Below are 115,343 nucleotides of genomic sequence, written 5' to 3'. Positions count from 1 at the left end.
CTATTTCAATGTTGAGAAGTATAACAAATCACACCATTACGGAAAATTATCCGGGCGTAATATTGATGAGTTGTTGGAAACAACGCGCGATTTGGATGGTCAGAACGAAAAGCGTAAAAGTGTTGACTTTGCCCTTTGGAAGAAAGCAATGCCGGAACATATAATGCGCTGGCCTTCACCCTGGAGTGACGGTTTCCCGGGATGGCATCTTGAATGTTCGGTAATGGGAACAAAATATTTAGGCGAAAAATTTGATATTCATGGAGGCGGAATGGATTTGGTATTTCCGCATCACGAGTGCGAAATAGCTCAGTCAACGGCGGCTCTCGGCCACGAATCGGTGCGTTACTGGATGCATAACAATATGATTACCATCAATGGACAGAAGATGGGAAAATCGCTTGGTAATTTTATTACACTTGAAGAGTTCTTTACAGGAAACCATAAATTGCTTACCCAGCCGTTCAGTCCAATGACTATTCGTTTCTTTATTCTTCAGGCACATTATCGTGGTACGGTCGATTTTAGCAGCGAAGCGTTGGTGGCATCAGAAAAAGGATTGTCCAGGTTAGTGGAAGGGTATGAGCGTTTGCAGAAATTGCAGGCTGGTGCTGAAACCACAGTGGATGTGGCAGGTTTGCGTGATAAATGCGAAGCTGCCATGTGTGATGACCTGAATACACCGATTGTAATTGCACAGTTGTTTGAAGCTATCAAAGCGATTAATACCGTTCATGACGGCAAGGGAACTATTTCGCAGGTAGATCTGGATGAGTTAAAGTCTGTTATGAAACTCTTTATTGAAGATATTCTTGGCTTGAAAACTCAACTCTCAGATGTGGATTCTTCTACCGAGGCGTACAAAAAAGCGATAGATTTGTTGCTTAGCATTCGTCTGGAAGCGAAAGCAAATAAGGATTGGGCGACAGCTGACAAAATCCGTAACCAGTTAGCTGCCTTTGGGTTCGACGTTAAAGATACGAAAGACGGTTTTGAGTGGAAGCTTTGAAAAGCTGAAAGCTGCTGAATGATGGCATTCGAAAAAAAGCAGTGAGGCCATAAAGCTGCGCAAACAGGATATTTTTTTCTTTGTGATTTTATGTTAAATATCAGGGCAAAAGAAAAGAGCACCTGTTTTGATAGAAAGATATTTGCTACTTTTGTGGGCAATTTTTATTGAAATAATACTTGGACGGGCATTTTTACGTTATTGAAGTGAAATACTAAAAGCAAGTCACATGATTCGAAAATTGATTTTTTGGATGGGACTGTTAGGTGTCACTCAATTGGCGTATTGTCAGGATTTTGAACATACTATAGAGGTAGGTCCTCTTGCAGGTACATCATTTTACCTTGGCGATGCCAATCAGAAATTGTTTGCTTATAACAGAAGCGTTATTGGCGGGTTAGTCCGTTATCCATTAAATAACAGATTAGCGCTAAAGAGCGCATTGTCTTTCAGTGGAATAAAAGGTTATTCGGATACGTATCAGGTTGCATTTAATCACAATTATTTATTTGCAACCATACAGGGTGAGTTTAACTTTTTTCCGTATGAGCGATCTGATTACAACATTGAAAGTTCGATAGTAACTCCTTACATATTAGGAGGTGTTGGATTCATTGCCTGCAGTAAACAAAAGAAGAATGCAACCTTGCTCACCGAACCAATTTTTCCTGCACGGGCAGTGGTATTAAGTTGTGGAGTAGGAGGGAAGTTGAAGTTGAGCAGTAGAGTGGATTTGAATGTAGAGTGGACAATTAATAAAGCTTTGTCCGATAGGCTGGAAGGAGTTGCGGAACTCAATAATCCGTATTTGTTGAATCAAAATATGTCATTTAATAACGATTTTTATTCGACACTGACAATTGCAGTCACCTTTGCAATTTATACACAGAAATGTGAATGTAGATCAGGTTTCTTAAAAGGATACTGATTATTAATTAGATAACACAAACATGAGTTCATTTTTAGATACAATAGACAGAGCCCGTGTACCGAGACATGTAGCCATTATAATGGACGGAAACGGACGATGGGCAATGCAACAGGGTATGGCTCGTGCTTTTGGACACCAAAGTGCAATTGGTGCTGTGCGCGATGTGACCGCAGCAGCCTCTGAACTCGGTGTTGAGTATTTGACATTATATACATTTTCGACTGAAAACTGGAACAGGCCGGAGGATGAAATAAAAGCTCTAATGGAATTGTTCGCAGTAACTATTGAAAAAGAGACACCCGATCTACATAAAAACAATGTGCGTTTAGTGTCAATCGGGGATCATAACCGTTTGCCTGAAGATGCACAACGAAGATTGAAAAATAGTATTGAGATTACTGCACAAAATACAGGTTTAACCTTGGTATTAGCCCTGAGTTATTCTGCAAGATGGGAGATAATTAATGCGGTAAAATTATTTTGTCAGGATGTGCAGTCCGGCAAGGCAAAGCCTGAAGACCTTGATGATAAGATGTTTGACAGTTATCTTACAACCAAAGGCATACCGGACCCTGATTTGTTGATTCGTACCAGTGGCGAAATGCGCATTAGTAATTTTTTACTGTGGCAATTAGCCTATTCCGAACTTTACTTCACGAATACGCTTTGGCCTGATTTTGACAAAGAACAATTTTATGAAGCAATCTGTGATTATCAAAGCCGTGAACGTCGTTTCGGAAAGACTGGACTTCAACTGAAAACAGATTGATAGATTATTTTACTTACGCATACTTCATCTAAAAAGCATATGTTAAAACGAACATTATTCGCGTTCACTTCCCTGATTTTATCCGTAACAGCTTTTGCTCAACAACCTGCAACAAGTCAGCAAACCGCAAAAGATACAGTTAAAGCATTTATCCCGAATATTTATTATTCACAGAATCCCAGAGAATACGAAATTGCCGGAATTAAAATTTCGGGTTCTTCGATGTATGAAGATTATGTATTGGTAGGATTCTCAGGTCTTACTGTAGGCCAAAAAGTGAAAGTGCCCGGGGACGAACTGACCGGTGCCTTAAAACGTTTTTGGAAACAGGGTTTCTTTTCAGATGTAAAGGTTTTAGCATCTAAGATTGAAGGTAATAAAGTCTGGATAGAAATTGTTGTTCAGCAACGTCCACGCATTTCCAAAATTAATTATACAGGACTCAAGAAATCGTATATCGAAGATGTTGATCCTAAAATCGGAATGGTTAAAGGTAGTCAGTTGACTCCTGACTTGAAAGACAAAGCGGTGACCGTAATAAAGAAATATTTGAATGATAAGGGTTTTCGTTATGCAACGGTTTCTGTCGTTCAAAAAAATGATACGCTTCAAAAAGGAATGGTGACGGTTGACATTGATGTCGATCCGGGCCGGAAGGTGAAAGTTCATGAAATTTTTCTTGAAGGAAATCAGGCTTTATCGTTCAATCAGGTGGTAGGCGCAATGAAAAAAACCAACGAGCCAAAATTGGTTAACCTGTTCAAAACTAAAAGATTTGTGGATGAAAACTTCACCGCAGATAAGAATCTTATCGTTGAACGGTACAATGAAAAAGGTTTTCGTGATGCAGCCGTAGTCTGGGATAGCGTAGCCCGTTATGACGATCAGAGTGTCAATGTTTACCTTAAAGTGGACGAAGGTAAAAAATATTATATACGTAATATTTCTTGGGTAGGAAATACGATTTACCCGAGTGAATATTTGAGTATGGTGTTGGGTATCAAAAAGGGCGATACATACAATGCCAAATTATTGAACAAACGTTTGTCCAGCGATGAAGATGCCGTTGGAAAATTCTACAAGAATAAAGGATATCTCTTTATGAATGTAGACCCGGTTGAAGTTAATACAGCGAATGACTCTATTGACTTTGAAATGCGTCTTTATGAAGGAAAACCGGCTACAATCAATGAAGTTAAGATAAGCGGAAATACCCACGTATACGAGCATGTGATTCGCCGTGAAATGTATGTTGTCCCCGGACAATACTACAGTGAATCGGATTTGATGCGTACCATGCGCGAGTTGGCTCAATTGGGTAACTTCGAGCAGGAAAAACTGATGCCGGATGTACAACCTAATCCTGAAGAAGGCAATGTTGATATCAGTTGGCCTTTGGTTTCAAAATCGAATGACCAGATTGAATTCTCTGCAGGATGGGGACAAACCGGGGTGGTTGGTAGTCTGGGTCTGAAGTTCAGTAATTTCGCTATTCAAAATTTATTCAAACCGTCAACTTATCGTTTCGTGCCAGAGGGTGAAGGTCAGACTTTTTCTATATCAGGCCAGACTAACGGTAGCTACTATCAATCGTATAGCGTTTCTTTTGTTGAACCATGGTTAGGCGGTAAACGTCCTAATTCGCTGTCCCTATCAGCATATTATTCTATCCAGACTGGTGTTAGCAACCGTTATTCAAGCTATCTGGGTAATTATTATAATTCATATTCCAGTGGTTATGGCGGGTACGGTGGCTACGGCGGCTATGGAAGTAATTATGGCAACAGCTATGCCTATGAAGCAGACCCGGATAAATATATTCATACCTTTGGTATTTCTGCAAGCTGGGGTAAGCGTTTACAATGGCCCGATGATTATTTTCAGTTAAATCTTGGACTTGAATATCAGCGCTATTCATTGAAGAACTGGAGCTACTTCCTGATGTCTGATGGTATAGCTAACCTTGCCAGTCTGAACGTAATTTTAAGCCGTAACTCAACAGACAATCCGATCTATACACGTCAAGGCTCAACGTTTACTTTATCAGGCCAGTTTACTCCGCCGTATTCTTCTTTTGATCATAAAGACTACTCAGCAACGATGAGTGATCAGGATCGATACAATATGGTTGAATTCTATAAACTGAAATTCAAAGGTAAATTCTTCATTCCTCTTTCCAATGCCAATCGTACATTTGTGTTGATGGGGAGAACTGAATATGGATACCTTGGTTATTATAACAAGTACAAACGTTCTCCATTTGAAACATTCTACATGGGTGGTGACGGTATGACTGGTTATACCACTTACGGAACAGAGACTATTGGTTTGCGTGGTTATGAAAACGGTTCATTGACACCAACTGCATCTTATTATAGAAATGGAGCTTTACAAAGTGCTCAGATAGGTTATGTATATACAAGGGTTGGGGCTGAATTACGATATCCGTTGGTATTGGAACAAACGACCAATATCTATGCTCTTGCATTTGTTGATGCAGGAAACTGCTGGAGCACCGGCAAAGAATTCAATCCTTTCGATTTGAAGAGATCGGCTGGTGTCGGTGTTCGTATCTTCCTTCCAATGTTCGGATTGCTGGGTATTGACTGGGCATATGGTTTTGACAAGATTAACGGCAGTACTTCATATGGTGGAAGCCACTTCCACTTTATTATCGGACAAGAGTTCTAAAATATAGATTTTTGAATGTGCAACTAAAATCAGAAGACTATGAAAAAGCTTATTATTTTGTTCGTGTTTTTGATGGGAGCCTTCAGCTTTTCTCACGCTCAGAAATTTGCTATAGTAGACATGGAATATATCATGAAGCATGTGCCAGCCTATGAATCGGCAAATGAGCAGCTAAACCAGGTGTCAAAAAAATGGCAGGCGGAAGTGGAGGCAAAGATGCAGGTGGTACAAAATCTCTACAAGACATATCAGACAGAAGTTGTGTTTATGTCGCCTGAGATGAAGACTAAAAGAGAAAACGAAATTGTAGAAAAAGAAAAGGCTGCTCAGGATTTGAAACGCCAGTATTTTGGTCCGGAAGGAGAACTCTACAAGAAAAGACAAAGTCTTATGAAACCTATTCAGGACGAAGTCTATAATGCGATTCAAACCATTTCAAATGATAAAGGCTACCAACTGATTCTGGATAAGTCTTCATCTATGAATATTATCTTCTCATCGCCTAAAATAGACATAAGCGATGAAGTGCTAGTTAAACTTGGATATTCAAAATAAATCCCTATTTTTGCGAAAATTTTATCATTAAAACATCAACTTATGCTTAAGAAAATTATTGTGCTGGTTTTGTGCGTTGCACCTATTATGGCTTTTGCTCAAAATAAATTTGGCCATGTCAATTCTCAGGATGTGTATAATGCAATGCCAGAAAAAGCAACTGTAGAAAAAACTCTTCAGGATCTCGCTACAAATTATGAAAATGAGATTAACAAAATGCGTGACGAGTATAACAAAAGAGTAAAAGAATTTGTGGACAAAAAAGATAGCATGCCTCAATCTATCTTGCAAGCTCGTCAGAGTGAGATTGTGGAAATGGAACAACGTATCAGTACTTTGAACCAGACAGCTCAAACCGACCTGCAAAAAAAACAACAAGAATTAGTTCAGCCTATTGTTGATAAAATTAAGAAAGCTATCAACGACGTTGGTCTTGAAAACGGCTTTATTTACATATTCGACTTGCAGGTTCCTGCAATTCTTTATCATTCAGATCAGAGTGTAGATGTTCTGCCTTTGGTTAAAAAGAAATTGAATATCAAATAATAGATTTCTTCTAAAATATAAATGCCTGCACTCGGTCGAGTTGCAGGCTTTTTTTGTTACTGGCCGGGACAGGATGCTTTTTTGTTGTTTTTTTGAGAAGGGGAATACAAATTGCTAAAAACTAACGGATATTTGCAATGACTTAACTGATAATGTATATGATTCGTTATTTTTTTGCTCTATGCTTAAATTCTTGATTCTTTTTGCTTTGTTATTGCTCTCTTTCTGTGTTTCCAATTCTCAGCCAAATACCTTGAAAGAGCTTAAACTGCCCGATATTGGTAAGTGGATGGAAAGAAGCAATGGCAAACCGGCAGACTGGTTAGGTACCAGATTCCAAAATAAGGAACTTATCGAACCTATTAATGTCGTAATCATTGATGCATTCGCTAAAACCAGGGCGGAAGCAATCCGCAAGCTGATGATAGCATGTCAGAAAGAAGGCTACACAGATCGTGAAGGGCATTCTTCCGGATATTACGCAAGGATAGACACTTGTCGGTTAAGCCAGCTGCCGGACGAACACAGAAGGGCGCTTTCCGATCGTAATTTTTTGTTTCCCAACAATCATGGACGAATAATGGGACCGGAATATTTCGACGGCAAATATATCTTTGTTGGGGCTTTCAGCCGTGAAGCATTCCGGTTTTTTAGCAGAGCTCACCATGTTTACCAATCGTTTACCATTGCCAGAAACGATTTCTGCGAAAAACTCGGGCGCGGTCATATCTATCGGATTATAGGAGAATGTAATCTCGAAAACCGGATAAATACACGATGGATAACGACGGGAGATCACGATGGAGAAGCTATATTGCTTTATGCTGCCAGATAAAGCATAAAAGATAAAATGATGCATAATAGAAACGGGATAAACAAAAATACCAATGTATAATTGTTTATCCCGTTTTCCGCGTTACGGTATATGCGTTTATTTCCGTTTATTTCCGTTTGTTGAGAATAATCAATGCTCCGATTACTCCCGGAACCCACCCGCAAAGAGTGAGAAGCAGGATAATAAGAAAGCTGCCGCAGCCTTTATCAAGTACCGAAAGCGGAGGGAAAATAATTGCAAGAATAACTCTGAATAAACTCATATTTTCCCCTGTTTACGATAGTTCAAATTCCTCTCCCGGAGCCGGAATTTCGATGTTAGAAAAACCATCTTTGTTGAGAATATCACGGTAGGTCTGTTGTGTTTTGTACTCGCCGTGAACCAGGAAGGTTTTCTTTAATTGGGCCGTATCCTGACAATGAAGAAACTCTTTCATTTCATTGTAATCGCCGTGGCCGGAGAAGGCTTCTATCTTTTCAATTTTAGCGTTAAGGGGATGCATTTCTCCGAAAATGGAGATCTCTTTCAACCCCGGTTGCTGGATGCGCGCACCCAAAGAGGTAGGCGAACAGTAACCCACAATAAGCAAAGTGTTCTTTGGGTCGGAGATGTTATTGGCCACGTGATGCTTGATGCGCCCGGCTTCCATCATGCCCGACGAAGAGATAATAACGCAGGGTTTCTTGTAATCGTTGAGCTTTTTGGAGTCGTCCACATTTTTGATGTAATGCAGGGTATTGAATCCGAACGGATCGGGATCGTATTTCAGCACCTCTTTTACATGTTCGTTCATGCATTCGGTATGCATGCGGAACACGTCGGTGGCGTTGACCGACAGTGGACTGTCAACGAAGATGTCTATTTTGGGCAATCGGCCATCGTTGTAAAGGTTGTTGAGCACAAAGACAATCTCCTGAGTACGCCCGATGGAGAACGAAGGAATAATAAGCTTGCCTCCTTTGTCGACGCAGGTCTCGGTAATGATGCGCAGCAAATCTTCTTCCGATTCTTTATCAGCCTGGTGTAGACGGTCGCCGTAGGTCGATTCGGTAATCAGGTAATCGCATTGTGGAAAGGGTGCAGGCGGTTGGATGATACGGTTGCGCGGACGTCCGATATCTCCGGTATAAGCTAACCGGATGGTTTTATCGCCCTCTTTGATTTCGAGGTTCACTACCGAACTGCCCAGCATGTGACCGGTATTGGTGAACTTCACGTTGATGCCGTTGTGGCTCTTTTTGTCGTTGAAATAGAAGCGTCGATTGTAGGCCACTCCGATAAAGAGTTTCATACACTCTTCGGCATCTTTGTCGTTATAGATGGGATGCACGGGTGGCAAACCCTTTTTTGCCAGCTTTTTGTTGTACCATTTCACATCGAGCTCCTGAATGTGGCCGCTGTCGGAGAGCATAATGGCACAGAGGTCGCGGGTGGCATTGGTGCAGATCACCGAACCTTCGAAGCCGTTGTTGTACATGTAGGGAATCAGTCCCGAGTGGTCGATATGGGCGTGAGTCAGGATGATGTGGTCGATCTCTGCCGGGTCGAATCCGAGGTTACGGTTCATGGCATCGGTTTCCATTCCCTTGCCCTGAAACATTCCGCAGTCGAGCAGGATTTTCTTGCCCTCTTTTGTTGTTATCAAATGCTTGCTGCCGGTTACTTCGCGTGCAGCGCCGATAAATTTTATTTTCATAGGATGAGTGTTTATGCGCGTTAAGGGTTGATGTATTATATTTTACCTCAATTCAAATTTAACTTCTTCAATCTTGCTTTGTGCCACCGCAGGTTTATGCTTTTTCCAAAGATCACCAGCCACACTTTTTGTGATAGTATGAAATTGGAATTGATCGTTACGCGGTGTTCTATAATATGAGATTACGTTAATGATATAATTGTGCAATGCTTTGAGACTGTCCGGTAAATAATCCGGGTAATAACTTATTGTAAATTCATTATTTGAAGACGTCCGATAATATATAGTATATGTAAAACCTTCGTACCAACTATCCGATTTCGGGTAGTATTCGTGGCGATAGTGTTTTGAAAGAAGAACTCGATTTAGTAATCTATCCAGCCCCAAAGTATCTGCTTTATTACTTTCAACATACTTTTGGGGCTTACTTTTATAATCCTTCGCATTAGCAATACAGATAAAATTATTTCTGCTTAACTCAAAGTATTTTCTGATATTAAGGGATGTAGAATCCAGTACTATACGATCGCTATCTTGATAGTTGAAGCCCGGATATGCAAACAAAACAAATTCATTTATTTGCTCTATTGGTTTGGTTTTCCCACAGGAAATGAGCATTACCAAACTTAAAAAAATGAAGAGAAATTTCCGCATTTGTATACCGTTTCGTCCCTACGGGACTTGGAATTAGTTCTGTGTATTACAGCTATAAACATGCCATCCCTATCGGGATTAATCTGTAAATACAAACAGAATAATGTTTGTAATCATAGTGCCATAGGCACGGCAGGTTTATAGAATGCTATACAGGCAAAGCTACGAAAAGATAGATGAAAATATTGCCCCGGGACTATTGTTATACAACATGGAGGCCGTTTTCAAAAGAAATTGAACAGTCGGATCAATTCGTCTTTTTTGCTTCCATCATCACTTTACCGTCTTTGGCTACGTTTATTTTGGTTGTGTTGGTCGATGCGTCTTTCAAAAATTCCAGATCCAATCCCGTTCCCTTGACAAAAACAAAGAGTTTATTGGCGCTCATTGGGTATAAAGTGAACGGTGTGGTATCAACAAACAGCAGCAACGAATGTTCTTTCTTCTCGATCCGAAAGTTATTGTTGGGCACCGAAGAGGTGTATGCTCCCACAAACTCTTGCAAGACCTTGTCGGATAATGCTACAAGCGGAAGATGCGTCAATTTTTTGGCCGTGAACTCAATTTTGCCGTTTGTCGTCACAATCAGCGAGTCGTTTTTCGTGAAATCAAAACGTATCAGTGCATTTTTCAAATGAAGCTCTTCAAGCGCAGTATTGATAGGGAGAAAGAACTTGCCCGAAGCTTCGGGGTAGAGAGAAAGCGGTGGTAGCTGTTCGTTCGACAGTTGCAACGTGTTGTCGGCCTTTGTCAGCGACAACAGTCTGCCGAACGAATCAAGATAGACACCAGTGCAACCGGCAATAACCGTAGCCGGTAGCTTTACAGCTTTAGGAGTACCCGAGGCAGATCCCGTTGTATTGGGAACCGAAAACGGCTTCTCCTTTGTTCCGAAATCGATAAAGGGGTAATGCCAGTCGGCCAGCAGAAATTTCATGCCGTCCCAGATGCCTTTGAAGTGGATGGTATTGTGTACCTCGTCGGGGTGTTTGTCGAATTTCCAGGCAAAGTTTTTTGGAGCATACTTCTTTAGTAGTGCGTCCAGCGAATCGACACCCATCGACAATCCTTCGTTAGCCATGGTCAGGTAGAGGCGCGTGGGGAACTCGGGTGATTTGGTAAGCAGCTCCTTCGTTTTGTCCAGCATGATATTGTTTTCCCACCACATACTCGGACTGAGAGATAAATAAGCATTGAAATATAGCGGATCTTTGACAAAGGCGTTCATCACAAACAGGCCTCCGTACGACACACCACCCAGAATCCGGTAGTTGTAGGTACGGTAGTTTTTCTCTACAAACGGCATCAGCTCCTCTTTGATAAAGCGGTAGAGGCTGTCGGCACCGCCACCCTTGTGGCCGTTGCCCGGCGTGGGGGTGAGGTCGTGTTCGCGCCTGTCGCCACCGGTTGCAAGGCCCACCACGATGGTTTGCGGAATGCTCTTGATGTCGGAATTGGAGAGCCAGCCGAGGTTTTGAGCCGTATGGTTGAAGTTCCACTGTGCATCGAGCATATAGAGCACCGGGTATTTCTTCGTACTCTTCTCGTAGCCCTCCGGCAGGGCGATCATAACGGTGCGATCTTCGTTGAGAATGTTCGAGTGAAATTTCAGCGAGTAGCCGGTGGTTACCGTTACCGGTTCCGTTTTCAGGTCACTGAGTGCAGGCACCTGAGCCGATGCCACTGCCGAAAAGAGCATTCCGGCCAGACAAAGTAGAGTGAGTTTTTTCATGGAAGTATTTTTAGAATCAAGATAAGAGACCTGAAATAAAAGATAACAGTAATCTTTATAACAGATTCGATTGTTCTTTCTCTGCAAATATATATTTTCCTTTCAGTAACACCTTGAAAATATGAGAATAATTTACATTTTGCGCAATGTAACGCTTCGAGCCGACAAACAGAAAGAGAGTGTTGTGTTCGAAAAAATGAAGGTTGTTCAATTTTTTTCTTCGAATAGATATTAATTGTTATTTTTGCCCTATATTTGTAGAAAAATTACCAATTTAATCTTTCAAATCATGATTCAGGAGTTTAGAGTCAAAAATTTCATGTCCATTAGAGATGAACAGACACTCTCTTTTGAGGCAACCAAAGATACTACTTCCCTGGAATATTTGACATATGAGGTAAAACCGAATTTGCGATTATTGAAGATGGCTGTTCTTTATGGAGCTAATGCTTCTGGGAAGACAAATATTTTGATTGCATTAGAGAGCCTTTGGAGAATGCTGTTTGCTCCAATGCTAGATAAGAATAGGCAAATTTTGTATGAACCTTTTGCCTTGGATAAAGACAAACCAACAATCTTTGCTATTCAATTTTATATTGATTCTGTAAAATATGAATATAAAGTAGCGTTTAATGACTCATATGTTTTAAATGAGATATTCAGCTTTGCTCCTAATGGAATCATGTCAACATTCTATGTTCGTGAGTTTGTAAATGAAAGTGTAGCGCCTAAGATTAAATTTGGCGATCTATTACAATTGTCTGCAAAAGCAAAAAGAGCATTTATTGATAACACATTAAATAATCATACAGTGTTGTCTACTTATGCTAAAATTTCTGTTGATGCAAAGCCATTCAATGTTGTGCACACGTGGATAAAAAAATATGTTCATGAAGAAGACGAGGATTTAAGCATATTGGATATAGCAGAAAATATTCTTAGTAATGATATTAAGAAAAAATTTGTCCTTACAGCATTATGTAAAGCTGATTTTAATATTTCTAATTTAGAAATAAAGGAAATTCCGAATGAAATTCCAACTGAGATTAAAGAACGTATTAAAAATGATGATAGTATTCCAGATTCTATTAAAACAGATTTGCTGAAAGAAAAAAAAATGGATTTAGAGTTTACACATCATACAAACGATGGGGATTTTGCTCTAAGTGTAAGATTGGAATCAAACGGAACTCGAAAGTATATACCTCTTTTAGAGCGATTGTATAATATGACAATTGAAAATCATATTTATATCTTCGATGAGATAGAAAGAGGCATTCATTACGATCTTTTGCTTCACTACTTGAGTCTGTTTATGATGAATACCAATGCATCTCAAATTATTTTTACTACCCATGATCAGATGCTGCTTGATGAGGAGTTTGTTCGCCGTGATATGGTTTGGTTTACCGAAAAATCAAATGATACGGGAGCTACGGAGCTCTATTCTGCCGCTGAATTTGGATTACACAAAAACCTGTCACTCTATAAGGCATACAAGTCGGGACGGTTAGGGGCAAAACCCAGTTTAGGTTCTATCTTTATAGAGCAATGATATGACACGAAAGATTGCAACCCGAGGACAAAAACATTCCAAATCGATTGCTGTAATTGGAGAAGGAATAACAGAACAATATTATTTACTGTCGCTTAAAGGGGTTATAGGAGCACAAATCGAACCTAAATTGCCGAAGCATTCGACCGGTATGCAATATCTCAAAGAAGAAATTGAGAAATGTATTGCCGCTGGTTATTCTCATGTGTATTGTCTGATTGATATGGATAACAAGGGGGAAGGAAAAAATAAAACACACTATATCCGACTGAAAGAGAAGTACCACAATCAAACAGTATCCAAACCCAAAGAAGGTATCAAATGCAAAATTATCTTCTTTGAAAATGAACGTTGTCTCGAATTATGGTTTTTATACCATTTCAAATATACTACGGCGCTATATCCTACATCTGATGTTCTCACAAAAGAGTTGAATACCCTTTGCGGGTATCAGAAAACAGAGAAATTCTTTCTGTCAACCAAAGGAGGGCTTCATCGGCTTCTACTCAAACATGGAGGAGACTTCGATAAGGCAAAGATCAATGCTGCTAAATCATTACAAACTAAAGAAGAAGATAACCGGGAGTACACCTATAGCGAAATGAGTAATTTCTTCAAGATGCTTGCAGATTAACTGTTGCCTTCCCATTGCTCCAACGCCTGAATAATGAGGTCTGCGCAGGCTTCGGTGCCGAAGAGTGAACTGTCGACGGTGAGGTGGTAATTCGCCGCGTCGCCCCAGGTTTTGTGGGTGTAGTGACGGCAATAGTTGATGCGTTCACGGTCTTTGCGTTCCAGCTCTTTTTCGGCCAGTTCGGGTGCAATGTGGTAGTTGTGGATAATGCGGTCGATACGGAACTCTTTGCCGGCGTGGACAAAGATATTGAAAGTGGACTGACTCTTGAGAATAAAGTCGGCGCAACGACCTACAATTACGCAGGCTTCGTGTTCGGCAATGTCACGAATCACCTTGCTTTGTACCATAAACAGGCTGTCAAGCGGCGGCATCTCTTCGTTGACGTAAGCGTAGTTCTGTTCGTACAGGTCGTAGAGCAGCGTATTGGCCAGCTTTTGTTCGTGCTCCTTTACGTATTCCGGCGTGAATCCGCCTTCGAGTGCAGTAAGGTCAATCAGTTTGCTGTCGTAAAATGCAATACCCAATCGCTTGGCCAGAATTTCGCCAATCTCGTGTCCGCCGCTGCCGTATTCGCGGGCAATGGTGATGACGAGCTGCTGTTTTTGTTCGGGAACTGTTACGACAGGAGCTATTGCTTTCACAGCCGGTTTATTGCCCAACCATTTGTCAACAAACGAGAGGTTTTTGGCATAAAAACGGACGATGGTACCCACCAGGAGCGCTGCCGCCACCGTGCCTTCGCGTACTCCATCCAGTCGATGCAGCAGCAAAAGCGAGCTGCCAACGCCCAGGATGACCAGCGAGCAATCGACACTTACTTTCGCTTTGCCAAATTCTAACCGAGACACTTTGGTGATCGCAAGAGCCAGACCTTCGCCGGCAAGGTAAGTCACTTTGGCTTTGACTTCCAGAAAGACTCCGAATGCCAGTACAATGCAACTTAAAAGACAAAGGAGCCATTGTATAACATAGTTGGAGGAGTGTATCCATGCCACCAGAGGCATGGTAAGATCAATGAACAGACCAAAAACAGAGACAGCAATGATCTGGGTAAGCTGAATCCATTCGTATCGTTTGCGCAGTAGAATGATTTGAAGCAAGATGATGCCCAGATTCATAATGATGGTAGTAGTTCCCATGGTGAGCGGGAAGGCCTGACTGTAGACGTAGGGTGGGGCGGAGATGGGCGACGTACCTAAGTTTGCCTTTACGGACAACACTACCCCGAGAGCCATAATAAATAGCCCGGCCACTAACAACACACATCTTTTTACCAATCCTTTTTGCTTCATCTTCAACCAATTCATATTTGAAACCATTAAGAAATTAAGAAACATGAAGTCGTGTTCTCAATTATCTAAATACCTTAATGGTAAAATCATCTTGTGATATAAAAAAAGGATAACCTTCGTTATCCTTTCTCTGTATTTTACTGAGCGTTGATCTTGTCGGTCAGCTCGTCGACCGGAACCAATTGCTGTTCGCCGCTCGTCATGTTTTTGAGCATAACGGCATTGGCGTTCATTTCATTTTCGCCGACAATGGCCACGAACGGGATCTTTTTGCCGTCGGCATAGCTCATCTGTTTTTTGATTTTTGCCGCTTCGGGGAAAATTTCGGCATTGATACCGGCTGAACGTACAGCTTTGAGCAACGGCAGACAGAAGCGTTGCTCTTTGTCTCCAAAGTTGATAAACAACAGGCGGGTATTCTCTTCCGACATAGCCGGGAAGCCGTTCAGCTGGTTGAGTACGTCGTAGATACGATCGGCACCGAAGGAGATGCCCACGCCCGAAACGCCGTCCATACCGAATACGCCGGTCAGGTTGTCGTAACGACCGCCACCGCTGATGCTTCCGATCTGTACGTCATTTGCCTTCACTTCGATGATGGCACCGGTATAGTAGTTGAGACCGCGAGCCAGCGTCAGGTCGAGTTCGATGGTAGTGGCAATTTGGGTCAGCGATACCAGATCGAAGATGGTTTCCAGTTCTTCGACACCTTTCAGACCTGTTTCCGAAGCTGCCAACACGGTTTTCAGCGTGTTCAGCTTTTCGGCGTTGCTACCCTGAAGCAGCAGTACCGGTTGCAGGCGGTCGATTGCATCCTGCGGAATGCCTTTCTCGATCAGTTCGGCATTGACGTTGTTGAGTCCGATCTTATCCAGTTTGTCGATGGCCACGGTGATGTCGACAATCTTGTCGGACTGTCCAATGATTTCGGCAATACCAGCCAATATTTTGCGGTTGTTGAGTTTAATGGTAACGTTAATGTTCAGACGATGAAAAACCTCGTCGATCATTTGCAGCAGTTCGGCTTCGTTCACCAGCGAATTGCTGCCCACCACGTCGGCATCGCACTGATAGAACTCACGATAACGCCCTTTTTGCGGACGATCGGCACGCCATACCGGCTGAATCTGATAACGTTTGAAAGGAAAGGTGATCTGGTCGCGGTGTTGCACCACGTAACGGGCAAAAGGAACGGTGAGGTCGTAACGAAGTCCCTTTTCGGAAATCTTTGATGTGAGCTTCACGCTGTTCTTAGCCGCCCATTCTTCATCGGCAACGCCACCGGCAAAATCGCCCGAATTCAATATTTTGAACAAAAGCTTGTCGCCCTCTTCGCCGTATTTTCCCATCAGGGTCGAAAGATTTTCCTGTGCAGGAGTCTCGATCTGGCGAAAGCCATAGAGTTGAAAAACAGACTTAATGGTATTGAAAATATAGTTGCGGTTCGCCATCTCTTCGGGCGAAAAGTCGCGCGTTCCTTTGGGTATGGAGGGTTTTTGCATCGCTGTAAAATTTTCCGCAAAGGTAGGTAAAAAGGCGAAGCGAAGCAAGCGTAAAGTAAGCAGTACACAGTCTTCAGTACTCAGTAAAAAACTGTTGAGTCAGATTTACTGAGTACTGCGTACTGTCTACTGAAGACTTATAAAATCATTTCAGCAATTCCAGAATTTTTACGCGGAAGGCATATTCGTATTTGGCCTGTGTTTTCTCTGAAAGTACCTGTGTAAGGTTGCTTTTGGCCTGATAGAGTTCGTAGACCGATGCCCGTCCGGCTTCGTATTTCTGGTTGGCAAAACGGTATGCTTCCTGACTGGCTATTTCCGATTTCTGAGCAGCTTCCCAGCGGCTTTGTGCTGCCAGGGCATTGTAGTAGGCCTGTTGAATCGATTTCTTCATATCCAGTTTGGTATTCTGGATGTCGAGTTTGCTGTTCTCCACACTGTTTTGCGCAATCTTCACCCGGTTTTGTACGTCGAATTTATTGAAGATGGGAATGGAGAGAGTTAGTCCGACGGATGTCGTGAGGTTATTTTTCAATTGTTTCCCGAACGCATCGTTGCTGGCACGACTCATGTTGTAATATCCGGTGCCCGAATTGGCTCCCAAACTCAGGGAAGGGTAGAGTTCTGCTTTGGTGGCCAGCACATCTTTCGATCCACTCAATAGACGATATTCGGCACTTTTAATTTCGGGGCGATGGGTGATAGCACTCTCGTAGATCGATTGTGCCGAGAGAATCATGGCGTTTTTGTCTATAAGATTTTCCGGTATCACCACATCCAGCTGTTCGAAGTTGTCGATCTCCATGATTTGAGCCAAATCGAGTAATGACAGTTTCAGCGCGTTTTCGTTCTGCGTGCGGCTCAACTCCTCTTTGGCTGCCTGCGCCTGCAATTCGTACATTTCGCCTTCGGCCATTTTACCGTTGGAGACCAGAGCTTGGCGTTGTTCTATCTTTGTTTTGGTCAGCGCCAGTTGATCGTTGGCAATTTGCAGCAGCTCTTTGTTGAGCAGTACCTGCATGTATGCCGTTGCCACACTCAGGGCGATGTCTGTGCGAATCTTTTCCAGATCAGCTTTGGATGCCATCCAGTCGGCCTTGCGTGCATCGATGTTGTACTTCATTCGCAGTCCGTCGAAAAGTGTTACGTTGCTCGATAGGTTAAACGAAGTTTGTTTCGAGTTGGAACTTGCATAGGTGTTGGCCGCCGTTAACGAACGTCCAAACATAAAACTTTGACCGATCGATCCGTTGAGGTTGGGCAGAAGGTTGAGTCGTGCCTGCCGGTAATTGATTTCGCGGTTTTGTGACGTGTTTTGCTGCTGCCGTATTTTCAGGTTGTTGTTCCAGGCAGTATCGACACACTGTTCCAACGTCCACGCCTTTTGAGCAAACGAGGTCAATGGAAGGAAGATCAGACCGATCAGAATAATTTTCTTTATCATGAGATGCGTGTGTTAATGAAGTGATGTAACTTCGGAGCAGGACTGCCTTGTTTTTGCTGCAAGGGACAGTATGCTCCGGTTGTCAGGTTATCGATCGTCCGACTTTTCATCCGATTTTTGCTCTTTCTTCTTTGCTAAAATTTCGGCTCCGCGTACTTTATCCTTTGCTTTCAACCCCGATTTTACTTCGATTTTGATGCCATCGGACAGGCCAACTTTGACTACTTTTTTGTCAAATGCCTGTGGCTCTTTGGTCTTCAATACATAGACATAAGAGGTGTCGCCGCTGAATTCGATGCAGTTTTCGGGGAGAGTCAGCACGTTGCTCAGTTTGTTGAGCAATATCTCTGCGTTGGCACTGTAACCGGCACGTACGAATACCGAAGAAGGTATTTTGAGGGCTGCTTTCATCTCGAACATAATAGCACCGTTCTCTTCAGTTCCTTTCGGAGAGATATATTCCAAAGTTGCGGTCAGCTTCTGATCCTGCATGGCACCGATGGTAATGTCCATTGTCATGCCGGTTTGCAATTTACCCACTTCCGTTTCATCCAATTTTCCCACAAAAAGCATGTCGCTCATATTGGCTACGGTGGCAATTGTCGTTCCGTCGTTGAAACTGTTGGATTGAATCACTGAATTTCCTACTTTTACCGGAATGTCGAGAATCGTACCGTTGATAGTGGAGCGAACCAGCGTATTGCTCACCTGCGATTTGCTGCTGGTGATCCCGTCGCGAACCAGACTAAGGTTGTCTTTGGCGGCACCCAACTCTTCTTTGTCGTTTTCGTATTGCAAGCGGGTTTTGTCGAACTCCTCTTTCGATATCACCTTTTCTTTCATTAATTTGGAGTCGCGGTCGTAATTTTTCTTCGACTGGTCGTAGGCCAATTGTGCCCGTGTTACCCTCGATTCAGCGCTGTTGAGGCTTACCATGTCGGGGATAACTTTGATTTTGGCAATTAAATCGCCGACCTTCACTTTGTCGCCCGCTTTCTTATAGATTTCGGCAATGATACCCGACATTTGCGGCTTGATCAACACTTCGTTGCGCGGAGATATTTTACCGGTAGCCACGATGCGTTTTTCAATATTGCCTATCGTTACTTCGGCAATTTCATATTTCTTTACTACCGGTTGCGATTTTTTCCAGAGAAAGAAAAAAGTACCGAGTACTATAACGCCCAATAGTACTAAAAAAAAGATTTTGAAGAATTTTTTCATGGGAAAACTATTATTTGGAACAATTTTACAATTAAGCGATTAAACAATTACACGATTACACAATTCAACAATGTTTTTACTCCTCCCGGATTGCCTCTATCGGTTTGATAGTCATGGCCCGGTTGGCAGGAACGAGTCCGGCCAATATGCCGATAACGAGCAGTATCACTAACGATACAATGGCCACGGCAAAACTGATTTGGGGTTCCTGGAAGAAACTGTCAGACTGACTTAGTACCATACCCACCAAAGACAGTAGTCCCACGCCGAGCATTAGTCCTGCAATACCGGCTATCAGTGTGAGCACGATGCTTTCGCTGATTATCTGGCGGATGATGGTGCGGGGCGTTGCTCCAAGTGCGCGGCGTATCCCGATCTCTTTGGTTCGTTCGCGAACCGTTACCAGCATGATGTTACTTACACCGATACCTCCGGCAAACAGCGTTCCTGCTCCCACAATCCAGATGAGTACTGCGATGCCGATTCCAAGGTAGAGGAACATAGTGAACTGCTCTTCGATGTTGAATCCGCCTATCGCAGCTTTATCCGTGGGGGCGATATTGTGCTGCTTTTTCAGAATCTGATTGATTTTCTCTTCAATCACTTTTACGCGAACGCCGGGTATGGCCGTAGCGGCAATGAAGTGCACCTTGTTGCCCATATTGAAGGCTTGTTGCATGGTGGTAAACGGCAATACAACCGATTCTTCGCCGCGTCCACCAAGGTTTACCTGCGAAATGCTGCGCGCTACTCCGATCACCTGAAAATAGATACCCATCACTTTCACGTTCTGTCCTACCGGGTTGACATTTTTGCCAAACAACACCTCGCTTACCCGTTCGCCGATTACACAGGTTTTCCGCTTTTCGGCAATGTCGATATCGTTGATGTAACGTCCGTAAATCAGTTTGTTCTCTTCTATTTTGTTGTAGCTCGGGTAGTTACCTTTTATATTGAACGTTCCTGATTTATCCTTGCGTACTACATTATTGGCACCCTGTCCGCCAAAAAGCACGGGAGCCAGATACTGTATTTCGGGGACTCCTTGCTGTAACAACGGAATGTCTTCGTTTTGAATTGACCAATTTCTCCCTTTTTTGAAGCCTTTGTAGGGTTCTGTTGTCTGTTGATCGTAGACAAAACAGGAGTTTGTGGCAAATCCGTCGATGGTCGATTCCATTCCGTTTTTGAGCGCAGAACCGGCACCCACCATACAGACGAGCATAAACATGCCCCAGAATACACCGAACGCCGTCATCACACTTCGCGATTTGTTGTGCTTGATGGTGTACCATATTTCTTGCCAGCGATCTAAATCAAACATAAATTTTTATTTACAATTTAATCATTTACAATTTACGATTGAAATCTGAAACCACCGAAGCATCAGAGAAGCGAAGGAGGTTACAATTAACTTATCCTCAAATCTCCAAATTTTCACATTCTCAAATCTCCACATCTTCAAATTTTTATTCGCATATTGAAGTTTATTCTTCACGCATTGCCTCGATAGGCTTGATGCGTACGGCTCTGCGAGCCGGCATATATCCGGCAATGATACCGGAAATAATCAGAATAAAGGTCGAGATGAATACGTAGGTCAGCGACACGGTCGGATTCATAAATATAGTCATGTCGTTTTCCGAGGTGCTGTGAGCTGCCGTCTGCACCATAATATAGTTGACCAATTCCGTCAGTCCGATGCCTAAAACCATGCCGAGGTATCCGAATATGCCGGTAATCAGAATCGATTCGATGATGATGGAGCGCAGGATCGATCCCGGCGGAGCGCCTATTGCTTTGCGGATGCCGATTTCGCGGGTACGCTCTTTAACCGATACCAGCATAATATTGCTTACGCCGACAATACCCGCAATGAGGGTGAATATTCCGATAATAAAGACAAACAGCGTGATGCCTCTGAAAATTTTCATCGTTTGAAGATAATCGCGTTGCGCGTTGCGGATATAGATGGCCTGTTCATCTTTTGGGTCGAAATAGAGGCTGCGCGACATTACTCCAATCAGTTTTTTGTTGAACGAGTCGTTTTCTGCTTTCGAATCCAGCCCGTTTACCGTCATGGCGATGCTGCCGAACTTTTGGTTGGGGTTGTAAATCAGTTGTGCCGTAGTAAAAGGAATGTAGCAGGTAGGATTTCCATATTGCTCTTTCTTTGAATTGATACCGATAATGCGAAACATGACCGACCCGATTTTGACGTATTTACCCAATGCCGGTTCCTTCTTGAAAAGCACCTCTTTTATTTTCTTGTCGATAACCACCACTTTGCTATGATCCTTCAAATCGTTTTTATTGATAAAACGTCCACCATCCGGGTCGAATTTCAAATTGAAAATATCTTTATAGGTGGGATCGACGCCACGCAGTGAATAGTTGCCATATTCTGTTCCGTAGGTCACTGTCGATTGTTTGTCGATAATGCCGCTCTTTTTCTCCGGTTCGCGCAACTGTTCGTCAATGTCTTTCACCTGTCTGTCCGAAAAATCCAGCGTGCGGTTGGCCATTAAGCCGTGATAAGGCATCGAAGATCTGCCCGACCATAATTGTACGGAATTAGTAGCTCTTGAATTGAAGTTGCTGCGAACTCCATTGCTTAAGCCGTTACCGGCACCGAGCAGCACAATCAGGATAAAGATGCCCCATGAAACGGATAAGCCCGTAAGCATGGTGCGTAGTTTATTGTGTCGGAGACTCGACCATATTTCCTGAAGTATATTCATCGAATGAAGATTGTGGATGTGTCCGGTTGAAAGGTTAGTTGTGTTGGATATTCTGTATCAGCCCGTCTTTGATGTGGATTACTTTACGGGTTTCGTCGGCTACAGCCTTTTCGTGCGTAACGATGATGGTCGTAATGCCGGTCTGGTTGAGTTCTCCGAGCAACTGCATTACCTCTTCAGTGGTTTGACTGTCAAGCGCTCCGGTTGGTTCGTCGGCAAGCAAAATTTTGGGTTGTGATATGATGGCACGTGCAATAGCTACCCGTTGTTTTTGTCCTCCCGACATCTCGTTAGGAAGGTGGTATGCCCAATCTTTCAGACCCATGCGGTCGAGGTATTCCAGAGCGATGGCATTGCGCTTTTTGCGGCTGATGTTTTTGTAGTAAAGTGGCAGCGCAACATTCTCCATCGCATTTTTAAAGTTGATCAGATTGAACGATTGAAACACAAAACCGATCATTTCGTTGCGGTAAGCGGCAGCCTGCGTCTCCGACAGGTCTTTGATGAGTTTGTTGTTGAGGTAGTAATCGCCGGTGTCGTAATTGTCCAGAATACCCAAAATGTTCAGCAAAGTGGATTTGCCGGAACCCGAAGCACCCATTATCGACACATAGTCACCCTGTTCGATGTGAAGGTCGATGCCTTTCAATACATGCAGCGATGTTGCTTCAGTGTAGTAGGTTTTGTTTACGTCGCGTAGTGTTATCATTGAGTGTAAATATTTGCTTTCGATTGAAATAGCACTTTTCGCCTGAATAATTAGAGCCTTTAATGCAGGTTACGAATAAAACCGTACATTTGTAGTTCTGGCCGGTAATTCAACAACGAATTAAGGTTAATGTGTTTTATCGTACCATTGTATTACTACAATAATACACTGCAAAGATAAAGGAAGTTTTATAGCTTCAAACTCTGTGGTTTATCTTTTAATTTACTTTAACCAAACAAATCTTGGGGTTGTTGGCGCTTGACTCGCTTAATCGGCTTTCTTATTGTTTTTTATGTCGTCATATTTAGTCGGATTTTCTTTTAGAGATGCTGGCTATATTGCACGCAGAAAGAGTTCAGGTTTATGCTTAATCGTTTCCTTATAGATAAAATCCGCTCCCATCTTCCTTTCGAGCCTACTGCACAACAAGCTGCTCTTATCGAATCACTGTCGGTTTTTCTTACTTCGCAAGAACGGGAAAAAGCTTTTCTGCTGAAAGGATATGCAGGTACGGGAAAAACGTCGGTGGTGAGCGCTCTTGTCAAGACTTTCGATGAACTTCAGCAGAAGGTGATGCTGCTGGCTCCCACGGGGCGTGCAGCTAAGGTTTTGTCTCACTATTCAGGTCATCCGGCATTTACCATCCACAAAAAAATATACCGCCAGAAATCGGCAGCCGATTTCATTTTCACACTTGATAATAACCTGCACAAGCATACGCTATTCATTGTCGATGAGGCTTCGATGATTGCCAACTTGTCCGGCGAGGGAAGTATGTTCGGTTCGGGACAGCTGCTCGATGATTTAGTGCAATATGTCTACGGCAGTGATGGTTGCAGCATGATTTTGCTGGGTGATACGGCACAGTTGCCTCCGGTGATGCAACCCGTGAGTCCGGCACTGGAACTCTCAAAGTTGCAAAGTTTCGGGTTGAATGTAACGGATTTTACACTTACGCAGGTAGTGCGTCAGGCAGAAGAGAGCGGAATACTTTTTAATGCCACTGCTTTACGGAATAACCTGTTGGAAGAGCGCACTCACCTCCATCCTCAATTCGATGTTGCATCGTTCTCCGATATCCGGAATCTTCCGGGAGACGAATTAATCGATACATTACAGGCGGAATATAACAAAACCGGAGTGGAGGAGACCATTGTCATTACCCGTTCTAATAAGCGGGCCAATCTCTACAACAACGGCATTCGTGCCCGCGTGTTTCAAAAAGAGGAGGAACTCAGCGGGGGCGATCTGGTGATGGTGGTGAAGAATAACTATTTCTGGAGCAAGGATTACCCCGAAATGGAATTTATTGCCAACGGCGATGTGGCCGAAGTGCAGCGCATTCTTCGTTACAAAGAATTGTACGGCTTCCGTTTTGCCGATGTGTTACTGCGGTTTATTGATTATGATTGCGAGATAGAGGCGCGTATACTGGTGGAAGCCCTTCAAGCCGAAACGCCTGCCAGTCTGAACGAGATGAATAAAAAACTCTACGAAGCTGTGAGCGAAGATTATGCTCATATTGGCAACCGACGCGAACGAGCCAAAGAGATGCAAAAAGACGAATTTTATAATGCTTTGCAAGTGAAGTTCGCGTATGCGGTTACCTGTCACAAAGCGCAGGGCGGACAGTGGCAAACGGTCTTTATCGATCAGGGAAACATTCCCGAAGAGCAACTCAACACCGATTATTACCGCTGGCTCTACACAGCATTGACCCGTGCCACCGAAAAAGTCTATTTGGTGAGCTTTGCCAAAGAGTTTTTCAAACAATAGAAGCAGTACTCAGTATGCCGTAAACAGTACTCAGTGATGAAAGCGAAGAGTTTTGAAACTTTGAAACCAGAAACGATGATAACCATTTGGAATTTATTTCCTGCCGAAGCCTTGACGGAACAAAGCGATCGCTTGATTTCCGTCGGTTTGCATCCGTGGTATGTGGCTGCTGATTGGGAAGAACAGTTGCGGATGCAGAGTGAAGTAGCGGGCAAAAAACGGGTGGTGCTGATTGGTGAAGCAGGGTTGGATAAAGTTTGCAAAACCGATTTTGCTTTGCAGCAGACGGTCTTTTTGAGGCAAATAGAACTAGCCGAAGAGATTCAAAAGCCTCTGATTATCCATTGCGTGAAGGCATGGCAGGAGTTGATTACCATCCGCAAAAAAGTGCTGCCATCAGTACCCTGGATTATTCACGGCTTTCGGGGTAAACCGGAACTGGCTCGTCAGTTGCTGGAGTTGGGTTTCTATCTCTCGTATGGTGAAAAATTCAATGCAGAAAGCGTTAGAATTACACCTTTGGAACGGCTCTGCACTGAGACGGATGAAAGCAAGTTGCCGATTGAAGAAATTTGCTTTCAAATTGCCGAAGTGAAAGGAATTTCGGTTGAATTATTGCTCAGCCAAACCAATCGGTTAATCGCAAATATGGACAGTCAATTCATCGATATTCATACGCACGATAAAACTATTGCAATCTGAAATTTATAGGTAAGGTATATTTTACGTTTACTGGCTCTCCTTCTCTTTTTCCGGGAACCCAGTTGGGCATTCTGCTCACAACCCTGACAGCCTCTCTATCCAATGATGAGTCGACAGATTTTACCACTTTTATCTCCGAAATAGTGCCATTTTTATCAACAACGAATTGTACAATTACCCGTCCCTGAATGCGGTTTTTCTGAGCCATAATAGGATATTGAACTGTGCGAGCTAAAAATGCAGAGACATCTCCGTTCGGAAATTGAGGCATTTCCAGGTATTTTATGTAAGGAATCTTATTGTCCAACGAATCAAAACATTGTCCTTCCTTTAATTCCCCCATGTCATAAATATCAACTCTTCTTAAATGTCCGTTTTGCCAATATGTCAATAATTTGCCGTGAATTTTATTGTTGGTATATTCAGTATATCTCAACAGTTGTCCGTTTTGATACCACTCTTTATCAGACCCGTACTGCAAATTGTCTTTGAAATAGGAATCGCTTTTGATCTGTCCATTTTCAAACCAGGTTCTGTTATAACCATTTAACTTGCCGTCCTGCATAATCCACTCACTTTTTAATTGGCCGTTCAGATACCATTCCCGTTGGATGCCATCTTGTTTTGAAAGGATCAAAGAGGCAAAATGATTAAGTTTCAGCAGGTGGTTGCCCATGTCATAAAGTCGGGTTTCAGCTTTGTCGGGATTTACGGAATCCCGGGTCATGGTCATGTATTTAGAGGCTTTGGACGGTTTTTTAACCGGCTTGTCATTCGCATCCAGATATACTATCGTTTGCGAGTGTATAGCGAGAACAATGGTCAGAAGGCAGACAGAGAGGAAAATGCGTTTTGTGGTCGACATATTGTTTAATTTTATGTCCGACAAATATATAAAAATTTATATTAACAAAATGCTGTTTCGGTGAAAAATTTAATCTGTAGATTAAAACATAATCCCGAATGCTTTCTTCATACAGATGCTATTATCATTGCCAACATACTGTCCGAAGTTGGGGATGGCAGCATAACCTTGTTTTGTATAGAATCGAATGGCTTCCGGCTGACTTTTGCCCGTTTCGAGGATAGCTGAGGTAAATCCAAGTTCGGCAGCCCATGTTTCTAATTCTTTCAGAATGGCATCGGCAATACCCTTGCCTCTGAAGCTTTTCTGAACGAACACCCGCTTTATTTCTACCGTTTCGTTATCAAACGGTTTGAAACAACCACAGCCTACGGCTTCATTCTCTATCCGGGCAATTACCACGGTGTCGATTTTATCAACCCGGTTAAACCCATTGTATTGTTTCTGCAACTCTCCGTAGCGACTGTTCAGGTCCTCGTCCAGTTCGGCAATCAGACGACGAAACGCTGCGTTTTCATTGGTAGTTCGTTCCTGTTTCAACATATCCGGGCTGTTTATTCGATGATAATTCCGTATTTCGCCAATAAACCGGGAACACCCTGCAACGAAAATTTTGCTTTACGAAGTATATTGGCGTCAGGGTCAATGGTGTAATTAAATGCGGTCTGAAAATCGGCCTCTTTCAGGTTCGTGTGCAGAAATACCGTATTTTCAAGGTTACATTCCGTGAAGCGGGCTTTGCTCAGGTCGCATTCGGTAAAGTCGGCGTTGCGGAGCGAACATTTGACGAATGGAGTTTTGGCTAACTTCTTTCCGGATAACAGGCTATAGTCCATCATGCAATCGTCGAAGCGGACATTAAAAAGCGTATCGTTGCAGTCGATAAACGACGTTCCCATCAGCTTGCAACCCTTAAAATCAACACTGTTTAGCTGACAGTTGTTCATTTTAACCATGCTCAGATTGCAACCGACAAACCGGCAATCGATATATGTGCCGGCCATGTATTCAGCTTCTGAAAAATCACAGTTTGTAAATGTACAATTATCGAACTCGCAATTGCGGAGTTCATCCTGCGTAAATGCTTTATTTGTAAATTCTTTATCGTCGTGAATTGTTGTGTGCATTGGTTTATAAATGAAATATGTTCGTTGTTTGACCAGTCCTTCGTAATGAAAATTTTAGCGGACATTGACTGCCTGAATAACAAAATTGTCGTAAACCATTTTAATATCCTTTTTCAGAAATGCAGCATTGAGATGCAATAGCGCATCGCTTTTTACCTGATCAGTATTGGCTACATTGCTCCAGAATCGAACTGTCAGGCGGCAGGAGTGTTCCTGAACCTGTGTAAATAGAATGACTGGTTGCTTTTGGACAATTACATTCTTTATTTCGCTGATTGTGGTATTGATGGTTGCACTAATTACATTTGCATCAAGTTCGTTTCCCGCGAGAGAAAATTCTATCATTACTCTGCGTTGTTCGTTGCTAAATGTCCAGTTTACAATGTTTTGTGATAGAATAGTGCCGTTTGGGATAATTACTTCGGCACCGTCGGCGGTATTAAGTGTGCTGGCTCTCAGGCCAATTTCTTTTACCTTCCCTGATTGTCCGCTCACTTCGATCACATCCCCAATTTGCAGTGAACCATCAAAAATCAGAATGATACCAGAAACGAAATTGTTGACGATGTTCTGTAAGCCCATACCGATACCAACGCCCAGAGCGCCGAGCACGATAGTTATTTTGTCGATAGGCAATCCCGAAGCCGCCACGGCCAGGAGATAACCACCACAAAGTACCAACAGACGAAGCATCAGCAAACGGGAGTGCTGTCCTTTAGAAATGGATCCATCTTCGGCTTCATTGCCCGTTTCACCAAACAGGAAGCTGATAAGTCGCTGCAAAATATGTGCAAACCAGATAATAATAAAGAATAACAATACGCTCGACAGTTTGAACGAAATGCTTCCTACCGTACGTGGAGACGTCAACAGGTTGTTTATCCATTCGCTAATGCCGTGGTAAACATTTAGATTGGAAGCCAACATCATTACCCATAGTAAAATAGCAAAAGCAATTAATGGCAATTTTAGCTTTTTAATAACCTCCGTAGGATCGAAAGGCGTTTTTATACCTTTGCGTAAACGACCTGATTGAATCTGCAATACGATTATCTCCAGAACAGTGTCGATGAAAAGCGGGAGTATGATTGCTTGCATCAGCGTAAAAATCGAAGCCACACCAATGATTCCGGCAAGTGAGAAACGTCCGAAAATATTCGTCAAAATGGATAATCCGGCCAATAGAAGCGTTACATACATCGACACGCGAATCCATTGGCGGTACGATACTTTATCATTGCTACGGTTATAAAATCGTTGTGCAAACACAATGACACCGATTTGCAACAAGGCCAGCCAGTAGCGTGGCAACAATTTAGGTTCTACCCATACGTAAGATACGGAAACTACTACAAACATAACAACCAGTACAATCCATGCGTACCATGTTTTGCGATCCCATTGCGAATAGAAAATCATCGATGCGATTATGAACGAAATAAGGTATTCGCCTGTCAGATAGAGGGTAGGGGCGTAAGCATCAAAGAAAGGTATCAATGCAAAAAGAACCATCAACAGCGATAAAACAGGATGGGTATTGATATATTTCAGGTGAAGGAATGCAAATTCAGCTTTCTGATTGCGGAAATTTTTAAACTGGCGTCGTTTGAACCACCACCAACCCAAAAGTAATAGTGCCACCACCAACATCACAATCCGTCTTAGCGATGTTTTGTCGAAATAATAGGCAAGAGCTTTTTGCTCAAGGAGCGAGATGGAGGCGGCCGATTTATACAGTTTTGAATTAACCGTGTCGGGAACATTGAATTGCCATAAACAGGGAGCTTCTTTGCCGAACAGTTGCATGTCGGCTTTATCAAGCCGGTTGTCAATCATATTAAGCATGTTGCCAATATTCATCGAATTGTCAGACACTTTCATCTTCAATTCGTTCAGCAGATTTAGGCCGACACGTGTCATGCTGTCGGTACGCACCCATTTGCGTTGCATACGATCGAGGCGTTGGTCAAACTGTTTTGCCATGATCGTATCCTTGTCCAGGCGTTTGAAAATAGAGTCTTTCATCACCGTCTTTAGCCCCAGTTTGGAACGATAAAAGCGGTTGTAGGTAGATGTAAGATACTTTCTTATCAGTAGGTTGTCTTCATCGAGGTTGTCGAGAAAGCTCTGATAAAGGTACAGGTTGCGCAAATTGACTCGTGCTCGCCGTCCACCGAGACGTTCCTTTATTTCTGCAATATCTTTGGCAATTTTGTCCAACTGACGACCGGCTCCCATCACTTCCAGACTCAATTTTACACTGTCGCGAATGGCGTTGAGCTTATCGTTTACCCGTTCGATACTCATCATGTAGTCGCCTGAGGTAATCGTGTCAGCGGAGGCCCACATCATTTTGCGACGATGGCGCGGTGTTTCCTGTTTAGGACCTTTGCTAATGTTACTCGTGTCTGTTGTAGCGGTTGCTGGTGTCGCCTGAGGTGTCTGTGCAAAGACAGTCATACTTGCCAATAAACCAACTAACAAAACCAATTTCTTCATGCTTAATGTCTAATTTTTTTACGTATATCGTTCGTCCTTATTCGCCAACCAGTTCAATTCGATTTCCTTCCGGATCGAGAATTACACTCTCGTAATACCCATCGCCGGTAACACGAGGACGACTCTCAATTGTCAGTCCATCTTCTTCGAACCTGCGTGTCATGCGGTCAACTTCAGTCTTGCTGCCAATCTGAATCGCCAGATGAGTCCATCCGAAAGCATCCCTGCTGGTATTCTCCGAAATATCATTGCGGGCATCAGCTCAAGGCATGCTCTGCCATCAAACCGGATAAAAAAAGAAGAGAAACCCTTAGTTGGGTTCTCGTAACGTTCTCCCGATTGACAGTCAAAGTATTTCAGGTAGAAATTCCTCATGTTTTCCAGGTCTTTCACCCAGATGGCTATATGGTGGATCTTCATATTGCTTTTATCGTCAAATCTACAATTTTTCCAAGAAAGACGCCGTACGGTTTAACACTCTTTTTAATCAAACTCCTGACATCGTCTGAAAAATCATCAAACATAGCAATGCTTACCGTGACAACTTCTTTTTTAATTGTTCGAGACCACAGTCCCGCAACTTTTCCGTTGACTACCACCACAGGCCGAAAAACGCCGTTGGTGTAGATCGTTTTGGGATTATGATGGGAAGCAATCATTGCCGAACGGTCGCGGTAACTGATCAGATATTCATCGAAGGCGGGTAGTAAGTGAACAAGGGAATTTGCAGTTGTATCTGCTTGACTATCCCGATTCATCCAATAGATTTGCCCGTTGATTGTTAGTGATTCAAATGCGTGTTTGTTTGCTTCTATTCCTTGTTTGGCTTCACTTTGCGAGAGCCCCGACCACCATACGAAGTCGGCAATTGTTGCCGGCCCGTGAGCCGAAAAATAACGCTTTGCCAGAGTGGACAGAGATTCTTCTCTGGATAGTTCTATGGGGTTGGAAATGCATTTTTCCAATAATCTGAATGACGGTTTTCCTCGCCGGTAAGCTCCGCTACAGATAATCAGTTCCAGTTCGGCACGCATCAACAGGTGCGACAAACGGTTTTCATTTGTCCGGATTCCTTTTTGTTGCAGAAGCAGGGCAATCTCTTCCCGGGTCATAGATTTTCCATCAGCCAGAGCAGTAGCTAAGATGTTGTTGGATGAGGTGAAAACATCTTCCGTTAATTCCAGTTGACGGTCGCGGGTTCGCATGGAGGTTTTAATCCGGTCAGCCGAGAGTCGTGTCATCCAAACAACATCACGTGCCGGAACGAAGTGCCAGGTAGGGCGCAGTACATGAGTGCGAATTATTGATGCAGATGCAATCGCTTCATTGACGCTCTCGTCCGAAACAGATGACATGCGTACACCTAAAGCCCATTTTGCCATGGCATAATCCTGAGCCTGTAAAGCGCCCATCTTTTCTACCAGAGAAACAATGTTTCCCGAATGGTTGGTGATAATCTGTTGATTTTGTAAACGCAGGGTAGTTATCTCCTGAAGAGTCATTGTAGTAAGGGTGATTGTTAGGCTTCGAAACTGGAAATGTGAGAATTACGAATCAGAAACGATTCAAATTGATCGCGCTTGCCCGGATGAATCTCAATGTTGTATTCCACGCTCACAATGCCCATTTGTTTACTGGTTTTGGTACGAAGAAACTTAATGTGCATGCCGGTAAATTCTCTTTCCAACTCGTCGATGGAGTATTCTTCGGCGACAAATCGGATTTCATAGCTTTTCATTTGATGAAGGTTGTCGAATGCCGTTTCGAACTTGAACAGAGCCAACAATACCAACATTACCAATACTACCACCATAGCCGCCAGTACATAATGCTGCAACCCGATACACATTCCGATAGCTGCCGCCATCCAGATAATGGCTGCAGAAGTAATTCCCTTCACGTTAGCCCCTTCTTTGAACACCACACCGGCGCCGATAAAACCAATGCCGGTCACTATGTTGGAGGCAATCCGGTCGTCGCCGGTCCAGGATACCGACAGGATGGTAAACAGGCAGGAACTCACGGTGATCAAAATCATGGTACGGAACCCGGCCGGTTTGTTGTGGTACTCCCGTTCCAGTCCGAGTGTGGCGCCTGCTGCAAAGGCTGCCAGTATCTGCACATAAGGTACGTAGTCTAATTGCATATTTTACGGGAATTAGATGTGATGTACAAAAATACGAATAGTTGTGACTTTTTCATTAAACAGACTCAAAATAGCAGCGGTTTAGTAATGAGATTTTTCAGTGCAGAGATAATTCGACTGCGGTTTTTTGGGTGGAATTCATAATGATAACATTGTTTAACTTTGTAGATTGAATATTGTTCGTAATTTTGCGAACAACGAACAATGAAAATAATTTACACTATGAATTGCTGCGAAAAACAAGAGTATGCGATAGATAATGAGCAACTTGCCCGCTTTGCCAAAGCGATGGGGCACCCGGCACGTATTGCCATTCTTAGCTTTTTAGCCAACCTCGACAGTTGCTATTTTGGCGATATCAACAATGAACTGCCGATTGCCAAGGCTACCGTTTCTCAACATCTGAAAGAGTTGAAAGAGTCCGGACTTATTACCGGAACCATCGAAGTCCCCAAGGTGAAATACTGCATTCATCGGGAGAACTGGGCAAAAGCGCAGGTGTATTTCAACACATTCTTTGCTTCATTAAAAGAAAAAGATCTTTGTTGCGACTAACATTTTAATTACATACAAATGAAAATTCAAGTATTAGGAACCGGATGCGCCAAATGTAAATCGCTTGAAAAAGCAGTGCGCGAAGTAGTGGCTCAAAACGGCATCGATGCCGAGGTCACCAAAGTGGAAGATATCATGGAAATCATGAAATTCAATGTAATGTCTACTCCGGCATTGGTTGTCGATGGGAAAGTGGTGGTAAAGGGACGTGTGCCGTCCAACGATGAGCTGAAGCAGATATTAACCAATAAAATTTTTCTGATATGAAACGAACACTCCTATTCTCATTGATTATGCTTTTGACAGCCTCTTTTGTCGGGAGTCAACCTGCAAAAAAAGGCGTTTCAGCTCCGGTTTCGTCTGTAAAACAGACTAAAGTTGAGGTTTATTACTTCCATTTTACCCGTCGCTGTGTTACTTGCCAGGCGGTTGAAACCGAATCGCAGAAGGCCGTTGTGGCGCTTTATCCTGCACAATCGAAGCAGGGAGTCATTGTTTTCAAATCGTTCAATTTGGATGATAAAGCAAGTAAGGCTATGGCTGCGCGCTGTAAAGCCGAAGGTCAGGCGTTGTTGGTGATTAGTGGCAACAAGCGCTTCGATCTGACCGATCAGGGTTTTATGTATGCCCGAAACAATCCGGACAAACTGAAGGCCGAGCTCAAAAAAATCATTGATCCGCTTATTCGTTAATGCATTATGGATTTTTTCCAAGGTATACTGGATAACTCTCAATACGGCTTTCTGACGGCGTTTGTGTTGGGGCTGATGACCGCCATCAGTCCTTGCCCGCTGGCAACCAACATCACGGCCATCGGATTTATCAGTCGCGATCTGACCGATCGCCGAAGGGTATTTTACAATGGTCTGATTTACACTCTTGGACGGGCAGTCAGTTATGTCGGTCTGGCGCTAATCATCTACTTCGGAGCCAGCAAAATGAACGTGTCGCTCTTTTTTCAGGGGTGGGGCGAGAAAGTGCTCGGTCCTCTGTTGATCGTGATCGGACTGGTGATGCTTGGGGTGATTTCGGTTAAGTTTCCCGGCTTACATAAACTGACCGACAAAATAGGAGAACGCAAAAACGGAAGTCTCTGGAGCTCGCTTCTTTTGGGGATTGTATTTGCTTTGGCGTTTTGCCCTTATAGCGGAGTTCTCTACTTTGCCATGCTGATTCCCATGACGATTTCACGCGCTTCCGGGTTATACTTACCGTTGGTTTTTGCCGTTGCTAAAGGTTTGCCTGTTATTTTGTTTGCCTGGTTGCTTGCTTTTGCTGTGGGCAATGTGGGTTCTGTTTATAACAAGATAAAAATCTTTGAATTATGGTTCCGAAGAGTTGTCTCGGTTGTGTTTATTGTGGTAGGGATTTATTATATGCTTATTTTGTTTGTCTTTAAATAAACAGATAGAAATTGTATGAAGTGGAACAGAAAAATTGGCTGGACATTATTGGCGTTGCCGGTTTGGTATCTCCTCTATAGTAATCTTCAACGTTTTGCCGACGGGTTGGTTGGATTATTTCCGGGCTTATCGGCCGGAGCTCCGTTGACCGAAGCGCTCCGCTTTTTTGTATTCGAATTTCCCAAAGTGTTGCTATTGCTGGTGCTCATCATTTTCTTTGTGGGGATTGTGCGTAGCTTCTTTACACCCGAGCGAACACGCAAAGCACTTGAAGGCAAAAATACCTTTGTCGGTAACGTGATGGCAGCCATGCTGGGCATCGTTACGCCTTTTTGTTCCTGTTCGGCTATCCCTTTGTTCCTGGGCTTTGTGGAATCGGGAGTGCCTTTGGGTATCACCTTCTCATTTCTGATTGCCGCGCCGATGATTAACGAAGTGGCTGTTGTGCTGCTTTATGGTATGTTCGGATGGAACACGGTATTGATCTACATCTCTACAGGTCTGGTTATTGCGATTGTGGCCGGATGGATTATTGGCCGACTGCGACTTGAAAAGTGGGTGGAAGAGTGGGTTTATGCCACTCATTTTGAAAAAGGGGAGACTGAAGACGAGAAAATATCTTTTTCGCAGCGAATTGAAATGGGACTGACAGCAGTAAGAGAGATTGTGAGTAAGGTGTGGCTTTATGTGGCGTTGGGTATCGCGGTCGGTGCCGGAGTGCACGGGTATGTTCCCGCCGAGTTTATGGCCTCGCTGATGGGAAAAGATGTGTGGTATGCTGTACCATTGTCGGTATTGATCGGTGTGCCGCTCTATTCGAATGCCGCAGGTATCGTGCCTATTGTTTCCGTTCTCATCGAAAAAGGAGCCGCCTTAGGCACGGCACTGGCCTTTATGATGTCTGTCATTGCCCTCTCGTTGCCCGAAATGATTATCCTTAAAAAGGTTTTGAAATTGCCTCTTATTTTGACGTTCGCTGCTATTGTGGCAACGGGAATTATGCTGGTGGGATTTCTGTTCAATTTTATTATGTAACACATTTGCAAACCAATATAACGATTTATAAAAATGAAAGTTCTTATTTTATGCACCGGAAACAGTTGCCGTAGTCAGATGGCTCACGGTTGGTTACAATCTTTTGATCCGAACATCACAGTTTGCTCGGCAGGAACGCAGGCAAGCGGCAAACTCAACGAAAAAGCGGTTGCCGTGATGCGCGAAGCCGGTATCGATATCAGTCATCACACCTCCGATTCGGTGGAGAAGTATCTCAACGAAGAGTGGGATTACGTGATAACCGTTTGCGGTGGAGCCAACGAGAGTTGTCCGGCTTTTTTCGGCAAGGTAAAGCATCGTTTGCATATCGGGTTCGACGATCCGAGTCACGCCGTCGGTAGCGACGATTTTATTTGGAGCGAATTTCTTCGGGTGCGCGACGAAATCAAAGAGGGTTTTTATAAATTTTACGTAGAGAATATCAAAGGAAAATGAGTATCGCAGCTTCTGTAAATCTGAAAGACCTCGGACTGTTGACAGCCCGTATTCCCAGCGTATCCGAACAGTTGACACTTGTTGACAAGCTGGGAGCATTAAAGGTCCGCTTTGGCATTGGGCGCAATGAGTACAAGGTCACCCCTGGACTTTACAAGGTCGGCAATCCCGACAGCCAGTCGGATGTGCTGCTCTCTGCCAATTACAAACTGAGTTTCGACATGCTACGCAAAGAACTTGGTGGTAGGAATCTCTGGATTTTGGTGGTCGATACGAAGGGCGTTAATGTGTGGTGCGCCGCCGGAAAAGGAAATTTTGGCACAGATGTAGTGGTACGCGGTATTAAAGCGGCATCATTGGAGAGTGTGGTGCAGCATCGTCGCATCATTGCACCGCAACTGTCGGCAAGCGGGGTGGCGGCTCATAAAGTCAAGGAGCTGTCCGGTTTCAAGGTTACCTTTGGACCGGTATTGGCCAAAGATATCAAACCGTTTATTGATGCCGGATACAAGGCGACTCCCGAAATGCGGCGTGTTAGGTTTCCCATGAAAGAGCGGGCTAAACTGATTCCGGTCGATTTTATGTACGAAAAGTATAAACTGCTGGCCATTTTGGCGTCTGTTTTTGTGATTGCAGGACTCGATCGTACCGGCTTGTTGTTCGGTAAAATGGTAAGTGAATCGGCCTTTCCGCTGATCACAATCTTCAGTGCATATGTTGCAGGCATCGTGCTTACGCCGCTCTTTTTGCCGTGGGTGCCTTTTCGTCCGTTTGCCCTGAAAGGTACTTTTGGGGGGGTACTTACCTCCTTGTTGTGGATAGTGTTGCTGCATCCCGCATTGCCTGAAGCTATTGCCATCGGACTGATTAGCCTGAGCGTCTCTTCGTTTATGGCGATGAATTTCACCGGTTCATCCACTTTTACCTCGCTATCGGGAGTACAAAAAGAGATGAAATGGGCCATTCCCATTCAGATTGGAACTATCGCGTCAGGATTTTTGCTTTTCATTCTTTCAAAACTGCTATGATATGAAGACGTTACAATATTTGAAGAACGTGGTTACGCTGAAACTCAACCCGGATTTATGTACCGGATGTGGTATGTGTACCATCGTATGTCCTCACGCGGTTTTTGAGATGGTGAATGGCAAAGCGTGCATTGTGGATATCAATGATTGCATGGAGTGCGGAGCCTGTTCCAACAACTGTCGTTTCGGTGCTATCACAGTCAAGGCCGGGGTAGGGTGCGCCGCTGGCATTCTGAACGGAATATTGAGAGGGACCGAACCTTCGTGTGATTGTTCTGCCGGAACCAAAGTTTGTTGTTGATTAAATAAAACGAGAATGGAAAATATATAAGTTGAATGATTGTAAAATTATAAACATCAGACCTCTCCCCAACCCCTCTCTCAGAGAGAGAGGCTTTGCCTTAGCGAAATGAGATCTTCTTGATATTGTTACTGTCGTGTTCCTCCTCTCCTTGGGAGAGGAGGCTAGGAGGAGAGGTCTTTGCAAATAGTATAACTCAATATAAAACGATTATGAATACATTGAAAATCAAAGAGGCAGCGTTAGATGATCTGCCACAGATTAACGCTTTGCTCGAAGTGAGTCAATTGCCAGCCAGCGATATCGATCTGAACAAACAACTCTTTCTAGTTGCACTGCACGATCGGACAGTGATCGGGACGATTGCACTTGAAGTGTTCGGCAATAGCGCTTTGCTGCGTTCGTTTGCGGTTGATGCAAATTTCCGTAGTCAGCAAATAGGCGAGCGTTTATATCGCGAAGCTGTTACCCAATCGAAACAAAAGGGAATCACTCATCTTTTCCTGCTAACGACTACCGCCGATAAATATTTTGACAGAATGAACTGGCAACGTATCGGACGCGATGAGGTGCCCGAAGCAATTGGAGCTACCACCGAGTTTGCATCGCTCTGCCCTGTATCTGCAATTGTAATGAAACTTGATATTTGATAATAATATGAATACAAAACTAAAATTTTTCGACCGCTACCTTACATTATGGATATTCCTGGTCATGTTTGCCGGGATTGTCACAGGCTTTGGGTTCCCTAAAATTTCAGGTTTCTGGAACTCTTTGAGTTCAGGTACTACCAATATTCCTATTGCCATCGGGCTGATTCTTATGATGTACCCCCCACTGGCCAAAGTAAAATACGAGAAATTACCTTTGGTTTTTAAGAATCTGAAACTTCTAAGCTTGTCGCTAACACAAAACTGGATTGTTGGTCCGTTGGTCATGTTCTTTTTGGCTATTCTTTTCCTGCATAATCAGCCGGGATTAATGGTCGGCGTTATTTTGGTGGGATTAGCCCGATGTATTGCAATGGTGTTAGTTTGGAACGACCTTGCCAAAGGCGATACCGAACTGGCTGCTGGACTGGTTGCTTTCAATGCCATTTTTCAAGTGTTTATGTATTCGGTATATGCCTATGTGTTTATTACCCTTTTGCCCCCACTGTTTGGTTTAAATGGAGTAGTTGTTGAAGTTTCGATTTCAGAAATAGCAATTACTGTGTTAATTTATCTCGGAATACCTTTTGTAGCAGGGTTAATATCGAATATACTATTGCGTAAATGGAAAGGAAGCGAATGGTATTTCTCTAAGTTTGTCCCCAAAGTATCGTGGTTGACCCCAATAGCCTTATTATTTACCATATTTGTAATGTTCTCGTTAAAAGGTGAAAAAATCATTGAATTACCTATGGATGTAATAAAGGTGGCAATACCTTATACTATCTATTTTGCGTTCATGTTTTTTGTTACCTTTTTTGTTGCCAAATGGATGGGCGAAGGATACGAAAAATCGACAACAATGGCTTTTACGGCAGGAAGTAACGATTTTGAATTGGCTATTGCCGTTGCCGTTACCATCTTTGGCATTAACTCCGGAGTAGCTTTTGCCGCTGTTATTGGCCCACTCATCGAAGTGCCGGTAATGATTGCGCTGGTGAATGTTGCCTTTTGGTTCCGGAAAAGATTTTAATTCCCATATCATAATGAAGCAGATTACAATTCAAACTCTTACAGCTGTACACTGGCCCGATGCGGCGCGCATCTACGAAGCCGGTATTGCCACGGGCAATGCAACCTTTCAAACCGAAGCTCCGTCGTGGGAAGCCTGGGATAACGCTCACCGTAAAGATTGCAGATTAGTTGCTTTGAGCGAAGGTAAAGTGACCGGATGGGCAGCTCTGTCTGCCGTTTCCTCAAGACCTGTTTATGCAGGAGTTGCCGAGGTAAGCATCTATGTCGATTCGGCATTTCGCGGACAGGGCGTTGGCGATGTTTTAATGAAAGCCCTTATCGAAGAGTCGGAAGCGCAGGGCGTCTGGACACTGCAAGCGGGAGTGTTTCCCGAAAATGCAGCCAGTATGCGGTTGCACCAAAAGCATGGGTTCCGGACCATCGGTATCAAAGAGCGTATCGGCAAAATGCACTCCGTATGGCGCGATGTGGCGATGCTGGAAAGGCGCAGTCTGGTGGCTGGTGTCGATTAAAGATAGAAAAGGCGATTTCCTCTTGGTTATCGCCTTTGTAATTTATTGTCCCATCGGGAAAAATGTAGTTCAATCTTAGATAAGTTTTTAAAAATGATATAATTGTTAATATCTAAAAATATTATTTTTACCTTTGGCGTAGAAAATAAAACATCAATTCAGAGAACTCTGAATAATGAAGAAGAGAGGAAAGTCGTACTCTTCCGTCGATCTAATTAAAACAAAAACATGCCATGAAAACAAACAAAATTCTTTTGCTGATTTTTATTTTGTCATTACCCTTCGGTTCGTTTGCTCAGAACTCTGGAAAAAAATATTTTATAACAGGACAAGTTCTTGATGCTAATAGTAAACCTGTATCGGGAGCCACTGTGTTAGTCGATAGCAAAAGCACTAATGTTGTTACAGATGAAAAAGGAAACTATAAGGTGAAGGTAAAACCCGAAGCAACAGTACTTTCTGTCTTTTCTATATTTAACGGTTTACTTATCAACGAAGAGATTAAGGGGCGGGTGGTAATTAATTTTAAATTTGAAGATGCAGTATCTCAAAAGAATGTGGTTCAAAAAACAAATACGGAAAACGAAGAAGTAAATGTTGGTTACGGAACGGTTCAAAAAAAAGATTTGCCCTCTAATATTGCTAATGTTGACAGAAAAAAGAATAAATACGAAGCTTATCAGAATATATATGATTTGATACGGGCTGAACTTTCGAACGTGCAGGTAGTAGGCGACAAAATAATATTAAAAGGTGCTTATGACTCTAATACAGGTCCGTACGATGCGTTGGTATTGGTCGATGGTGTAGAATCCTCGCTATCCAGTGTCCTTCCACGTATGGTGAAATCTATCAGTGTTCTTACCGGAGCTGACGCGTCTATCTACGGGTCAAGATCGGCTCATGGTGTTATACTGATAACATTGACTAAAGAGTAATCATTTTCCGACTCTCAGGGAGCTTTGTATGCCATTCAATTTTTGATTTCTTATTTTCGAAGCTGGACGTAATCAACAAGATGGTCGGCGCTTTTATGCAGGATCAGGTTGGCGCGGTTGCGCGTAGGGAGAATATGTTTCCGTAGATTTACCAGATTGATTTCCGTCCATGCCGTGCGGGCAACTTTTATGGCGTCATCTACCGATAACTTTGAATAGTTGACAAAGAAAGAATCGGGGTCAGTAAATGCCGTTTCGCGCAGCTTCAGAAAGCGGGATATAAACCATTCTTCCAGCAACGTTTCATCTGCATCCACATAGATAGAAAAATCCGCAAAGTCTGATACAAACGCATGCGATTGATCCGGGTGCGGAGCATCGAGATTGCTTTGCAGTACATTCAGACCTTCGAGAATTAAAATGTCGGGTCGGTCAACTTCCTGAAATTCATGGGGCACCACGTCATATATCTTATGTGAGTACTTGGGTGCTTGTAAATGTGATTTGCCCGACTTGACATCCATAACAAACTGTAGCAGCCGGTGCGTGTCATACGATTGCGGAAAGCCTTTCTTCATCATCAAACCCTTTTCTTCCAATACGGCATTGGGATACAAAAAGCCGTCGGTCGTTACCAACACTACTTTCAGATTTTCTTTCCAATGGCTCAATAAAGCCTGCAATACGCGCGAACTCGTCGTTTTTCCTACCGATACACTGCCGCTGATGCTGATAATAAAAGGGATATGTTGTTCTTGCTGATTCAAAAACTGCATCAATGCCGATTGCCTGTTGAGGCGTGCATTGAGATAATAATTGAGAAGACGTGCAAGCGGCATATAGATATCCCTCACCTCATCAATAGACAATTCATCGTTAATGCCTCGCAGTTTTTGTACCTCTTCTGCCGTGAGAGACATTGGCTGCATATTGCGAAGCGAAGCCCATCGCTCCCTGTCGAAGTGCATATAGAGATTTTCGGAAGATCTGGTCATGTGCTAGTTGTTGAATTTTAAATATGAATTATGCAGACAATTTTTTCTTCTATACCTCCATATATGAGATATTTATATGCTCTTCGTGTAACAATGCCAACGATTTAGAGCAGATGTTGCGGGTGCAAATAAACGTAATTTCCAGTTCAGGATTTACGCTTTTCAGTTGTCGGGCCATTTCTACTATCTTCTCTGCGTCTTTGCGGATAATCCGGCTTTTAATCACTTTCCGAATGCCCAGACGATTGTCTCCAAGCGCTTCCAGCTGAACGCGGGGCGGTAAGCCGTAATATGTTGGGTTGGTTTCCATCGGTGAATTGATTTAGGGGCAAAGATACGATTTTGCAATTGAATTGGAGATGCTGCGTGATGAGTTAGGCATACCACGTTTGTGGTATATAAATACTCAATGTGTGGGATTGATACCGGATGTGCAGGGTCGTATTTTTGTGTCAGTAATAACTCAACAAAATAACTGATATGCAAACCAAAGCAATATGCCCCATCAATAATAAAAAAGTGGATGAAAACGTAGCTCGCAGTAATGCCGCTCTTACCGTACTACTCTTAGTCGTGTTTCAACTGAGCATTAATCCTCTGATAGCACTTTTTCTGCTGGCTGACTTTTTGTTGCGTGGGTTTGACCTTGCGGCTTATAGTCCTTTGGCTTTCGTGTCGAAAAAGGTAGTGTCAGTTTTGTCGCTCAAACCAAAAGTAATCAATGCAGGCCCTAAATTTTTTGCGGCTAAGATAGGAGCCGCCTTCAGCTTGTCGATCCTTGTGTCTGCGCTTCTGGGATTTAATCAACTGGCATTCGTGTTTAGTGCTGTGTTCGGAGTTTGTGCCTTTTTAGAGGCGGCAATCGGTTTTTGTCTGGCTTGCAAAATATATCCCTACACTTATAAACTGACTCATTTCAATATATCTAAAGCAATTCAATAAAGAGGTTACTGTTTTGTTAATGAAGATTAGGAGCTTTTGTTATTCATCCTGTTTTTGACGCTAATTTGGCACACAAAAACAGGATGAATCATATCTGCTCGAATTTGTCAGGAGTTTGTTCCAAATAACGGTTTCTTATTTTCTCCGACTTACTTCAACTGCAAAAAATCACCATCGATGATCATTAGTTTCACGCCCTGCTCTGTGCTTGACCGGTGCGAACTCAATTCGTCGGAAACCACATAAGTCATGCCCTGCGTCAGGGTGAAGCGTTCGCCATTTTCCAACTCGCTTACAAATTCACCTTCCAGACAATGAACAATGTGCCCCTTCCGGCACCAATGATCAGCTAAATATCCTTTCGAATATTCCACAATTCGAATTCTTAATCCCGGAAACTGCAAGGTTTGCCAGAATGCAGTTCCATGCTCTCCTTTATGCTCGGTTTTTGGAACTTCGTCCCAACCGATTACCTGAAACGGGATATTACAATCCTTAGTCATGATACTTTTTATTGGTGTTAATTTTGTTGCTTAGTTTGTCACGACTTTCATGCCAAAATAGGCAGTTTTGTTCGGGCATAAATCAGGAAGCTTACTTTCCTTTGCCTCAAGGGGCTTTAATCTGAGTGCTGTCAATTGTTCTGGTTTATTTCGTTTTGAAAAATGGTCGCAAATCTTGTCGTTTGCACCGGCCCAAAGTCCCCTTTAGGGGATATAGGGGTAAAAATGGGAGGTCACTATGCTTACTACATCATGGGTTATACTTATTTATTTGATATTTAGGTTGTTCAATCTCTCTTTAATTTGTTGTATTACTCTGCCTACGTCCGTAAGCACTTCTTTATTGGTAAATCGAATCACGATCAGACCTAAGCGTTCGAGCTCGGCTGTACGTCCGTCATCATAATCCAATTGTGCTGCATGAATCTTCCCATCCACTTCCACAATGAGCTTTGCTCGATGACAATAAAAATCAGCGATAAAAATATCGATTGGATGCTGAGCTTTGAACCGAACTCCAAGTTGATTGCATTTTAGCCTTTCCCAGAGCACTGCTTCTGCTGGCGTCATGTTCTCACGCAACTCTTTTGCCCGTGCAAAAATAGTTGGCTGAGCATTATAATACATGGTATGTTCAACAGTGTCCTTTTTAAGCATAGATGATCTATTTTATTTACCCCAAACCCCTTAAGGGGCTTTAATCTGCTATTGTCAATTATTCTGGTTTTATCAATTTGACACATTTTGATCGTTTTGAAAAATGGTCGCAAATTTTTTTTGTTTGCACTACCTCAAAGTCCCTTTAAGGGGAATCGAAGATCAGCGGAGCTAATTAGGGGTAGAATCTTACTTCACTTCGTTGAGCTTGAACCGATATCCGCAATTTCTGCATTCTTATGTCATCAAAGAGTATCATGTTTCTAAGAGTTAAACCTCTATTCTGGTTGTCTTTGGGGCTGATAACCAGTATTCAACTATCACGCGCCAAATTTAGAAAAATATATTTGCACAAAATGTTTATTTGGTTAAAAACGGCAAGAAGTTATAAAAAACGCCGACTCCTCACGGAACCGGCGCTCAAAATAAAAGAACAAAGTGAATTATTGCATCGGGTTCTGCCCGGCACTGCTATTCTCTTTTGCTTTCTGATCATCATTAGAGATCGTAGACTTCGCTTTCTTTACCTGCGCATTCATGCTACCGATGCGGTATGATACGTTAAAGCGGAATTCAAGCGGTTGTCCGATATGGATATCGGTGTGCTGATCGAATGTCGGTGTACCTGTCTGACTGTTGGTGCCGTGAGTATCCATTGTGATATGTGTTTTAGGCAACCACACAGTGCTCATCGAAACATTCAGACGTTTCTGCATCAGGTCTTTCGAAAGAGAGAAGAAGCTATAGTAGAATGCCGACTGACTTCCCTGCAGGTTGATTTGTGGAAGCATTCCGCCGCCGCCCACGCTCATACGTAGATCTTTGGGCAGGATAACTGTTCCGCCTGCGTACAAACGGCCGGTAAAGCCATCGTTTGCCATGTTAAAGGCTCCACTCTTCATGTTAATGTAGCTGACATTTCCGTTCATAAACAAGGTGAGCCATTTGATGCCGCGATAGTTGCCGAACAGGTTCATGTTCACTTGTTTGTTGTGCCCGATGTTGGCATAGGTCATTTCTTGTACAGAACTTCCCTGCGGGATGAATGAATATTGCTCGATGGCATTGTTCACAAAAGTATAAGTCAGCTCGGCGCTAAGGTTGTATTTGGGAGCAAAATTGCTATAACCCAAAGTGATATTGTGACTTTTTTCCGGATCGAGGTTCGGGTTACCATAGCTGATGTAGTTCGGGTCTTTACGGTCTACATAAGGATTCAGGTAGCCGATGCTCGGGCGTTGAATACGCATATTATATCCGAATTTAAGGCTTTGCATATCCGATAATTTGTAGGTCACAATAGCTGAAGGAACTACCACTCCGTAATCGGTTGTGAAATTTCTGTCAGCTTTATCGAATTCAGCCTTCAGCCAGGTGTATTCATAGCGCACACCGCTCTTGAATCCCCATTTACCTACGTTGCCGGCATAGCTTGCATATACCCCCAGAATGTCCTGATTGTTTGTGAAATTAGTGATACTGTCGGCCGAAATATATGGTGTGTAAGGATACGGCTGTAAAACATTGAAATAATTATATGTCTCATCACTTTTACTGTCGTTCAAACGAATAATATATTTAGTTCCCAATTCCAGTGTGTGTCCTTTTGCCAGAGGTGTGGTGTAATCGGCCTGAAATGTGTGTTCGTTCGATTTTGCATCATTTTTGCTGGTGCTTGACTGGAACAAACCAGGTTGAGGCAAACTATGATATGAGGAGTTGATAACATTTGTTGCGTCATAATTACTATTATTCGGAGTGTTACTCAACTTGTATGACAAGGTAAACAATTCACCCTTTCTCTTGAACGAATGTTGGTAGTCAAGGCCAATGTCGGTAGAACCCCAGGTCTGTTTCTGAGTGCTTTCCTGTTGGTAGGAAAACAACGGATTCATATTTTTGTCATAATTATCGGTAAACGCAGTTGTTTCGCTCTTTGGTAGACCATAACGACGGTTGTACGATAATGTAAACAGGTTGAGAGTATCCATCTCGAAGCTCAACTGGCCGCTACCGAACTGCATTGGAGCTGTCGTTTTAACTGTTGCTACCTGCGCCGCATTAGGGTAGGGGGCATTGGCAAAATAAGTCTGTCTGTCGGAAGTGGTGGTCAGCGGGAACTGTTTGCTATAGTTGTAGTTATAGTTTCCAGAGAAACTGAATTTGCCGCTTTGTACCATCAGGTTCAGTCCTCCTCCATACGAACCGCGGGATGAAACCTGCGTGTTGATGGTGGCCGAATATCCTTTGGCGGCGGTTTTCTGAACAGTTACAATATTGATAATACCACCTACACCTTCAGCATCGTATTTTGCGCCCGGTTGTGTAATTACCTCAATGTTTTTTACCATATTGGCCGGCATGCTCTTCAATATCATGCTCGGATTGTTATTGAACATGTTGGTAGGTTTTCCGTTGAGGAAGAACTTGAAGTTGGAAGCTCCTTTCAACTGAATGTTGTCCTGTCCGTCAACTGTTACCATAGGCACTTTGCGCAGTACGTCGAGCACTGTTGATGTCTTGGTTTCGGGATCTTGTTCTGTGTCGTAAGTAATCTTATCGGCTTCGGCCTTAATCAACGGACGTGTAGCCACAATGCTTACTTCTTTGAGTGATTGTTGGTTATCTGCGAGACCTATTTTGCCTAGTTGGATCATACGGTTATTGGGGCCAACGCTAAAGGTGCGCTTTGCAGGTTGTTTTCCTACAAAAGATACTATGACAATATACTTGCCCGGATTTTTCAATTCTCCGGTAAATTTTCCGTCAATATCGCTGGCAAAACGGGCAACGACCTGTTGCGGCTTGTTTGCCAAAACGACGGAGCATGTCACGTACGGCATTGTTTCTGAAGTTACCGAGTCAATTGCCTGTCCTTTTACCTGATACCTAGTAGCTGCAGTTTGAGCGCTCATCAAGAGCGGAATAAAAAATAAAACTGCAAAGAGGAATTTTTTCATTGTTTTGTGTTCCTGAATTAGTTTGTAAATAAATTTATCGCGTTTATTTCGAGTGTTTTACAACTTTTGTCTTGACAGATACTCCTTTTACATCGTTGCCTTCCAGACTGATGCTGATGCTGTCTTTGTCATTGGTTTGTAAACGAATCTCCCGTAAGCCTTTGTTCAAAGGATTCTTTTCAGCTTCGTTTACCAGATGACGAAAATAAGCGTATGCGGCAAACGGAATGCTGATTAAAAGCAGGAGGATGATCATCAATGTGATATTGCTGCGTTTGTTTATGATTTTCGTAAGTTTCATAAGTTTCATAAATTTATTCGGGGAGTACGATACGCCTCCGATGATTATTTTTGTAAAAACGCTTCATATTGAGATTTGATCTCTTCAAAAGTAATTCCCAATGCTTTCATTGTGCTGAAAATCATTGGCAACTGATGGCTGAAGAATTCTGTGCGGTTAAGCTTTATAATATTTTGCATAGCTTCTTCTGCTACAAAATATCCGATACCCCGTTTGTTGAAGATAATGTCTTCTCCCTGCAAATAATCGTAAGTTCGCATGACGGTATTCGGATTGACCTGCAAGTCGGCTCCTAGTTCCCTTACCGAAGGGATGCGGCCACCTGCGCTCCATTCGTTGCGAAGAATTTTTTCGCATACAAAATCAGCAATCTGCAGGTATATTGGTTTATTGTTATCGAATTCCATTTTTATTTTGGTTAGTTAATGATATGGAACGGATTTATAACTCCTGTTCCTGTAATTTGAAGAACGATACCAGCCATAATCCAAATGGGAAGATGATATGTGCAACAATTTTGATATAGTCAATAAGCCATGAAGTGGTTGAGGGCTCTATATTTGCCATTTGTACTTCCATGATAAAGCTTTTGAGGTCGAATTGATAAACAAGCAAATTGGTAAGCAACCCGAATGTAACTTGCAAAATAAAAATCGCCCCCAGCGTTTTGAGCCATTTCAGCCTGCGAAACGACATTGTGCCGATCATAGCAATGGCCTGTCCGCCCAAGACTCCGATAAAATAAGCATGCCATTCGTTTGTCCCGATGTGTAAGTCAATCGATCTGCCAAACAGGGCAAATTCAAGACCCGACAAGATGAGCCAGAGAGTCCCGATTATGAGAGGAACTACAATTACATTCTGAAACCAGAAGGCAAGCCATTTTTCAAAATTTGAAGCTGGTAGCATGGAGTAATTCACTCCTTTGATTTTATGGAATACATCGTTGTAAAGCATAAAAGGAGAAATGATCATCAGAAACAGTCCTAACCCGGCAAAAACGTTGGGATGAAAGCTGTTACGGTTAATCAAAATGTCCGAAGCAGCATAGGCTGCCGCAAAAATCAAATAAAACAGATAGTGACGGCGAAATGCCACCGTCTCGGCTTTTACAATACGGAAAAACCTCTGGATATTAAATGTTTCGTTCATATTCGTAATGTGTTGAAAATTAATTGAACCATTCGGCAAAGCGTGCACGATTGGCAATCGCCGCGTTAAACAACAATTCTATGTTTACTTTACTCTCTTCTCCATCCGTATTTGGTACTACAACTCCGTAGCCACCCATCATCGGTTCCGAATAGAGTGCATCTTCAGGAACGTACGATAATACTGCAAATTTCAGTTTGCGGGTAATCGATTCTACCGATTCATTCAGTAACACGTTGTTGCGTTCGAGAATTACAATCGGATCAATCAGAAATTCGAGGTCACGCACCTGGTGAGTAGAAATGATGATACACTTGTTGTCATCAGCGGCACGCGCCACTACCCGACGGAAAATTGATTTTGATGGGATGTCGAGGCCATTGGTGGGCTCGTCTAGCAGCAACAGCTCCGTGTTACAAGCCAGAGCCAGCGAAATCATCGCTTTCTTTTTTTGTCCGAATGACATCTCGTGCAGTTTCTTTTCGCCATCTACCCCAAACTCCTGCATCAGAGTCGCATAATGGTTGTATTCGAAGTTGGGATAAAACGGGCCGACATTGCGGGCATATTCATCTGCTTTCTGGTGTGTCACCATAAATTCTTCCGGCAGGTAAAATATCTTAGATAAAAAGCCCGGCTGTCTTTTGCCCGGAGTGTAGTCCATCACTTTGCAATTGCCGTCTGCGGGAAAAAGCAAGCCGGCAATGAGACGCAGAAAAGTGGTTTTACCAACGCCATTTTCTCCCAGAAGTCCATAAATTTTTCCGGGTTCCAATTGCATGGTCAAAGAATCGAATACTTTCGATTTTTCTTTGTACCAAAATGACATGTTTTCTATTTCAATCATAATGTTATCGTATTAGTGTATTACTATATTAATACACTGCAAATATACGGCAAGTTTTTATATCTATGTTTGAGTTTGGGTGTATTTATGGTAATTTAACAGTTTTAATAGTTGGGGTTGTCTGTTTTGCATTGATATTCAATTGTGTATGTTTTTTCAGCGAGCAGAAATACTTACAGGGAAGTCTTTTTTAAGTATATTTTGCCCACTTATATTCCATCCGAATGGAATAGTTTTAGTAATTTTGAACTCGTTTTTGATGCAATGGTTCGCTATAAAATGTGTTTCTCACGCAAAGCCGCAAAGTCACAAAGAAAAACTTTCGGTTTTTCTTTATAGCGGCTTAAATCATAATATGTGTAGTTCAATCATTTATGAGTGCTTTGCGTCTCTGCGTCTTTGCGAGAGAAAATAAGCCGCAGGAAAAAATGACTTGTCATTTTTTGGTCTATCAACTTGATTTACTACTACATAAACACTTTTATAATAAAGTGTTGTGATGGAAATCTATCATTTATCTTCAAAATATAATCAAAACTAAATCAATAATTTATGGCAACTCCCGAATTTAAGTACCAGGAGCCGTTTCCTCTTGGGAAAGACAAAACAGAGTACTATCTGCTCACTAAAGAACACGTGTCGGTAAGCAATTTCGAAGGAAATGAAATTTTGAAAGTTGAACCGGAAGGTTTGACCAAGCTGGCTCGTGCCGCCATGCACGATCTTTCCTTTATGTTGCGCCCTGCTCACAACGAACAGGTGGCATCTATCCTGAGCGATCCCGAAGCAAGTCAGAACGATAAAGCTGTTGCGCTAACAATGTTGCTTAACGCTGAAATTGCAGCAGAAGGTCAGTTGCCTTTCTGTCAGGATACAGGTACCGCTACTATTGTTGCTAAAAAAGGCCAAAACGTATGGACCGGTGGTGGCGACGAAGAAGCTCTTTCGCACGGAGTGTACAACACTTACACACAAGATAACCTTCGCTACTCTCAAACCGTAGCGCTGGATATGTACACCGAAAAGAACACTGGTTGTAATCTTCCGGCGCAAATCGATGTTTACTCTATTAACGGTAACGAATACAAATTCCTTTTCATCGCAAAGGGTGGGGGATCTGCTAATAAAACATATCTTTTCCAGGAAACAAAGGCGTTGTTGAATCCTGATACGTTGGAAAAATTCCTGATTGAAAAGATGAAAACGTTGGGTACAGCTGCTTGTCCTCCTTATCACATTGCATTTGTGATTGGTGGTACATCGGCCGAAGCTAACCTCAAGACCGTGAAACTTGCTTCAGTGAAATATCTCGACGAATTGCCTACTGAAGGTAACGACGGTGGTCAAGCTTTCCGCGACCTTGAAATGGAGGCTAAATTGTTGAAAGCTGCACAAAATATTGGTCTTGGCGCTCAGTTCGGCGGTAAATATTATGCTCATGACATTCGCGTGGTACGTTTGCCTCGTCACGGTGCTTCCTGCCCGGTGGGTATGGGTGTTTCGTGTAGTGCCGACCGTAACGTGAAAGCTAAAATCAACAAAGACGGTATCTGGATCGAAAAACTGGATAGCAACCCCGGCCGTTTGATTCCTGCTCAATACAAACAAGCCGGAGGCCACAGCCACGGTGTGAAAATCAACCTGAACCGTCCGATGAACGAAGTTTTGGCCGATCTTTCACAATATCCGGTTTCTACCTTCTTGCTGCTTAGCGGTACCATTATCGTAGGTCGCGACATTGCTCATGCAAAACTAAAAGAACGTCTCGACAGAGGTGAAGATCTTCCTCAATATTTGAAAGAACACCCGATTTATTATGCAGGTCCGGCAAAAACTCCGGAAGGAATGGCTTGTGGCTCAATGGGCCCCACTACTGCTGGTCGTATGGACTCTTACGTAGATTTGTTCCAGAGCAAAGGCGGAAGCATGATTATGATCGCTAAAGGTAACCGTAGCCAACAAGTGACAGATGCCTGCCAAAAGCATGGAGGTTTCTATCTTGGTTCGATCGGTGGGCCGGCTGCTATTCTTGCGAAGAACAATATCAAGAGCATCAAATGTGTGGAATACCCGGAATTGGGTATGGAAGCCATCTGGCAAATCGAAGTGGAAGATTTTCCAGCTTTCATTCTGGTGGATGACAAAGGCAACGACTTCTTCAAACAGATTCGTCCCAGAGTATAATCCGAACCATATGGATTCATAAAAACAAAAGAGACATACTACCGTGTGTCTCTTTTGTTTTAAATGTGAGTCTTATAAAATTAGAATAGGATCCCGATATTTTGCTTAGACGTTTGTCCTGTAGGGACTCACTATGAATAACCCCGTACGTAGTGCGGGGAAGAGAGAGCATCCGCATTTATCAACCCTTTAGGGGTTACCCATTATTATACAATCGGACAACCCACTATGGGGTTGAAAGGCTTGCTTATTGCCTACCGCGCGTTGCACGCACGGTTATTTACTGTAAACCCTTAACAGGGTTTAGGTGTCAAATCCGATATTCATATTAGACATTATACCGTTTAATTCATTTCTTAATTTTTGCATCTGACCTCTCCCCTAGCCCCTCTCCCGAAGAGAGGGGGAAAATCTGCAAAATGAACTAAATACTAAATGTTTCACTGTCTTACTCCTCCTCCCCTTGGGGGAGGAGGTTGGGTCAGACGATAAATATCTGACTCCGACACGAAGTCGTCGTGAGAGGAGAGGTCTGCAATTAAAATTTATATACGCTTAATCGATATAATGTCTATTTTATAACCTCTAGTGAAGCCAGACCTGGAGGGACAATCGAATTCTTTCCGTCTCTGTTTTTGTTTACTTTTTGTGCCAAAAAATAAGGCATGCCGCAGGCAAAAAACAAATTAATCCCAGCGCGTTGAAAAGATTTTGTTTTAGGCGTAAAATCGAAATGAACATATTGTAAAACAAAAAGAGACACACGGTCGTATGTCTCTTTCTGTTTTATATGGATATGATTCGTTATTTACCTGTTGGCAAATAGCAGAATTGCTTTGCCGTCATGATCTCCTGTAGTAACTTCATTTGTGTTAATGTTGTTCCCGAGATTGTATTGGCCAACTATTTTATAGGTTTCGCCCTTACTTAGCTTTTGACAAAAGTCGTTGCGTGCAATCAGGAATGACCGGTATGCGTGGTGGGCTTTGGTGAAAAGCTGAAAAGCCTCACGGCTGAACGCCCCTACAAAAATATATTTTCCATCGAAAAATTCCGGACCTAATATTCTGCCATGATTATTCGTTCTGATAAATCCTTTGTTAGCCAGTGCTCTTTTGTGTTCGCCGGGTAACTGGGAAAGTCGCGTGCTGTCCAATTCTGCACAATAGCCCGACGAATGTCCGATTTTATCCTTATAACCATGCCTTTTGCATTCGGCCATCAGTTTATTGATCGCTTCTTCTTTGCTTTTGGCAAAAGGATCGATAATAACCACGTTGATGGGTTCACGGAGTTCTTTGTGCTGAAATTTCCTCCCCAGCCAATTAGCCGGAGCTCCATCTTGCTTTTCGAGCCATTTCCCAATGGAAGGCAATTTAAAGTCGGGTTTAAGTTCCTGTGCAGTTGAGAAACGAAAACCTAAAATGCACAACAAGAAAATAGTTGTTAGCCGCAACATTTTGAACGTAAGATAACCAGTTGGTTGATTAATAATGATAAAGAGAAAGTCGACTTGCAAAGATAAGTCAGATTCTCTAATTCACTTTTTGTTAGTGTGTTAATCAGATTAATCAAACATTAAAAAAAACTATTGCGATTTTGATTATAAAACAATAGACTCACAAATATAATCAGGGATAATGCCGTACGAGCGAATCATCAGCTCATAACTGTCTGGCTGAACGTTACCGGTCAGAACAAGACAAGTATCGATTCCGAATTTGTTTCCCCCAATGATGTCTGTAATCAGAGAGTCACCCACCATTAGAATGTCTTTTTTGGTAACGTCGTGTTCTTTAGCGCAATAATCGAATGCAAAACTGAACATCTGAGAGTCCGGCTTACCAAAGCGGATGAATGTTTTACGAGCAAGAGCTTCGAGCATGTCTCCCACAGCGCCGACAGAAATAGCCACATCTTTTCTGGTTACAGGATAGGTACCATCGGTATTGGCCACAATCACAGGAATCGGTTTTTTGCGGATCAGGTTAAGCGCCTTGATTAAATCGACATTCCAGTCGAAGCCTTCATCGTCGAGCAGTACTAATGCGCTGATGTCTATGTAGTTTTCGAGGTCTACGTCTTTAATCGAGATGGTGTTGAGGCCTTCGTTTTCGATGTAATGGGCAGAAGCTTCGGTTCCCAGATAAGCAATACGTCCTCTTTGCACTTTGTTTTGGATATATTCGCGGGCCAACATGCCTGACGAAATAATTTTGCTTTCGTTGACTTCCACAATACCGGCATCAATATATGATTTTGCCAGTAGTTCGGGGCTACGAGAGGCATCGTTGGTCAGAATGTAGAAAGCGATGTTGTTTTCCTGCAAAAAGTGGAACATCTCCTTCACTCCAGGTAACATACCCTTGTAGTTTTTCAATACGCCGTAAGCGTCGAAAAAAATTACCTTGTACTTCAAGGCAACGTCCTTAAAATCGTCAAGTCCCATCATAGTGATTGTGAATTATGAATTATAAAATGTGAGTTGTTACAATGAATCTATAAATGATTTGAATACCAGTTTGTTGCCCGGGTGTTCCTGATACATGCGTTCGGGGTGAAATTGCAAACCCACCACAAATTTGTGTTTCGGATGATAGATTCCTTCGATCAATCCGTCGGGTGCCTGTGCCATGGCGATCAGTTCTGGTGCCAGTTTTTTAATGCCCTGGTGATGGTAAGTGTTTACCAAAAGGTCTTTTTGTTTGTACCAATTCATCAGTGGAGTGTTTTCAAAAATGGAAATCGGGTGGCGATGCGTGTCGTAATGGTCATAGTCGATATGGACAACGCTGCGTTTGTTCACTTCGTGTACATCAAGATGCAGGCTGCCACCGAAAGCCACGTTAATCATGTGCATGCCACGGCAGAAGCCAAGAATTGGTTTGTCGTGTTCCATGGCATGGCGACAACAAGCTATTTCTATTTCGTCTTTAATCGGATCGTATTCGTCCAGCTTGCTCACGCTGTACGACTCATTATAATACGCCGGACTAATATCGCCACCTTCCGACATTAATAGCCCGTCATAATCTTCGAGATAATCGGGAAGGTTGGCAATGGTGCCCTGTGAAATAGGTACAAGGATGGGCATTACACCTCCCTGTGCTAATATTTGAAGGTATATTTCAGATACCCAGTTTATTAGTTTGTTTTTTCGTAATTCACGTCGTGTGACGATCAGTACTTTCTTCTTTTTCGACATACTTTTATGTGATTCAGTATTTCAAATTTCAAGATTTCAATTTAGCTTTTTTCTGTGGTTCAGGCATCATTTAGACTGATGAAGTTCCTGCTGTTTACTGCTTGCTGTGTACTGCGCACTTATTCCTTTCAGTGCTGCAATCAGCAATTTGTCTTTTGCCATTCCCTGCGAAGCCACCCGGATATGCAGCTTGTCCATGCCTGTTTTGTTACTGCAATCTCGCACATAAAGATGGTATTCTTCCAGTAGCTTGTGTTGCAGTTCGGTCGCATTTAGCCCGCAAAGAATCTTTATCAGTACAAAATTGCTGGCGGTAGGATAGGCCAGAAAGCCGTCCAGATTCTTTAATTCGTTGTAAAGATAGCGAACATCTTTTATTACACGTAGCCGTGCTTTTTGATACTGCGCGTCGGTGGCCGGTAATTGCGATACAAAATATTCTGCAATGGTGTTGATATTCCAAACCGGAGTAAGTCCGCGCAACCGTTTCAATAATTCCATGTTGGCCGTGCAGCAATAGCCCAGACGTAAGCCCGGAACTCCGCAATGTTTACTCATGGAACGCACTATAATTACGTTAGGATGATGTTTTACATGAGGCAACAGCGAAGGAATATCCTCGGCTGCAAAATCCATAAATGATTCATCAACAATGATTAACCGTAGGTGTTGCATTCGGTTGAGGAACACAATCATATCGTTGAGAGACAGTAACTGTCCTGTAGGATTTCCGGGGTTGATAATCAGTGCCGATGTGATTCCGTGTTCGTCAATCCACCGGGCATATTCATCCAGATCGAGCTGATAGTTCTTTTCCGGCGGAAGCTGAAAAAGATGCGCGCATTCCTGCTTTTTCAGTTTATCGGTATATTCGCTGAACGTTGGTACCGGGATGGCAAAGTCGTCGATGAACTCTTTTTGGATAATGGTAATCAGTTCTGAAGCTCCATTGCCGATAAGCAGCTGTTCCGGTTTGACGTGAAGTACTTTCGCCAGAAGTTCCTGCGACAGGCGCGGATTGCTCGATGGGTACGACTTCATCAGCATGGGCAAACGATCCTGTAATTTTTTTGTGAGACGTTTGTCCGGGAAATAGGGGTTGGCAATAAAACAAAAATCGGTTACTTTCGACAGCATCTTTTCTCCCACAATATCAACAAGAGAGGGGGAATGAGATGTCTCATAAAAAAGGTGACGGTTTATCTTGAGTTTTTTCTTTGTGAACATGATAAAGGCAATTGCTGTGTCAAAAGTACAAAAAATATTTGCTGGCTCTAAAAGGTCACGACGATATTTTCCGGACAAACGTAAAAAAGGTGCCTCTCGCTATTCGACTGCGGAGACACCTTGCTATAAGGGAAACAGCTGATGATTATTTGCTTCTTTGCTTACTGCTTATCATCCAGTTTATATCGTATTTATCGGTACACATTCCAAAATATTCGCCCCAAAATGTAATACCCATGGGCATGGCAATTTTGCCATCTTCTGCCAATGCCTCAAATATGCGGTCGGCTTCTTCATTCGTATCCACAGCAACCGAAAGAGTGACGTTGTTTCCGGTTGTCATTTTCGGCGACCATTCGTCTCCGCCATCGCTTCCCATCAGTATTGCTTCGTTGCTTATCGGCAGGGCAACATGCATTACTTTGTTCATAAATGGTTCGGGTACCACCAGATCATCTTGTTGTGGCATATCGCTAAATCGTTCCAGTCTGGAAATTTTGGCGTTAAAAACTTGTTCGTAGAATTTGAATGCGTCTTCGCATGTACCCGGAAATGCCAGGTATGGATTGATATTGATCATGATTTTAATGTTTAATGAATTGTATGTTGATGATATTTATTGCTTTGTGTTTAGTAGAAGTGCTTTGTTTATGTCTGTTACTATCTCTTCGATACATTGTTTGGTGCTCAGAGACAATGAGCCGGTCATGCTGCGTATCAGGATGCCTCTTGGATCGTTCTTTCCCTGTCCGCCTTCTATTCCCCGCGATATGCTGTTTTCGCTGACATACTGTTTCCGAAAAATAACATTTCCGGCTTGTCGTAAAACGGCGGAAACTTTTAGTGTCGTTTTCGGTGTTTTGCCGTATTCGTCATTAAAAGACGAGTATCCGTATCCGAAATAAACAAAGGAAGAGAATCTCTTGTATTTTGCTCTTGTGTAACAGGTGTCCACTCCGATTTCGAGAGTGTAAGTCGAATCGTTCGAGATTACGGAGGCCAGATTAAAACATCCGTTTCGATGGCACTCTTCTGTCAGGTTGGCGTTAAAAAAGTCGTCATAACGGTTGTTCAATGCCTCCTGTCCTAATGTGATCCAATAGTTTTGTTCGAAATAATTGAAAAACAGAAAAGGGAGAATAAGCATGCTTCCTTTTCGTACAGTTGTTTTTCCGTCAATCAGATAGTCGTGCATCATAATTACAACCGAATCTTTTTTTAGGCAGCCACTGATTGGCCTGTCGTGAACATACTCAAGGTTAGCTCCGAATTGCCTGAAGCTGGTTTGCAATTCTTTAAGTCCTGAACAGGAACTGCAAAGCAGTACGGCAAATAACAGATAAACGATTTTTCTCATTGCATCCTTGTGTGTTGCGGAATATGCACTTTTGTGTTTTCTCTTTGGTCAATCATTCGACTTTCAAATATAGCTCCGGCAATGCACATTTGAAATATGTGAGACAAAAAAGTCGAAATATTTTTGTTTAGGGGAGGATTGTATTGCTAAGCAGTTAATTTTGATGCTGCAAGGCCGGAGCCATACGCCGAACACCAATCTGCTTTACACGCTACGATGAACGGGGTCGGTGTTTGATTCGTAAATTTTGTGTATCAGTTTTCAGTCGTTTTGTTTTCCTTTACCGTTTTAGTTGTCGAACTCACGACTTTTGTTTCTGTTGAGTTTCCGTTTACGCGTGTAGTTGTGGTTTTCTTTGTTATTATCGTATGAAGGCTATCACCAACAATTGAATCTATTTGAAGTGTTGAGATATAATGAGTTCCATCTGAGTCTTTCTTTGTTTCTGTTCGTTCAGTTTTTTTGACGGAATATTTTAATTGTTTTGGATTTTGTGCGTAAATTGATACTAAAGATAAAGTCAAAAGAAAAATGATTGTTTTTTGGATTCGTTTCATAATGTTTTTTTTAAGATTAGTATTATTTCAAATTATTGTTGTATAAAATATTGATTTACTTACCCCTGCTGACACACGAGACACTTCGCTAATCGTGCGGCATATGCAATACTTGCGCCACATGGAGCAAGAAAACCTCTGATCATGTATTGATCAGAGGTTTTCTTGGGTTTTGATGTATCTATTTTATTTTTTGCGGAAGAATTTTTGATACACAAAAACTATTATTCCACCAATTATGATAAACGACCAGAGCTTAATAATAAGCGTGATGAGATAAGACAGAATGTCCCAGCCGAAGAGGACGGAATCCCAGATTTTGCTACAAAATCCAGGTGCATTGTTGTCAATTGTATTGGCGATAATTTCCTTTCTCACCGATTCATCTTGATAGATGCATAGAGTTATTGTGCTGAATTTTATCTGGTCTGTTAGATCGAGGTTAGCTATTTTTGCATTGTCGGCGTCTTCTTGTTGCTTAAGTATTAATTCTTCGGCATCTGTTGATTCAGCAAGTTTTTTACCTTTTTCATCCACTGCCTTTGTGAGGCGGTCTGCGTGTCTGGCTGTTCGTTTCTGGGTCAGATTATTTGATAACAACTGCAACGACACATCATTAGCTTTGATGTTGCGGTAATCAAGAAAGATGATGTTTCGGGCAATTAGTTTTAAGGTGGTGTCGAGCTTAGTGTTGGGTACACGAATTGTAATATTATTGATAACCGAAAAACGAGTCATCTCCAGAATAGAATCACGACTAATTCGCTCTTTTTGAGTGTCATTGATTTCACTGTGTAATTCAGTCGAAGTAATGAATCCTCCTTGTTGACCAACAATTGCTTCTATGTCGTATGATGATTTAATTACATTCTTAACCTTGAAGCGAAGATCAGCCGTACGCACAAATTTTCGATTGCTGTCATTTTTATTTTCAACGGCAGCTGAAGATGAAACCGGAGGAGGTGGAGCCGAAGAAGTATAAGCTGCAACAGAATCAGCTTTTGGCGCTTCTTCACTTTTTTTTGAAGAACAACTAAAAAGTATAGTTGTGATACAAATCGTCAGAATTAAATGGGGCGTTTTCATGGGTCATTGATTGTTAAGTAGAGAATATTAGAAGTTTTAAAGTCTTTCGGTTATATAGCGATTTTAGGGTTTTACTTTCATTTCAGCCCGTCCCGTCGGACTTAGCTATCGCTGATTGTTAATTGCTCCTCTTGTTCCAAGGTTGCCTGTTGTTTAGCGCAAGTTTAGCGATAGCGTAACTTGTGCTGGTAACCAAAGTGGTTTGCAACCACAACCAAGTACAACTTGGTAATCTTTCCAGTCCAAGTTACCGCTGCGCTCAAACTTGAACTATTCAATCTGCCATACTTGCACCATCAGGGACCCTTGTTATGTCCAATTATTTCTTTTTTTATTTACGATCTCTATCCTTATATATCAAGTTGTCTCTCATTAGAATACCCAATATGCTATAAGTTAAGTAATCTTTTTGTTTCCCATTATTATCAGAATGCAAATCAAGGTATCTTGCTAAATCTGAATTTGTAATTCCATTTGGATTTGCTTCAATAAATTCTGTCGTAGCTTCTCTAAGAAAACGAAGTCCTAATTGAGCTTTTTCATAAATACCTTGTGGTACATTTAGTTTTTTATCTGTTCGTTTTTGTCCGCTAGGCGTCACAGAATTTTTTAGAATTCCACCATACTTTTCAATGCCAAATGAAGAAATCATTTCGGCTTCTATTTTTAAAGCTTGATATTCTGTCAATTCATCACAAAGCACAGAAACAACAACCTGTCCTCCACTATTAATTATTTCCTCAATAAATTTTCCTTTTGAGGTATTATCAATATTCAATAAATGGTCTTCCTTACGTATTCCACAGCCTTTACCAATATAAAATATCTTGGCTGGATTTTTACGACCATCTTTCAACGCATAAACATAATTTGATTTATCTGTATTCATGTCAATTAGTTTAATTCCCTGCTGCCGCACGATTAGCGTAGCGTATCGTGTGGCCATGCCATACATTTCTGACTATGGAAGCCAGAAAACCAATTCATTTATAACTATTATCCCTTGGTTACTATTACATCATCCAGAATACCTTTGCCTCCTGCATAATCGACAGCACTACTGTATAAATAATCTTCGGGTCTGAAAACATAGCCTTCTTCCACCGGATTATTGTGGATGTAGTTAATTTTTTCATCAATAACCTTACTGCTCCATAATTCTATCGGTTTATTGTCATGCCTCCAAAATTGATGCTTTATAACATTGGAAGATGCTTGTGCGGCCTTTTTAAATGCCTCCAATAAAAACGCTTTTCTACTCTCTTGTGGATTATCTATGATGGCTTTGACAATAGCTTTGCTTGTAAATCGTTTGAAATCGCCGACAATGAGTTCCGGAGCCCGCTCTTCGACGCTTCTAAAAATAAGATGTACATGATTGGTCATAATGCACCAAGCAAATATTTCCAATCCTTTGTTCTTTTGACAATAGGCAAGACTGTCAATAACAATGTTCTTATATTCGTTGCGCGTAAAAACATCCAACCATTCCACCACGGCAAAGCTGATAAAATAGACACCTTTGGGATTGTGAAATTTGTAATTACGACTCATTGTCATTGTTTTTATGGAGTTTTACGTTTGCTCCACCGTATGGTTTGGCCACACGATACGCTGCGCTAATCGTGCGGCAGCGGGGGTGTGTTAGCGGTTCGGTGTTTTATCTATTCAAAACATACCATTTGAAAAATTCTTTTCCTTTTTCAGATATACTAAAATATCCTGTATATATTTTGCTTTCTCCCATGAGTCCAAATGCTACCGCATTCGAAAAATCTGGTATAGAAGTAGATTGTAAATCAAGGCCTATAAATAAGTCTTTATTTTTTATGAAATTATCTATTGCTCCAGAATTAACGAACATCTCAAATTCATCATACAAAGTAGATTTTGAGTTTTTAGAGCTGATTTCTTCTATTTTCAATTTATATTCTTGTATTTCTTTGTCTTTCTGAAATAATTCTTTGTCCTTACTTAATAATTGCTTTTCTGTTTCTATACTACCACCTTGAATTGAGAAGTATTTACCCCAAATTGCAGAAACAAGTTGTCCTAAATGTAATTTTGAATAATCTTTAGGCATTAAATGCAATAAATCATCGGTTAATTCTGGATACCTGTTAACTATTTCATCGTAAGTGTTTTTTGAGTCAAATACTGATATAATTTTGTTCAAATCGAAGTTGCTACTTTTTTTTGTTTCTCCTCTTAAAACATGTTTAATTTCTCGGTCAACCCAGGGGGATTTTAGAGACTTTTCTGTAAAGAAAATCAAAACAATATCTGCTTTATCTAATCCGTCTTTTAAAATTGAGTTTCTTAGATTTTCACCAGGCATTATCTTCTTTTTGTCTAACCAAACGTTTATATAGCATTTTTCTAAATCGTCTACTATTGGTTCAATAAAATCTTCTTTGTCTTCTGAAGAATGACTTACAAATACTAAAATAGATTGTCCCATGGTGAAATTTTTAAATGTTGTTTTATTTTTTTACACTGACCGCTAACGACCGAGGCTATGGGCATTGGCGGTTTGCGGGAGCGTTCACTGTCGCACAACAATAGGTGAATGCGGGCGCAAAACCTGCGGAATACACGTCAGCCAGCCAATGAACATAGGCGTGTGTTAGCGGTTCGGTGTTTGATTTTCATAAAGTCGCATGTTCAATTATTCGAGCGACAAATTGGTGAACTGCGCCACCTGCTTTATAACTGTCTATAATAGTTGTCAAACTGCTTGCAACGCTAGTCCCGCTTAGTATTAAGGAGCCAGCTTTGTTTAATAGTGTATTCGATTTTTCTTTCTGTCCCGACTTTAAAGCACTTAGAAGTTCATTCAGAGTTTCTTGAATCTCGGTTATGTCTGTTATGTTTAATGTCTCATTTATGAGCTTTAAATCATTATTTGATATAGCTTCCACGTTAAGGAATTCTCTGCTCAAAGTAATGTCGAATAAGTCGCTCGCAAAAATGCTTTCATTTTTCGGAAATTTATCATCACTAACTTTTACAGCAATACATTTAAAGCCAAATACAATATTCTCGTGAATATTGAATATAATAGCGCATTTTTTCTCAAAGTGATTATATAGTACTTGAATTTGTCCTGGAGGTCTTGATGTCACTTGACCAATAAGTCCTACCGGCATATATGGTTTATCTTTGAATTTGATTATGTCTGGAATATAATTTTCAGGAAATAAGATTGCAATTACTGTTCCTCCGGGAACACCGTAGTCATCACAAAATGTAATCTCATTTTCTTTAATATAAGTCTTTGTTTCAGCTCCTGCAGGTCGTTTCAGAATATTCAGGTTACCATTTAAAGAGAATGGGAAATATTCTTTGTCAGACTCTATCTTTTTTCTTCTGTTCTCAAATGTCCACTGAAAATTGTCAGATGAAATCTGGTGAACATCAACATGTCCGTTTTTATTAATCTTCTGTATAACCATTAATCTCGTAAGCATATATTTCCCTTTTATAGAAGTTGATTTTCTTTTTTTTACACTGACGCCTAACATCTGTGTATGTGCGACAGCGTCGCACATATTTCGCAATTATGCTGTTTATTCTATTTTGTAATATACTTTTGTTTAGATAGGTATGTTTTTTAAATTTGCATTGTCGCACATATCCAATTTGTTAAATGCTTTTATACAATGTGGTGGTAATACACCTCTTTTCAGCTAATCGGAAACGTTAATACAAACGTACTACAAATAATTAACATACTAAAAGAATATATTCTTTAAATTGTTGCGTTGTTTGATCGTCACAGTGCGATGACACACCGGATTGCTGCGATGGTTCTTTTCGACGATGCGATGCTGCACTAAAAAGGTGAAATGACACTGTCGTGCGAAGGCTTCATGCAATAAAAAAAGCCTTCCGGTTTTCGGCCCGGAAGGCGATGCAACTTTTTCCCTTCGTCGACAAACTGGCTTGTGAGTTGGACTCGAAGGAAGTGGTTTGAACTGTTTATCGCTGTTAAGGAGTCACTTTTATTTCGGTAAGAAGTGCTCCTTTACGATCCCGATAACGGCACAAAACACTAATGTGGTTTTGTTTCAGCATGCCGACCTGAGGATTGTTTCGGACAATCGGTTCCAGATGACTGTGCAACTCTGTGGAATCGACCGAGTCTTTCACTGCGGTTAAAATGGTGTAGTTGAACCGTAATTCATTGTTTCCCACAGAGGTGTTGTCAAAACGGGTAATTTTGTCGACCATTACCGGACATTTTCCATTGAAATTGTTTGAAAGCTGTAGTAAAATAGTCTCAGTTTTGGGCGGCAATACATATTGCTGGATAAGCAGCGTTGAAATGACACCGACGGCTAAAGCGATAACGGCAGTAAGTATTATGCGTTTATTTAAATTCATCATGCATTCAGGTAATCACAAAATTTATCAAAGGTTGTTTGGAACGCAGTATCTACCTTATCCCGTATGCTTTCTTTGTTGACGAATGGATTTTCGTGTGTGTAAGGGTAATCAAAATCGGTGACGATGACTTCGGTCGGGATGTCGTGTGCGGCACCTTTGAGGGTGCTTACCACATCGTATGCCGGAATTACTTTGTCCTGTTCCAGCGCGATGGCAAACACCTGCGAGCTGATTTCACGGAAGCGTTTCTCGCGTTCCTGACGCATTACTTTAAAGTCGAGCATCATACGGAACGAATGGCCTTCCGGGTGTTCTTCCAGATAGTGATGGAGTCGTTTTTCCCGTTTCAGGTGGCTTTCGAGATGTTCCACCAGATACGAATAGAGTGCAACATTGGCCTCGCTGTCGAGAATGGCTTTCGAAACCGGAGTGAGCCGGTTGAATGTTGGTCCTCCGCAGAAAGCAAGCAGCTTGGAGTCTGTAAAATAACCCTTTGGGTCTGTCAGTTTCAAAATTTCCGAAAGGAAAGTTCCGATAGAATAAGAGAAAAAGTGAAATTGCATACCGGCTGTGAGAGGAGGATATTTGCCGGCTTTCACTTCGTCAATAAATTGCACTATGTCGTAATAAGTTTGCAGCCCCGACCAGATAAAACGTTGTGGTTTGGATTGTACCCGGGTGCTGATGGCAACGTTGGAGAAGGATGATTGCAGCAAATCGGGGAAATGTTCTTTGCGGCATAAACTCACGCTATGCATCAGTCGGCGGTCACTCCATGTGGACAGGGCGCGGTTCATGTGAAAAGCCATCGGGCAGAGTACCACGCAGCGGTGAGTGTCTTTTGCCAGTCGATATGCCCAGGGCAAATATTTCGGCCATGATTTCTCATTGAAACCGTGCATCAATAAGATGGCTTCTTTTTCGTTTCTCTGCTGTCTGGGAACGAAAATGTGAAAGTTAAACTCTTTGTTGTCATTTACTTCCGAATCAATCAGATCCAAACCTTCTTCCGTATAACCGAGCTCGGTTTTGAATATTTCGTCAGAAAAGTCCATGTTGTGTTCTTCGCAACGTAAATGCGAATGTCCCTGTAAAATAGTCCAGTTGGCAGATTTGAACGTTTGGTTTTGTACAGTTACAAATTCATCTATTACAATTTCTGTTTCATTCGGATTGACCTTAGCCTCCAGTAAATTATACAAATCTAAATAATCCATGAGTTTTCGGTTATGTTATTTTGAATTAAACAACGGATGTAAAAGCAGAACACTTTTTGTATCTCCATTGCAAAGTTACCCAATAATAACGGGAATCCCCAGAATTTATTCTTTAGAATTGCGGTGAAATCCTGCTAAAATAAGGTAAAATGACAGGTAGCTTCTTTTATGGAACAAAAATTTTTTTAACTTTGCATCATGGTCTTTTATGCAGAGAAGTAAAATGTTCTTTGCGGGAATTCCTGTCTTTTAATTCGTTATGAAATCGTCATTAGTTACCGGACAAAAACAACAAATAGCCATTCTTGGTTCTACTGGCTCAATTGGTACTCAAGCCCTTGAAGTCATATCCGCTCATCCCGACCGTTTTGAAGTATATGCGCTGACGGCGAATCAAAGTATCGATTTGCTTATCAAACAGGCTCGTCAATTTCAGCCCGAAGTGGTTGCAATAGCCAATGATGCCCATTATTTTACCTTGAAAGAAGCATTGGCAGATCTGCCTATCAAGGTTTTTTCGGGAAGTGAGTCAATTGCTCAGATTGCAGAAATGGAGACTGTTGATGTGGTATTGACGGCCATGGTGGGTTATTCCGGTTTGTTGCCGACGCTAAAAGCGCTTAAAGCAGGGAAAAAAATTGCCCTGGCCAATAAAGAAACAATGGTGGTGGCCGGTGAATTGGTTTGCGAGTTGGCGCAACGCTATCACAGTCCTATCATTCCGGTTGACTCTGAACATTCCGCTATTTTTCAGTGTCTCACCGGCGAGGTCGGGAACGACATCGAAAAGATTATTCTTACGGCTTCCGGAGGACCATTCCGCGATAAGGAACTCAGCTATTTGCAAAGTGTTACCAAGCGTGAGGCTCTAAAGCATCCCAACTGGGATATGGGCGCAAAAATCACGATTGACTCTGCCAGCATGATGAACAAGGGTTTTGAAGTGATTGAGGCGAAATGGTTGTTTGGGCTCACTCCGGAACAGATTGATGTCGTGGTGCATCCGCAGTCCATCATACATTCGATGGTTCAGTTTGCCGATGGAGCAATCAAAGCTCAAATGGGTTTGCCGGACATGAAATTGCCGATATTGTATGCCTTTTCTTATCCGGACAGACTGAAAACGGATTATCCGCGCTTGAATTTTGCCGATTACCCTCAGTTGACTTTCGAAAAGCCGGACATGACGAAATTCAGGAATCTTTCTTTTGCGTATGATGCAATGCAACGCAAAGGTAATGCAGCTTGTATATTGAATGCTGCTAATGAGGTTGTTGTGGCAGCTTTCCTGAAGGACGCTATCGGCTTTCTGCAAATGTCGGACGTCATTGAGACGACAATGGCCAAAGTGTCGTTTATGCTTCAACCGACTTATGAAGATTATGTGGCAACCGATATGGAAGCCCGCGCTATAGCTTCCGAATTGGTGGGTAAATGTTGCTAAGAGGTTGATAATCATTTTTATTGGTTATCGTTTTTTTGATTTGTAATTCTATACATAACTATATTGAATGGAGACTTTTTTAATTAAAGCCGCACAACTGATACTGAGTTTGTCGATATTGGTGTTTTTGCATGAGTTGGGTCACTTTGCTTTTGCTCGCATCTTCAAGACGAGGGTAGATAAATTCTACCTCTTTTTCAATCCCTATATTTCTCTGTTGCGTTGTAAGAAAATCAATGGTAAGTGGCAATTTAAGTTTTTTGCCCGTAACGTACCCGATATGTACCGCAAAAAGTTGGATGCTTTTGGCAATGTGGTGAAAGATGAAAAAGGCAAGGATGTGATGGAAGAAATCTCTATGGCCGATTTGTCACAAGACGACTGGAGAAAACACACGGACGATACAGAGTGGGGGATTGGATGGTTGCCGCTGGGTGGCTATTGCAAAATTGCAGGGATGATCGACGAGTCGATGGATACCGAGGCAATGAAGAAACCTGCACAGCCGTGGGAGTTCCGTAGCAAGCCGGCATGGCAACGCCTTTTTATAATGGTGGGAGGTGTTTTGGTGAACTTTATCACCGCCCTTGCTATCTATTCCATGATTCTTCTGGTTTGGGGAGAAGAATACCTTCCTTTGCAGAATGCCAAGTTCGGAATGCAATTTAGCGAAGTGGCAGTTAAGAATGGATTCCGAAATGGCGATATATTGCTGGCGATTAATAATAAACCGGTAGAAGAATCGTCAGAAGCAATAAAAAAGATCTTGGTGGATGGTTCGCAGTCTGTAACCGTTTTGCGTGATGGGAAAAAGACTACGTTTATTCTTCCTTCTAATTTTACCCGTCAGATTATTGCCTCCAATTCGAAACAGTTTATGACACCGCGCGTGCCATTCGTGGTTGAAAAAACGGTGAATGGTTCGGCTGCTGCCAAAGCAGGTATGCAAAAGGGAGACAGCGTGGTGTCTGTTAACGGTAAGGCGATGTTTGCCATTCAGGATATTTCGGTGCAATTGGATTCCTGCAAAGGGAAAACCGTTCCAATTGAGTTTGTCCGTTCCGGGAAGCATCTTTCGACTTCGCTGGTTGTCAGCGAGAGCGGAAAAATCGGCGTCGCCCTTAAAACATTTGCAGGAAACTTTGTTACCAAACGCATCTCATATGGCTTCTTTGAGTCTATTCCGGCAGGGATAAACAAGGGTGTTGAAACACTGACTTCGTATGTGAAGCAGCTTAAATTTATCTTTACCAAAGAAGGGGCAAAACAAATCGGTGGGTTCGGTACTATCGGTAGTCTCTTCCCTGATGTTTGGGATTGGCAAAACTTTTGGGCATTGACCGCATTCCTTTCTATTATTCTGGCGTTTATGAATATCCTTCCGATTCCTGCTCTTGATGGCGGACACACCTTGTTCCTCCTTTATGAAATGGTAACGGGACGTAAACCGAGTGATAAGTTTCTGGAGTATGCACAAATGGTGGGTATATTTCTTCTGTTTGCTTTGCTTATTTATGCTAACGGAAATGATATTTTCAGGTTGTTCAAATAAGTGTGATATAAAACTATAGGGTTATGCAGAAACAAATATGGTTGAAATTGCGCAAACGGGTAGGGCAAACCAAGCATATTAAATACTGGGTAGTTGCCGTAACGTTTTTGGTAATCATGTGTTTTGTGGATGAAAATAATTTTTTCAAGCGCATTGCTAATCAACGGGAAATCCAAAATCTGGAAGATCAGATCGAGCAGTATGATCAGAGTATTAAAGACAACCGTGAAAAGATTAATGAGCTACAAACCAGTAATGCAAATCTGGAAAAATTTGCCAGGGAAGAACACCTGATGAAGCGGCCTAACGAAGACATATTTATTATTAAAGAAAAGGATTGATGCAAATTACAGAAAAACAAAGAAGCAGAATTCTTCAACTACTATACGGAGCCGGTTATGTTTTGTTGATGGTCGCGACAGTACTTTATTTTTCACAGGTGAAGGTAGCTCCCTATGTATTTTCTCTGGGAGTTCTCTTTCTTGTAGTGGTGAGAGTGGTGTTGCCAATTGATCAAACAGATTTCAGTACAAAGCGATTGAATAAGATACATGCTTTTGCAACACTGGTTTTAGTGGCGAGCGCTTATGGAATGTTTATTCATTATTACCTTTGGATTGCAGGCCTGCTTATTGCAACCATACTCGATCTATATATTAGTTTCAGATTGCCCAAACAGAAGCAGTCAAATTAAGGGGTGAGATTTTCGTCTCCTCACTTGTTTTTTAGCTTACGCTGACCGTTGGTTGTCTCACCGGACAAGGCCGCTCCAATCTGCATGAGCAAGATTTATAAAAATATAACCGGATTGTTTTTATAATCTATAGACAACCAGACCCGAAGGGACAAACAAAGAATACCAAACTGACGGAAAGCTGTTTGAGTGAGTAGGCCAGCTGCAGAAGTTTGTGAATGAGTAAATATTTTATGGCCGAGCGAACGAGTTCTTTCCGTCAATGTTTTTGCTTACTTTTTGCGCCAAAAAGTAAGGCCTGCCGCAGGCAAAGAACAAATTAAAATGATCAAAGAGATAAAAAACGCAGCTGATTTCGACAATCAGCTGCGTTTTTTTATGCTTTTTGTGGGTTTTAGGTTAGTGGACTTCTTCAAGTAGGTGAAGAGCATGATCTAAAATTGTTGTATCGTCTAGCATTACCAAACCGCCGTCCGGACCGGGTTCAATATGAACACCACAACTCTTTCCATCTTTAAAATTATGACCGCCGAAATAATTACGTACTGTTTCGTCGGTCAGACCTAAATCTGCGGCAATTTTCCCCATACTGCCAGACGGAAGGCTGTCTTTGATTTTTCTCAGCTCGTTAAATGTGATAGTTCTAGTCATAATCATGCGATATTATAAGGTTAAAACATGAGTTAAATTCACGCAATAAATATAGCGTATAAAAAAGGAAATTGCAAATAGCATTATGTTTTTTTTGCAGTGCAATTCTATGTTTGAAAGGAGTTTCTTTGTCTTATGTTAAGAACAATCCTTTGTGTGATAATGAGGTGAGAGAAGTCGGAAGGAAAGAAGGAATAAAAAAAATCCTCTCGAATGAGAGGATTTAACTTTTTTGCAGTTATGCTTTGATCTTATTTTGGATTTCCTGAATGCAGGCTCTGTATTGTTTGTCGATCTCCATCAAATCGTTGACCACTTTGCAAGCATGAAGCACGGTCGCATGGTCTCGCTTGCCAATCATTTCTCCGATAGAAGAAAGTGAATGTTTTGTATGGCATTTGGCAAGATACATTGCAATCTGACGAGCCTGAGCCAGTTCTCTGTTACGGCGTTTTGATAACATTTCTTCGATTTTGAGGCCGAAGTGTTCACAGACAACATTTCTGATTTGCTCGATTGTAACAACTTTCGGAGTCACGTTCACCACATTGCTGACTGCTTTGTGAGCAAGTTCCAAATTAATGGGTTTGTCAGTAAGGGTAGAGTAGGCCAACAGCGAAATGATGACACCTTCCAAATCTCTGATGTTGTCGGTTACATTTTCAGCAATGTAGTTTACAACTTCGTCATCAATGTCAAGTCCGTCTTTGAATATTTTGTGTTTTAGGATGCCTTTGCGCAATTCAAAATCAGGTTTTGATATCTCGGCAGACAAACCCCATTTGAAGCGAGTGATGAGGCGCTGTTCAAGTCCCTGCAATACCATGGGCGAACGGTCGGATGTAAGGATTAACTGTTTGCCATTTTGGTGCAGGTGATTGAAAATATGGAAAAATGTATTCTGAGTTCCGTTTTTGCCGGCAAATTCGTGAATGTCATCCAAAATCAACACGTCAATGCTCTGATAGAAGTTCAGGAAGTCATTAACGCTATTGTTGCGTACGGCATCCGTATATTGAATCTGAAATAAATTTGCAGAAACATAAAGTACACGCTTGTCCGGGTGTGTTTGTTTTGCCTGAATACCGATGGCATGTACCAGGTGAGTTTTTCCAACTCCGGATTGTCCGTATACGAACAAAGGATTGAAAATGGTTGTTCCCGGGTTATTACCGATGCTGATCCCGGCGGTACGGGCAAGTTTATTGCTGGTACCTTCTACAAAAGTGTTAAAATTATAGATCGGATTAAGCTGTGGATCGATATTTGGGATAGCTTCTTTTCGTGCAAAAGGATTTTCCTGTTTGGGTGAGTTGTAAAGCTGATTAGGCTTTAATTTGTCATCACTGGGAATTGTGGTGCTTGTGCCCGAAGTACGGTCGACCAAAACCCGGTACATCAAACGAGTCCCTTCTCCGATTTCGCGGTGAATGGTCATTCTTAATAAATCGACAAAAGTTTCTTCAATATATTCGTAGAAGAACTGGCTTGGGACTTGAACTGTGAAAATATTGTTCTCATAGTTTAGGGGTACAATGGGCAAAAACCACGTCGAAAACGTAGTTTCAGATACATTGTCGCGTATCACACGCAGGCATCGATGCCACAAGTCGTTGGCGCTGTTCACTTTCATCTTTTAGGGTCTTAAGTCTTTTTGGACTGACAAATATCCTAAAGATTTTCCACATAAAAAATAGCTGTTTTGAGCTATTTTTCATGTTTTTTTGTACAATGTTTATTATCAGTGTGTTAATTTAACGTGCTGATAATAAACAAGATATGATACTGTTGATAAATAATTGTCTTTTTATCAACAGTCTAAGAAATAAGTTAAATAATGTTATTCATGTTTTTTGGTGTTAATAAAAACAGATAAAACAATCTTTAATTATGATATATGGACATATTTATGTTTAAAAACAGGTTTAATAACACTTTTTTGTACTTTATCTTTGCAATTACAATAAAAAACATTGATCTTTGAGACATATTAATTACCTTTAAATTGAAGAGTATGAAAATTGGAACCCCAAAAGAAATTAAGAACAACGAAAATCGCGTGGGATTAACACCCGCAGGCGTGTCTGCACTTGTTAAACAAGGCCATATTGTTTACATTCAGGAAGGTGCAGGGGTGAACAGTGGCTTTAGTGATGAATTGTATTTGAAGGTAGGTGCAACATTGTTGCCTTCAATAGAAGAGGTATATGCCGCTTCAGACATGATTGTAAAAGTAAAAGAGCCGATTGAGCCTGAATATCGGTTGATCAAGAAAGATCAGTTGCTTTTTACGTATTTTCACTTTGCCTCTAATGCCGGCCTGACAAAAGCAATGATCGACAGCGGAGCCGTTTGTCTTGCCTATGAAACAGTAGAAAAAGCAGACCGGAGCCTTCCTTTATTGATTCCAATGTCGGAAGTGGCTGGCCGAATGTCAATTCAGGAAGGAGCAAAGTATCTTGAACGCCCCAATGGAGGAAAAGGTATTCTGCTTGGTGGCGTACCGGGTGTGAAACCGGCAAAAGTGCTTGTGCTTGGTGGTGGCGTTGTTGGTACTCAGGCTGCATGGATGGCTGCCGGATTGGGTGCTGATGTTACCCTGGCTGACATTTCGCTACCTCGCTTGCGTTATTTGTCTGACGTGTTGCCCAAAAACGTAAAAACATTGGTGTCTTCCGAATATGTGATTGCGGAAGAAGTTAAATCTGCAGATTTGGTAATCGGTGCGGTGTTGGTAACCGGAGCAAAAGCCCCTCATCTTGTGACAGCAGCCATGTTGTCTACGATGCAAAAAGGAGCTGTGATGGTAGACGTTGCTATTGATCAGGGTGGTTGCTTTGAAACTTCCCGTCCTACGACACACAATGATCCTATTTATACCATTGATGGTGTGGTTCATTATTGTGTGGCTAACATTCCGGGTGCAGTGCCTTACACTTCAACCCTTGCATTGACAAATGCTACTTTGCCTTATGCGATCCAACTGGCTAATCTGGGCTGGGAAAAGGCTTGTGAAGTGAATGAAGAACTTTGCAAAGGTCTCAACATCGTGAAGGGTGAAATCGTTTATCCGGCTGTTCGAGAAGCATTCCAGGGGTAAAAGACTTACTTGATATACTATACTACAGCATGGCGCAGATATGTGTCATGCTGTTTTTTTTATGCGCTCAAAATAGCCTATCTTTGTTTAGCTAAATGTATTTTCTTCCTTTCTGATATGTTTCTCAAAACGAAAGCCATCATTCTTCACTGCCTCAAGTATTCCGATAAGGCGAATATCGTGCACCTTATTTCTGAGGAACGGGGACGTTTGGCCTGTATCGTTTATGGTGCTTCGAGAAAAAAAAGCGGATCGAAAATGGCATTCCTGCAGCCGTTGACTTTGGTTGATCTTGAAATAGAGATGCTGCCTGACCGCGAACTGCACCAAATAAAAGAAGCCCGGCCTTACAATATTATTACTTCGATACAAATGAATCCGGTGAAAAATGCGTTGGCGTTGTTTCTTGCCGAATTTTTGTATCGCACCCTGCGTGATAGCCAGACTGACAAAATGTTGTTTCGTTTCTTGCAGGAATCAGTGCAAATCCTAGAACGGTCGGAGCAGGGCGTTGCCAATTTTCATTTGGTGATGATGCTTCATTTGACCCGTTTCCTCGGTTTCTTTCCCAGTACGGAAAATCTCGGATTGCACTTCTATTTTGACATGGTCAATGGTGTATTTACTTCCACCTGTCCTTTGCACAAACATTTTCTGCGGCCTGCAGAGAGCGCCGTGTTGTACCAACTGATGCGGATCAACTATACAAATATGCACATGTTTCGTTTCTCGAGAGGTGAACGTGTCGCCATTCTTGAATATATGCTTTCGTATTATCGTATTCATTTGTCCGAAATCGGAGAAATAAAATCGTTGCCGGTGTTGATGGAATTGTTCGATTGAAACCCGGCGCAATTCGTTATCTGTTTTAGTTTTTCTAAATGTTTTGGTGACAGTTTTTTCATTCGAAATACGTACATTTGCATAAGTAACTGATTATTTATTTTATCTGTTGATGCAGCCTGATCCCGGCTCTTTCAATAGCTCAAAGCAACAAAAATGAAATTAATCCGCATCGTTATATTATCCCTTTGTGTGAGTGTTTCTTTGCAAATGTTCGCTTCTAAAAAAGCAGTGCTGAAACATTTTGAAGAGGTGACTCCTGTCGATATCCAATTCAATTACTTTTTTGACGATGCCTTGCGTGAAAGACTGGCCGGTCATTACGATGCTGCAATCGATTTGTTGAACAACTGTAACCGGATCAAACCGAACGACGGCAATGTGATGTATGAGCTGTCAAAAATTTACGTCGTTACCAAACAAACCGATAAGGCGATTGCGTGTCTGGAAAAGGCTACTGTTGCTCAGCCTGAAAACCTGTGGTTTAAAACTGCGCTGGCCGAGCAATATCTTTCTTCTCAGAAAATAGACAAAGCCGTTGAAGTGTATAACGCCATCGTGAAAATTGACCCCGAAAACGATGAAGCGTTGATGATGCTTATCAATATTTACTCGCAATCGGAAAAATACACTGAAGCGATAGGGGCTTTGAATATGTTGGAGAAGGTTCAGGGCATGAATCAGGATATTACCATGGAGAAGGCCAGACTCTATTTTATACAAAATCAAAATAAAAAGGGAATTGCCGAGATAGACAAGCTGGTGAAAACATATCCGAATGAGGCTAAATATCAGGTTTTAAGAGGAGATATTTATCTCGATCAGAAAATGCAGAAAGAAGCGTTGGCCTGTTATCAGCAAGTATTGAATAATGATCCTAATAACGGGGATGCTTTGTTTTCGTTATCCAAATACTATAAGGCAGTAGGCGATACCGTGTCGATGATGTCGGTACTCGATCAGATGATGCGCAATAAAAACGTTGATCTGGAACCCAAGCTGTCGGTTCTCAAAGACCTTGTTACCCGCCCCTCTGAAATGCAAAAGGTGGAGGGCTATCTCAGTTCCTTGCTCGAAATGTATCCGGAAGAAGAGAGCCTCCACAATTACAATTACCTTTTTCTGATGATGCGGCAAAAAAACGAAGCTGCTGAAAATGAGCTGAAAATCATGCTCGACCTCAATCCTCAAAACAAGGTGACATGGATGCGGATGATCGATATGAAACTGAAACAGGAAAACTTTCCGGCTATCGATTCTTTGTGTAGTAAAGCCCTCGGGTATTTTGCCGACGATGTTGATTTTTATTTTTATAAGGCAATCGCTCTGTATCAATCGGGAAAATACAAGGAGGCAATTTTACATTGCAATAAGGCGCTTCAGTTGGTGCCGGATGAAAATATTGTAATGCGCTCTCAGATTTATACCCAACTGGGGGACACTTATTATAAACTGGGAATGAAAGATTCGACTTTTGTAGCTTATACTCAATCGCTCAAATATCAGCCGAATAATATAGGAACATTGAATAATTATGCCTATTATTTATCACTGGAAAAACGGGAATTGCAAAAGGCCGAAAGTATGAGCGCCAAAACCGTTGCAGCCGAACCAACGAATGCCACATATCTCGATACTTACGCGTGGATTTTCTTTGTGGAAGGAAATTACTCGCTGGCCAAAATATATGAAAAACAGGCAATTGACAATGGGGGTGATAAAAGCCCAGAAGTGCTTGAACACTACGGCGATATTCTGTTTATGGCCGGCGAAAAAGAAGAGGCTCTTGTATGGTGGCAAAAAGCCGTGAATGCAGGAAATACTTCTCCTTTGTTAAAGAAGAAAATAGAAACAAAAAGCTATCTGGAAAAATAGACTTTTTCCCGGGGATAGCTTTATTGTCGTCTTTTCCAAAAAATGGTGTGATGCTTGGTGGCTTCGCACGCGAATGCAGTTGGTTCATATCCTCTTATACGTGCGTACTCCTTTGCGATGAAATCGATCAACGACTGATCCATGGTAAAGCGCCGAAAGCATCTGACAGCCATCTTTTGGGTAACGACTCTGAATTGCATTCTGTTGATGTCGAGTAGCGTGAACCTGAACTTCCCGTTTTCCTTTTCAAACATAACATTGCCGGGCGAATAATCGATAGGAAACACATCTCTTTCATGAACGTAAGCCGTATACGCAGCCAGTGCGTTGAGTAGCGCTTCATTTCCCTCTACTTTATAGTCGTGAAGTTCTCTGAGAAGATGAGATTCTGTGGCAAACAACGAGACAAAATAGGAGTTGCACAGTAAGCCACATTCGTATTGTTCTATGTAGGCTACAGGTTCCGGAGTGGAGATGTTCTTCTCCAGAAGGCGCAATGCGTAATCATAAGCCCGTTTGGCTTTGCTTTGGCGGAAGGTGCCATATGCAATACGGTTGATGATATGTGGCCGCTTATAACCTTTTACGGTTAGCGTTTTCCCATCAAGCTCAAAATTCTTAATTTCATTTCGGGCCTTATAGATAGAAGTCCCTTCCGAATTGAAAATCAGAGGCAAAGAATGGATAAAACTGGTGTATTGCTGGTATGCCGGAGCGATAATTACTACTGTCTTCATATTGTTTTCACGAAAGCAGGCAAAGTTAATTGTTTTTGTTAAATTAAAATACCGGCCTTGAATCGGATGTTCCCGGAAATTGAGTATGTTATGTTTTTTTATAAAAGCCGGCTAAAATAACCGGTGGTTTAAGCCGTTAATCTACGCTTACACTCAGCGGGATATGATGAGAAGAATTCTTCATCTCGTTTGTCGTTTATTTTGTTACCTTTGTAATTAAGTATCAGATATAAATGGAACATCATAATTTATTGATAGCTTTTGGTCTAACCCTTACTGCCGGATTGTCAACCGGTATCGGAGGTCTCTTAACATACTTTTCAAAACAAACCAACCGCTCTTTTCTCGCTTTCTCATTGGGTCTGGCAGCCGGGGTATTACTTTTCGTCTCTTTTGTCGAAATATTTCCCGAATCGATTCGCTGCTTTGAATCAACAAACAATTCCTCACACGCATTTGTTTATGCTATCTGTTCTTTTTTTCTGGGAATTGTGGTTATGGCACTGATTGATATGTTGTTTCCCCATCATGTGGAGGTTGCTGATAATACCGACTCTGAAAGCGATCAATTGAAGAGGAGGCACAAAAAAATGAGCCTTTTAATTGCTCTGGCGGTTACTTTGCACAATATTCCCGAAGGAATTGCAATGTTTACGATAGGCGTTTCGGATTATCGCCTCGCGTTCCCTATTTTGCTGGCAATTATTATCCATAACGTTCCCATTGGCCTGTCTATTTCAGCACCAATGTATCATGCTACTGGAAATCGTCGTAAGGCACTCTTGTTAACGGTGGCTGCGGGTCTTTCCACTCCGATGGGAGCATTTTTGGCCTGGCTGTTTATATTGCCTTACTGGTCGCCAATGCTGGAAGGTATTGTGCTGGGAGCTGTGTCGGCCACCATGGTGTATATCGCTATAGATGAGTTGATCCCTACAGCACACCATTATGGTAAAGGTTTGTTTTCGAAAATCGGGTTAATTAGCGGTATGGCTCTGGTTGCTATAGCTATACTGTTGATGGGGGAATAGACAATCAATTTTCTGCCGGACTTTCCATTAACTGATGGTATGCCTCACGATAATTGCTGCTTAGCGGAATAATAATATCGCCATGGAGTTGCACCTTTTTCTTCTGCAATGCAATCACCTTCCTGACATTTACTATAAAGGACTTATGAATGCGGGCAAAGCGATCGCCGGGCAGCATTTCTTCAACCATTTTAAGCGATAATTTGGTAACGATGGCTTTGGAACTGTTTTCCACAAAAATTTTCACGTAGTCCTTCATTCCTTCGATATACAAAATTGTGTCGATGTTGATTTTTACCAGACGGTAGTCGGCATTGACAAAAATATAATCATTCCGTTGCCCGTTTTTTGCATATTTCAGCTGAAAATAGTCGTTGGCTTTGTTCGCAGCCCTCTGAAATCGTTCGTACGACACCGGCTTTAGAAGATAATCCAGTACATCAAGTTCATAACTTTCAAGGGCATAACTTTTGAAGGCTGATACGATCACAATCATCGGTCTTACCTGCAATTTACGAAGTATTTGCAGTCCGTTCAGAACCGGCATCTGAATATCGAGGAATGCCAGATCGACCGGATTCTTTTCCAGATAATGCAACGCGTCTACGCCATTTCTGAACGTCTCTTTCAACTCCAGAAAAGGAACCCTGCTGATATTGTCGGTCAATAAATCGAGGGCATATTTTTCGTCGTCAACGGCAATGCAACTAATCATAAAGCAATCGTCAATTGTATTTTATACCAACCGTTTTCTGCAAAATGGTTCAGTACGTGCGAATCAGGGTAGAGCAGTTCCAACCTTCTGATGATGTTTTGTAACCCAATGCCGCTGTAGGGGCTTAAATTTTCCTGCAAGTCGTTTTTGTAACGATTGCTTACTTCTAATGAAAGGGTTTTCTCTGAGCTTGAGAGCTTGATGTGGATTTCGGGCGAATCTATCAGTGCCGTGCCATGCTTGAATGCATTTTCAACGATAGGAATTAGCAGCATAGGTTCGATTGTCTTGTCAGGAATTTCGCCTTCCGTATGGTAACTGATCTTCACAGAATCGTTGTACCGGGTTCTTTGCAGTTCGATGTAGTTGTTCATGTGCTCAACTTCATCCATTAATGAGGTTTGTTTGTCGGTATTGTACAGCATGTATCGCATCAGGTTCGACAGCTTCTCCACCGTAGGCTCAATCAGCTCAGGTCGTGTCCGTGCAAACGAGTTGACCATGTTCAATACATTAAACAAAAAATGCGGGTTGATCTGATTGCGCAAAAAGGTGACTTCGTTTTCGAGCAACTCGCTTTGAAGTCTGAATTGATCCCTGATAATTCGCAATGACGTTCCTGCCAGAAAGAAAAAAATATACGGCGATAGTTCTCTGAAGATCATCATATTCAAACCATCGAACCGGTTATAAACACACCTTATTACAAAAATAACCGATAGAATAGCAAGGTTGACAATGAAGAACAGATAGTATCGCCGTGTTTTGAATAATTTGAAGAAAACGAAATAATTCAGGTAAAAATATCCGATCTGCAACGCGATGGTTATCGCTATTATTTGCATGTCCGGATGTAATCCCGGGGGAAACGGAGGATGAAATGGTCTGTGCTGGGGCTTCGGTAAAATAGCGGGTATAGCAATAAATCCTATCCAAAAACAAATGTGGATTAACACGTTAATGGCTTTGCCGTATTTTTTATTGAAGTTCATGCCTGTTCAGTCCTGTTTTTACTGCTTAATGAGCTGCATCCAGTTTCGTTTGAATCCATCCTTTTACGGGTTTTCCCATTTCGGCAAACATAGAACGTGCATTACCGGAATTTTGTCCCATGCCGCCGGGACCACCCATGCCACCGCCGGGTCCGCCCATGCCACCACCAGGTCCTCCCATACCGCCACCAGGTCCTCCCATTCCGCCGCCGGGACCGCCCATTCCACCACCGGGTCCACCCATTCCGCCGCCGGATTGCATACCCTGAGGTAAACTAAATTCAGATAGAAGACCTATGCTCAGGAATTCAGAAGACGAATTTTTGAGGTTGAAAACAGAATAAGGAAGCTTGATGTTGTAGCAGATTTTCTGGTTTGGAGTTATTGTCAGTTTTACCCATTCGATACCTACCGCGCGGGAATCTCCGTCAATATCGAAGGTGGCGCCTTTCAGATTTATCTGTTGTGCCATTTTTGAAGGATCAGGCCGTCTTGGCCCTCTTTGCTGACTTTGGTTTCCCTGCTCCTGCCCGGCATCCTGTGGTTGCGGTCTGGTTTCTTCCTGATTCATGCCTGCTTGTCCCGTTTGTTGCCTTAGCGACATCATGGAAGGAAAAATAACAGCGTATTTGTCTTTTTCTTTCCCGGTAGGATCAACATAAACAGTCATGCCGTTAAACAATAGCTTTTGCTGGGTTTGTTCGTCCGCTGCAACCAACTGAATGAAAAAGCCGGTCGGATTATTGAATGCCCGTATGAGAACTTTTCCGTCGGCAAACGAAGCAAACATCGTTGAGCTATCGGGTGGGGTAACGGAGGCAAAATCGGCGCAATACTGACTCTGGGCAACCAGTTTGGTCTTTGCGTAAGCCGATACCGAAAGGCAACCGGCGACGATTATGCAGATCAATGTGCGAAAATAGTGTGTCTTGTTCATATGATTCTGAATTAGCTGTTTGTTTTATTGTGTTGAATTACATCGGACGTGGGGCTCCCTGATTCCCTCCATTGAAATTGCCTAATGTATACGTGAATGTCAGCATGTAATACCGCCCGACCACATTGCTTTGATGGGTCAACGTGTAGAGTGGTGTTGTACTGCGACTGAAATTTGTGTTCTGATTCAGTAAGTCGTTGCAGGAAAAGCGAAGGTCTCCGGCATTCTTCTTCAGGAATTTTACCCCAAGCGAACAATTCAGCATATTGGTGATTTCATTCTTGCTCCCTTGCTGAAAGTAGCCGGAAAAGGAATAGCCCGATTGAAAAACGATGTGGTTCAAAGCAATCCAGGTTAAATTGGCTCCCGAGCTGAGATTCCAGAAATGAGTATCGGTTTGTCCCGGAAGGGTATTGTTTACGGAGCTGAAATTAGCCCTGGAGTTAATCGTGAAATCAACGTTTTGGCTGATATTGCTGCTCATAACCAAATTACCGCCCCATGAAAACTGCTTGGAATAGTTTTTCTGATTGTTGATTATGCTGGGAGTCCGGCTGGCGTTGGCGTTTAACATCAGGTGAAGATTGGTTTTAATCGCGGTAAATGGGAATCCGTATCCTACCATTCCGTTCAGATTATAATATCCGCTGAGGTTTTGGTAAGTGGTCAACTGTCCGCCTTTGGCAAGTGTCTGGTTGTATTTCGATAAAAGTGTGTCGGAATGAGCTATTAGCGTATTGGATGCTATGAAGTTATTGGACAAACTTCCGTTGATAAAAGCCATGAATACTGAGGCCGTCGAGGTATTGGGGGCAATCAGTCGTACATTAAGACTGTGCTGGTATGTTTGAGCCAGATGTGAATTTCCTACGGTAAGCTGGGTTGGGTTTGTTTTGTCCAATACCTCCTGTAATTGTGCAATGGACGGTGCACTTGCTGATGTTCTGTAATCGACCTGCAAATTCGCCATTGACGAAAAACTGTAACGCAGCATCATCGATGGCAATAGGTTGTTGTAGGTTTTTGAAGGAATAGCAAAAGCATTGCTCAACTCGTTTTCACCCTTCAATGTTCCATGTTGGTAGTTGAGGTTTGTGTTCAGGTTCATCTTACGGGTGTGATATAAGTAAGACATGCCACCCGAGTTTGTTTGATAGTTGCTTTTGTAAATGCTGGTCAACGATAGATCTGGATCATCATACAAACCGGTCTTGCTATTGTAGTTGAACGCTTTCTGATTTGATTTGCCCGTTTGATAACCATACATGTAATTGAACATGATCATGCTCCTTCTGTTAATAGGTTCTGTATAAGAAGCGTTTGCGGAAAAAGAATACCCGGTAGAATGCAGATTGGAATATTCACGTATCGTATCGACCGTGTTGGATGTGTAATAGTCCGTTATTGAATTCAGGTAGTTATTCCCGTTTTTGGTTTGTGAGGTCGAGTTAACATCCAGAGACAAAGTTCTTCCTTTCCGGTCGAATTTATGACGAAAAAGAATCTGGCCGGAAATAGTGGCTCCTGTCAGCGACGGGGCGGTTGAGCTTGAAAAAGCGCTCAAAGGTTTCGATACGGAATCCGTGTGTGCCAGGGTTCTGCTGGTTCCATCGCTTTGTTGAAAAGATATGTTCGGCCTGATGAAGAGCGAGTTTCTGTCGTCAATGTCATAATCAAGCCTGAAATTGAACCGGTGATTGACGACATGCGCAGTTGTATTTTTGTTTTCGAGGTAACTTTGCCCTTGTCTTGCCGTGTAATCGTACAGCGAACTTTGTGCTGACGTGTTGTTCAACGAACTGAAGAAATAGTTGCCGTCAAGTTTGATTTTTTTGCTCAACTGATCGGAATAGTTGAATCCGATAGAGTTTATTTTGTTGATGCCATTTTGGGTATCGACTGAATAGTTGTTTACTCCGTCACTGCTTGAAGATCCGCCACCCATGGCTGCAATCTGAGCACCCGGAGGGCCATTGGGATTGCCTCCGCCGGCAAAGATATTTCCCATGGCGAAATTCCGTTCATTGGTGTTGTTTGTTTGTCCTATAATGGTGATGCGGCGGTCGTTTCTGAAAAGACTGAGGTTGCCACCGGCAGAATACAGCTTGTCTGATCCTGCTCCGGCATACAATCGTCCGAACTGGCTTTTGGTTACCCCGGTTTTGGTAACGATATTGATGGTTTTGAGTCTGTTGCCATCATCAAATCCTGTGAAACGGGTTTGCTCACTCTGGCTGTCATATATCTGAATTTCATTTACAATCGAAGCCGGAAGATTTTTTAATGCAGCTGTAATATCGTCTTTGAAAAATTCTTTTCCATCCACCAATACCTGTTTTACGTCTTCACCATGAGCTTGTAACGTGCCATTTTGTACAACAATTCCGGGCATTTTTTGCACCAAATCCTGTACATTGGCATCGGGGTTAGTTTTGTAGGCACTCGCATTCATCACCGTAGTGTCTCCACGTTGAGTTGCAAGTGGCACAGAGGCTTTAACAACTACTTCGCTAATGTCTTGTGTCTTCTCTTTTAACGAAAGAGTTCCCACGCTTACGCCCTGCCCGTCGAGTTTAATGTCTCTTTCATATGTTTGGTAGCCAACGAACGAAACCCTAAGCCGGTAGACTCCCGACAGCTTATAATGCAGATCGAATGTGCCGGTCGATGTGCTTATAGTGCTGGAGATGAGAGAACCAGTGCTGCCATAGAGTGCTATGCCGGCGTTGGGTATCGTTTGTTTTGAGTTGCCGTCAATTACCTTGCCCGTAATGTCCTGAGCGGAAGCGGCAATTGCGGAGAATAAGAAAATACCTATCAGCAATCTTTTGATCTTGAAATTTGAGTAGTAATTCCTCATGTGCTATTTTTATTTTTTTGTTAGCTCTGTAATACGCTCTTTCCGTTCATTATGAGTGAGTGGCTTATTTGTTATAAGAACGGTTCGGTCTTTTTCGACATAAGAAAAAAGGTTCCATTGATTTTTCCATTCATCAAACAATCTGGAAAGAGTGTTCTCCTCAAAAGCATAGTAAGTGACGTTGATATTTTGCAGTTGCAGAGAATCGTAAACGAAGTGAATATTATAGTCGTCACCAATTGCTTTCAGAACATTGTCGAGTGTGCCGTTATAATTCCATTCAAGCTTGGTCTTGCCTATATTTTGTGATTGAGCGACAGTAAATGTTGTTATAAAGAAAAAGGTCAATGTCCACTTCCGATAGTTCATTTGTTACTTTTGTTTTTTGACGCAACAAAGGTATAAGCTCTCTTTTGGAGGTGAAAAAATAATAGACGAATGCGCCAATTGAGTAGACGAAAAGGCTGTTTGATCGGAAATTTAGATCTCTTATTATTGTTGTAAAGGATGTTTAAAAGTGGTGTAATGTATTTGTATATAATGTTTGTGTTGTTTTTGTTCGTAGTCGTCAACACTTCTGTGTTTGGTGATTCAGGTAGGAACAAGTCCGTTCGTTTCCCTATTTTTTCATTACATTTGCATTATATTTCATTAGCGGGTTTGTGGCAGTATTGGAATAATAGAAAGAGTAACTGCTATTGTGACGTCAGCTTTTGATAATTGAATTTGAAGCCGGATCTATTTAAATATTGAAACAATGAAGTACTCCCGAATTTTTTGTTTTGGAATATTCATGCTTTTGCTTGCTCTTACAGCATACTGTCAGGAACTGAATTATCCTGTGGTAGAAGAACATGGACAAAAGTTCTACCTCTACACTGTGGATGCGAAAGAGGGATTATATGCTGTCAGCCATAAGTTTAACGTGACACAGGCGGATATTCTGAATTGCAATCCGTCAATAGCTGAAGGATTGAAGGCCGGCCAGGTGATCAAAATTCCGTTATCTACCCAAACCCTGCCTACGGTAACCACAACAAGGCAACATACCGTGATAAAGAAACAAACCCTGTATTCGATTGCATATCAGTATGGAGTGACAGTAGAAGCCATTGTTGCGATGAATCCGGATGCTGCGAAAGGCATAAAAGAGGGAGATGTGTTGCAAATTCCACCTCCTCAGGCGAAGAAAGCAAGCGAGGCTTATAAAGAGCCGGAAGAGCTGGTGAAAAAGAGCATAAAAGAGACTCCTGCAGTTGCGAAAGAAGAGAAGAAGCAGGTTATAGCTGCACCAAAACAGACTGTGACTAAAGACGGTGTTCATCATCAGGTAGTTGCCGGTGAGACTTTTTATAGTCTGAGCCGTATGTACAAAGTGTCGGTTGAGTCAATCAAAAATGCCAACCCTACCGTTGAGGTTTTGAAAACCGGAGAAACAGTGATCATACCTTCGGACACGGCTAAGGCTGTGGCAAAGCCGATAGTGTCAGAACGTAAACCGCTCGTAAAGCAGGAACCTATCCCAACAACATCCGTAAGCAAGAGCCTGGTGAAAGTGGCTGTACTTTTGCCCTTTTCGTTGGATGGTGCAAAAGATGATCCGACGATTGAAAAGTTTGTCGACTTTTACAGAGGAGTGTTACTTGCGCTGTCTGACCTGAAAGAAAAGGGTATCTCTGTGGATATTCATACGTACGATATAGCCAAAACTGTTGCAGGCGTTACAAAAGTACTTGAAAACGAAGAGCTTTCTCATGTGGATTTGATTATAGGACCGGCTTATGCTGCACAAACCAAGCCTGTGGCTGATTTTGCTAAACAGCATAAAATATATACTATCATTCCTTTCACACAGAAAGTGGATGGAATAGCAACTAATCCTTACCTGTTTCAGTTTAATCCATCCATTCATTCGCAGTATGTGCAAGCCGCATCGTTGTTTGTTAAGCAGTTCCGCAATTTTAATATCGTGATCGCTCAACCAGTTAACGGTAATAACAATGATGACGGAACTGTTTTTGCCGAAAGCCTGATGTCGAAACTGAAACAAAACCACATAGCCTACCATACGGCAGTGTTGCAGGGCGGAAATCTGGAGCCAATAAAACCATGGATTACAGAAGGTAAACCGGCAATTGTAGTTCTTGCAACCTCCAATGCTGAAAAAGCAGCGCCATACCTGTCAGCTTTTGCAGGCTTAAACTCCGAAAGCAAACATGTCTCTTTGTACGGTTTTTTAGACTGGGAGCCTGAAACAAACGTTTATCCCAATCTATATTATGCCTCGTTGTTTTATAGTCATGACAAAGAGAGTCTGGCAGACTATAACCGCGAATATACCAAGTGGTTTCATTTGAATCCTAATTCGGGAGAAGTAATACGGTTCGATTTGCTGGGTTACGATCTGTCGTTGTATTTCATATCAATGATGAGCAAATACGGGGTTCCGGGTTTTACTCAACATTTATCAGCTCAGTTGCCCGAAAATATTGAATCCCGGTTTGCTTTTAAAAGAGTTGCTGCCGGAGGTGGTTTTCAGAATAATGAGTTGCATTTGCTTAACTACAAAAGTGGCAAGGGAGTGACTCTTATAGGTGAATGATTTTTATAATACAACCAAATTAAGCGTGAAAATATTCAGAATTCAGATAGCCAAGACCATTCAACGGTTTGCTGTAATTGCCTGTTTTGCCGGATTGTCAATCTTTTGCAAAGCTCAATCGTCCGACTTTCATCCCTATTTTAGTTTTGGCACTTCTCATGGGGTTAGTTTTTCTAGTATCAATTTTTATCCGGCAGTTGTTCAGCAGCAACTTATGGGGTATTATGGCGGTATTGCAGCCAACTATGTTTCGGAAAAATGTTTCGGATTGCAGGTGGAGCTGAATTATTCTCAGCGCGGATGGAAAGAGCAGGCAACAGCAGGAACTTTTCAACGCAGGCTCAATTATTTTGAAATGCCGGTGCTTACCCATTTTTACCTTGGCAATAAATTCCGGTGGATGCTCAATTTTGGTCCTAAAATTGGTTATCTGCTGTCCGAAAGCTCTCAAAATGCAGTAGCTTCTTCGTCTCACGAAGAATACACAATGCCGATTGCCAATAAATTCGACTATGGATTTTGTGTCGGTACCGGCTTCGAACTTTGTGCCGGTTCTACCAGTTACACCTTAGAAGGTCGTTATTCTTTTGGTCTGAGTGATATTTTTCCCAATTCAAAAAAAGATACCTTCGGGAGTTCAGGTAATAAATTTGTGTCTATAACACTGGGGGTGTTTCTTCACTTTCCGGCTCGTCAACATTAAGAACGTAACGCTTGTAGTATGATATAATCAGCGTGGTGAGCGGAAGGGCGATAATCATACCTACAATTCCTAATAGTGCTCCCCAGATCGACAGTGAAAGTAAAATGAGAGCCGGTTTCAGGCCCGTCATTTTTCCCATTATTTTAGGAATCAGAAAAAGATCCTGTACTATTTGTACAATCGCAACCACAATTGCCAATTCCAAAAACAGCATGGGGAAACTTTGTCCGGTTTCCACAGATCGAATCCACATCAGAAAGGTAACCGGAATATAACCGAACCATTGCAGGTAAGGCACCATGTTGAGTAAGCCGATAAACAGGCCCATGACGATTGCCAGTGGTAGCCCGATAATGGAAAAACCAACTGCACACATTATTCCTACCATTCCTGCCACAAAAGCCTGTCCTCTGAAATAACGGTTCATTCCCATCATCAAATCGTCTACCAATCCTTCAAAGAAAGGGCGGTATTTGGAGGGAATTGCGCTTCTCCATCCGTTGGTTATCTTTTCGTAATCGAGCAGAATGAAAATCACATACAATAAAATCACAAAGCCGATAAATAAGCCCAGAATAAATTGAAGAGTGCTGGACAGGAAGCTCATAAAATGGGGTTGAACCTTGCTTATCACTTCCTGGAATGAAGAGCTGTTCATTAAGTTCTGCAACTCTTTGTACGAAAAATGATCAACTACGTATTGCTGCCATTCAGCCGGTAAAAACGAGAGTTGGAACTGATGAGTTTTAGGGTTTATGAGGTATTGTGATATAAGCTGACTTGCCCTTGAAACTTCAGACGAAACCGGATCGATGAGCAGTAAAACACAAACGAAAGCAATTCCGATAAGAGTCACAAAGGATACAAAAATAGCCAACGAGCGATAATGTAATTTTAGTTTGAACTGAAAAAAGTTCACCATCGGATTCATCATGTAGGCGATGAGCCAGCCCAGCAGAAAAGGGAGTAAAACACTACTGAGATAATTGACCAGAAAATAGAGCGAAACCAGAATTATGAGGCCAATTATTAATCTGACAACTCTGTCGAAGGTAAACGGACGGCTTACATGTGCGGACATATATTGCAACTTAAAAATACAAAAATCGAAATTTGTTGCAAGTTATAGCTTTTCACAAAGCTTTCAAAATATTTTGCTGAAAATAACTCGAGCACTTTGCTATTGTTGCCTAAAAGGCATTCTTCAAAATGCTTTCGCATAATTTTTGCTTAAAAATAACATTATAGGGCAATGAAAAATGCGTATATTTGCCTGATTTTTCATTGCCTGAAGGGGCAGTTTTATAAAAAGAGGCCGTCGATAATCTATGATAACGATAAAGGAAGTAGCTAATCGGAAGGAACTGAAGCAATTTATCATGTTTCCTTTCGAACTTTATAAAAACAATAAAAATTGGGTTCCACCTCTGATTATGGACGAGTGGAATACGCTGGACAGCAGGAAGAATCCGGCTTTCGATCATTGTGAAGCAGCCTATTTTTTAGCATATCAGGATAACGAAGTCGTTGGGAGAATTGCAGCGATCATTAACCACAAAGCAAATGTTCGATGGGATGAAAAGCTAACACGGTTTGGGTGGGTAGCTTTTATTGATGATCCGGAGGTGTCGAAGGCATTGTTGGATGCCGCTGAAGCCTGGGGAGCTTCAAAAGGCATGAAGGGGATTCATGGTCCTTTAGGTTTTTCCGATCTTGATCAGGAAGGAATGCAGGTGGAAGGTTTTGATAATGAACCGAGTATCACGACGGCTTGCAATTTTCCATATTTTCCTAAACATATTGAACACCTTGGTTTCAGGAAGTCGGTGGATTGGGTGCAGTATAAATTTAATGCTGCGCAGGAAATTCCTGATAAAGTGAAGCGTATCAATGAATTGATAATGCAAAAATATAAGGTGGAAGTGGTGATTCCTAAAAATAAAAAGGAAATCAAGCGCTATGCACCCCAGTTTTTTGAAACATTGAATGCTGCATTCAAAGATCTTTACGGATTTGCCGAATTGTCTGACCGTCAGATTGAGTTTTACATTAAAGCTTATCTGGGGTTTGCGCGACCGGAGCTTTTATGTTTTCTGCTGGACGAAAGCAGCAATATAGTTGGGTTTGGAATTAGCTTTCCATCTCTCTCCAAGGCATTTCAAAAAGCGAAGGGCCGAATTTTTCCTTTCGGATTCTTTCATATACTGAAAGCGCTTAGAAAATACGATACTGTGGATTTGTATTTTAATGGAGTACATCCTGACTGGCAAAAAAAAGGAATCCATTCTCTTTACTATGTGGCATTGAATGAGCAATACAGGAAACACAATGTAAAATATGCCATTTCAACCGGACAGCTCGAAACGAATATTAATGCGGTAGGAATCTGGGATAACTATGAAAAAGAACCGTATTTCAGAACTCGTTGTTTTATTAAAGACTGACCGATACAATTTGAAATAAATAACCTAAAGCCAAACTGAATTTAATTTTGTCTGACTGTCAATGAAACGCTATTTACCGATATACCCTATTGAAATAATTACATTTATCTGGATCATTACTACCGGTCTTTTCATTTTACTTTTTCCTTCATCGGTGCGAGAAACAACCTGGGTGCATTTGTTGATGATGCGAGGAACAATTATGGCAGGATGTGTGGGTGTGATGCTACTTCACCGGGTGAGCGGATGGCAGTTTCTTACCTATTTCAGGCAGTTGGCTCCTATCGTGCTTATTACTTATTGGTATCCGGAAACATATTATTATAATCAACTGTTTTTTAAAGATATAGATAAGTTTTTGATAGCCGCCGATCAATGGGTGTGCGGATGTCAGCCCAGTACACTTTTTTCTGAAGTGTGGGCTCCGGCAGCATGGTTTAATGAATTGATGAATTTTGCATACATGTCTTTTTATCTGGCACTAGCTTTTGTTCATCTCTATTTTCTCAAGGTTAAAACAGAAAAAGCGTTCTTTGCCTCCTTTGTTTTATTGAGTTCATTCCTGTTGTTTTATATGTTTTACATATTTTTCCCTGCGGAAGGGCCTCAGTTCTACATTTGCTCTCATCCATCGGCTGCCATTCCGAACTATGGACCAATGCGAGGGTTGCTGATGTGGCTGCAGTCTGAAGGAGAACGTCCTACGGGGGCAATTCCCAGTTCGCATATAGGACTGATGGTGACATATATGATTCTATTCTGGTATCATGCCCGTAAATTATTTTACTGGATATTGCCGTTTTCAATATTATTGGCTCTTTCAACTGTCTATATAAAAGCGCATTATGTTATTGATGTAATAACCGGAGCTGCACTGGCATTTCCGTTTTACTTCTATAGTGTATGGCTGTGGCACAGACTTAACCGTCGTTTACAACCCTCGACTCGAGCTTTATGAATGGATTTAACGAAGCCGAATGGTTAGCCAAACTCAATAGTCCAAAGCACCGTAGTGCTGCTTTTGGACGAATTGTTCAGGAGTATCAGCAGCCTATTTATTGGCATATCCGTAAAATGGTGTTGAACCATGACGATGCCAATGATGTTATGCAGACTACTTTTATGAAGGCATGGAGTGCTCTCGATAGCTTTAGAGGAGAGTCTAAGATTTCGACCTGGTTATTTCGTATTGCCGTAAATGAAACCATTACGTTTTTAAACAGTCAAAGAAATAAGAATAGCTACTCAACGGATGATATTGAGAGTTCAATGGCGCAAAATCTGGAAGCAGATCCATATTTTTCAGGAGATGAGGCGCAATTGAAATTTCAGAAAGCTATTATGACATTGCCCGATAAACAGCGCCTGGTATTCAATATGAAATATTTTGATGATCTCAAATACGAAGAAATGGAAGAGATCTTAGGTACATCGGTAGGAGCATTAAAAGCTTCGTACCACCATGCCGTTAAAAAAATAGAGGCATATTTATTAAGCGAAATTTAAACTATTACGAAGACGATCAGTCTAAATACAAAAAACTAAAGAAGATGAATATGAATTCCAACTTTGACAAAAGAAATCCATTCACGGTGCCAGATGGATATTTTGAGGATTTTGCTTCAAAGATGGCTTCGATGACCCAAACATCAATGCCAAGTTTGGCATGGTATAAAAAGACAAAATCCTGGATCGCTATTGCAGCGACATTGTCAGGGGTATTAATTGGCGCTAAATTACTGATGCCGGTAGAAATGGCGTCCAAAACTGTTGCTCAGCAGCATAGTGTTGAAGAATCATACATATTAAGTCAGATGGATGAATCCAGTTTGGCTAATTATTTGTGTAATGCTGATGCAGAAGGACAAACTTCTAATAAGTAAAAGCTATGAGAAGATTAATTTTATGTGCTATTGTTGTCTTTGCTTCAACTGTATTGTTTGGACAGCAACGTAATCCGCAATTAGAAGAGCTACGAGCCAAGAAAATTGCTTTTATCAAACAGCGGGTCAACATGACAGATGATGAAGAAAAAGCATTTTGGCCGCTTTATAACGAGCTGGAACAAAAAAGATGGGAAATCAGCAAACAACGAGACCAGTGGAGATTGACCAAAAAGGATGGAAATACTGATTTTGCCAAATTAAACGATTTGTATATCTACAGCGAAGTTACGCGAGCTAAACTGGCAAGAACTTATCATGAACAATTTAAGAAAATTCTTCCACCGGAAAAATTGTTCCGATATTATATTGCAGAACGTGATTTCAAAGAAAAGGTTTTGGAAGAAATAAAGCGAAAAGCCAACGAAGCCAAGCATAAGTAAAATATAGTATACTATTCAAAATATTGAAAAGACTGTCCTTGCGGATGGTCTTTTTTTTGTATGCATGTCTGTCGTTTTGTCATATCTTTTGTCAAAAAAAAGGAGGAAATTTTCTGTTTGCTGTCAAAATAACCCGCGGACCCAAAAAGGTATTGCATGGTTGTAGAAAGTGTTATGTTATGGCGTTTTGATGTAAGTGTCATGTAATCAATGTTTAATAGTTGTTTTGTGAGTCTTTTTAATGCTAAAATCGGCTTCTTGGCATAAGGTTTGCTTTTAGGAAAACGTCAATCGACACTAACAGACACGAAAAAAATTAATACAAAACATATATATTACAGACAACTATGGGAAAAATTATTGGAATTGACTTAGGTACCACAAATTCATGTGTGGCCGTTATGGAAGGTAACGAACCTGTCGTAATTGCAAACAGCGAAGGAAAACGTACAACCCCTTCTATTGTTGCATTTATTGAAGGTGGAGAACGTAAAGTAGGAGATCCTGCAAAACGTCAGGCTATCACAAATCCTAAAAAAACGATCTTCTCCATCAAACGTTTCATGGGAGAAACATACGATCAGGTTCAAAAAGAGATTGCCCGTGTGCCATATGAAGTGGCCAAAGGAGACAACAATACGCCACGTGTTGACATTGATGGTCGTCTTTATACTCCGCAGGAAATTTCAGCAATGGTTCTTCAAAAAATGAAGAAAACAGCTGAAGACTACCTCGGACAGGAAGTGACAGATGCGGTTATTACCGTTCCCGCTTACTTTAGCGAATCTCAACGTCAGGCTACCAAAGAAGCCGGCGAAATTGCAGGTTTGAATGTGCGTCGTATTGTGAATGAACCGACAGCTGCTTCCTTGGCTTACGGTTTGGACAAAACTCACAAGGACATGAAGATCGCTGTATTCGACCTTGGTGGCGGTACTTTCGATATCTCTATCCTTGAATTGGGTGACGGTGTGTTTGAAGTAAAATCAACCAACGGTGACACTCACCTGGGTGGTGACGACTTCGACCACGTGATTATTGATTGGCTGGCTCAGGAATTCATCAATGATGAAGGTATTGATCTCCGTCAGGATCCGATGGCTTTGCAACGTTTGAAAGAGGCTGCTGAAAAAGCAAAAATCGAACTGTCAAGCTCAACATCTACAGAAATCAACCTGCCGTATATCATGCCGGTTAACGGTATTCCAAAACACTTGGTAAAAACGCTGACCCGTGCTAAATTCGAACAGTTGGCCGACACCTTGATTCAGGCAACCGTTGAACCCTGCCGTAAAGCTCTTTCTGATGCTGGTTTGAGCGCTTCTGACATTGACGAAGTAATCCTTGTTGGTGGTTCTACCCGTATCCCGGCTATCCAGACAATTGTGGAAAAATTCTTCGGTAAGGCTCCTTCCAAAGGTGTAAATCCTGACGAAGTGGTAGCTGTTGGTGCTGCAATTCAGGGTGCTGTGTTGACAGGGGATGTAAAAGACGTTCTTTTGCTCGACGTAACTCCGCTTTCACTGGGTATTGAAACCTACGGAGGCGTAATGACAAAACTGATCGAAGCCAATACTACTATCCCGACCAAGAAATCGGAAGTGTTCAGTACAGCAGCTGATAATCAGCCTTCAGTGCAGATCAACGTATTACAGGGCGAACGTCCGATGGCACGCGATAACAAGCAGATCGGTGTATTCCACCTTGATGGTATTCCTTCTGCTCCTCGTGGGGTTCCTCAGATTGAAGTCTCTTTCGATATCGATGCTAACGGTATTCTGAAGGTTTCTGCCAAAGATAAAGCAACAGGCAAGGAACAGAGCATTCGTATTGAAGCATCAAGCGGATTGACCGATGCTGAAATCAAACGTATGAAAGACGAAGCTGCTGCCAACGCAGAAGCAGATGCTAAAGAAAAAGAACGCATCGAGAAAATGAACCATGCAGACTCTTTGATTTTCCAGACAGAAAAACAATTATCTGAGTTTGGCGATAAATTACCGGCAGACAAAAAAGCTCCGATCGAAGCAGCACTTGCTAAGTTGAAAGAAGCTCATAAAGCTCAGGATTTGGCAGCTATTGATACCGCAACCAAAGAACTGGAAACAGTATTCCATGCAGCAAGCCAGGAGATGTACAATGCTCAGGCCGGTGCACAAGGTGCTCAGGGAGCACAGCAACAACAATACCAACAACCGAACGAAGGCGCTTCTTCCAATGACGGAAAAGACAACGTAACGGATGTTGACTACGAAGAAGTGAAATGATCAGCTATAAATAACGATAAATATTAATAATTAAACCGCTATAAACTATTTGTTTATGGCGGTTTTTTGTTTTTAAACTTTTGATTTGTGTATTGAATTTTATGGATATTTTGCTTATATTTGCTACATATTTGTTACGCGTCTTAGTAAAAGATAATGTGCGCCTTATTTGGTCTTAAATTTTATAAATATCAGATTTTCAAATGGGATATAGTAAGATGAAAATTCCAAAAGTGTGTGAAATTTGTGGAACCCCATTTTTGGCTAAAACGATAATTACCCGATATTGTTCTCACAAATGTGGAAATGCAGCTGCACGGAAACTTGCAAAAGAGAGAGAAGCAGAAGTAATCAGACAGAAATTTATATCGTCTATACCAAGAGATAGATTGTACATTTCTGTTCGAGAGGCATGTGTCCTGTTTAACCTCTCAAAAGATACTATTCATCGGTTAATTAGGTCAGGGAGGATTTCTGCAATAAATATGGGCGTTCGTTTGACACGAATAAACAGAGATCATTTGGAGTCAATGTTTCCAAAGATGGAAACTGTAAATCTGAAACCTGTAACTACAAAGCTCAATTATGACAAGGAAGAATGTTATACAATAGGTGAAATTTCAAAGAAATTTGAAGTCTCAGATTCTACTGTAAATAAGACAATTCGTAAGTATAGTATTCCTAAGAAGCAAATAGGTAGATTTGTTTATGTGCCAAAAGTAGAAATAGACCGAATATTCTCTCGCAAATAAATTAGATTGATGAAAAAGAAGCTTGCCAAAACCAAATGTACCGTCAAATTACGTAAATCAGAATATCGTAAAGAGTGGTATTTGATTCTTGAGAGTTATCCTGTGTTTACAAATGGTAGTGATAAACCACAGCGAATCATTGAAACTCTAAACAGAATAATAACGACTCCGGTGTGGGACAAAACTCGTACGGCCAGAACGCTGTCGGATGGAACGTCGACGTTCAAACCTAAAAGAGATCTCAATGGGATTATTCAATGTAAAAGTAATTTGGATCAGGAGGCATGTATTTATGCAGATGGTGTACGTATGCTCCGGCAAAAGGAATATGACAATGCAGATTTATACACGGAAAAGGAGGCTGAGTTAGAAGAAATGCAGCAATTACAACAAACGGATTTTATAACATACTTGCAAAACGTAACAATCAGCAAACATAGGAATAGTTCCGATTCAATTCTTGTGAATTGGAATAGGGTAGTCGAACTGCTAAAAATCTTTACCGGAGGAAAACCGCTTTTGTTTTCCCAAATTAACATGGGGAAGGCTGAAGAAATTCGCTATTTTATGCTTTCAGCTCCATGTGGCGGAAACAAGGAAGGTATAGTATCTCGTAATACAGCCGCTACTTATTTTAGCATATTTAAAGCAGGATTAAAACAGGCATTTATTGATGGTTATTTTTCTGTTGACATATCAGCTAAGATAAAAGGAATTCAGGAACAGGAAAGTCGTAGGGAACATCTCACTGTAGAGGAATTAAATTTGCTGGCAGAAACGCCTTGTGATCGTCCTATACTAAAACGAGCAGCTCTCTTTTCTGCTTTAACTGGCTTGCGACATTGTGATATACAGAAATTGAAATGGGCAGAGATTCAAAAGAATGGAGATAATTATAGACTAAATTTTACCCAGCAAAAGACAAAGGGAGTCGAATACATGCCAATTTCAGAACAGGCCTATTCTTTATGTGGAGATCCTCGAAAACCAGATCAGCCTGTTTTTGAGGATTTACCAGATCCTTCATGGATTTCGGTTCCACTAAAACGTTGGATTGAATCAGCGGGGATTACACGAAAAATCACATTTCATTGCTTTCGCCATACTTATGCTACATTGCAATTAGCCGGAGGAACTGATATTTATACAGTATCCAAAATGTTAGGACATACAAATGTGAAAACCACACAGATTTATGCAAAAGTGGTCGATGAAAAGAAGCAAAAGGCAGTAAATATCATAAAATTAAAAATGAATACAGATAGGATATTATAGATAAATATGATGACGTACACAGAATTACCTTTGTTTGAATTTCTGAATGAGCTACTTGTAACAGAAATAGCTGATATTGATCAATTAAACTATATACAGTGTAAAACGGATAACTTTTCCGAGTATCCATTAAAACTGATGATTAGAGATGTTAAGAAGTTCTCCAATTATTCACTGCGTATACAGGCTTATAAAGCCATTAGAAATAGTATTACCTTGGAGGAGACGTATAATTTAGTAGACTGTACTGTCTCTAATTATTTAGAGTATTTGTATCAAGAAAGTTTTCGATGGTTGTATAGCAATAACAAGAATAATCGTATTGGCGATGAAGATCAGAAAAAACTTGATGCCTTTAGGTTGCTAATAAAAAAGATTATAGAATCGGAATCTATAACAGAAAAACTATTATCAGTCTTCAATATACATACTAAAACAGAAGATTTACTATCACCGTATGCTTTGAAGAGTGTCATTATTCTTCCGAACATATGGAGAATTAGCGACTTTTCAGATATCTTACTATCAAAGTATTCTGAACAACTATCTTTAAAGAGTGTCGGAGGTGTTCAGCTGTCTGCAAATGAAGTGAGTAATGAAAATGTCATTGCTTTGTCTGAAATATTTGCTGTTAATGATTGGGAAACGTATGTTGATGTATTGACATTATGCACACCTCCACTACTAAAAAAAGAGGGGACTCGCTATATATATATAGGGAATGAAAATACGGAAAGAGGTTGCATTGCTCAATGGTTTAGATATTTGAAGAATCGGGGGATTTTGAGGAGAGGTTTGAATCGTAAGAATCTAGCCAATATTTTGAGTGAGGTGATTGTTGATTTTTCGATAGGAGGAGCTTCTATTGATAATCAGAGTGAGACTTATACGAAGAAATATGAGAAGCAATTATTGGATTTAATAAGCATGAGTTAGCATGCTAAATAACAACTCGTATATGCATGTTTCTTTGTCATCGCAATTCACATAGTGTGTTTTGCGATTTGTTTTTTTATTGAAGAACAAATCTAATGGTCTTACAAAATAAGAATATGGAAATCACTTTCGATCAATTACCTAATGCAGTAGGTACTCTTATTGCAGAAGTGCGAGCACTTAAAAGTAAATTAGAGCAACAAGAAAAAGTCGTAAAACATGAAGATAGATGGCTTAATATTGATGAATTACAGGAATATTTGCCTGATCACCCAGCAAAAGCTACCATTTATGGTTGGGTCTGTTCCCGTCGGATTCCTTGCCACAAAAGCGGAAAGAGACTTCGGTTTTTACAGAGTGAAATTGATGAATATTTAATGTTAGGTAAGAGGAAGACTATCAGTGAATTGATGATTGAATCTACTAATGCACGAAAAAATAAATAGTCATTGATCATGAACTACTACTTTTCTCATGATTATCACGCAAGGCACGATAAAAAACTTGTTGCTGCAACAATGAAATATGGTCTGGAAATAGTTGGCGCATATTGGTGTATTATAGAGTCTCTATACGAAGAAGGAGGCTATCTGAAATTAGATGAATACGAACGTATTTCATATGAATTACGAACGTCGAACGATCTTATAAAGTATCTAATTTATGATAGTTTGTTGTTTGAAAATGACGGTGTTAAATTTTGGTCGAATACCGTATTGAAACGTATAGGAATGTGTAAGGAGAAATCAGAAAAGGCTCGTAAATCGGTCGCATTTCGTTGGAAGAACAATGGCAATACGGACGTATTTCAATCAAAGACTGACCGTAATGCTATTAAAGAAAAGGAAAATAAAGAAAATACAACTTCTTCTGTAGAAGGATGTGGAATAATTGAAATTCCTCCAGATGATAACGTTGAAAGAAATCTATCTGCACTTAATCGTCGATTATTTCAATTTAGAGCTTCACCGGCTGAAATACAGGAAGTATATAGACTTTCGAACTATGGGGAAATAGGAAATCCGATTTGGGGTCTGTTTTCTACTATAGATCAAAATAATCAACAAATCAGATTGCCGGTGAAGTTCATTCTTTCAAGATTGAAATCTTAGCCCTTTAAGCCGGGAATTATTACAATGAAAAGAAAATGTACAGAAGAACAGAAAGCCTTTATAGGTAATTGTGTTTTTCTTGCAATCGTAGATGCGAAATTAATCCATCTTCTCACAAGATAAAGGGTAAAATGCACTCTAAAACAAAAATCTCCGCCTTCGTTCCTCGGGTAGTTTTTTTTATTTCTTCGTCCTTGTCTTTTTGCTCATATTTACATTGTTATTCACCACAAAAGCAAAAATATGAATAGAGTAGAAAATGGGATCAAAATGAGTGTGAATGTATAAGCAAGAAGAGGGAGGAGAAAGTGATTCTTTTATTTTTTAAATGACAGTATATTAATAGAATCTATATTCGTAATTACGCATTAATGAGTAACGATTGCGTAATATTTAGATGTATAACATTCAGTTATAGATTATTGCGTATTACTAATATTATTACTAATAAACTATTTATTATGACACAAAGTGATGTTACTGTTAAGGTTTCTAGAGAAACAAAGGCGCTCCTTGACCTGTCTCGTAAACGTATAACAATTGATGATTACATCTCTTCAATGTTGGCTTACTTTTCAGTTACAGGGATTAATCCGCGTGATAAAATTGTAGACAGAACCGATAAGATTCTTAAGCGGTTTGAAGATGTTTTAAAGCTTATTCGGGCAATAGAGAAAGGGAGGATAATGAAAATTGAGGATAAAACTGACCGTTTATTTGAGCATATTTTTGGCACGACTGTTATCGAAAGGTTAGAAGAGGAGCCATCGGAAACAACAGATTTGATTACAGTGGAGGAGCTTCAAAAAATTATCACTATTAATGAAACCTTGCAGCAACAATTAGATCAAATGAATCATCTTTTAGAAACTGAAAGAAAAGAAAAAGAGATGTATAAGCTAAAAGCAAGTAATTCAGATTCAGCATATAGTACCTCTTTGATAAAAGAAATTAAATCAAAAATTCAGGATATTTCTAAGCCTGCCATGTTTGATAGAAGCCTGTATATGATTGAGAAAGGCGATATGATTGTTGTAACTAAAATGCTTGAAGAACTTCTTGATAAGAATAAACAACGGTAAAACATACAAGATAGAATATTGACCGGAAACGGAAGATTCTATAGATACTTATATCTGAAGAGTAAACACTTGTATCTGTTGTATTTGGAAAATAATTCTATCCGGTTTGATAAATGGTAGTCAAATTAATGATGTGTTTTGAATTGTTTGATTGTAACTAGAAGAGAGTAGTTTGTGCCCATAAAAACTCGCTCTCTTCTAGTTAAGACGCTCACAGTATTACAAGTAAAGCAAAAAACAAACTTATCTCCAATATAGAACAAGGGCACTTCTCCATAGAGAGACATTTGTATTATAAAGTCCAAAACACTATGACATAGGGAAAGACGGCTATTAATTTAGCAACCAATCCCGCTTTATAAGCAAAGGAATTGTCCATTAAAGCGATTAAAGCACTTTTGGATAATAGAGTTGGCAAGGAAATATGATTTGATTTTCATCGAAACAGTCTTCGGGCACATTCTGATTAATATGCAATAGTTGTAATTTTGAATTTTATGCAGGTTCAATCAAGCTATTTGAACCACGTTCTTCCTTTTAGCGTAATAAATAAATACCAAAAGCGGCGAAAATTGTCCATAGTGGTTTATTTTTCATGCTTGGACTTTCTCTTTCTGTCGTGGATCAGAATATAAGCTATCCCGATAAAAGACAAAACAATTAGAGTGCCATAAAAGACAATTGCTTCCATAATTATTTATTTTTTAGATTATACATCAAGAATCCAAACTTCCGAGAGTGAGCTTTCCTATATCGATTTAGAACTATCCGAGCCTTTTTACAACACAAAGATAATTCGTTTTTTGAAAATAATCGCGCTACTACACATCCGTGAATTACTGAAATATAAAACTTTAGATGTTTATGAAATAAACATCTAAAAAAATAACTAAATATTAATTATTTCAAGTCTAATTTGTAGCTTTGTAATTGTTAATACTCAATATAATAAGTCACATAATATGCCATTAGAGGTACTAAGTAAGGATAGTAAAATATTTGCTCCATTGAAAGATAAATGGTTAGTGGAGAAACCCGAAGAAAGAGTTCGCCAAACCTATATTTGTCGTTTGGTGAATTATTACGGATTTTCTCTCGATCAGATGGATCAGGAAATACAGGTCAGCAACTCCCAACGAGGACAAGGAAGTGCACGCGCCGATATTGTGGTATGGCGGAATGCAATTGAGAAAGCCGAAAGCAAAAGTCCCATTATTGTAGTAGAATGCAAGGCTGAACATATTACAATCCGAGAAGAAGATTACTTTCAGGGGTATAATTATGCATCATGGGCGGGAGCCGATTTTTTTGTTACCACTAACCTTAAAGAAACCCGTATTTTCAGGGTTATTAAAGGTGAGATTCCTAAGCGCCTGGATGAAATTATTGATATTCCGAAAGCGGATGTAGTCAATAACAGCAAAAAGGTGGATGAATTGTTGAAACAAACCAAAGCCTTTACCCGTGATGAATTCTCAAAGCTGTTGTTCAAATGTCATAATATTATCCGCAATAACGATAAACTATCACCTGAAGCTTCCTTTGATGAAATCAGCAAGATTCTCTTCATTAAGATACGCTACGAGCGCCAGAATACGGGAGCTCAAATCTTTTCAAGCGAGGAGTTTAAGAAAGCTAAGGAGAGCTATAATAAATACCGGCCAAAAGATGGGGCAGAGTTTTATCAATTCTTATTTGAACAAACCAAAGAGGATTTCAAAGATGATGATCTGTTTGAACCCAATGAAATCATACGGATTCGGGAAAACAGCTTCGAGGCTATTGTAAAAGAGTTGGAGATTTATAACCTCTCTACTACGTCGGACGATGTGAAAGGGATTGCCTTTGAACAGTTCCTTGGTAAAACATTTCGTGGTGAATTGGGTCAGTTTTTTACTCCCCGTACCATTGTGGATTTTATGGTGGATATTCTTGATCCGCAGGAGGGTGAAACTATCTGTGATCCTTGCTGTGGTAGCGGTGGATTTTTGATTAAAGCGTTCGAATATGTGCGGTCAAAAATTGAGGAAGAGATACATCGAGCAAAAGACAAAATAAAGACCGATTTTTATACGGAATCGTATGAATCAATGCCCGAGAAAAAGAGAGCGGAGATCGACGAAAAAGTAACCGACCTGTTCAATAAGTTGAACTACGAATTGGATATTAATAACAATAAAAGCCGATTACGTACTCTTTCGTATGACTGTATCTTCGGGACTGATGCTAACCCCCGGATGAGTCGCACCGCCAAAATGAATATGATTATGCACGGTGACGGGCATGGAGGAGTACACCATAATGACGGTTTACTCAATGTGAACGGAATTTTTGAAAACCGTTTTGATGTGATTCTAACTAATCCTCCTTTCGGAGCGCGGGTGGAGAAAAGCCTGAAGATTACAGAAGCTGATAAATATACCGATGCTGCGCGTATCGCGAAATATCGCGAACGCTATGGCGAAGCATACGATAAAGCCTTGAAGCAGGTAAACGACAATATAGGAAAACCGTTGATTGACCTTTTTGATGTGGGTAAGATGAGCGGATTGACAGAAGTGCTTTTTATCGAACGCTGTTTACGATTGCTAAAGCCCGGTGGACGTATGGGCATTGTATTGCCCGAAGGGGTATTGAATAACTCCAATCTGCAAAAAGTGCGCGATTATGTGGAAAGCAAGGCAAAAATATTGCTGATTACATCTATTCCTCAGGATGTATTTATTGCCAGCGGAGCGACGGTAAAACCAAGTTTGCTTTTCTTTAAGAAATTTACGGAGGAAGAAGCTACCAACTGGAAGAAAATAAGCAGAAAAGCCGATAAAGAAATTAAATCAAACTATGCAGAACAGCTTCACACTATTGAGGAAAAGCTCAAAGATAAAACGGCATCTGTAAACGATAAAAAAGCACTGAAAGCCGAATTGAAACAAATAGAAGAGAAAATCGCAGCTGAAATTAAGGCACAGATAAAGCGTGATTTCGATTACGAAATACCGATAGCTGAAGTAGAGAAAGCAGGCATCAGCAGTACCGGAGCTGAAATAGAAAATGAACTGAAACCACTTGCCGTAGAATTTCGGGGGTATGCAGAAGGGAAAAAGCTATGGCAAAATAAGTTCGAAACCGTAATCTACGACGTTACCCCCGAAAATCATATTTACCGTATCCCCGTTGTGAATGGTAATGTGGGTGAACCTCAGAAATTTTATGGGAAGTAAGATGAATGATGTAAAAACATATTTGACTCTAATTACTATTAGTCAATTGGAGACTTGGAGTGTTCAAAGCTTGCTAGACAAAAAGGTTGCATACAATAAGAAGTTCATTTTAGTACCTATTGGTGATTTTTTGAAAAAAAGCAGGAATGTTGTTGATATAGAAGATAATACAATTTATAGAAGAATCCGCATAAAGATAAGAAATGGTGGAGTTGAAGAAAGAGATACTAAAACTATAAAAGGAATTGATATTGGTACAAAAAAACAATTTATTGCTAAGGGAGGCCAATTTATACTTTCAAAAATTGATGCAAGAAACGGAGCCTTTGGGTTAATTTCTGACGGTTTAGATGGGGCTGTAGTTACTAATGATTTTCCTCTTTTTGATGTTGATAAATCAAAAATATTACCGGAGTTTTTGGTTCTGATTACAACGACAAACGCCTTTATTGACTTTGCACAGAGTTGCAGTAGTGGTACAACCAATCGGCAAAGGATGGATGTAGATCTTTTCCTAAAGCAAAAAATTCCACTTCCTTCACTTGCAGACCAAGAACGCATTGTAAATGCTTATAATGAGAAAATTGATAGAGCGAAAGAATTGGAGACAAAGGCGGAAGAATTGGAGATAGGGATAGAAGAATACTTATTTGAGAAATTAGGCATAGAAAAAAATAGGAAATCTACTAAAATCAAAGGGCTTCAATTTTATTCTTTCAACGATATAACAGAATGGGGTTTTGATAAAATCAAAAGTATTGGAAAAAGTAATAGATCGGAATTCAAAAACTTTCCTGTTGTTAAGCTTGCCATAGAAGTATTCCGAGGTAAAAGTCCTGTTTATAAGAATGAATCACCCGTCTTTATTCTAAATCAAAAATGTAATCGATGGAATTTATTAGATGTCTCTTTTGCAAAGAATGTAGATGACAAATGGTTCTCATCTATAGATGAGTCTTTTTTTACTAAGGAAGGAGATATTTTAATTAATTCTACCGGCGAAGGTACAATTGGACGAGCAACTTATATCAAAAATGAGTATCAGGGGTTATTATATGATAGTCATATGTTATTGCTACGAATAGACTCAAACATAATGAATCCTGAATTATTTGTGGAGCTTTTCAATAGTTCATTTGGGCAAAGTCAGGTAAATGATTTAAAATCTGCACAAGCAACTAAACAAACTGAATTAGGTGTAGGAAATCTAAATAGAATCATTATGCCTGTGCCAGAATCTTTGCAATTTCAAGAAGAGATTGTTGAAAAAATTAAAGGAGATAGAGGGCTAATCATAAATTTAAAATCTGAAGCGAATATTAATATTATGTTAGCTCTGGAAGAATTTGAAAAAGAAATATTTGGATACAATTAATTCGACATGAGGATACTGAAATTAAAAATCTCTGGATATAAAAATTTAGATGTAGATTTAGATTTATCAAATACTTCTAATTATGTTAGTTTTATTGGGGTAAATGGTTCTGGTAAAAGCAATATCTTAGAAGCAATAAGCTATATATTTGCAAACCTTCATAGCCCAAGAAGGTTTGCAATTAATTTCAGTTACAACATAACGTATGAGATAAGACAGTATGAAGTTAATGTAATAGATCGAGTTGTCAGATTAACAAAGGAATCAGGGGATTTACGTAATCGCATTATTGGTTCAAATATTAGTAATTATCTGCCGGATGAAATTATAGCATGTTATAGTGGAGATGAGCTAAGATTATGGACTGATGTTTATTCAACGTTTTACTTTAGCTATATAAGCAAAATAAAAAAGGGGGCTACCCAAGAGAAACACAAATTAGTGTATATAAACAAATATGTTTGGGAGATTGCATTAGTTACGCTGCTTTGCCATGATAATTCGAAAGAATATATTAAAAATCTATTGAATGTATCCAATATCTCTGATGTAGAAATAAGATTTAATTTCCCTGCTAATTATGATACCAGACGAAAGAACTATGTGAAAATAACAGAAACTGGCACCGAAGCTCAAAATGATGCACTTAATCTGATTCGCATAATAAAGGAGAGTCAGGGGAACTCATTTCTGACATTTGATAATATTCAAGATATTATTTTTATATCTAATCCTGATAACACAAAAAAAGTAAGAAAACTTTTTTTCCTATTGCATGCAGTTGGAAGTGATAAGGATAAAAAACTATTTGAAAAAATCAATGTATCTTTCAATGGAATTACATTAAGAGAGTTGAGCGAGGGAGAAAAGAAACTCATACTGATTAAATGTATAACTGATGTGATAGCAAACGAAAATAGCTTATGTCTATTTGATGAGCCGGATTCTCATATTCATATTTCTAGAAAAAATGAGCTTATAAGATTAATCGATAATCCTAATAGATGTAGCTTGGTTACTACACATTCTTCCATTCTTGCGAATAAAATGAAATTTAAAAATCTGATTTTTCTTAACAACGGCAAGTTGGAAAATGCAGACAAGATATGTCAGATTAATAAATTGACTGGAGGCGAAATCAATTATATTGAAGGTGCATTTATAGCTACATCTAAAAAAATCGTAATTGTAGAAGGTACGTACGATATTAAATATATTAGAAAGGCAATTCAAATATTTGGTATACGTGATTCTAAATATTATAAACTGGATGAATTGTCCTTCATACCTCAAGGAAGTGCCGGAAATACAAAAAGTTTTTTTGATGATGTGGTGAAAGCATTGCATTTGAATGCAAATAAAATTCTCTATATATATGATTTTGATAAACCAGGTAGAGATGGAGCAACTGCGATAATGAAATTCAAAGAGGAATATCCAAAGTTAGATTATGTTTTTTATCAGGAAGACTATACTAAGGAGTACGAGAAAGGAGTTGAAAATGATTTTTTTATAGAAGACATGTTTGCAAAAGAGAGTTATGGTAGTATAGTAGCTGATATTCATGCTAAGTGTAAATTTAGAGAGTTTAAATCTAACAATCAGGGTGCAACTCATGATCGAATCAAAAAACATATTGAGACAAACTATTTATCAAGTTTTTCTGATGACTATTTTAATGGCTTTGTCCCTTTATTGGAAGTGTTGATAAATCGATTTAATCTGTTGTAATATGGCTCTTTTTAAACAGACACAATCAATGCTTGATTTAATCAAAGAACTTCCTTTCAAGCTTGAAAAGGAGATTCAACGATTATTTGAAAACAATTTGTCGATGATTATGGGTTTGGAAATGGTAAAGTCTGAATTTTCCATTAAAAACAAACGAATCGATACTCTTGGCTTTGATCCGCAAACCAAATCATTTGTGATTATTGAATACAAGCGGGAACGTAATAATAGTGTTGTAGATCAGGGGTTTACTTATCTTAACCTGATGCTACAAAACAAAGCTGATTTTATTCTGGAATATAACGAAGGATTGAAAAAAACTTTGAAACGAGATGATGTAGACTGGTCGCAAACCCGTGTTGCCTTTGTTTCTCAGGGTTTTACCGAGAATCAGAGGGAAGCCACCAATTTCAAGGATATTGCTATTGAACTATGGGAAGTCAAACAATACGAAGGTGGCATTGTTTCTATCAATCAAATTAAAAAGAGTGGGGCGGCCGAAAGTATCAAAGCCATTACGGATCGTAATACCGAACTACAAGAGATCACCAAAGAGATAAAAGTCTATACCGAGGAAGATCATTTGAGCGGTAAACCGGATGAGACTGTAGAACTCTATGAAAAATTCAAATCGGCGATTTTGGATCTCTCTCCCGATATCGAAATAAAGCCGCAGAAATGGTATATTGCTTTTAAGAAAAACGGAACGAATGTTTCTGATATCGAAATACAAAAGAATACAATCAAAATCAGTGTCAACCTGAAAGTTGGCAAATTGGATGATCCAAAGCATTTAATGCGAGATGTGTCTATTTTGAAAGGACATTCTTTGAATGGTGATTATGAATTACGTGTAGATAGCGATAAAGACCTTCAATATATAATGAGTTTGGTAAAACAAGCTGTGATTATCTAAATAACTACGGGTAGTATAATGTTTTTCAACGTCCAAAGGTTTCATGTTTCTTGAAAAATGTTCTAACAAAACACCTCAATCTGATTATATTCAGATTGGGGTGTTTTGTTTTATACTCCATAAGGTCTAAATGCACTAAAGTGAGTTAGTAAAGCAAACTGAACTGGATGAAAAAGAAGGGGGAGACTTGTGCTTGATTTGAACAGTTAACCCCGATACATAGATGATGTATAAAGAGAACTAAGATCAGCAACTTTGGCAATGAATGACAAAAATTGAGGATTAAAAAAAATGTAACTGGTATTTAACTTACATAAGTAGATATGCCGCATCAGACAAACATCTTTTTGAAGATGAGAAAAGATAAGTAAAATAGGCTTGCATTTACTAATATACAAAAATTGAGTTTTTGTCAATTTTAATACAAGAAGATATTGTTTTGTCTCAAATAGCTTTAATATATCGGGATTTTTCTCGTACTTTGTTATAAAATGTTTGTAAATTTATTTTGTTGATAATCAGGCGTGTGTAAATTTTTAGTAAATAAAACGATTTTTTTTTCGTTTAAAATAATAAATATTCTGCAGTTTGGTATCCATATTTTGTATGTAATAAATCGGATAGTTATCAAAGCATTCTTTTTGAACCACATTAAAACATCATTCCCCAAAATATTATGAACCAAAATTTTGACATTTTCATCAGTTACCGCCGACAAGGAGGTGGATTTGAAACCGCAAACCTTATTCATGATCGTTTGACACAAGCTGGATACAAGGTTTTTATGGATATTGAAAATTTACGTTCGGGTAAATTTAATGAGCAAATATATAATCAGATTGATTATTGCAAAGATTTTATTGTAGTACTCGGTGAAAATAGTCTGGAAAGATGTATCAATGATGATGATTGGGTAAGATTAGAGGTTGCTCATGCTATTAAAACAAATAAAAATATCATTCCGATTTTTCTACGAAATTTTAACCGATCCACTATTCCTCTTCCTGCCGACATTTCTGAATTGTTAAATTATGAAGGTATTGAGGCATCACAAGAATTGTTCGGAGCATTTTTGGTCAAACTTAGGAGTATGCTTGTCAGCAAACGCCACTTCACATTGCCTCGATTTAGAAAGCAGTTGCTATTTACAACTGTCCCCATTTTATTGCTTACAGCAGCTCTATTATTCATCCATTTTTACAAAAAACACGGAGAATATATCCAATTAGAACAGGTTTGTAAAGAAGTTGTGTCGGAAATGGCTGTTGGCTTTGGAAAAGGGAATATATTGCTTTCTACTATTGATGAAGCCAATATTGAGTGGAGAAAGTTTCATGCTGAATATGTAAAATCTAATGATCGATTGTACAAGAACCGATTGAAAAGCGAACTGATAACATTTATTGATTTTAAACTCAAACAAATAAGTGACACAGCCAATAATACTCTCATAAAGCTGACCCCTGCACACGAAGAGCTATTAGCTAAATATAGTATTAGTACCGAAGATATAAAAGGTGCTAAGATGATGTTTGATACTGATTTGGAACAAACTAAAGAGTATTTGATGAAAATGAAATACTGGTTGTCAGTCCCTGATATGTCGTGGCCACTACAACTAGACGAATCAATGGATATTTTGGCTTCGATGGACAGAGAGATGATAAATTGCGGCATATTCAGTTTTAATGAACTCATTCTTGAAATGCCTGTGAACGTGAGAGATGTGTATGCTAAATTTGCGCCTAATCTCACTAAATATACCTACGAGATGGATTATTCCAAAACACGGACAGAATTGGAAGCTATGCAAGCAAAAAGCATGAAGAAATGCGAAGAACTATTGAGTAAATATTCGGTAATTATTGGAGATGAAAACAAAATTGTCTCGTGGATGAGTAATCAATTGGATTCACTGAAGCATCGAAAAAAAATTATACCGGTTACTGTTATAAAATCACCTAAGATTGATTCTTTAAAGAAGGTGGTGGAAGGTAAGAAACAAGCCTTATTCCAAAAAAAAAATGAACTTGACAACAAAAAACAAGAACTTCGGGAGTCCTATAAACGGATACTAGCAAAATGTTCGTTCGGTAAGAACGAAGAGCAGGGGATGATGTGGGGAAAGATCATCCATTTAGCTCAGTTTGGCTATTCACAGGTACTGGCAGAAAATAAATGTAAAGTTGAGACTGAACGACTCAAGAAAGAAGCCTCAAAAGCGGGTCAAGATCCCAATACTGTTGAGCCAATAACAGCCACTATATCCGCCAGAGAAGTTTTTACAGAAGTGCAAAAGCGATTGGATATATACCAGGGGTATAATAAAGAGACTGATCCCAATGTAAAGGTGTATATTCCTGCTGTAAAACGATATTATCAATTGGTTGGCGAGCATAAGCTCGAACCGACAGGGATCTTAATGATAGGAACCGATAATAATATACCACATCCCGTTCTGAAAATCGGAGATGTTATTATTGAACGCAAAGGTAGAGCTATTGATCGTATTGAGACCTATGCAAAATTGAAAGAAATGCCAAGTCCTAATGTTTTAAAAATCATTCGTATTGCAGGAGGAAAGCTCAGTGTGTTAACCAAAACTATTTCGCCGGATTGTAAGGTGTTGGTAGGTATGATGAATTTGTGGGAAGAAAATTAAAACAAAATATCATGGCAAAAAATAAACTTAATGAGAGAGGTTGGGAGAAGCTTTTATCCGAAATTGACAAGGGCAATGTTGTTCCGATTTTAGGCAATGAATTGCTTAAAATAAAAATAAATGGACAAGAACAACCATTTTACGAATATATTGTAAAATCGTTGTGTGAGATTATTGATATTGAATATGTTCCCGGGTTAGATTTTGAACAGTTGACATGTCAGTCATGTATGCTTAAATGGCGTGAAATAGATTCGGATCCCTACTATGAGACTTATAAACTAATTAAGGAAACGGATTTTGATGTTTCTCCATCTGTTTCAAAGCTGCTTGATATTGATAAGTTTAAATTAGTACTCACCACGACTTTTGACAATATCTGCACGAAGTCTTTTGAAAAAAAATGGGGTATAGGAAATTTTAAACGGTTATCATATGAGAAAAGAACTAATGGCCAAGATATTGAAACATTAAATCAGCCTATATTATATCATATGTTTGGTAAGGCTAGCAATGAGTCTCATTCTTATGTGCTAACAGAAGATGATCTCTTGGAATTTTTACACTTTTGGCTCAATGATAATTACAAACCCAAAAAAATATCGAATATCTTAAGGGAAAAATACTTACTTATTATTGGCTGTAATTACCCGAATTGGCTTTTTCGTTTCTTCTTACATTCTATGAAATTCTCGACACAATCTACACCTAAATCTAAAATTGGCATGATCGCAGAATCAAATATGGATAGTGATCTAATCGCCTACCTCTCCCGGTTAGATGCACAAATGTATATCCCTGCGGAAGAGTTTATAAATGAATTGGCTGAAAGATGGGTCCAATATAAAATTGACAATCCGGATGAACTGCTCTCAGAATATAAGGATGTGTTCATTTCTTATGCCAGTGAAGATGAACATTCAGCATCTTTGGTTGCTGAAACATTCAGAAAATTAGGGGTGACAGTGTGGTTTGACAAACGAGCATTGGAACCTGCGGATGAATATCTGAAAGTAATAAAGAAAAACATTGAGAAAAGTAAAGCGTTCGTTCCTATTCTTTCAAAACATGTGATGACCCCAGAAAGAAGATTTTTCAAAAGAGAATGGACTTGGGGTATTGAACAATCTGAATGGATCAATCCATCTCCATATATTTTTCCAATTACTATAGACGATATTAATATTCAAAACGAACTGATTCCTGTGAAATTTTCCTCGTTGCAAAAAGTTGATTTCTTTAAAAGTGATTTCGAGGATAACGTCAAAAAAATAATTCGATCTATCAGGAGATAATCCTCTTTTATAAATTATAAAATAGTTTCTATGAGCACATCTACATCACCGTGGTTAGGCCTTATGTCGTATGAGGAAAAAGATGCACATCTTTTTTATGGAAGAGAAGCCGAAATCAGAGAATTGTCTGGAGATATTTTTAATAATACTCAAACTGTTGTTTATGGACCTTCTGGAACAGGGAAGACTTCAATAATTAAAGCCGGTATCTTTACGGTTGCGAGACAAAATAATTTTCTACCAATCTATATTAGATTAAGTCATGGTGCAAATGAAAATTATACGGCACAAATTATAGAGAAAATTACCAGCTCAGTGAAAGAAATTGGTGGAGAAATCGATAATGTAGTTAAACCCATTTTTGATGATAAAATAAGTCTATGGGAATTCTTTCATGGAAATGAATTTTGGAATAAAGATAATTATCCAGTTACGCCACTGATTGTTATCGATCAATTTGAGGAAATATTCACATTAACAAAAGACAAATCAACTGTACGGGAATTCTTTGTGGAATTATCTGACTTATGTGACAATAAAATGCCTCAATACTTGAAAAATTTTCTCAATGATAATGATTTGCGAAAAGAATACTCTGATAAAGTCAATTATCGGTTGGTACTTACACTTCGAGAAGATTTTCTTGCCAGATTAGAAGAGTATGCTGTAAATATACCATCTCTACGTCGGAATCGGTTTAGTTTGCAGTCAATTAACGAAGAGCAGGCAATGGATATTATAATGAAACCATCGAAAGGCATGGTTTCCGAAAATGTCGCGATTGAAATTATCAAAAAAGTTACCAATAATTCGAATTTTAAAATTGATGGAATTCCAGAAATAACAGTAGAAACAGCTTTGCTGTCTCTTTTTTGTAACGAGTTAAACAAGAAAAGACTTGATGATGGATTGCCTGAGATAACATTGGATTTGGTTGAGAAATTTGGAGATAACATTATTTCGGAATATTATGAAAATACGATGGCATTGGTTTCTGAAAAAACAATGCTGTATTTAGAAAATTCGCTACTGACTAAAAAAGGGTATAGGGATTCAATTGCTTTGGGGGATGCTTTTGATTATGGAGTAACTCCTGACGAGATTGACACCTTGCAACAAAACAGATTAATTCATGTTGATGAATGGGATGGTACCAAACGCATTGAATTTACGCATGATGTATTGTGTAAAGTGGCTAAAGGAAAAAGAGATAAGCGATATGCCGAAATGAAGCTCCGAAGTGAACAAAAAAAAATAAGAGAGTTAGAAAAAGAAAGACGTAGTTTTTTAAAAATATTGGTCGGTGTTGATTTGGGAATAATTGGGTTATTGTCTTTTTTTTTCACAAAGACATTTTTGGATTACCCGTTTGACTCATCTGAAATTTATGCGCACATTCCTTTTATTCCATATATTCTTGTTACATTCTTTTTGCTGATTTTTCGTGTCAATATAAGTCTTCTCATCTTATCAAACGAAAAAAAAGGGTTATATGCCTCTGTTTTGTTTATTTGTTTTGTCTCTGTTATAATCTGTTTAACTGGAAAATTAGGTTTTGGATGTAGACAGTTAATGGCTTTTTTTGATAACTATATCTTATGTAGCTCGTGGGAAGGGACTAAAATATCTGATTATTTTGGCTTCTTAATCATATTAGAATTTCTTACTTTCCCAGTGCTTTATTACATGGGAAAAGTTTTTTTTAATTGGAAATCGACAAATAATAATGTTACTTGGTTGAGCCTTGTAACTTGTCCTAAAGTAATAAAGAATTATAGAAATATTTACTTAGTCCAATTTGTTTTATTATTGATATCAATGACAATAGGATTAAAATGTAAAAATGTATATTCTGCAATATATGGTTCTCCTCTCATTTTAGCTTCTTTTTGTTCAATACTAATGTATAAATCGGCAAATAAACCCAAAGTTAAAACGCTTATATTTACATCAATAGTAGTGTTGGCGTTATTTGTTATATTGGTATGTGCTCAATTTGAGACCTTTGTGTTTGATAAGATATATATATATATACTAATTTGGTTGTCTTTTATTGGAATATCTTTTATTGTGATTAAACAGATTAATAAAAAGCAGTTGTCATTAATCGTAAGCAAAATATTAGTTTTGTTTTTTATTTCATTTTTCTTAATTCCTATTTTCTTAATAGGGAATGTGTATTTTTCTGAATCAGCATATGCTTTAGTGAAAAAATTCAATACGAGCTATAACTCTCAAGGTATTTATTTAATTACAGATTCAAAAGGTAAATACGGGTTAAGAGACAGAAGAGGGCTGATAGTCCCTGTCGAATTCGATAATATAAAGGACTTTGATCTTCCTCTGTTAATGGTTAGTAAAAATAAGAAGTGGGGTATTTTTAACATTTCGACATGTCAAAGTAAATGTAAAAATACAGTTCCCATTTTAAACATCATTTCCAATTCCAAATTACATTCTGAAGAATGTAATGAGATTCCTTGCTTATACAAGAAAATAGAAAGATTATCAACTTATCAATATCCAAACATTATTGTGACTACAAATTTTGCCAATAATAAAGGCGTTTTTGATATTAATGGTAAAATTGAAATATTACCATGCTTATATAAATCTATAATACCCATTAATGATGAATTTTCGGAAGTTTTAATTAAGAATTCAACTGGAGCAACAGGGATATACAATCTGATTGATAAGGTAGAAATTATAAAATGTAAATATGATTCTATTGCTAAGCTAAATAATGAAAAAACGGGACAAGTTAATTTCTACAAGGTTAAATTAGATGGTAAATATGGGTTGATGGCAGGCATATCTTCAGCTAGTTTAATTATATCATGCTCTAAACAAGATATTTGTGTCGATAAAAATTGCATTAAAATTAGCAATTTTAATGGACGGGTTGATAGAATTGGAATAAATAAGTTTTGCAATAAAATAAATACTGAATATGATGCTATGGCTACCGTTGAATCTGTAATTCAACATTTATGGAATTGCTCAGTAGACTCAACAAGTGCAGATAAAGAAAAAATTTTATATTGTGAACAAATAATACATATTTGTACTCAAAATAATAATCTATTAAAAAATGATGAATATTTATTTTCATCGTATGTTCAAACATTGGGTAATTTGTCATGGTATCAATTATTTGAGAAATCATTTTCTAAAGTTGAGAAAAATGCGATACTTGCACTGAAACTTGATCCAACACAAACATGGATAAAGACCAACTTAGCTCATGCATTACTTTTTCAGAACAAATATAAAGATGCAAAAAAAATATATTTAGAACTTAAGAACCAACCATATCCACCAAAGCCTTCAAAAACTTTTAATTATTATATTTTGAGAGATTTTGATGAACTAGAAAAGGCTGGTATCACTCACCCGGATATCGCTAAAATACGTGAACTTTTAAAGTAAACTAACTATGCTCAACTACCAAGATTTTATCCACCCCGAAGACGAAGCAGCCCGCCGGAATATGGAAGCAGTGCCCGGGTTTTCGGCAGCTGTAAAGGCATTCCTTAAAACTGGATTAGAACAATACATGTATGGTGTGAACATGGCTTCGAAGATACGGCTGTCAGAAAAACAGCTACCGGAGTTGTATCAGAAGTTGCCACCCATTTGTCGAAAAATGGGTGTTGAAGAGCCTGAGTTTTACTTGGAAATGAATCCGGCACCAAATGCTTACACTTTTGGCGATACACGGATCTTTTTAACCATTACGTCGGGTTTGGTAGAATATCTGGATGATGATGAGTTAGAAGCCGTCATAGCTCATGAGTGTGGGCATATCGTTTGCCGACATGTATTGTATCACACCATGGCCAATATGCTGAAAGCTGGAGCTGATATGTTTGGTTTGTTAGGAATGTTCACTACTCCTGTGCAATTGGCTCTTTACTATTGGAGTCGCAAGAGTGAACTCTCGGCAGACAGAGCCGCCGCTATTGTTTCGGGTAGCCCAAAACCTGTTGTGGAAACCATGATACGATTATCCGGTGGTCCTAAAAGCATTACGGAAAAAGTAGATATTGAAGAGTATGCAGCACAAGCCGAAGCATATGATGCATTGCAGGAAAAAACATGGGATAAAGCATTGCAAACTTATGCGGTGGCCTTCCTCGATCATCCTTTTTCATCGGTGAGAACCCGAGAAATTTTGAAATGGTGTGAAACCGAACAGTTCTCAATATTGATGAATAACATCACTTTGCAGGAATCTGGTACAGTATGTTCCACTTGCTATAAACCAATTGAAAAGGACTGGAAGTTTTGCAAGTATTGTGGCATGAAATTAGAAAATATAAATTGATATGGGAGTCTTCAAAAGTGTTAAAACCTATCCGATCTCAGCAGAACTTATTCCAACAATAGTCGCAGATATCTCAGAATCGCTCAAAAATGAGCAATTCGAAGTTCAATCGACATTGCTCGCTTCGGGTGGCGCAGATATATCCATAACCAAAGGAGGCGTTTTTAAAGCTGTTGTCGGTTTGAAAACGGCATTAAAAGTGACGATTACTCCGAATGGGAATTCATCATTTACTGCTGAAGCCGGGGTGGGTATATTTGGGCAGCAGGCTATACCGACAGCAATTACAATGCTGGTGGCCTGGCCGATAATGATCCCTCAAATTTGGGGACTGATACAGCAATCGAAATTGGATGAGCACGTGCTGGAGCTTATTCAACAAAGTGTCGACCGAAATAACTTAAATCTACAGGTTGCAATGTTTTGTCCCCAATGTGGTCATAAATTATTTACAGGAGACAGGTTTTGTGGAGGATGCGGAACTAAAATGTAGAAATAATGGCACACGATGTATTTATAAGTTATTCGAGCAAAAACAAGACAACAGCAGATGCTATTTGCCATGTACTTGAAGAGCATGAAATTAGATGTTGGATTGCTCCGAGAGATATTGTTGGTGGACAGAAATACGGTGATGTAATTGAAGAAGCAATTAAGAACTGTAAAGTCTTTGTAATTATTTTCTCTGAGGAATCTCGCATTTCACCGTGGGTAGAGAGTGAATTAAATCTAGCATTTACTGATAGGCGTACTATCGTTCCCTTTAAGATAGATTCTTCTGTTCTGGAGGGTGAAATGCGGTTAATTTTGAATAATAAACACTGGATTGAAGCTTACCCAAATCCTGAACTTAAATTTAAAGATTTGGTAGAAGCTGTTTCCCGTTCGATTGGGAAGCCAACATTAAATGAGACAGAACAACACAGTCTTAAAGTACTGAAATCACTTCAGAACGACAGTGAACAGTTTGAAATTGAAAATGATAAACTACACCAAAATTTGTTTCATAATAAAGAAAAAAAGCAATTAGAGCATAATAGCATTAATTATAGTGAGGAACAAAAAAACGACATTAAAATTGAAACAAAGAAAAACAAAGATTATCAATGGGCCATTATTGCTTCAGTTGTATTTTTGGGAATAGTTTGCTTTTATAGCTTAATTAAAAATAATGACAATTCAACTAAAAATATCTCAAGTATGAAGGACTCAATGACGACTGATTCCTCCGCAGTAATTAATGTAAATAAATATGATACGGGCACTTTTACTGATTATAGAGATGGACATATTTACAAATGGGTAAGAATTGGAGAGCAAGTATGGATGGCAGAGAATCTTGCATTTAAAACACATAGTGGATGTTGGGCTTATGACAACAATGAAAATAATGCAAAACAATATGGCTATTTGTATAATTGGCAAACTGCCATGAAGGTTGTTCCTAAAGGATGGCATATACCAACGGATAAAGAATGGAAAATATTGGAAATAAATTTGAATAAGAATAATGATTTTCTAGAAAATAAAGCTGGTTTTTCTGGTTTATTAGCAGGTTGTCTAAATAATTACTCAAACATTCAATTCGAAGATTTAGAACGAGGAGGTTTGTTTTATACAGCAACAACAGATCGTGATACAAGGGGGGTATATTATGTTTCTATGATCCCTGATCGTGATTCCTTATTTCACAATACGTGCGGCAAAGAAATGGGTTTTTCAATTCGATGTGTTAAAAATAGCCAATGAGGATTGATTATTTCGCTTTTTGTTTAGTTGTGATTTTTAAGCGTGTACACCTAAATTAATGGTTGTAACGCGGAGGAGTTGTTGAATAAAATTCTTTGTTATTGTTCTATGATTCTTTTGTGAATGTTTAGTATTGATTTTATTTCTAAGGACGTTTCTATAATTCAGCTACTTGTTATTAATTTATTTTTGGGCGGCTTGTTTTTTACCCAGCTATGTATATTTTTGAGGATGCAGAGTTTTTGAAAGATATAAAAGATAAATATTATGAAGTCTATTTTGCAATTTACAAATAAACTGATTAGCAATGAGGAGTTTTTTTCATTTGTCTTAATAATCTCAATTATAGTCTTGTTGATTATTATTTACCATCGTTTTTTTAAGAGAAAACAAGATAGTTTTTTGAGGTACATACGACATTTCTTGCTACCCTTTACATGTATATCCGGTTTTGCAGTTTATTTCATCGGTTATCAGTTCGGAAGTGAAGCTGATTGCTCAGGGTGGCGGCTACTCTCCAATTTCCTTGAATCTATATTTTCTACTACTCGTTTATTTATTCTGGGTAATGATTTTGTGGAACTGGAAGCCCCGTTCAAACACGGAGCCATTTTTCATGGTATGTTTGCTCTGACCGCGGCCTTGGCAGCGTTTATTTTTATTGCTTTTGTAGTGCAGATATTCTTTAAGGATTTTCTAACACGACATAAAATACTCCGAAGACACTTTGATGAAAATCATTTGTTTTTTGGCATTAATCATGCTACGTTGTCCCTTGCCTCCGACTTGCTGAAAAGTAATGACAAGCGGTTAGTTGTATTTGTAGATGATGTGAATGAATCTGAAAATCACAAACTTTATAACGAATTGCCAAGTGGAGCCTATGTGATTAAACGCGCTTCTTTTTTTGAAAGTATAAGTCTTGAAAAAGATGAAGGAATTTTTCAATTATTTCAAAAGCAGAGAAATCATAAGCTTTCTGAAGGGGTTAAAGGTGGATTATTCTATCATTTGAATACACTCTTAAGAAAACTGGAAAATACATCCACTCACTTGTATTTTCTGACTGATGAAGAAGACTGGAATATTGAACATGCAAACTTAGCTCTGAATGAAATAAACGCATTGCTGGATAAGAAAAAAATTGTGAACGTCAAATCAATAAGGATACATACAGGAACGCATAGTGAGATTTCAGCAAAACACTTTGTCAAATACATCAAATTGAATTCAAATTTGGTTACTGTATCAATTCACAATTATGCTTCTATTGTTACCCGACAATTAATTGCCGAACATCATCCGGTCGATTCTGTTGAAATTGATAATATGCAAGCAATTTCAAAATCAGATTTTAATGTGTTAGTTATTGGCTTTGGACAGATCGGAAATCATATTTTACGTAAATTAATTGAACAGGGACAATTTGTTGGGTCTGATTTTCATGCTACAATTATTGATAAGTATATGGGTGTATTACAAGGACGATTTGAATATCTTTATCCGGGTATACCATCAAACTATAATCTCTCATTTGTTGAAGCAGAAGCAGGACACACCAAGTTTTATAAAGAAATTAAAAACATAATTTCTTATACCAATTATATCGTGATTTCTCTTGGTAATGATAATTTGAATATCCAGACTGCTTTAGAAATATTGGAAATCTGTCATATGATGAATGAAGGAAAGCAAAAAATCTTTGTCCATTTAGAAGATGAAAAGCATTGGAAGGATACATTAAAGGAGTATGAGGGTTTGATATATATATTTGGAGAAGTGCATAAGGTCTATTCTGAGAAGAACATTCTGCAACCAGATAAGGAAGCGCAAGGGGAAAGAGTACACGAAGTATATCGGAAATTATACGGAGACAACAGACTCTTTAGTGAAATTTCGAGGCATGAACAACTGTCAAATATTTCTGTTGCTGAGCATTTGTATGCAAAAGTTAAACTATTAGGCTATAAAAATGCGGATGATTTTTCCTCTCACTTTTCAAATA

Annotated in this window: 109 protein-coding genes (2 of these 109 cut by a window edge); 58 read left to right on the top strand and 51 right to left on the bottom strand. The window is 40.3% G+C overall.

Annotated elements, in window-relative coordinates; genetic code table 11:
• The 7 genes from cysS to F8N35_RS07055 all read left to right on the top strand — a co-directional run.
• A protein-coding gene (gene cysS / locus F8N35_RS07085; protein ID WP_293050718.1) for a cysteine--tRNA ligase crosses the window boundary here: on the top strand, positions 1-1,009 show its 3' portion. Its footprint begins 461 nt before the window's first position; only the last 1,009 of its 1,470 coding nucleotides appear in the window; the start codon falls outside the window, past its left edge; the stop codon is at positions 1,007-1,009.
• 229 nt (positions 1,010-1,238) lie between these two features.
• Positions 1,239-1,937 carry a DUF6089 family protein gene (locus F8N35_RS07080; protein ID WP_293050717.1) on the top strand — a complete coding sequence of 233 codons (699 nt, stop codon included), beginning with the start codon at positions 1,239-1,241 and terminating at the stop codon, positions 1,935-1,937.
• A 22-nt stretch (positions 1,938-1,959) separates the two neighbouring features.
• Complete coding sequence (locus F8N35_RS07075; protein ID WP_293050716.1) at positions 1,960-2,709, top strand: isoprenyl transferase; 750 nt, start codon at positions 1,960-1,962, stop codon at positions 2,707-2,709.
• A gap of 39 nt (positions 2,710-2,748) precedes the next feature.
• Positions 2,749-5,400, top strand: a complete 2,652-nt coding sequence (gene bamA / locus F8N35_RS07070; protein ID WP_293050715.1) for an outer membrane protein assembly factor BamA — start codon at positions 2,749-2,751, stop codon at positions 5,398-5,400.
• Between the two features lie 39 nt (positions 5,401-5,439).
• Positions 5,440-5,955, top strand: a complete 516-nt coding sequence (locus F8N35_RS07065; protein WP_068703423.1) for an OmpH family outer membrane protein — start codon at positions 5,440-5,442, stop codon at positions 5,953-5,955.
• 42 nt (positions 5,956-5,997) lie between these two features.
• Positions 5,998-6,501 carry an OmpH family outer membrane protein gene (locus F8N35_RS07060; RefSeq protein ID WP_293050714.1) on the top strand — a complete coding sequence of 168 codons (504 nt, stop codon included), beginning with the start codon at positions 5,998-6,000 and terminating at the stop codon, positions 6,499-6,501.
• 181 nt (positions 6,502-6,682) lie between these two features.
• Positions 6,683-7,336, top strand: coding sequence for a hypothetical protein (locus F8N35_RS07055; protein ID WP_293050713.1), 654 nt, complete (start codon positions 6,683-6,685; stop codon positions 7,334-7,336).
• Between the two features lie 106 nt (positions 7,337-7,442).
• On the opposite strand, the gene F8N35_RS07050 is transcribed toward F8N35_RS07055, so the two are convergent.
• The 4 genes from F8N35_RS07050 to F8N35_RS07035 form a co-directional block, all read right to left on the bottom strand.
• Positions 7,443-7,598, bottom strand: a complete 156-nt coding sequence (locus F8N35_RS07050; protein WP_293050712.1) for a YqaE/Pmp3 family membrane protein — start codon at positions 7,596-7,598, stop codon at positions 7,443-7,445.
• A gap of 12 nt (positions 7,599-7,610) precedes the next feature.
• Positions 7,611-9,032 (bottom strand): MBL fold metallo-hydrolase, encoded by a 1,422-nt coding sequence (locus F8N35_RS07045; RefSeq protein ID WP_293050711.1) that lies wholly within the window; start codon positions 9,030-9,032, stop codon positions 7,611-7,613.
• A 42-nt stretch (positions 9,033-9,074) separates the two neighbouring features.
• A complete protein-coding gene (locus F8N35_RS07040; protein ID WP_293050710.1) occupies positions 9,075-9,686 on the bottom strand; it encodes a hypothetical protein in 612 nt (203 codons plus the stop codon).
• A 247-nt stretch (positions 9,687-9,933) separates the two neighbouring features.
• On the bottom strand, positions 9,934-11,418 hold the full coding sequence (locus tag F8N35_RS07035) for an alpha/beta hydrolase-fold protein (protein WP_293050709.1): 1,485 nt from the start codon (positions 11,416-11,418) through the stop codon (positions 9,934-9,936).
• Positions 11,419-11,707: 289 nt separating this feature from the next.
• Between F8N35_RS07035 and F8N35_RS07030 the strand changes: the two genes are divergently transcribed.
• A complete protein-coding gene (locus tag F8N35_RS07030) occupies positions 11,708-12,973 on the top strand; it encodes an ATP-binding protein (RefSeq protein WP_293050708.1) in 1,266 nt (421 codons plus the stop codon).
• Between the two features lies 1 nt (position 12,974).
• Positions 12,975-13,607, top strand: coding sequence for an RloB family protein (locus F8N35_RS07025; RefSeq protein ID WP_293050707.1), 633 nt, complete (start codon positions 12,975-12,977; stop codon positions 13,605-13,607).
• Here F8N35_RS07025 and F8N35_RS07020 read toward each other — a convergent pair.
• The 7 genes from F8N35_RS07020 to F8N35_RS06990 all read right to left on the bottom strand — a co-directional run bounded on the left by F8N35_RS07020 (position 13,604) and on the right by F8N35_RS06990 (position 22,522).
• On the bottom strand, positions 13,604-14,902 hold the full coding sequence (locus F8N35_RS07020; protein ID WP_293050706.1) for a cytidylate kinase family protein: 1,299 nt from the start codon (positions 14,900-14,902) through the stop codon (positions 13,604-13,606). The two genes, F8N35_RS07025 and F8N35_RS07020, sit on opposite strands and share 4 nt — an antisense overlap.
• A 137-nt stretch (positions 14,903-15,039) precedes the next feature.
• Positions 15,040-16,404 carry a histidine--tRNA ligase gene (gene hisS / locus F8N35_RS07015; protein WP_293050705.1) on the bottom strand — a complete coding sequence of 455 codons (1,365 nt, stop codon included), beginning with the start codon at positions 16,402-16,404 and terminating at the stop codon, positions 15,040-15,042.
• A 145-nt stretch (positions 16,405-16,549) separates the two neighbouring features.
• Positions 16,550-17,848 (bottom strand): TolC family protein, encoded by a 1,299-nt coding sequence (locus F8N35_RS07010; RefSeq protein WP_293050704.1) that lies wholly within the window; start codon positions 17,846-17,848, stop codon positions 16,550-16,552.
• 87 nt (positions 17,849-17,935) lie between these two features.
• Positions 17,936-19,072 carry an efflux RND transporter periplasmic adaptor subunit gene (locus F8N35_RS07005; RefSeq protein ID WP_293050703.1) on the bottom strand — a complete coding sequence of 379 codons (1,137 nt, stop codon included), beginning with the start codon at positions 19,070-19,072 and terminating at the stop codon, positions 17,936-17,938.
• Between the two features lie 76 nt (positions 19,073-19,148).
• Positions 19,149-20,396, bottom strand: coding sequence for an ABC transporter permease (locus F8N35_RS07000; protein WP_293050702.1), 1,248 nt, complete (start codon positions 20,394-20,396; stop codon positions 19,149-19,151).
• Positions 20,397-20,559: 163 nt separating this feature from the next.
• Positions 20,560-21,813, bottom strand: coding sequence for an ABC transporter permease (locus tag F8N35_RS06995; RefSeq protein ID WP_293050701.1), 1,254 nt, complete (start codon positions 21,811-21,813; stop codon positions 20,560-20,562).
• 34 nt (positions 21,814-21,847) lie between these two features.
• Positions 21,848-22,522: an ABC transporter ATP-binding protein gene (locus F8N35_RS06990; RefSeq protein WP_293050700.1), complete on the bottom strand. Its 675-nt coding sequence runs from the start codon at positions 22,520-22,522 to the stop codon at positions 21,848-21,850.
• A gap of 363 nt (positions 22,523-22,885) precedes the next feature.
• On the opposite strand from F8N35_RS06990, the gene F8N35_RS06985 reads away from it, so the two are divergent.
• Entirely contained in the window at positions 22,886-24,298 is a 1,413-nt protein-coding gene (locus F8N35_RS06985) for an AAA family ATPase (protein ID WP_293050699.1), read from the top strand.
• Positions 24,299-24,334: 36 nt separating this feature from the next.
• Complete coding sequence (locus F8N35_RS06980) at positions 24,335-25,000, top strand: TatD family hydrolase (protein ID WP_293050698.1); 666 nt, start codon at positions 24,335-24,337, stop codon at positions 24,998-25,000.
• Here F8N35_RS06980 and F8N35_RS06975 read toward each other — a convergent pair.
• The 8 genes from F8N35_RS06975 to F8N35_RS06945 form a co-directional block, all read right to left on the bottom strand.
• Complete coding sequence (locus F8N35_RS06975; RefSeq protein WP_293050697.1) at positions 24,987-25,865, bottom strand: energy transducer TonB; 879 nt, start codon at positions 25,863-25,865, stop codon at positions 24,987-24,989. The two genes, F8N35_RS06980 and F8N35_RS06975, sit on opposite strands and share 14 nt — an antisense overlap.
• Positions 25,866-25,946: 81 nt before the next feature.
• Positions 25,947-26,408, bottom strand: a complete 462-nt coding sequence (locus F8N35_RS06970) for a GNAT family N-acetyltransferase (protein WP_293050696.1) — start codon at positions 26,406-26,408, stop codon at positions 25,947-25,949.
• An 11-nt stretch (positions 26,409-26,419) separates the two neighbouring features.
• A complete protein-coding gene (locus F8N35_RS06965; protein WP_293050695.1) occupies positions 26,420-26,992 on the bottom strand; it encodes a pentapeptide repeat-containing protein in 573 nt (190 codons plus the stop codon).
• A gap of 54 nt (positions 26,993-27,046) precedes the next feature.
• Positions 27,047-29,491 (bottom strand): mechanosensitive ion channel domain-containing protein, encoded by a 2,445-nt coding sequence (locus F8N35_RS06960; RefSeq protein WP_293050694.1) that lies wholly within the window; start codon positions 29,489-29,491, stop codon positions 27,047-27,049.
• Positions 29,492-29,528: 37 nt separating this feature from the next.
• Complete coding sequence (locus tag F8N35_RS14565; RefSeq protein ID WP_363928365.1) at positions 29,529-29,681, bottom strand: VOC family protein; 153 nt, start codon at positions 29,679-29,681, stop codon at positions 29,529-29,531.
• Positions 29,651-29,911 carry a VOC family protein gene (locus F8N35_RS06955; protein WP_363928364.1) on the bottom strand — a complete coding sequence of 87 codons (261 nt, stop codon included), beginning with the start codon at positions 29,909-29,911 and terminating at the stop codon, positions 29,651-29,653. Before F8N35_RS06955 ends, F8N35_RS14565 begins: the two co-directional genes overlap by 31 nt.
• The gene (locus F8N35_RS06950) at positions 29,908-30,993 is read right to left on the bottom strand and encodes a winged helix DNA-binding domain-containing protein (RefSeq protein WP_293050693.1); all 1,086 of its coding nucleotides are present in this window, start codon (positions 30,991-30,993) and stop codon (positions 29,908-29,910) included. Before F8N35_RS06950 ends, F8N35_RS06955 begins: the two co-directional genes overlap by 4 nt.
• A gap of 17 nt (positions 30,994-31,010) precedes the next feature.
• A complete protein-coding gene (locus F8N35_RS06945) occupies positions 31,011-31,637 on the bottom strand; it encodes an MgtC/SapB family protein (RefSeq protein ID WP_293050692.1) in 627 nt (208 codons plus the stop codon).
• 222 nt (positions 31,638-31,859) lie between these two features.
• On the opposite strand from F8N35_RS06945, the gene F8N35_RS06940 reads away from it, so the two are divergent.
• The 12 genes from F8N35_RS06940 to F8N35_RS06885 all read left to right on the top strand — a co-directional run bounded on the left by F8N35_RS06940 (position 31,860) and on the right by F8N35_RS06885 (position 39,550).
• Positions 31,860-32,192: a winged helix-turn-helix domain-containing protein gene (locus F8N35_RS06940; RefSeq protein ID WP_293050691.1), complete on the top strand. Its 333-nt coding sequence runs from the start codon at positions 31,860-31,862 to the stop codon at positions 32,190-32,192.
• 18 nt (positions 32,193-32,210) lie between these two features.
• Positions 32,211-32,459: a thioredoxin family protein gene (locus F8N35_RS06935; RefSeq protein WP_293050690.1), complete on the top strand. Its 249-nt coding sequence runs from the start codon at positions 32,211-32,213 to the stop codon at positions 32,457-32,459.
• Entirely contained in the window at positions 32,456-32,884 is a 429-nt protein-coding gene (locus F8N35_RS06930) for a nitrophenyl compound nitroreductase subunit ArsF family protein (protein WP_293050689.1), read from the top strand. Before F8N35_RS06935 ends, F8N35_RS06930 begins: the two co-directional genes overlap by 4 nt.
• A gap of 6 nt (positions 32,885-32,890) precedes the next feature.
• Positions 32,891-33,595 carry an aromatic aminobenezylarsenical efflux permease ArsG family transporter gene (locus F8N35_RS06925; RefSeq protein WP_293050688.1) on the top strand — a complete coding sequence of 235 codons (705 nt, stop codon included), beginning with the start codon at positions 32,891-32,893 and terminating at the stop codon, positions 33,593-33,595.
• A gap of 15 nt (positions 33,596-33,610) precedes the next feature.
• Positions 33,611-34,630 carry a permease gene (locus F8N35_RS06920; RefSeq protein ID WP_293050687.1) on the top strand — a complete coding sequence of 340 codons (1,020 nt, stop codon included), beginning with the start codon at positions 33,611-33,613 and terminating at the stop codon, positions 34,628-34,630.
• A gap of 33 nt (positions 34,631-34,663) precedes the next feature.
• Positions 34,664-35,086, top strand: a complete 423-nt coding sequence (locus tag F8N35_RS06915) for an arsenate reductase ArsC (RefSeq protein ID WP_293050686.1) — start codon at positions 34,664-34,666, stop codon at positions 35,084-35,086.
• Positions 35,083-36,114: a mercury methylation corrinoid protein HgcA gene (gene hgcA / locus F8N35_RS06910; protein WP_293050685.1), complete on the top strand. Its 1,032-nt coding sequence runs from the start codon at positions 35,083-35,085 to the stop codon at positions 36,112-36,114. The genes F8N35_RS06915 and hgcA overlap by 4 nt, the downstream gene beginning before the upstream one ends.
• Before the next feature lies 1 nt (position 36,115).
• Entirely contained in the window at positions 36,116-36,415 is a 300-nt protein-coding gene (gene hgcB, locus F8N35_RS06905; protein ID WP_293050684.1) for a mercury methylation ferredoxin HgcB, read from the top strand.
• A 212-nt stretch (positions 36,416-36,627) separates the two neighbouring features.
• On the top strand, positions 36,628-37,065 hold the full coding sequence (gene arsN2, locus F8N35_RS06900) for an arsenic resistance N-acetyltransferase ArsN2 (protein ID WP_293050683.1): 438 nt from the start codon (positions 36,628-36,630) through the stop codon (positions 37,063-37,065).
• A 7-nt stretch (positions 37,066-37,072) separates the two neighbouring features.
• Positions 37,073-38,098: an ACR3 family arsenite efflux transporter gene (gene arsB, locus F8N35_RS06895; protein WP_293050682.1), complete on the top strand. Its 1,026-nt coding sequence runs from the start codon at positions 37,073-37,075 to the stop codon at positions 38,096-38,098.
• A gap of 13 nt (positions 38,099-38,111) precedes the next feature.
• A complete protein-coding gene (locus F8N35_RS06890; RefSeq protein ID WP_293050681.1) occupies positions 38,112-38,612 on the top strand; it encodes a GNAT family N-acetyltransferase in 501 nt (166 codons plus the stop codon).
• Positions 38,613-38,845: 233 nt separating this feature from the next.
• The gene (locus F8N35_RS06885; RefSeq protein WP_293050680.1) at positions 38,846-39,550 is read left to right on the top strand and encodes a TonB-dependent receptor plug domain-containing protein; all 705 of its coding nucleotides are present in this window, start codon (positions 38,846-38,848) and stop codon (positions 39,548-39,550) included.
• Between the two features lie 50 nt (positions 39,551-39,600).
• Here the strand turns inward: F8N35_RS06885 and coaA are convergent, their stop codons facing one another.
• Together coaA and F8N35_RS06875 are read right to left on the bottom strand one after the other, a co-directional pair.
• Positions 39,601-40,545: a type I pantothenate kinase gene (gene coaA, locus F8N35_RS06880; protein ID WP_293050679.1), complete on the bottom strand. Its 945-nt coding sequence runs from the start codon at positions 40,543-40,545 to the stop codon at positions 39,601-39,603.
• 49 nt (positions 40,546-40,594) lie between these two features.
• On the bottom strand, positions 40,595-40,855 hold the full coding sequence (locus F8N35_RS06875) for a hypothetical protein (RefSeq protein ID WP_293050678.1): 261 nt from the start codon (positions 40,853-40,855) through the stop codon (positions 40,595-40,597).
• A 170-nt stretch (positions 40,856-41,025) separates the two neighbouring features.
• Between F8N35_RS06875 and F8N35_RS06870 the strand changes: the two genes are divergently transcribed.
• Positions 41,026-41,487, top strand: a complete 462-nt coding sequence (locus F8N35_RS06870) for a DUF4395 domain-containing protein (protein ID WP_293050677.1) — start codon at positions 41,026-41,028, stop codon at positions 41,485-41,487.
• Between the two features lie 149 nt (positions 41,488-41,636).
• Here the strand turns inward: F8N35_RS06870 and F8N35_RS06865 are convergent, their stop codons facing one another.
• The 7 genes from F8N35_RS06865 to F8N35_RS06835 form a co-directional block, all read right to left on the bottom strand.
• Positions 41,637-41,990 carry a DHCW motif cupin fold protein gene (locus tag F8N35_RS06865; protein WP_293050676.1) on the bottom strand — a complete coding sequence of 118 codons (354 nt, stop codon included), beginning with the start codon at positions 41,988-41,990 and terminating at the stop codon, positions 41,637-41,639.
• Positions 41,991-42,257: 267 nt separating this feature from the next.
• The gene (locus F8N35_RS06860; RefSeq protein ID WP_293050675.1) at positions 42,258-42,647 is read right to left on the bottom strand and encodes a DUF559 domain-containing protein; all 390 of its coding nucleotides are present in this window, start codon (positions 42,645-42,647) and stop codon (positions 42,258-42,260) included.
• A gap of 443 nt (positions 42,648-43,090) precedes the next feature.
• A complete protein-coding gene (locus F8N35_RS06855; protein WP_293050674.1) occupies positions 43,091-45,607 on the bottom strand; it encodes a TonB-dependent receptor in 2,517 nt (838 codons plus the stop codon).
• Between the two features lie 43 nt (positions 45,608-45,650).
• Positions 45,651-45,908: a hypothetical protein gene (locus F8N35_RS06850; protein WP_293050673.1), complete on the bottom strand. Its 258-nt coding sequence runs from the start codon at positions 45,906-45,908 to the stop codon at positions 45,651-45,653.
• Between the two features lie 44 nt (positions 45,909-45,952).
• A complete protein-coding gene (locus tag F8N35_RS06845) occupies positions 45,953-46,315 on the bottom strand; it encodes a GntR family transcriptional regulator (protein ID WP_293050672.1) in 363 nt (120 codons plus the stop codon).
• A 34-nt stretch (positions 46,316-46,349) separates the two neighbouring features.
• Complete coding sequence (locus F8N35_RS06840; RefSeq protein WP_293050671.1) at positions 46,350-47,060, bottom strand: hypothetical protein; 711 nt, start codon at positions 47,058-47,060, stop codon at positions 46,350-46,352.
• A 19-nt stretch (positions 47,061-47,079) separates the two neighbouring features.
• The gene (locus F8N35_RS06835; RefSeq protein ID WP_293050670.1) at positions 47,080-47,907 is read right to left on the bottom strand and encodes an ABC transporter ATP-binding protein; all 828 of its coding nucleotides are present in this window, start codon (positions 47,905-47,907) and stop codon (positions 47,080-47,082) included.
• Positions 47,908-48,459: 552 nt separating this feature from the next.
• Between F8N35_RS06835 and F8N35_RS06830 the strand changes: the two genes are divergently transcribed.
• Entirely contained in the window at positions 48,460-50,091 is a 1,632-nt protein-coding gene (locus tag F8N35_RS06830; protein ID WP_068703313.1) for a fumarate hydratase, read from the top strand.
• An 808-nt stretch (positions 50,092-50,899) separates the two neighbouring features.
• Here the strand turns inward: F8N35_RS06830 and F8N35_RS06825 are convergent.
• The 14 genes from F8N35_RS06825 to F8N35_RS06760 all read right to left on the bottom strand — a co-directional run bounded on the left by F8N35_RS06825 (position 50,900) and on the right by F8N35_RS06760 (position 63,129).
• Entirely contained in the window at positions 50,900-51,550 is a 651-nt protein-coding gene (locus tag F8N35_RS06825; RefSeq protein ID WP_293050669.1) for a hypothetical protein, read from the bottom strand.
• A 144-nt stretch (positions 51,551-51,694) separates the two neighbouring features.
• Positions 51,695-52,543 carry an HAD-IIA family hydrolase gene (locus tag F8N35_RS06820; RefSeq protein WP_293050668.1) on the bottom strand — a complete coding sequence of 283 codons (849 nt, stop codon included), beginning with the start codon at positions 52,541-52,543 and terminating at the stop codon, positions 51,695-51,697.
• A gap of 36 nt (positions 52,544-52,579) precedes the next feature.
• Complete coding sequence (locus tag F8N35_RS06815) at positions 52,580-53,296, bottom strand: gamma-glutamyl-gamma-aminobutyrate hydrolase family protein (protein ID WP_293050667.1); 717 nt, start codon at positions 53,294-53,296, stop codon at positions 52,580-52,582.
• 66 nt (positions 53,297-53,362) lie between these two features.
• Positions 53,363-54,523: a histidinol-phosphate transaminase gene (locus F8N35_RS06810; protein WP_293050666.1), complete on the bottom strand. Its 1,161-nt coding sequence runs from the start codon at positions 54,521-54,523 to the stop codon at positions 53,363-53,365.
• 145 nt (positions 54,524-54,668) lie between these two features.
• Positions 54,669-55,103 (bottom strand): VOC family protein, encoded by a 435-nt coding sequence (locus F8N35_RS06805; protein WP_293050665.1) that lies wholly within the window; start codon positions 55,101-55,103, stop codon positions 54,669-54,671.
• Positions 55,104-55,139: 36 nt separating this feature from the next.
• Positions 55,140-55,880, bottom strand: coding sequence for a hypothetical protein (locus F8N35_RS06800; protein ID WP_293050664.1), 741 nt, complete (start codon positions 55,878-55,880; stop codon positions 55,140-55,142).
• 254 nt (positions 55,881-56,134) lie between these two features.
• Positions 56,135-56,437, bottom strand: coding sequence for a hypothetical protein (locus F8N35_RS06795; RefSeq protein ID WP_293050663.1), 303 nt, complete (start codon positions 56,435-56,437; stop codon positions 56,135-56,137).
• A gap of 186 nt (positions 56,438-56,623) precedes the next feature.
• Positions 56,624-57,523, bottom strand: coding sequence for a DUF4349 domain-containing protein (locus F8N35_RS06790; RefSeq protein WP_293050662.1), 900 nt, complete (start codon positions 57,521-57,523; stop codon positions 56,624-56,626).
• Between the two features lie 331 nt (positions 57,524-57,854).
• Positions 57,855-58,412 carry a hypothetical protein gene (locus F8N35_RS06785; protein ID WP_293050661.1) on the bottom strand — a complete coding sequence of 186 codons (558 nt, stop codon included), beginning with the start codon at positions 58,410-58,412 and terminating at the stop codon, positions 57,855-57,857.
• A gap of 107 nt (positions 58,413-58,519) precedes the next feature.
• Complete coding sequence (locus F8N35_RS06780; protein WP_293050660.1) at positions 58,520-59,077, bottom strand: transposase; 558 nt, start codon at positions 59,075-59,077, stop codon at positions 58,520-58,522.
• A gap of 106 nt (positions 59,078-59,183) precedes the next feature.
• A complete protein-coding gene (locus F8N35_RS06775) occupies positions 59,184-59,984 on the bottom strand; it encodes a toll/interleukin-1 receptor domain-containing protein (RefSeq protein WP_293050659.1) in 801 nt (266 codons plus the stop codon).
• Between the two features lie 187 nt (positions 59,985-60,171).
• Complete coding sequence (locus tag F8N35_RS06770; RefSeq protein ID WP_293050658.1) at positions 60,172-61,074, bottom strand: hypothetical protein; 903 nt, start codon at positions 61,072-61,074, stop codon at positions 60,172-60,174.
• Positions 61,075-61,513: 439 nt separating this feature from the next.
• On the bottom strand, positions 61,514-61,912 hold the full coding sequence (locus F8N35_RS06765) for a hypothetical protein (RefSeq protein WP_293050657.1): 399 nt from the start codon (positions 61,910-61,912) through the stop codon (positions 61,514-61,516).
• Positions 61,909-63,129 (bottom strand): DUF6051 family protein, encoded by a 1,221-nt coding sequence (locus tag F8N35_RS06760; RefSeq protein ID WP_293050656.1) that lies wholly within the window; start codon positions 63,127-63,129, stop codon positions 61,909-61,911. The genes F8N35_RS06765 and F8N35_RS06760 overlap by 4 nt, the downstream gene beginning before the upstream one ends.
• Before the next feature lie 259 nt (positions 63,130-63,388).
• Here F8N35_RS06760 and F8N35_RS06755 point away from each other — a divergent pair, with 259 nt between their 5' ends.
• The 4 genes from F8N35_RS06755 to F8N35_RS06740 all read left to right on the top strand — a co-directional run bounded on the left by F8N35_RS06755 (position 63,389) and on the right by F8N35_RS06740 (position 66,819).
• Positions 63,389-64,573 carry a 1-deoxy-D-xylulose-5-phosphate reductoisomerase gene (locus F8N35_RS06755; RefSeq protein ID WP_293050655.1) on the top strand — a complete coding sequence of 395 codons (1,185 nt, stop codon included), beginning with the start codon at positions 63,389-63,391 and terminating at the stop codon, positions 64,571-64,573.
• 67 nt (positions 64,574-64,640) lie between these two features.
• Positions 64,641-66,125 carry an RIP metalloprotease RseP gene (gene rseP, locus F8N35_RS06750; protein ID WP_293050654.1) on the top strand — a complete coding sequence of 495 codons (1,485 nt, stop codon included), beginning with the start codon at positions 64,641-64,643 and terminating at the stop codon, positions 66,123-66,125.
• Between the two features lie 23 nt (positions 66,126-66,148).
• Positions 66,149-66,466, top strand: coding sequence for a septum formation initiator family protein (locus F8N35_RS06745; protein ID WP_068703291.1), 318 nt, complete (start codon positions 66,149-66,151; stop codon positions 66,464-66,466).
• Positions 66,466-66,819: a hypothetical protein gene (locus tag F8N35_RS06740; RefSeq protein ID WP_293050653.1), complete on the top strand. Its 354-nt coding sequence runs from the start codon at positions 66,466-66,468 to the stop codon at positions 66,817-66,819. The genes F8N35_RS06745 and F8N35_RS06740 overlap by 1 nt, the downstream gene beginning before the upstream one ends.
• A gap of 399 nt (positions 66,820-67,218) precedes the next feature.
• On the opposite strand, the gene F8N35_RS06735 is transcribed toward F8N35_RS06740, so the two are convergent.
• Both F8N35_RS06735 and dnaA read right to left on the bottom strand, forming a co-directional pair.
• Entirely contained in the window at positions 67,219-67,470 is a 252-nt protein-coding gene (locus F8N35_RS06735) for a DNA-binding protein (RefSeq protein WP_068704628.1), read from the bottom strand.
• Between the two features lie 238 nt (positions 67,471-67,708).
• Positions 67,709-69,103 (bottom strand): chromosomal replication initiator protein DnaA, encoded by a 1,395-nt coding sequence (dnaA, locus tag F8N35_RS06730; RefSeq protein ID WP_293050652.1) that lies wholly within the window; start codon positions 69,101-69,103, stop codon positions 67,709-67,711.
• Positions 69,104-69,484: 381 nt separating this feature from the next.
• On the opposite strand from dnaA, the gene ald reads away from it, so the two are divergent.
• The 3 genes from ald to F8N35_RS06715 all read left to right on the top strand — a co-directional run bounded on the left by ald (position 69,485) and on the right by F8N35_RS06715 (position 73,288).
• Positions 69,485-70,570 carry an alanine dehydrogenase gene (gene ald / locus F8N35_RS06725; RefSeq protein ID WP_293050651.1) on the top strand — a complete coding sequence of 362 codons (1,086 nt, stop codon included), beginning with the start codon at positions 69,485-69,487 and terminating at the stop codon, positions 70,568-70,570.
• A 117-nt stretch (positions 70,571-70,687) separates the two neighbouring features.
• Positions 70,688-71,413 carry a DNA repair protein RecO gene (recO, locus tag F8N35_RS06720; protein WP_293050650.1) on the top strand — a complete coding sequence of 242 codons (726 nt, stop codon included), beginning with the start codon at positions 70,688-70,690 and terminating at the stop codon, positions 71,411-71,413.
• Positions 71,414-71,569: 156 nt separating this feature from the next.
• Positions 71,570-73,288, top strand: a complete 1,719-nt coding sequence (locus tag F8N35_RS06715; RefSeq protein WP_293050649.1) for a tetratricopeptide repeat protein — start codon at positions 71,570-71,572, stop codon at positions 73,286-73,288.
• Between the two features lie 20 nt (positions 73,289-73,308).
• Here F8N35_RS06715 and F8N35_RS06710 read toward each other — a convergent pair whose 3' ends face one another.
• Positions 73,309-74,025, bottom strand: a complete 717-nt coding sequence (locus F8N35_RS06710) for a lipopolysaccharide kinase InaA family protein (RefSeq protein WP_293050648.1) — start codon at positions 74,023-74,025, stop codon at positions 73,309-73,311.
• A gap of 233 nt (positions 74,026-74,258) precedes the next feature.
• Between F8N35_RS06710 and zupT the strand changes: the two genes are divergently transcribed.
• Entirely contained in the window at positions 74,259-75,056 is a 798-nt protein-coding gene (gene zupT / locus F8N35_RS06705) for a zinc transporter ZupT (protein ID WP_293050647.1), read from the top strand.
• Between the two features lie 4 nt (positions 75,057-75,060).
• On the opposite strand, the gene F8N35_RS06700 is transcribed toward zupT, so the two are convergent.
• The 5 genes from F8N35_RS06700 to F8N35_RS06680 form a co-directional block, all read right to left on the bottom strand.
• Complete coding sequence (locus F8N35_RS06700; protein ID WP_293050646.1) at positions 75,061-75,771, bottom strand: LytTR family DNA-binding domain-containing protein; 711 nt, start codon at positions 75,769-75,771, stop codon at positions 75,061-75,063.
• Positions 75,768-76,616: a histidine kinase gene (locus F8N35_RS06695; RefSeq protein ID WP_293050645.1), complete on the bottom strand. Its 849-nt coding sequence runs from the start codon at positions 76,614-76,616 to the stop codon at positions 75,768-75,770. The genes F8N35_RS06700 and F8N35_RS06695 overlap by 4 nt, the downstream gene beginning before the upstream one ends.
• 172 nt (positions 76,617-76,788) lie before the next feature.
• Positions 76,789-77,700, bottom strand: coding sequence for a hypothetical protein (locus tag F8N35_RS06690; RefSeq protein ID WP_293050644.1), 912 nt, complete (start codon positions 77,698-77,700; stop codon positions 76,789-76,791).
• Positions 77,701-77,737: 37 nt separating this feature from the next.
• Positions 77,738-80,560 carry an outer membrane beta-barrel protein gene (locus F8N35_RS06685; protein WP_293050643.1) on the bottom strand — a complete coding sequence of 941 codons (2,823 nt, stop codon included), beginning with the start codon at positions 80,558-80,560 and terminating at the stop codon, positions 77,738-77,740.
• Positions 80,561-80,569: 9 nt separating this feature from the next.
• On the bottom strand, positions 80,570-80,929 hold the full coding sequence (locus F8N35_RS06680) for a hypothetical protein (protein ID WP_293050642.1): 360 nt from the start codon (positions 80,927-80,929) through the stop codon (positions 80,570-80,572).
• 388 nt (positions 80,930-81,317) lie between these two features.
• Between F8N35_RS06680 and F8N35_RS06675 the strand changes: the two genes are divergently transcribed.
• Both F8N35_RS06675 and F8N35_RS06670 read left to right on the top strand, forming a co-directional pair.
• The gene (locus tag F8N35_RS06675) at positions 81,318-83,162 is read left to right on the top strand and encodes a LysM peptidoglycan-binding domain-containing protein (RefSeq protein WP_293050641.1); all 1,845 of its coding nucleotides are present in this window, start codon (positions 81,318-81,320) and stop codon (positions 83,160-83,162) included.
• A 25-nt stretch (positions 83,163-83,187) separates the two neighbouring features.
• A complete protein-coding gene (locus F8N35_RS06670) occupies positions 83,188-83,865 on the top strand; it encodes a porin family protein (protein ID WP_293050640.1) in 678 nt (225 codons plus the stop codon).
• Here F8N35_RS06670 and F8N35_RS06665 read toward each other — a convergent pair.
• Positions 83,819-84,946 carry an AI-2E family transporter gene (locus F8N35_RS06665; RefSeq protein ID WP_293050639.1) on the bottom strand — a complete coding sequence of 376 codons (1,128 nt, stop codon included), beginning with the start codon at positions 84,944-84,946 and terminating at the stop codon, positions 83,819-83,821. The genes F8N35_RS06670 and F8N35_RS06665 overlap by 47 nt on opposite strands.
• A 247-nt stretch (positions 84,947-85,193) precedes the next feature.
• Here F8N35_RS06665 and F8N35_RS06660 point away from each other — a divergent pair, with 247 nt between their 5' ends.
• From F8N35_RS06660 to F8N35_RS06550, 23 genes are all read left to right on the top strand, one after another.
• Positions 85,194-86,309: a hypothetical protein gene (locus F8N35_RS06660; protein ID WP_293050638.1), complete on the top strand. Its 1,116-nt coding sequence runs from the start codon at positions 85,194-85,196 to the stop codon at positions 86,307-86,309.
• A gap of 61 nt (positions 86,310-86,370) precedes the next feature.
• Positions 86,371-87,267 carry a phosphatase PAP2 family protein gene (locus F8N35_RS06655; protein WP_293050637.1) on the top strand — a complete coding sequence of 299 codons (897 nt, stop codon included), beginning with the start codon at positions 86,371-86,373 and terminating at the stop codon, positions 87,265-87,267.
• Positions 87,264-87,815, top strand: coding sequence for an RNA polymerase sigma factor (locus tag F8N35_RS06650; protein WP_293050636.1), 552 nt, complete (start codon positions 87,264-87,266; stop codon positions 87,813-87,815). Before F8N35_RS06655 ends, F8N35_RS06650 begins: the two co-directional genes overlap by 4 nt.
• Before the next feature lie 44 nt (positions 87,816-87,859).
• A complete protein-coding gene (locus F8N35_RS06645) occupies positions 87,860-88,192 on the top strand; it encodes a hypothetical protein (RefSeq protein WP_293050635.1) in 333 nt (110 codons plus the stop codon).
• A 5-nt stretch (positions 88,193-88,197) separates the two neighbouring features.
• Positions 88,198-88,635 carry a hypothetical protein gene (locus tag F8N35_RS06640; protein WP_293050634.1) on the top strand — a complete coding sequence of 146 codons (438 nt, stop codon included), beginning with the start codon at positions 88,198-88,200 and terminating at the stop codon, positions 88,633-88,635.
• Between the two features lie 347 nt (positions 88,636-88,982).
• A complete protein-coding gene (gene dnaK, locus F8N35_RS06635) occupies positions 88,983-90,902 on the top strand; it encodes a molecular chaperone DnaK (RefSeq protein WP_293050633.1) in 1,920 nt (639 codons plus the stop codon).
• A 218-nt stretch (positions 90,903-91,120) separates the two neighbouring features.
• Positions 91,121-91,654 (top strand): helix-turn-helix domain-containing protein, encoded by a 534-nt coding sequence (locus F8N35_RS06630; protein ID WP_293050632.1) that lies wholly within the window; start codon positions 91,121-91,123, stop codon positions 91,652-91,654.
• A 9-nt stretch (positions 91,655-91,663) separates the two neighbouring features.
• Complete coding sequence (locus tag F8N35_RS06625; RefSeq protein WP_293050631.1) at positions 91,664-92,929, top strand: site-specific integrase; 1,266 nt, start codon at positions 91,664-91,666, stop codon at positions 92,927-92,929.
• A 6-nt stretch (positions 92,930-92,935) separates the two neighbouring features.
• Positions 92,936-93,865 (top strand): hypothetical protein, encoded by a 930-nt coding sequence (locus F8N35_RS06620; protein WP_293050630.1) that lies wholly within the window; start codon positions 92,936-92,938, stop codon positions 93,863-93,865.
• Between the two features lie 116 nt (positions 93,866-93,981).
• A complete protein-coding gene (locus tag F8N35_RS06615) occupies positions 93,982-94,311 on the top strand; it encodes a helix-turn-helix domain-containing protein (RefSeq protein WP_293050629.1) in 330 nt (109 codons plus the stop codon).
• Between the two features lie 9 nt (positions 94,312-94,320).
• Positions 94,321-94,977 carry a Lin1244/Lin1753 domain-containing protein gene (locus F8N35_RS06610; protein ID WP_293050628.1) on the top strand — a complete coding sequence of 219 codons (657 nt, stop codon included), beginning with the start codon at positions 94,321-94,323 and terminating at the stop codon, positions 94,975-94,977.
• Between the two features lie 461 nt (positions 94,978-95,438).
• The gene (locus F8N35_RS06605; protein WP_293050627.1) at positions 95,439-96,059 is read left to right on the top strand and encodes a BfmA/BtgA family mobilization protein; all 621 of its coding nucleotides are present in this window, start codon (positions 95,439-95,441) and stop codon (positions 96,057-96,059) included.
• Positions 96,060-97,021: 962 nt separating this feature from the next.
• Complete coding sequence (locus tag F8N35_RS06600) at positions 97,022-99,280, top strand: N-6 DNA methylase (RefSeq protein ID WP_293050626.1); 2,259 nt, start codon at positions 97,022-97,024, stop codon at positions 99,278-99,280.
• Positions 99,270-100,655, top strand: a complete 1,386-nt coding sequence (locus F8N35_RS06595) for a restriction endonuclease subunit S (protein ID WP_293050625.1) — start codon at positions 99,270-99,272, stop codon at positions 100,653-100,655. Before F8N35_RS06600 ends, F8N35_RS06595 begins: the two co-directional genes overlap by 11 nt.
• Before the next feature lie 6 nt (positions 100,656-100,661).
• A complete protein-coding gene (locus F8N35_RS06590) occupies positions 100,662-102,386 on the top strand; it encodes an AAA family ATPase (protein ID WP_293050624.1) in 1,725 nt (574 codons plus the stop codon).
• A gap of 28 nt (positions 102,387-102,414) precedes the next feature.
• Positions 102,415-103,302 carry a DUF5655 domain-containing protein gene (locus tag F8N35_RS06585; protein WP_293050623.1) on the top strand — a complete coding sequence of 296 codons (888 nt, stop codon included), beginning with the start codon at positions 102,415-102,417 and terminating at the stop codon, positions 103,300-103,302.
• A 676-nt stretch (positions 103,303-103,978) separates the two neighbouring features.
• Complete coding sequence (locus tag F8N35_RS06580; protein WP_293050622.1) at positions 103,979-105,964, top strand: toll/interleukin-1 receptor domain-containing protein; 1,986 nt, start codon at positions 103,979-103,981, stop codon at positions 105,962-105,964.
• Positions 105,965-105,975: 11 nt separating this feature from the next.
• Positions 105,976-107,259 carry a toll/interleukin-1 receptor domain-containing protein gene (locus F8N35_RS06575; RefSeq protein ID WP_293050621.1) on the top strand — a complete coding sequence of 428 codons (1,284 nt, stop codon included), beginning with the start codon at positions 105,976-105,978 and terminating at the stop codon, positions 107,257-107,259.
• Positions 107,260-107,289: 30 nt separating this feature from the next.
• The gene (locus F8N35_RS06570) at positions 107,290-110,691 is read left to right on the top strand and encodes an ATP-binding protein (RefSeq protein WP_293050620.1); all 3,402 of its coding nucleotides are present in this window, start codon (positions 107,290-107,292) and stop codon (positions 110,689-110,691) included.
• Between the two features lie 7 nt (positions 110,692-110,698).
• Entirely contained in the window at positions 110,699-111,589 is an 891-nt protein-coding gene (locus F8N35_RS06565) for a M48 family metallopeptidase (RefSeq protein ID WP_293050619.1), read from the top strand.
• Between the two features lies 1 nt (position 111,590).
• Entirely contained in the window at positions 111,591-112,082 is a 492-nt protein-coding gene (locus F8N35_RS06560) for a zinc ribbon domain-containing protein (RefSeq protein ID WP_293050618.1), read from the top strand.
• A gap of 5 nt (positions 112,083-112,087) precedes the next feature.
• The gene (locus tag F8N35_RS06555) at positions 112,088-113,338 is read left to right on the top strand and encodes an FISUMP domain-containing protein (protein ID WP_293050617.1); all 1,251 of its coding nucleotides are present in this window, start codon (positions 112,088-112,090) and stop codon (positions 113,336-113,338) included.
• A gap of 267 nt (positions 113,339-113,605) precedes the next feature.
• Positions 113,606-115,343, top strand: the 5' portion of a protein-coding gene (locus F8N35_RS06550; protein ID WP_293050616.1) for a hypothetical protein. It continues 329 nt past the right edge of the window; 1,738 of the gene's 2,067 nt are visible here — the first part of the coding sequence; the start codon lies at positions 113,606-113,608; its stop codon lies off the right edge, out of view.

The sequence above is a fragment of the Paludibacter sp. genome (assembly GCF_009712605.1).
In the GTDB taxonomy this organism is placed as follows: domain Bacteria; phylum Bacteroidota; class Bacteroidia; order Bacteroidales; family Paludibacteraceae; genus Microbacter.
The sequence above is the reverse complement of the archived record's forward strand: the minus strand, read 5'-3'. Positions and strand labels throughout refer to the sequence as shown.

What these genes read in the sequence shown, in the direction of transcription:
- F8N35_RS07080 (WP_293050717.1), top strand. Translation starts at nt 1,239, where the DNA reads ATGATTCGAAAATTGATTTTTTGGATGGGACTGTTAGGTGTCACTCAA.
- F8N35_RS07075 (WP_293050716.1), top strand. Translation starts at nt 1,960, where the DNA reads ATGAGTTCATTTTTAGATACAATAGACAGAGCCCGTGTACCGAGACAT.
- bamA (WP_293050715.1), top strand. Translation starts at nt 2,749, where the DNA reads ATGTTAAAACGAACATTATTCGCGTTCACTTCCCTGATTTTATCCGTA.
- F8N35_RS07065 (WP_068703423.1), top strand. Translation starts at nt 5,440, where the DNA reads ATGAAAAAGCTTATTATTTTGTTCGTGTTTTTGATGGGAGCCTTCAGC.
- F8N35_RS07060 (WP_293050714.1), top strand. Translation starts at nt 5,998, where the DNA reads ATGCTTAAGAAAATTATTGTGCTGGTTTTGTGCGTTGCACCTATTATG.
- F8N35_RS07055 (WP_293050713.1), top strand. Translation starts at nt 6,683, where the DNA reads ATGCTTAAATTCTTGATTCTTTTTGCTTTGTTATTGCTCTCTTTCTGT.
- F8N35_RS07050 (WP_293050712.1), bottom strand. Translation starts at nt 7,598, where the DNA reads ATGAGTTTATTCAGAGTTATTCTTGCAATTATTTTCCCTCCGCTTTCG.
- F8N35_RS07045 (WP_293050711.1), bottom strand. Translation starts at nt 9,032, where the DNA reads ATGAAAATAAAATTTATCGGCGCTGCACGCGAAGTAACCGGCAGCAAG.
- F8N35_RS07040 (WP_293050710.1), bottom strand. Translation starts at nt 9,686, where the DNA reads ATGCGGAAATTTCTCTTCATTTTTTTAAGTTTGGTAATGCTCATTTCC.
- F8N35_RS07035 (WP_293050709.1), bottom strand. Translation starts at nt 11,418, where the DNA reads ATGAAAAAACTCACTCTACTTTGTCTGGCCGGAATGCTCTTTTCGGCA.
- F8N35_RS07030 (WP_293050708.1), top strand. Translation starts at nt 11,708, where the DNA reads ATGATTCAGGAGTTTAGAGTCAAAAATTTCATGTCCATTAGAGATGAA.
- F8N35_RS07025 (WP_293050707.1), top strand. Translation starts at nt 12,975, where the DNA reads ATGACACGAAAGATTGCAACCCGAGGACAAAAACATTCCAAATCGATT.
- F8N35_RS07020 (WP_293050706.1), bottom strand. Translation starts at nt 14,902, where the DNA reads ATGAAGCAAAAAGGATTGGTAAAAAGATGTGTGTTGTTAGTGGCCGGG.
- hisS (WP_293050705.1), bottom strand. Translation starts at nt 16,404, where the DNA reads ATGCAAAAACCCTCCATACCCAAAGGAACGCGCGACTTTTCGCCCGAA.
- F8N35_RS07010 (WP_293050704.1), bottom strand. Translation starts at nt 17,848, where the DNA reads ATGATAAAGAAAATTATTCTGATCGGTCTGATCTTCCTTCCATTGACC.
- F8N35_RS07005 (WP_293050703.1), bottom strand. Translation starts at nt 19,072, where the DNA reads ATGAAAAAATTCTTCAAAATCTTTTTTTTAGTACTATTGGGCGTTATA.
- F8N35_RS07000 (WP_293050702.1), bottom strand. Translation starts at nt 20,396, where the DNA reads ATGTTTGATTTAGATCGCTGGCAAGAAATATGGTACACCATCAAGCAC.
- F8N35_RS06995 (WP_293050701.1), bottom strand. Translation starts at nt 21,813, where the DNA reads ATGAATATACTTCAGGAAATATGGTCGAGTCTCCGACACAATAAACTA.
- F8N35_RS06990 (WP_293050700.1), bottom strand. Translation starts at nt 22,522, where the DNA reads ATGATAACACTACGCGACGTAAACAAAACCTACTACACTGAAGCAACA.
- F8N35_RS06985 (WP_293050699.1), top strand. Translation starts at nt 22,886, where the DNA reads ATGCTTAATCGTTTCCTTATAGATAAAATCCGCTCCCATCTTCCTTTC.
- F8N35_RS06980 (WP_293050698.1), top strand. Translation starts at nt 24,335, where the DNA reads ATGAAAGCGAAGAGTTTTGAAACTTTGAAACCAGAAACGATGATAACC.
- F8N35_RS06975 (WP_293050697.1), bottom strand. Translation starts at nt 25,865, where the DNA reads ATGTCGACCACAAAACGCATTTTCCTCTCTGTCTGCCTTCTGACCATT.
- F8N35_RS06970 (WP_293050696.1), bottom strand. Translation starts at nt 26,408, where the DNA reads ATGTTGAAACAGGAACGAACTACCAATGAAAACGCAGCGTTTCGTCGT.
- F8N35_RS06965 (WP_293050695.1), bottom strand. Translation starts at nt 26,992, where the DNA reads ATGCACACAACAATTCACGACGATAAAGAATTTACAAATAAAGCATTT.
- F8N35_RS06960 (WP_293050694.1), bottom strand. Translation starts at nt 29,491, where the DNA reads ATGAAGAAATTGGTTTTGTTAGTTGGTTTATTGGCAAGTATGACTGTC.
- F8N35_RS06955 (WP_363928364.1), bottom strand. Translation starts at nt 29,911, where the DNA reads ATGAAGATCCACCATATAGCCATCTGGGTGAAAGACCTGGAAAACATG.
- F8N35_RS06950 (WP_293050693.1), bottom strand. Translation starts at nt 30,993, where the DNA reads ATGACTCTTCAGGAGATAACTACCCTGCGTTTACAAAATCAACAGATT.
- F8N35_RS06945 (WP_293050692.1), bottom strand. Translation starts at nt 31,637, where the DNA reads ATGCAATTAGACTACGTACCTTATGTGCAGATACTGGCAGCCTTTGCA.
- F8N35_RS06940 (WP_293050691.1), top strand. Translation starts at nt 31,860, where the DNA reads ATGAATTGCTGCGAAAAACAAGAGTATGCGATAGATAATGAGCAACTT.
- F8N35_RS06935 (WP_293050690.1), top strand. Translation starts at nt 32,211, where the DNA reads ATGAAAATTCAAGTATTAGGAACCGGATGCGCCAAATGTAAATCGCTT.
- F8N35_RS06930 (WP_293050689.1), top strand. Translation starts at nt 32,456, where the DNA reads ATGAAACGAACACTCCTATTCTCATTGATTATGCTTTTGACAGCCTCT.
- F8N35_RS06925 (WP_293050688.1), top strand. Translation starts at nt 32,891, where the DNA reads ATGGATTTTTTCCAAGGTATACTGGATAACTCTCAATACGGCTTTCTG.
- F8N35_RS06920 (WP_293050687.1), top strand. Translation starts at nt 33,611, where the DNA reads ATGAAGTGGAACAGAAAAATTGGCTGGACATTATTGGCGTTGCCGGTT.
- F8N35_RS06915 (WP_293050686.1), top strand. Translation starts at nt 34,664, where the DNA reads ATGAAAGTTCTTATTTTATGCACCGGAAACAGTTGCCGTAGTCAGATG.
- hgcA (WP_293050685.1), top strand. Translation starts at nt 35,083, where the DNA reads ATGAGTATCGCAGCTTCTGTAAATCTGAAAGACCTCGGACTGTTGACA.
- hgcB (WP_293050684.1), top strand. Translation starts at nt 36,116, where the DNA reads ATGAAGACGTTACAATATTTGAAGAACGTGGTTACGCTGAAACTCAAC.
- arsN2 (WP_293050683.1), top strand. Translation starts at nt 36,628, where the DNA reads ATGAATACATTGAAAATCAAAGAGGCAGCGTTAGATGATCTGCCACAG.
- arsB (WP_293050682.1), top strand. Translation starts at nt 37,073, where the DNA reads ATGAATACAAAACTAAAATTTTTCGACCGCTACCTTACATTATGGATA.
- F8N35_RS06890 (WP_293050681.1), top strand. Translation starts at nt 38,112, where the DNA reads ATGAAGCAGATTACAATTCAAACTCTTACAGCTGTACACTGGCCCGAT.
- F8N35_RS06885 (WP_293050680.1), top strand. Translation starts at nt 38,846, where the DNA reads ATGAAAACAAACAAAATTCTTTTGCTGATTTTTATTTTGTCATTACCC.
- coaA (WP_293050679.1), bottom strand. Translation starts at nt 40,545, where the DNA reads ATGACCAGATCTTCCGAAAATCTCTATATGCACTTCGACAGGGAGCGA.
- F8N35_RS06875 (WP_293050678.1), bottom strand. Translation starts at nt 40,855, where the DNA reads ATGGAAACCAACCCAACATATTACGGCTTACCGCCCCGCGTTCAGCTG.
- F8N35_RS06870 (WP_293050677.1), top strand. Translation starts at nt 41,026, where the DNA reads ATGCAAACCAAAGCAATATGCCCCATCAATAATAAAAAAGTGGATGAA.
- F8N35_RS06865 (WP_293050676.1), bottom strand. Translation starts at nt 41,990, where the DNA reads ATGACTAAGGATTGTAATATCCCGTTTCAGGTAATCGGTTGGGACGAA.
- F8N35_RS06860 (WP_293050675.1), bottom strand. Translation starts at nt 42,647, where the DNA reads ATGCTTAAAAAGGACACTGTTGAACATACCATGTATTATAATGCTCAG.
- F8N35_RS06855 (WP_293050674.1), bottom strand. Translation starts at nt 45,607, where the DNA reads ATGAAAAAATTCCTCTTTGCAGTTTTATTTTTTATTCCGCTCTTGATG.
- F8N35_RS06850 (WP_293050673.1), bottom strand. Translation starts at nt 45,908, where the DNA reads ATGAAACTTACGAAAATCATAAACAAACGCAGCAATATCACATTGATG.
- F8N35_RS06845 (WP_293050672.1), bottom strand. Translation starts at nt 46,315, where the DNA reads ATGGAATTCGATAACAATAAACCAATATACCTGCAGATTGCTGATTTT.
- F8N35_RS06840 (WP_293050671.1), bottom strand. Translation starts at nt 47,060, where the DNA reads ATGAACGAAACATTTAATATCCAGAGGTTTTTCCGTATTGTAAAAGCC.
- F8N35_RS06835 (WP_293050670.1), bottom strand. Translation starts at nt 47,907, where the DNA reads ATGATTGAAATAGAAAACATGTCATTTTGGTACAAAGAAAAATCGAAA.
- F8N35_RS06830 (WP_068703313.1), top strand. Translation starts at nt 48,460, where the DNA reads ATGGCAACTCCCGAATTTAAGTACCAGGAGCCGTTTCCTCTTGGGAAA.
- F8N35_RS06825 (WP_293050669.1), bottom strand. Translation starts at nt 51,550, where the DNA reads ATGTTGCGGCTAACAACTATTTTCTTGTTGTGCATTTTAGGTTTTCGT.
- F8N35_RS06820 (WP_293050668.1), bottom strand. Translation starts at nt 52,543, where the DNA reads ATGATGGGACTTGACGATTTTAAGGACGTTGCCTTGAAGTACAAGGTA.
- F8N35_RS06815 (WP_293050667.1), bottom strand. Translation starts at nt 53,296, where the DNA reads ATGTCGAAAAAGAAGAAAGTACTGATCGTCACACGACGTGAATTACGA.
- F8N35_RS06810 (WP_293050666.1), bottom strand. Translation starts at nt 54,523, where the DNA reads ATGTTCACAAAGAAAAAACTCAAGATAAACCGTCACCTTTTTTATGAG.
- F8N35_RS06805 (WP_293050665.1), bottom strand. Translation starts at nt 55,103, where the DNA reads ATGATCAATATCAATCCATACCTGGCATTTCCGGGTACATGCGAAGAC.
- F8N35_RS06800 (WP_293050664.1), bottom strand. Translation starts at nt 55,880, where the DNA reads ATGAGAAAAATCGTTTATCTGTTATTTGCCGTACTGCTTTGCAGTTCC.
- F8N35_RS06795 (WP_293050663.1), bottom strand. Translation starts at nt 56,437, where the DNA reads ATGAAACGAATCCAAAAAACAATCATTTTTCTTTTGACTTTATCTTTA.
- F8N35_RS06790 (WP_293050662.1), bottom strand. Translation starts at nt 57,523, where the DNA reads ATGAAAACGCCCCATTTAATTCTGACGATTTGTATCACAACTATACTT.
- F8N35_RS06785 (WP_293050661.1), bottom strand. Translation starts at nt 58,412, where the DNA reads ATGAATACAGATAAATCAAATTATGTTTATGCGTTGAAAGATGGTCGT.
- F8N35_RS06780 (WP_293050660.1), bottom strand. Translation starts at nt 59,077, where the DNA reads ATGAGTCGTAATTACAAATTTCACAATCCCAAAGGTGTCTATTTTATC.
- F8N35_RS06775 (WP_293050659.1), bottom strand. Translation starts at nt 59,984, where the DNA reads ATGGGACAATCTATTTTAGTATTTGTAAGTCATTCTTCAGAAGACAAA.
- F8N35_RS06770 (WP_293050658.1), bottom strand. Translation starts at nt 61,074, where the DNA reads ATGTGCGACGCTGTCGCACATACACAGATGTTAGGCGTCAGTGTAAAA.
- F8N35_RS06765 (WP_293050657.1), bottom strand. Translation starts at nt 61,912, where the DNA reads ATGATGAATTTAAATAAACGCATAATACTTACTGCCGTTATCGCTTTA.
- F8N35_RS06760 (WP_293050656.1), bottom strand. Translation starts at nt 63,129, where the DNA reads ATGGATTATTTAGATTTGTATAATTTACTGGAGGCTAAGGTCAATCCG.
- F8N35_RS06755 (WP_293050655.1), top strand. Translation starts at nt 63,389, where the DNA reads ATGAAATCGTCATTAGTTACCGGACAAAAACAACAAATAGCCATTCTT.
- rseP (WP_293050654.1), top strand. Translation starts at nt 64,641, where the DNA reads ATGGAGACTTTTTTAATTAAAGCCGCACAACTGATACTGAGTTTGTCG.
- F8N35_RS06745 (WP_068703291.1), top strand. Translation starts at nt 66,149, where the DNA reads ATGCAGAAACAAATATGGTTGAAATTGCGCAAACGGGTAGGGCAAACC.
- F8N35_RS06740 (WP_293050653.1), top strand. Translation starts at nt 66,466, where the DNA reads ATGCAAATTACAGAAAAACAAAGAAGCAGAATTCTTCAACTACTATAC.
- F8N35_RS06735 (WP_068704628.1), bottom strand. Translation starts at nt 67,470, where the DNA reads ATGACTAGAACTATCACATTTAACGAGCTGAGAAAAATCAAAGACAGC.
- dnaA (WP_293050652.1), bottom strand. Translation starts at nt 69,103, where the DNA reads ATGAAAGTGAACAGCGCCAACGACTTGTGGCATCGATGCCTGCGTGTG.
- ald (WP_293050651.1), top strand. Translation starts at nt 69,485, where the DNA reads ATGAAAATTGGAACCCCAAAAGAAATTAAGAACAACGAAAATCGCGTG.
- recO (WP_293050650.1), top strand. Translation starts at nt 70,688, where the DNA reads ATGTTTCTCAAAACGAAAGCCATCATTCTTCACTGCCTCAAGTATTCC.
- F8N35_RS06715 (WP_293050649.1), top strand. Translation starts at nt 71,570, where the DNA reads ATGAAATTAATCCGCATCGTTATATTATCCCTTTGTGTGAGTGTTTCT.
- F8N35_RS06710 (WP_293050648.1), bottom strand. Translation starts at nt 74,025, where the DNA reads ATGAAGACAGTAGTAATTATCGCTCCGGCATACCAGCAATACACCAGT.
- zupT (WP_293050647.1), top strand. Translation starts at nt 74,259, where the DNA reads ATGGAACATCATAATTTATTGATAGCTTTTGGTCTAACCCTTACTGCC.
- F8N35_RS06700 (WP_293050646.1), bottom strand. Translation starts at nt 75,771, where the DNA reads ATGATTAGTTGCATTGCCGTTGACGACGAAAAATATGCCCTCGATTTA.
- F8N35_RS06695 (WP_293050645.1), bottom strand. Translation starts at nt 76,616, where the DNA reads ATGCAAATAATAGCGATAACCATCGCGTTGCAGATCGGATATTTTTAC.
- F8N35_RS06690 (WP_293050644.1), bottom strand. Translation starts at nt 77,700, where the DNA reads ATGAACAAGACACACTATTTTCGCACATTGATCTGCATAATCGTCGCC.
- F8N35_RS06685 (WP_293050643.1), bottom strand. Translation starts at nt 80,560, where the DNA reads ATGAGGAATTACTACTCAAATTTCAAGATCAAAAGATTGCTGATAGGT.
- F8N35_RS06680 (WP_293050642.1), bottom strand. Translation starts at nt 80,929, where the DNA reads ATGAACTATCGGAAGTGGACATTGACCTTTTTCTTTATAACAACATTT.
- F8N35_RS06675 (WP_293050641.1), top strand. Translation starts at nt 81,318, where the DNA reads ATGAAGTACTCCCGAATTTTTTGTTTTGGAATATTCATGCTTTTGCTT.
- F8N35_RS06665 (WP_293050639.1), bottom strand. Translation starts at nt 84,946, where the DNA reads ATGTCCGCACATGTAAGCCGTCCGTTTACCTTCGACAGAGTTGTCAGA.
- F8N35_RS06660 (WP_293050638.1), top strand. Translation starts at nt 85,194, where the DNA reads ATGATAACGATAAAGGAAGTAGCTAATCGGAAGGAACTGAAGCAATTT.
- F8N35_RS06655 (WP_293050637.1), top strand. Translation starts at nt 86,371, where the DNA reads ATGAAACGCTATTTACCGATATACCCTATTGAAATAATTACATTTATC.
- F8N35_RS06650 (WP_293050636.1), top strand. Translation starts at nt 87,264, where the DNA reads ATGAATGGATTTAACGAAGCCGAATGGTTAGCCAAACTCAATAGTCCA.
- F8N35_RS06645 (WP_293050635.1), top strand. Translation starts at nt 87,860, where the DNA reads ATGAATATGAATTCCAACTTTGACAAAAGAAATCCATTCACGGTGCCA.
- F8N35_RS06640 (WP_293050634.1), top strand. Translation starts at nt 88,198, where the DNA reads ATGAGAAGATTAATTTTATGTGCTATTGTTGTCTTTGCTTCAACTGTA.
- dnaK (WP_293050633.1), top strand. Translation starts at nt 88,983, where the DNA reads ATGGGAAAAATTATTGGAATTGACTTAGGTACCACAAATTCATGTGTG.
- F8N35_RS06630 (WP_293050632.1), top strand. Translation starts at nt 91,121, where the DNA reads ATGAAAATTCCAAAAGTGTGTGAAATTTGTGGAACCCCATTTTTGGCT.
- F8N35_RS06625 (WP_293050631.1), top strand. Translation starts at nt 91,664, where the DNA reads ATGAAAAAGAAGCTTGCCAAAACCAAATGTACCGTCAAATTACGTAAA.
- F8N35_RS06620 (WP_293050630.1), top strand. Translation starts at nt 92,936, where the DNA reads ATGATGACGTACACAGAATTACCTTTGTTTGAATTTCTGAATGAGCTA.
- F8N35_RS06615 (WP_293050629.1), top strand. Translation starts at nt 93,982, where the DNA reads ATGGAAATCACTTTCGATCAATTACCTAATGCAGTAGGTACTCTTATT.
- F8N35_RS06610 (WP_293050628.1), top strand. Translation starts at nt 94,321, where the DNA reads ATGAACTACTACTTTTCTCATGATTATCACGCAAGGCACGATAAAAAA.
- F8N35_RS06605 (WP_293050627.1), top strand. Translation starts at nt 95,439, where the DNA reads ATGACACAAAGTGATGTTACTGTTAAGGTTTCTAGAGAAACAAAGGCG.
- F8N35_RS06600 (WP_293050626.1), top strand. Translation starts at nt 97,022, where the DNA reads ATGCCATTAGAGGTACTAAGTAAGGATAGTAAAATATTTGCTCCATTG.
- F8N35_RS06595 (WP_293050625.1), top strand. Translation starts at nt 99,270, where the DNA reads ATGGGAAGTAAGATGAATGATGTAAAAACATATTTGACTCTAATTACT.
- F8N35_RS06590 (WP_293050624.1), top strand. Translation starts at nt 100,662, where the DNA reads ATGAGGATACTGAAATTAAAAATCTCTGGATATAAAAATTTAGATGTA.
- F8N35_RS06585 (WP_293050623.1), top strand. Translation starts at nt 102,415, where the DNA reads ATGCTTGATTTAATCAAAGAACTTCCTTTCAAGCTTGAAAAGGAGATT.
- F8N35_RS06580 (WP_293050622.1), top strand. Translation starts at nt 103,979, where the DNA reads ATGAACCAAAATTTTGACATTTTCATCAGTTACCGCCGACAAGGAGGT.
- F8N35_RS06575 (WP_293050621.1), top strand. Translation starts at nt 105,976, where the DNA reads ATGGCAAAAAATAAACTTAATGAGAGAGGTTGGGAGAAGCTTTTATCC.
- F8N35_RS06570 (WP_293050620.1), top strand. Translation starts at nt 107,290, where the DNA reads ATGAGCACATCTACATCACCGTGGTTAGGCCTTATGTCGTATGAGGAA.
- F8N35_RS06565 (WP_293050619.1), top strand. Translation starts at nt 110,699, where the DNA reads ATGCTCAACTACCAAGATTTTATCCACCCCGAAGACGAAGCAGCCCGC.
- F8N35_RS06560 (WP_293050618.1), top strand. Translation starts at nt 111,591, where the DNA reads ATGGGAGTCTTCAAAAGTGTTAAAACCTATCCGATCTCAGCAGAACTT.
- F8N35_RS06555 (WP_293050617.1), top strand. Translation starts at nt 112,088, where the DNA reads ATGGCACACGATGTATTTATAAGTTATTCGAGCAAAAACAAGACAACA.